Here is a 115,343-nt window from a genome sequence, read left to right as displayed (position 1 = left end):
ACCTCCCGTAACAGACCCTACGTATACGTTTGAGTCTGTTGTACCCCGCAAGAGCCAATATTACGTAACGCAAACCTTTAACAACGTAGAAAGTAAAAACTCCGATTTTACGAGTTCTACTTTGCCCAAACCACAGGCCAGTGTGGATGGTAATTCCATCAAGGTCAGCAGCATTTATCCTCAAGCCACTGTTTCTCTGTACAAGGGGGATGGAAGTCTCGTTTCCGATACACCCGATGTGCAGCCAGATGGGACAGTCATCTTTCCTAGTCTCACTAGTCGTACCTACTACTACGTGCAGCAAACGATTAATGAAGTCATCAGTGAATCAGACACCGTTTACGTATCACCGGACATTCCTGTTGCGCCTGTAGCTCAAGGCAAGCTGGAAAGCATCGAGGTCAGCGGATTCACATCAGGTGCAACCCTGAAGCTTTACCAGAAGTCGGATAACTCGCTTATAGCCACGGCAGATGCCGTGACGCAGATCCCTTACCTGTTCCAAGCGGTAGAGCCTAAAACTGGAGGGTATTATGTCACACAGACGGTTAACGGGGAGCAAAGTGAGAATTCTGAATTTGTAAATTCCGAGTTGCGACACCCTGAAGCGAGTGCTGATTCCAGTTCAGTCACGATCAGTAATGTATATCCGGGAGCTACCGTTTCTTTGTACAAAACGAGTGGAGAGCTGGTTTCTTCCGATACGCCGAACTTGCAGCAGCCGGACAAGGTTATTTTCACAGGCTTGGAGAAACGTACCCAATATTATGCTCAACAGCAGATTAACGGCGTAGTTAGTGTAACGACAAGCTTCATCGAGCTGTCTATTAATACGCCCGGCAGGCCGACAGCGGTAAAGGGAACGGAATATATTGATGTCAGCGACTTCACTTCTGGTGCCGTTCTGAAGCTCTATGAGGCGGAAACCGATACCCTGAAGGCTACCTCTGAACCGGTTACAGAAAGCACGTATCGTTTTGAGAACGTAATACCGAACAGCAGAGAGTACTATGTTACTCAAACGGTATTTGGCGAAGAAAGTAACAATTCCGATTTCATCGGCGTGGACCTGCGGAAACCTGCAGGTAGTGTGGGTATCGGGTATCTGGATGTGAATGAAGTATATCCCGGAGCCACTGTCAGCTTATATTTGACGGACGGCACACTTGTTTCCGATAGTCCCGAACTGCAATCCGATGGCAAAATGCGATTCGGCAATCTGCCAGCTGGCGGTGAGTATTATGTCGTACAGAGCGTAAATGGTGTAATCAGTGAGGCAACGCCTTGGCTGATGATCCCTACCGTTCCTCATGCGCCTAAGAATGTAAAAGCAACAACCGGCAACGCTCAAGCAACCATTACATTTGAGATTCCACGTCAGGATGGAGGCAGCCCGATCACGGAATATGAAGTAACAGCTTCACCAGGCAATATTCAGGTCAAGGGAGCCTCAAGTCCAATAACAATAACAGGTTTGACGAATGGCACAAGTTATACGTTCACGGTTAAGGCGATTAATGCGGTGGGCAGCAGTTTAGCATCGACGCCTTCCAATGCAGTGATTCCAGCGTTACCTTCAAGTGGAAGTGGCTCAGACAGCAGCTCCGGTTCTGGCAATGCAACAGGAGGTACATCATCATCTACACAGACAACCGTCAGCCAAGGCATTAACGTTCTTGTGAATGGTGTATCCGAACAGATCGGCTTTTTAACTCAAACGACCAGAGAGGGTCAGGTTGTAAGCAAGGTCGGCGTTGATCCCGAAAAATTAAAACAGAAGCTCACTGCTGAAGGCCCGGGCGCGTTGGTTACGATTTTGGTCCCTTCTGGTGCAGACGTGCTGATCGGAGAGCTGGACAGCTCCATGATTCGGGATATGCAGCAGTCGAAGGCCGTATTGAAGCTGCAGACCGATTTCGCAACGTACAGCCTTCCTGTACAACAGATTTCACTCGATTCCCTTGCCCAAGGCTTGGGGGGTGAAAAAGCTCTGCAAGATATGAAAATCCAAGTGGAGATGGGCAAACCCTCTCAGGCAGAGAGTGATGCCGTGACTCGCTCGCTTCAACAGAACCAGTTCAGTCTTCAAGGAATGCCTGTTGAGTTTAAGGTGCGGGGGACATACGGAGACCGGTCTGTAGATATCCATCAGTTTAATACTTATGTCGAACGAACGATCACTCTCGAAAAAGGGAAAACGCAATCCGGCATCACTACAGGCGTTGTTGTGAACCTGGATGGAACGGTAAGGCATGTACCTACTCGTATTGTCTTGAGAGATGGAAGATATGAGGCAGTAATCAACAGTTTAAGCAACAGCACCTATGCGCTTATCTTCAATCAGGTTCAATTCGACGATGTAGCGGGGCACTGGGCACAGAATGCCGTGAATGATATGGCTTCCAGAAAGATCATTGAAGGGACAGGTAACGGTAACTTCAGTCCTGATCAGTATATGACTCGCGCTGAGTTTGCCGTGATCATCACCCGGGCATTGGGCATAGCACCAAATGCATTGAACAGCACGTACTCTGATGTGCCACAGAATGTATGGTATTCCGCAGCTGTTGGCAGTGCGCACGAGTATAATCTGATACAAGGTTATGCGGATGGAAGTTACCAACCCGATCGGAACATAACTCGTGAGGAAGCCATGCTTCTTTTAGCCAGAGCGATGGAACTTAGAACTGGACCAGCTTCAATCACTGAGCAGCAAGCTCGGCAGATTATCGCAGACCGCGGTCTGGAAAAAGGTATTTCCTCCTGGGCCATCAAGGGCGCAGCCCAGATGATTGAAGCGGGAATCGTGACGGGTCGAAGCAAAGGTGATCTGGCTCCTGATGCGTTCGTTACCCGTGCGGAGGTTACACAGATGGTAGCACGTTTACTGTCTAAGGCTGGTCTGATCTAGGGATCTAGTCCATTACTTTATCGCTCTTCATCTAGGTCACTGCTTTATCGGTTGATCCAATCTATTGAATCTATTTTTTTAATGGATCTTTTGACTATGGCACGAAACGAATAAAGCAAGACATAAAGACCGCATAGCCCTGATAACAGGCAATGCGGTCTTTGCTGATAACGTATAGTCTATGCAGCTTCAATTTCAAGCCTTCCCGCCAAACTCCAGGCTTTCGCCATCCTGTGGAATAAACACTTCCCCATCCAGCTGCTCAGATGCCAGATACGCGGCAAGATCGGCACGTGTTGTCAAACAGTGATTGATGGCGTCCATATGAACAGCGATGAGGTGGGCTGAAGGTGCAGCGCGTTTTACGGCGGCGACGTCGGGCCCGTCCATCGTGATGGGATCACCTTGCAGGAAGCGGGCGCCTCCGGCATTAACAACAATGACCTCTGGATTATAGGTTTTAATGGCTTCCGCAGGCTCTTCACACCAGATGGTATCCCCGGCAATATAGGTGACGGGTTCTCCAGCAGCTTCAAGCACAAAGCCGGATACATTCCCCATACGCTCGCCAATCTCACCTGTACCGTGCTGCCCTGAAGTACGAGCCAACTGTATCGATTGATGCTCGTGCTGTACATCGATTGGGGTTACGTTCGTAAATCCGGCTTCGATGAAAATATGCTCATCCCCAGGCTGGCATATCAGCGGGATATCTTTGCGCAGCTGCCTTGCAGCGGCTTCGTCCCAGTGATCGGGGTGCGTGTGCGTTACAAGCAACAGGTCGGGGTTCAGAATATCGGGTTCAATATCGGGCAAGCTGACTCGGGGATTGCGCAGATCATTCGGTGTATTGGGAAAAGCAGGCATGCTCTCGGCATCCATCAGCATCGGATCAACCAGAATGTTCAAACCTGCATATTCCAGCCACAATGTGGCATTTCTAATCAATTGAATCTTCATTTCATTTGCACTCCTTCGTGTTCTCTCTTAGTATTATCCTATATGTTAACCAAACCGATTCACGTCGTACATAACCTGCTGAATGCAGATTGACCTGATGATTTTCAAGGTGAAAGGAGTGCTGAATATCCATGAACGAAACGATAGATGCGACGGATTTACGTATTCTGCAGATCCTCATTCAGGATGCCAAACGTTCGAACAAGGAGATTGGGGAAGAGGTGCATCTTACGGGGCAGGCGGTTGGAGCAAGAGTTCGCAAGCTGCAGGATATGGGGGTTATCGAAGGATATACGGTAAAATGGAACCCGGAACGGATCGGCCTGGGCCTGCAGGCGTTTGTCACGGTATTTCTGAACTCTGGAGACAAACACCCGGCCTTTCGTGCTTTTGTGGCTGCGCGTGAGGACATCGTTGAGGTCCACCGCGTAAGCGGGGAGGGCTGTTACCTGATGCAGGTACAGACCGGTTCGACCGAGCAGCTGGGTGAACTGCTGGAGGCGTTATTGCCACTGGGCAATTATAGAGTAAATCTGTCCATTGGTGTAGAGAAGTCCAGGAAATAAAAGAGAGAGCGAAGGTTATTTGGCAGGCTTTGTGGAGCTTGTCCTGAAAGGAGGAGAAGAGAACACCAGCAGCTGGATCAGTCCCGATCCGGCTGCTGATGTTCCCTTAACGTCTGCTGAAGCAGAGCCAAGGAGTGAAGAAGTCTCTTTTTTCCAAGCAGATGATCGGAGTGGATATGGACGCGTGTGCCATCCTTCAGATATATGGCATACATGGGGGAGCGGGATAGCTGCCACTTGCTCTGAGCCGGGGTTGTCAGCTCAATCTTGCGAATCTGGTCCCATGGGAGATCACGGTGTCCGGCGTGGAGATGCTGCTCATCCCATGACAAGAGCACGGTTGAACGCTGAAGGGAGCGATTCAGGAACATAAAGAAAAAGGGTCCCACCATCCACATACCGAGTATCGCGGCCATAGGATAATAGATTTTCTCTACACTTTCTGTCTGCCCGGCCACGATGATCCATAAGAGCAGCACACACAGGACAAGGAACAGGAGGCAGAGGCTTCCTTTCCAGATGGCTGTGATGCGGCGATAACGAATTTCTCCGATTTCCCCGTGCTGATGTTCGGATGAGGCAGAGTGCATATGCATTATTCATTCCTCCTTGTAATCCCTGTCCCTACATGTAAAATCGCCGCCTGCATGAGCAGAGCGGCATGTTTGGCGTGTGCAGCCATATTGTATTTGACATGGGAGAACCTATATTGTATTTGACATGGGAGCCTATATTGTATTTGACTTGTTACCCCAGCTTGCTTGAATGCTGCCCGGCTTCGCGTGCATGCTGGTATAAATCCGCATACACCCCTTGCAGCGCAACCAGCTCCTGATGTGATCCTTCCTCCACAATGACACCTTGCTCCATCACCAGAATTCGATCGGCATGCATCACCGTGGACAGACGATGTGCAATGACAATTGTTGTTCTGCCTTGGGAGACGGACTCAAGTGCATGCTGTACAAGCTGCTCGGTGTGTGAGTCGAGATTCGCAGTAGCTTCATCCAGAATAAGCACCCGGGGCTGGAAGACGACGATTCGTGCAAAAGAAATCAGCTGCCGTTCTCCGGCAGACAGTCCGCTTCCACGCTCCGACAGGCGAGTATCGTATCCCTGCGGTAAACGGCGAATCATCGCATCTGCCCCAACGAATCGGCAAGCCTCCATCGCTTGCTCCCGTGTAATATCCTCTCTGAACATTCGCACATTATCTATAATCGTACCTGAGAACAGGAAAGGCTCCTGCTGAATCAGCCCGACAATACGGTGAAGTGAAGCTTGTGGAAGTTGGCGAATGTCGGTGCCATCAATCTGAATGCTGCCCTGATTCACATCGTAGAAACGATTCAGGAGAGAGATCAGCGTGCTTTTGCCAGCGCCGGTCGTTCCCACGATGCCGACCATTTCACCCGGATAGAGGTGCAGGTTCATGTTTTGAATAATTGGCCGGTCTGCACGATAACCAAAGGACACGTCGTTAAAATCAATCTGGCCCATAACCTGCCGGGGCTCCATGGCTGACATGCTGCCTGGCTTGGGATCATGCACTTCAGGTTTAGTGCTCAAAATGTTCCAGATCCGATCCATAGAAACGGTCGTAGACTGGAAGGTGTTCCATTGCATCGTAATCTGGTTGATGGGCTGGAAGAACTGCCGAATATAGCTGATGAATGCGTACAGCACCCCAACTTGCAGAGATTCACCAAGCACAGCCCGCCCGCCGAGCCAGACCATCATTACCAGAGCTGCGTTACCCAGAATGTCAAACGTCCGGTTAAATATCACATTAGAACGTGCCTGTGCAATGTTGGCTTGCAGATGTAGGGAGTTCTGCTCCTTGAACCGTTTTTTCTGCTCTTCCTCCTGATGAAATGCCTGGATCAGAAACATACCGGACAGGTTTTCCGCAGTGAAGGCAATGAGACGCGAAAGCCGGGTACGTGCATTCTGGTAGGCTCTCCGCAGCCTGTGGCGGAATAAAGCAGCTACAACGGCGATAACGGGCAGTACGATAAGTGAATAACTGGCGAGCACAGGATCAAGCTGAAACATAAAAAAGATAATAAGCACCAGCATCATGCCATCCCGGATCAGACTAAGCAGCACCTGTGTGAAAAAACTGCTGATCGTTTCTGTATCACTGGATACATTGGTCACCAGACTGCCGATATGAAAGCGGTCGAAGAAGGACATCGACATTTTGGAGATGTGCCGGAACAGGTCTTTACGAATGCGTGAGACGATGCTCTGACCGACATGCTGCAACAGATTGTTTTGTACATACGTGAAAATAAAACTGATCACAGCCAGCCCCAGGAAAATGGCAGCAAGCTGAACAAGAAAGCTGACACTCGTTTGACCCACAGCCAGATGGTCATCGATGGCGATCTTCACCAGATAAGGCTGCAGCAAATCTGCCGATATGCCAAGCAGGGAGCAGCAGAAAATCCCGGCGAAAGCCCACCGATGCGGCTTGGCATAACCCATCATCGCTTTAAACGAAGCGCGTTTACTGTGATGATCCCCAGTGACTGTGTCAGAGTCCGGTTCGGCTTGACTATTTGTGTCATTTGTATTGTTAGTATCATTTGTGGCTTCTGAATGCTGCGTTCTGTTCTTATGCTTCTCCTTGCCCTCGGCGTCAGACATGATGTAATCCCTCCTCCTGCAAGCGATAGGTCGCTGCGTACAGGCCTTTGGCAGCCATCAATTCGGCATGGCTTCCCTGTTCAACAATCTGTCCTTCATCCAGCACGATAATGTGGTCTGCATGACGAACCGCGCTGATGCGATGGGAGATGATCAGGGTTGTCTTGCCCTTGCCCAGCTTGCGCAGACTGCGCAGAATACCCGTCTCGGTAACCGCATCGACGGCGCTCATGCTGTCGTCCAGAATAAGCATCTGGGCTTGCTTGATCAGCCCGCGGGCGAGACTAGTGCGCTGCCGCTGTCCACCTGATAACGTAAGTCCGCGCTCGCCAAGCAACGTATCGAAACGGTCAGGGAATCGTACAATATTTTCATAGATCATTGCTTGTTTGGCGCTGTCCTCGACATCACCAAGCGGTGCTTCCCGATTGCTGAAGGCAATGTTGTCACGGATGGTGGTGCTGAACAGAAATCCATCCTGAGGAACATAAGCGATCCGTGATCTCAGACTGTCCAGTGACAGTTCACGAATGTCTGTGCCATTGATGAAAATACTGCCTTCCGGCGGCTCGTATGTACGAAGCAGCAGCTTGACCAGTGTGCTTTTCCCTGAACCTGTTTTGCCGACAATGCCAACCGTACGACCTGCTCCAATTCGGAGCTGAATCTGCTTTAAGGCCGGGGCTGCGCTGCCCGGATAATGGAACGTCAGATTCTGGATCGTAATCTCCTGTACATTGTGCAGTGTCTCTGCTTCTGCAATTTCACGCACATCCGGTACTTCATTGAGCAAGTCATTCACTCTTTCGAGCGAGGCCCCTGAGCGCTGCATCGTATTAATTACGTTGCCAATCTGCTGGAGCGGGCCCATAATCATGCGCAAATATAAGGTCAGTGCAACAAAGCTGCCCAGCGTAATGGAATGCTGCATCGTCAGAATGCCGCCAACCAGCAAGGACACAACGAGAGACAACGCGCCCAGCAAAGGCAGCGCAGCTTGAAAGAGGGAAGACAGTCGAACCAGGCGAAGCTGCTTGGTTTTAATATCATCAACCGTTGCGCCAAAACGTGAACATGCACTGTCCTCAATGGCAAACGTTTTGATCACACGAATACCGCCGAGCTGTTCTTCGGCAGACTCCGTCATCGTGGCGAGAGCTTCCTGCACATCCCGGGAGCGCTTTCGTATTCGCGGGCCGAAGAATACAACCAGAAAAGGAATCGCAAGCAGGGGCACAATGCTGATCAGGATCAGTGTGAGCGGAATTCCGCTCAGCAGCATCATCACGATACAGGAAAGCAGCAGAAACGTTGCGTTGGTCGTCATGGTAACCCCGTTCGAGATGGCTTCACGGACGGAGGTAACATCATTCATGAAATAGCTGAGCAGCTTGCCGTTGCCCTGTTTGGAAAAATAATGCTCACTAAGCTCGGAAAATTTGCGGAAAATCCGCTCCCGTGTCATGAATTCGAAACGGCGGCCTAGCTTCATAATCATGAATTGGCCGGTGCCAAACAGCAAATTGTAAGCAATGGCAACCGCAAGCAGGGACAAGCTGTAACGAATCACCGTCTGCATCTGAAGTGAGTTTTGCATTAATTGATCCGTGAAGCTGCCCAGAATACGGGGCAAGGAGGCCTGGCCAACGTTGGACGCAATGATTAAAAGAATAGCCAGGAGATAGATAGGCCAATGGGATAACACATAACCGCGCAGCAAACCTTTTTTGGACATAGGTGTGGGTTCTCCTTTGGTTGGTTAGAACTATGGAACGATTGGAGCGCTTCTTTCATACAAACGAAGTCAAGAAAAGGGCAGACACCTCGATGTTAGCGTGTCATGCCCTCTTACTGTATGCGAACTTGTTTGTAATTTATCCGTCATATGATGAATTCTCTATTTATATTTTCGCGCTAATGTGGGATGTTGTCAATGAACCTGCTCATCCTTGAAAGCGGGAAGCTTACAGCAGATCCACAAGCAACTGTGAAAAGAAATACGCCAAGGGAACACTTCAAAATGAGAATACCTATCTATAGGTGAAATGCACGTTTTACACAGTCTACATACGGTTCTGCAGGTGATATGACAACATAACATACGTTACAGATACGCAGCAATTCATATGCATGTTTATGAAATTGTATTCACCAATTGCCAAGTGAACTGAAACATTTTCCGGGGGTGTCCCGTCTGTAGGGATGAAAAGGTGATAAAAAGGTTTTACTAATATGATGGAGGTGCCAGGAAATGAAACATAAAAAAGGTTTGGCTGCAACACTTGCACTTTGCGTTTCTTTGACAGCAGGAGGAGCTTCGGTATTTGCATTTTCCGACATCAAGGATGAGGGGCAAAAGGCGGTTGTAGATTCATTGAAATCGAAAGGGGTCGTAAACGGAGTAACGGCCGATCTGTTCCGTCCAGATGCAGCTTTGTCCGAGCCGCAAGGTATCCAGATGATTGTCAAAGCGTTTGGGTTGAAAAATGCATATGCGGAAGCTGCTGCTCAGACTAAAATCAGTCCGAACACCTGGTATGCGGATGCTGTGCAAGCAGCCACTCAGAATGGTCTGTCCATTCCGGTAGAAGTGAACCCGCAGGGCAAGATGACACGTGAGCAATTTGTTATTTTGCTACATGAGGGAATTGGCACAACCGGGAATTATCCCGTAATCATGAAGTATAATGAAGTTAAGGATGAAAATAAACTAAGTAAGGACGCCATATCTGCGGTCCAGAACCTGCTGAATATGAACATCATTGAGCTGGACAAGGACGGGAATTTCCGCCCGGATCAGTCGCTTACCCGTATGGAGGCAGCAAGCATGATTTTCAATGCGCTTGAGTTTGTGGATCAGCATAGCGGCGGCGGTTCAACTGAACCGGCTCCAACGAATCCAGGGGAAGGCCAGCAAGGCATCGTACCTGAGGTAACAATCAGCAAGGTGGATGACAAAACAAGCAAAGTGACCTTGACTGCCGAAATGCCGCATCCGGGGTACGGATTGAAGATTGATGAAGTCAAGCTGGAGAAGGATAATCGGGCGATTGTCAAATATTCTATCCTGCAGCCTGATCCAGACAAGATGTACCCGATGGTTATTACCAAAGTGACGGCAGAGGCCGAAATTCCAACAGGCTACATCGCTGAAGCACAGCCTTCCGGTAAATAAAGCCAGGGTACGCGGTTGTATACTGCGTGCAGCTTCCAGCACGCAGTGCCCAGCTTCATGACGAGGTTGGTCAGCCACATGTATCACCTGTTGCTTGAGCAGCAAGCAAATTAGGTAACGGGAGGAACGGTAGAGAAGTAGAAAAGCATAAAAACCAGAACACCAGAAAAACCATAAAACCATAAAAACCAGAAAAACCATCTAGCGGACCGTATTCTCTGAGGGAATGTGTTGTACAAAAACCAAGTGTGGATCTGTTTAACACTGAACTGAGGGTGTATCTGAAAAAGCTGAAGTAAATGGCAAACCGTTCTCCTGGGGAAGCCAACTTTGCTGAAATTTCGTTCCAAGCCCGGATGTTTTCCACTGGCGTGCCAGGGCACGTCAAGGGAAAGTGACGCAGCAGGGGACGAAAGGGCAGTAAATGATGTACTACAGTAAATTTCGAGACACGCCCAGGGAGAACGGAGGCCAGATGGTTTTTTTAGTTGGAGATGAAGTTGCTGGAAGTTGTTGCTTTGCTTCAAGCGCTAACGATCTCCACAGACCTTATTGGAGCGAATATGGGATGTTTCCAAACCTAACGATTCTGAGAGACGCTATTTCAGTAAATTCGGTCCAAAATACCTCCGAAAAGGGATAAATTGGGACAATAAGGCTTCTGGAGATCGTTAGAATCTCAGAAGGTTGAAAATTGGCATAATAGCGTCTCCTGAATTCGTTAGAAGCTTTAAGTTGTAACTTCAACATGACTTCATCATGTCTTCGACATCTTATGGATATGTCTCCACTAAGTCTACGGTGTATCATTTCAGTATCTCCGTCGTACCCTTCATGTCTTCGACATCTCATGGATGTGTCTCGACTGAGTCTAGGGTGTATCATTTCAGTATCTCCGTCGTACCCTTCATATCTTCGACTATCTTCGACATCTCTTGGATGTGTCTCCAACGAGTCTCCGACGTATCTTCTTGTATCTCCAGTATGCCTTCAATGCCTCTATGATATCTTATATACTCAACCCAAAGTGTCTTTAGCATAACTTAAACCGAGCCTATATCATATTTTTTCAGCACGTCCCCGAAATCGGCTTTTTCCGATTAATCCCGCGGTGCAGGTTCATAATTAAACCAGTCAAACCGTGCGGGAGTTGGGGCCGCTGCCGGAGAGTATGCATACATCGCAACAATGATACCGGTGAAACCTCCTGCTACCTCGCTGGAAAGCAAGTGTGTTTCCGCAGAGCCCGGAGAATAAATATCTGATAATTCATGTTTTATTGAAAATGTAAATTGATCAGGGTCAGCCCCCACATGCAACGTTACAGGGCCATCACCACAATTACAATCCAGCACCTCTTCCAGTCTCAGTGAGCCGACCATACGCCGCCATATCCATTTCTTTTCTCCATGGATACGTTTAACAGCCAGATCATAATGATACTTCTCATTCATAAACACCGTTAATCCTGCTTCTTCATTCTCATAGGCTGGCTCGAAATCAAGCATGGCAGCTATGCTGCAACAGAAATGACTCAAGCGGCGCCCTACAAAGGCTGGATTTTTCCCGTCATCCAGTGAGGCTGAGTTTCCATACAACGTGAGATGCCCTGGAGATTCATGGAGTGAAACGCTATTCGGAGCAGGATTGCGCAGGTGAATCCAGTCCAGTCCGAGCGCAGGCTGATCGAAATGATCCAGAGACACCGGGGCAGGCCATTTGAATTCGGGCAGGTTGGGACTGTCCATAACAGCATGCAGTCGGCCGTTCTCGCCAATCATTGGCCAGCCATCAGGCGTCCAGGTTACAGGAGCCAGAAACGTCTCCCGCCCCAGATGATGCCGCATAGGATAGGCAGGCGGGCGAATACCAAGGCATACAGCCCACCAGCTGCCATCCTGTGTTTGTACAAGGTCTGCATGTCCCACAGCATGGATGCTCGATTTCAGGCTGCGATTGGACAGAATCGGATTATGTGGACACGGTACATGTGGCCCATATGGAGCATCACTGCGCGCAATGGTCTCCATATGTCCGTACTCCGTTCCACCTTCAGCAATCATCAGGTAGTAGAAACCGTTAATTTTGTAAAGGTGAGGAGCCTCGGGAGCAGCACCGCCAGTTCCCTTCCAGATCAGACGACTCTCGGATAGTTTATGGCCCGTTGAGATATCAATCTCGCATTGATAAATTCCTTCACCGTCCTGTCCATTGCAAGCTGACTGAAAGTATACACGACCATCTTCATCAAAGAGAAGGGAAGGGTCTATCCCGTCCTGAGCCACATAGACAGGTCGTGACCATGGGCCTTCAGCCTGTTCACTTCGCACATAGAAGTTGCCACCGCTGCTGACATTGGTGGTCGCCATGTAGAAACAGCCCTCGTGATAACGGAGAGTGGGGGCGTAGATGCCCCCGGACCGCCATGCATTGCCAAGTGAAAGCTGTTCAGTGGACGTCAGAACATGGCCAATCTTATGCCAATGCACGAGATCCTTGCTGTGAAAAATGGGTACGCCGGGAAAATATTCAAACGTGCTGGTCACCAGATAGTAGTCATCCTGGACCCGGCATATGCTCGGATCAGGGTAGAATCCCGGAATAATCGGATTTGAATAATTCATCTGGATCACACCTCTATTCATTCCAGAGCTTAACGCGATTCTGAACGTAATGCGTGAAGCCCTTTTCCATTTTTTCAACCCCGGCATCAAGCAGCTTCTGTTGATAATCATTCCAGATACTTTCGAACTCCTCCGGTTTGGACATGATGGCCAGCGGAATCTGGCGCCAGGTGATATCCTTGACCTTGTTGGCAATGACGTTGATCTCATCTTCACTTGGGACAGAGATATTCCATACAGCTCCCCAAGGTTTCACGGGAAAGTCTTTTTCATTTGGAAATAAATCCATCCATGTGTTGGCGTTATAGGCCTGGAGTGTTTCTTTATCTGCAGCGGTATAATTCTCCACGATCTGTTCCGGGTAATTTTTAGTGAAGTAATTGTCTGTAGAATCCTTGACTCCATCTCCGTAATGAGCGCCCAGATTTGTATAGAAGCCTATCCCGGATTCCCGGCTGAACGAAATATTATCGTTAACGATGCGCTCCTGAACTTCTGCAGGTACTACACGCTTGCCATTCTGCAGTTCATAATGCTGGCCTTGAATTCCCCAATTGTTCAGAATCTGCCCTTGCTCGGAAGCAAGGAAGTCCAAAAATTGAATGGCTCGAACGGGGTCTTTACAAGCGGTAGTGATGCCTACACCCCACCCAGCCATAAAACCTGTGGACTGGAAACGGTTATCCTTGTATTGATCCGAAAGCATAACAGAATAATGACCATAAGTTTGATCATATTTTCCTTCGGCCTTGAGTGCCTTCTCCCCATCACCATAACCCCAGTCTACATCCGTCAGACCAATAACCCGGCCTGAAGCAATTTTAGCCTGATACTGATCGTTCTTCTGAACAAAGGATTCCTTGTCGAGCAGACCGGTATTATACATGTGGTTGAGCCACTGGAAATATTCCTTCTCACCTTCCGTGCGGAAGTGATATGTGGCTTCGTAAGTTTCAGGGTTTATATAATACTCGCCGTCACCGGATTTACCGGTTGTTTCCGCCGCAGGATTGGTCACGGTAATCTGTATGCGCCAATCATCGGCATTGAGGGTGAGACCGATGTTGGGATTTCCTTTTTCATCCACAGGGTGCTTCTCCAGATAATTGCGAATGACATTTTCGAAATCCTGTACCGTTTTAATCTCTGGATATCCGGCTTCCTTCACCGCACGGTGCTGGAGCTCGAAACCACTTCCTGCTACGAAATTGACTCCGTCTATGGAAGAATACGTGGGAATAACATATATGGATGGGTCTTCATTGCTGTAGCGTAAACGTTTGATCTGTTCACCAAACAGTTTTTTGAGATTGGGTGCATGTTCCTCGATCAGATCGGTGAGATCCAGCATTGCTCCGGCATCAACGAGTTTATCCAAATCACCCTTGGGGCTGATCAGATCGGGGTAATCTCCGCTGGCCGAGATCAGAGCTAGTCGTTGTGAAGGGTCAGCAACAGCAAATTCAGCGTTCAGGGATACCCCGGTTTGTCTTGTAATCTCTTTTCCAACCGCATCCTGCATGTTATTCCAGTTTGGATTGGCATCTGCGCCAAAGAAGCTGAAGGTTACGGGAGAAAGTTGATCCTCGGAAGTATTACCGTTCTCTACTTCCTGATTGTTGCTGCCGCATCCGGCCAGCAAGCTCATCGAGAGCGTAAGTGTGACGGAGAGCTTCGAGATGTTTCTTATCCATTGAGCCAAAATATAACCCCCTGTTGATTTTTTGTTGAATGCGCTTGCAAACCATTGAAAAAAAACTGAAATACCAGCATATTCTGATGCTGCTCTGCGGCCACCTCCTCGAGCTGCTGCATCACATCTGTCTGGTGTATATGAGGAATTATATCGGCACCTCGAGTTGGATACCTTGATTTTTCAGTCCTGGAATAGCATGATATAGACATTCAATTCAGCAAGGGGTTTGGGAGGTGAGACAACTGAGCAACGCGTATCTGGGATGGTTCACATCGGATGTACAGTTCCCGTTTTATATTCAATACGGCGGACATGATGAGGATACAGAGCTGCACAGGCATGCGGATTTCTCCGAACTTGTCATTGTGCTTAAAGGCCATGCCACGCATATCGTTAACAATGAGTCGTTTTTTATCAAAAAAGGAAATGCGTTTGTTATTAATGGTTCCACACCTCATGCATACAGGGAACCCCATGATTTTCAGATCTGCAACATTATGTTCAGACCTGAAATGCTCGCTTCGATCGGCCCTGATCTACGGAAATCGAACGGATTTCAGGCTTTGTTTGTGCTGGAACCTATGTATCGCAATGCACATTCATATGCTTCCAAGCTCGCGTTGCCCATCTCCGGTCTGGATTATGTCGAGTCTTTGATTTCCATGATGATTGAGGAATATCATAACAGGCAGCAGGGGTATCAGACGATGCTGCTTTCACGCTTTACGGAAATGGTTGTTTATCTTTCGCGGCATTACGATACGCAGGAGAACGGAATCGAAGGCAATCATCTCATGCATCTGGCTAATGCCATCTCCTATATCGAGGATCATTATCTGGAGCCGTTGTCGCTGGAGGAAATAGCTGGTCATTCGAATGTTTCAATGAGACATCTCAATCGCATTTTCCAATCCTATTACGGTACAACACCCATCTCGTATATGCATAAGCTTCGTTTGGAAAAAGCATGTCACCTCTTAAAATATAGCAGTCTTCCGATTACTGAGGTTTCATATGAATGCGGATACAATGACAGCAATTACTTCACACGACAATTCACCAAAGCTTATGGAAGGTCTCCCAAAGGATTCAGGCAAAATGCGGGTGCCAAAGACGATGTGGATTAAAAGCATAATATACAGTTACAGCATAGAAACAAGCACCTGCAAAAATGATCTTTTGTTCCCTATGTTCTCCTATTTAAAAACAAAATTGCTCTTACATCAAAGCAGGAGCTTCTCCATGGGAAGCTCCTGCTTTGATGTGTTAATCGTTCGGAACAATGTGCTTCTAACTATATTTTTTGGAACGAACAAGCCGGATTCATCTTTTAATCAAGTAGCAATCTTCCGTCATCGTGCCATTGACCATACATTTGGTTTACCCTCGTATGCATGATGAATTTATCAAGTCTGCTCTGAAACAGCTCAGGCTGCCGTTTTACACTTTGAATGGTGTCGATGCGAACGCGTTGATACAGCGGAGGAAATGCCAGGAAATTTTCATAGGTTTGCCTGTCTGCTATTAACCTTTGTTGAATCTCGTCTTCGATGACAAAAGCTTCCGGGTTCAGATCAGGCAGAACTTTTCTGCCCTCATCCCGCATAAGACCAAGCCTGTTCAGACGACGTACACGCTCCTTGTTTAACTCGGTCCATGAACTCTTGCAGCTGCGTGGAGATAAGCGCTGTAACAGCCGGTTGTCAGCGGTTTTCTTTTTCACTCCATCAATCCAGCCAAAGCACAGCGACTCCTCAACTGCATCCAGATATAAGATTGTTTCGGCGTGTGGTTTTATGCTGACACGAACCCAGCAATATGCATGTGAGGTTCCATGCTCTTCTAACCACAGCCTTAACTCTTCTCTGGAAGTAAAGGGGAGTACATTTTCAGGTGAGAGAGATTGCATCAGATCCAAGACCTTCCATCATGTGTAATAGACTTCAAGCAGTACATGCTTATACAACAGCATCAGAATCTGCAACTTCATTGGAGCCTTCGCCTTCGTACCAGAAACGGAAGTAGTCGTTCATGACAGAGGCATGACCCAATTGACGCAGCATGGTGGAGATATTGCCCCGGTGATAGGTTCCGTGATTGACCAGGTGAAAAATGATCTCTGCGAGACTGGTTTGGCGTAGGCCCGCAAAGGGATTGTCGAGTGGAATGGTTTGCTCCAAATCTGATTGCTGACGGAACCAATCAAGGAACTGATCGGATAGCTCGTCATAACGATTAACGTATTCTTCTATCGTGGCAAAAGTTTCTCCGTTGCGCGGCATACAGAGCTGCAAAGCTTCAGGCATGCCTGTTCCGGTTAGGACCAGATACCACATCTGATCGACGGCATACAGATGACTCAGAGCATGAGCGAGAGTAGGAAAGGAGCTGCCAACTTCCTGATGCAGTACAGCAGGCGGGAGCTCCTGAATGCGCTGCATGATGGTCTGTGATGCCCAAACATGATAATGATACATTTGTTGCGGATGATTCATAAAGATCGTCTCCTTTAATTTGGCGATTAGTTCAATGAAATAGTGCTATCTTGCTGAAAAGATTATAAAAAAAGAAGTATGACAACAGCGTGTCATACTTCTACTTCGATTTTACCGGGATTTTACCGAATTTTGAAATCAAGCTAACCGAGCAGGGACTACCAGTGCTTTCAGCGCTATCCACACTTCACATATCAACCTGGTTATAACGTTTCAGTGCATTTCGCAGTTTTGTCTCCAGAATATCCCTCAGTGCTGCAGGTTCAAGCACCTCTGCACCACTCCCCAGGCTGAGCAGGAATGACCATAACCACGGAGCCTGGAGCGGTCGATGAATCTGAATACGCATCGTCATGCTCCCATCCTCATGAAATTGTTTGTCTGCCTGCTGGAAATGATCCATAGCCTCTGCGAGTGCGTCCGGGTATACCCGAAACACTACATCCGTCATGGAATCCTGTGAGTCAGAAGGGGAGGAAGAAGCTTCATCAGCGGGGATCATGCGGGGTTTAAAAGAACGGTTTGTCAGATGTACATTTAACATCCGCGACAGCCGGAATTCCCGATAATCCTGCCGGCTTCTGCAATATCCATATACATACCAGCTGCGATATTTATATTGGAGTCGAACAGGCTCCAGTTCCCGGGCGGACCGCTCGTTTTTTGCATTAATATAATCAAATTGTACCGTCTGATGTTGTATGATTCCCGCACGAAGGTACGGTAGGGAGTCTGGCTCTGTACGATGGGTATCGAGGTCTACAGTCAAGCTTGGTTTCTGATGCTGATTACCAATCGTCTGCAAACGCTCAATCGTGCCTTGGGCACGCGCATCATGAAAAACGGTAGAGAGACTGGTAAGCACGGTAATCAAGGCATGTACGTCATACGAACCGAGCAGGCTCTTATCCATTTTATAACCGTCCATCATGCCATATCCGCCGTTCATTCCCTGATGGGAAACGACCGGGAAACCCGCCGCACAGAGGACGTCTATATCCCGATAGATCGTTCTGGGCGACACCTGATATTCCTCCGCAAGTTTAGAGGCAGACAATACCTCATGATTCAGCAGCTTATAGATGATCGAGACTAACCGTTCCAGTTTCAAAAGAATCCCACCCGTTATTCCTTTTCTTCAACCTTCCAATCACTGTTGTACCGACATTCTTGATTCCCTTCTCTAGAAGGAAACAGGTTATGATAGATCGTTTAGAGGCCTAGTCTTCCTGTACGTTATATAACACCCGAGCCAGCAGACCTTGACCGTAGTTGCCAAAGCTTTTGCCGAAAATGGTCAGGCCGCGTTTATTCACAGGGCCGTCGGTGACCGCGATCCGAAAATGGATATCACTTTTGTAATCCAGTCCGATATCATCCAGCGTGACGTCCGAAATCCGGCATCCGTCGATATAGCTGCCTTCCTTCGTAATGCGAATGAGCTTCAGCATGCCGTATTGATTCAGATGCGGAGGCCACCAGTCTGGATTGAACGTGCCGCGTGTATCGCCAAAATCGCCTGGACTTGTCCAGAGCCCGATCTCTTTGCCATTGATATAGAAGTAAATATCGGACGGATAATTATCACAGAAACCAGGGGCCTCCGAGCCGAGCTCCATAGACAGCTGGATTTCGTTAAACGTCTGATTAGGCTTGAGATAGTTAGGAATACGATATTCCAGATAACCTTCCGCCAGCCAGATCATCTCCGCATCAATCCGAAGCGGGTCGGCAAAATAACGCGGGTCATCAAATTCCCCGATAATGCTGTCTTTCGTTGCAATGCCGCACGTAGGGGCTGCCTGATAGTCGCTGTAATGCCCGACCTGAATCTCAACCTCATACCGATTGTGAATCTCCTGTGAGCGCAGATCGACCATTAATTTTTCCTCGTTAAGGTAACAGATCTTCTGAATGCCGTGTTTGCCAACCGCCGTGTTAATCTCGATCAGTCCGCTCTCCTCAAGCTTTTTGATATGCATTGTAATTGCACCGTTACTAAGTCCGAGCCTGGTTGCGAGGTCATTAAGGTTAAGACTTTGGTTTCTGGCCAGCAGCTCGATAATCTGAATGCGAATTTCGGAACTGAGTGCTTTGAAAATGTTCACACCTGACATCAGATCTTTAATATAAATCATAGGTGGATGTCCTTTCCCCGTTCTGAACAAAGCCTATTTACGCAGACTTTTGCACATTTGACTGTTTTATTTCAGATAATTATAAATCATTACATGCTGGAAAGAAAGAGCTGAGAAAACGGAGTTATACCCTGGGGGAGTTAAAAATAAACCTATATTTTATATAAGTTGAACGATTCATTTACACTCTAACGGAGAGGACAGAAAGAACCTGAAAAAGCGAATCGTCCGCCTTTATCACTGGATTTTCCCCTTTGGAAAAGGGAATTCAGAAAATCTGGAGATAACAGCGATTGGAAGGTTATTCTGTCATCGGAGTGGGCTGTGTAAAATCTTTGTTCAACTTATGTAGTTCTGTTTATTTGAATTAAAACTTTGAATTAAAACTTTGAATTAATTTATATATATTTGAAATATACCATTGAATTGTGATGTAACCGCTTTTATAATCCTATTATACTTAAATTGATTTAATACTTCATGAACCAAAGCAACCATTTTATTTAGGAGAGGCGGCGTTGTGTTATGGAGAAATTCAGCTTAAAGAAGATTTTGAGAGGCTTACAACGTTCAACAAAAAGACGTTGGGCAATGCCGGCATTGCTTGTATTGGTGCTGGTGCTTGCAGGACAGTCCAAGGCGTTAGCCGCGTTCTGGAATCTGACAGGAGACATCGCTGTTCATGATCCATCCATCATCAAAGAGGGCAATTCATGGTACACCTTCTCCACCGGCCCGGGTATTCAGGTGCTGAAATCAGATAACGGAACATCGTGGTATCGTGTACCACAGATTTTTTTGAGTGAGCCATCCTGGTGGAATACTGCTGTTCCGGCGCAGGCCAATCTGGACGTGTGGGCACCTGATGTGCAGCGCTACAACGGCAAGGTGTGGCTGTATTATTCCATTTCGACCTTTGGCTCGAACAGGTCTGCGATCGGGCTTGCATCCGCAAACAGTGTTGGAGCAGGTCAGTGGAAGGATGAGGGACTGGTGCTACAATCCACAACATCGAATAACTATAACGCCATTGATCCGGAACTGGTCATTGATGCTTCTGGCAATCCATGGCTTGCTTTCGGGTCGTTCTGGAGTGGACTGAAGATTGTGAAGCTGGACAAAAATACGATGAAACCGACAGGCAGCATCTCTTCCATTGCAGCACGGCCGAATAACGGGGGAGCGATTGAAGCCCCAAGTATCACGTATCGCAACGGGTATTATTATTTGTTTGCTTCCATTGATTCCTGCTGTAAAGGTGTGAACAGCACCTACAAAATGGTCTATGGACGCTCAACCAGCATTACAGGGCCTTACGTTGACAAAAACGGCGTGAATATGATGAACGGTGGCGGTACGATTTTGGATGCAGGCAATGTGAGATGGAAAGGTCCAGGCGGGCAAGACGTGGTTAACGGCAATCTTATCGTACGCCATGCTTATGATGCAACAGATAACGGTAATCCGAAATTGCTGATTAACGATCTGCTTTGGGATGCAAACGGGTGGCCGACGTATTAGTACGTTGTTTATTTTAAATAAATATAAAATGTTTTAATAAAGTATTGACTAAATCGATCTGGATTTGATAAATTTAACAACAGAAAAGCTGATTCTTCATCATGAATACGTTTACAAGTCCAGATCAGGAGGGGTTCATATGGTCAAGAGAAAGAGTTGGATCACGTCTATGCTGCTAATGCTGGTTACTGCACTGGTGCTGGCAGGCTGCGGAGGGGGAAGCGGAGGCACAGGTTCAGGAAGCGGGGATAAAGAGCTGACGTTTATGTTCCGCGGAGGAACGGACGAGCAGAAAGCGTATCAGGCGGTCGTGAAGAAATTTGAAGAAGAGCACCCTGGCGTTAAAGTAAAGATCATTGTGACCGCTGCTGATCAGTATGCAACCAAGCTTCGTGCAGCGATTACAGGCAACAGCATGCCTGACGTATTTTATTTCGCTCCAGGTGATATGAAGGCTTACGTAAACAGCAATGTGCTGATGAATCTGACACCTTATATCGAGAAAAACAAGGATATCAATCTGGATAATATCTGGAAATATGGAATTGATCTGTATCGTTATGATGGCAAGATGGCAGGACAAGGCGATCTTTATGGCATGCCTAAGGATGTCGGGCCGTTTGCACTGGGATACAACAAGACTCTTTTTGAAAAAGAAGGCATTCCCTTCCCTGACAAGGACAAGCCGTATACATGGGAAGAGTTCATCAAGGTGAACCAGCAGGCAACCAAGGATACCAATGGTGATGGCAAACCCGATGTGTTCGGTACAGGATTTAACGTACAGTGGGCACTGCAGGCTTTTGTATGGAGTAACGGGGCTGACTGGCTGGATGAGAGCAAAACCAAAGTAACGATTGATGATCCGAAATTCGCAGAAGCGCTGCAATTTTTTGCGGATATGCAGAACAAATACAAAATCACACCTTCCATTGAAGAAGCACAAACGCTCGATACGTATCAGCGCTGGATGAAAGGCGAGATGGCCTTCTTCCCTGTAGGTCCGTGGGATATGAGTACCTTCGAAAAGCTTCCGTTCGATTATGATTTGCTGCCTTTCCCGGCGGGATCGACTGGTAAATCGGCAACATGGATCGGTTCGCTGGGGATCGGGGTATCCGCCAAAACGAAGCACCCGGAAGAGGCGGCTGAGCTGGTGAACTACCTCACAGCTTCGAAAGAAGGCATGAAACAACTGGTAGACGCGAAAGTTCAGATTCCGAATTTGCTTGATATGGCCGATGAGTGGGCTAAAGACACCTCAACGAAGCCGGAGAACAAACAGGAATTCATTGATATCGTAAAAGACTACGGACGTGCGTTGCCGGGCAACTACACGTATAACGCGGAATGGTATGACATGTTCTTTACCGACATTCAACCGGTACTGGATGGAAAGATGACTGCCGCAGATTATGTGAAGCAGCAGCAACCGAAAATGCAGAAGCTGCTGGATAAAGCGGTGGAGCAGGAGAAAAAATCCCAGAATAAATAGATAGGAAAGAGAGGATGCCAGCAGCCTGAACCGATGCTGCTGGCATCTTGCTCGTTAGAAGATATCGCCAGATTCCATACGGGCATGTGGCATGTATTGACCGGAACAGAGCATAAGCCAGGATTCCAAAAGGCCAGTCGATGTATGCCACATGCTGATCTTAGAAACAGGGGTGAACACGTGAATACGAAATCAAGTTTGTATCGCAAAGAGATGATGTATGGATACTTGTTTATTTTGCCTCCACTACTGGGGCTTCTGATTTTTGTGTTGTTCCCGTTCCTCTACTCGCTCTACGGTTCGTTCACGGATTGGGACGGACTTGGACAGATGAACTTTATCGGACTAGCCAATTTCAAGGATTTGCTGACCGACGATCTTTTTTACAAGGCGATGTTTAATACGTTTTACCTGATGCTCGGCATTCCGATTGGTTTGTTGCTTGCGTTGCTGCTGGCGATGGGACTGAATCGTAAAATTCCGGGTACGACCACATTTCGTGTGATCTACTACATACCGGTTATCTCATCTCTGGCGGCCGTATCCATCATGTGGAACTGGGCGTACAACGGAGACTATGGTCTGGTAAACCAGTTCCTCGACCTGTTTGGCATTAAAGGTCCGAACTGGCTGGCAAACAAAGATACGGTCAAACCGGCCTTGATTATCATGACCGTCTGGAAAGGTCTTGGCTACACGATGCTGTTATATCTGGCAGCACTGCAAAGTGTATCCCGCACGTATTACGAGGCCGCAGAGCTGGACGGCGCCAACGGATTTCAGATTTTTCGCAATATCACCTGGCCGATGGTGAAGCCTGTTACTTTTTTCCTTGTGGTAACCAATATTATCGGGGGTTCACAGATTTTTACCGAGATGAACATTATGACGCCTACAGGCGGACCGGAATATGCATCGGCTTCGATTGTGTTTTACATCTGGCAAAAGGCGTTCAGCAACCTGCAGATGGGCTACGCGTCAGCGATGGCCATGATTCTCGGATTGTTTATCTTTGTTATTACGCTTGTGCAATTCAAACTAAACGAAAGATCAGCCTACGACGGGGATTAATGGGCGAGGAGAGGAGCTGAACGGGAGATGTCTTACAGTCAAAGAAGGAAGGTAACAAACTCCATCATATTTATCGTTCTGTCCATCGGTGCGATTGCGATGATTGCACCTTTGCTCTGGATGCTGTCCACCTCGCTCAAGGAGAAGCAGGATGTATTCGCGCTGCCGCCGGTATGGATTCCGGAGGTGTTCCAGTTTGGTAAATATAAAGAGATTTGGGAAGCAGGGCCGCTGCTCAGCGGTATCAAAAACAGTCTTATTGTAGCACTCAGTGTGACGGTGGTAGGCACATTTACGTCGAGTCTCGCTGCATTTGCTTTTGCCAAGCTGAGATTTCCGCATAAAAACAAACTGTTTCTCGCCTTGCTGGCGTCTATGATGATTCCCTATCCAACGGTGATGATTCCGCAATTCATGATGTTCTCCAAGCTAGGCTGGGTGGACACCTTGCTGCCGCTCATTGTTCCAGGGTTGTTCGGGAACGTGATTATGATCTTTTTCCTGCGGCAATATCTGCTCAGTGTACCGGATGCAATCATTGAAGCGGCGAAGATTGACGGAAGCTCTTACTTCCGCTTGTACTCCAGCATTACATTTCCGCTGATCAAACCGGCCGTCGCTGCACAGCTGATTCTGTGGTTTATGGGCATCTGGAACGATTATCTGGCACCGATTATTTATTTGAATTCACCGGAAAAGCAGACGCTGCAGCTCGTAATTGCGAACTTTAACGCGACATATGCGATACAAACGGATTATCCGCTTATTATGGCTGCGTCGATCGTTGCTTTGCTGCCTGTTCTGATTATCTTTCTGATCTTCCAGAAGCAAATTATCGAGTCGGTGGCGATTTCAGGGGTCAAAGGGTGATGGTGATGAAAGCACGGAGAGTGTGGAGAGCATGGGAGGAACGGATGGAACGGAAGGAAGCAAGCGAACGAAAAGAATGGAAAGTGTCGGAGAGACGAGAAGCACGAGTAGATTGGAGATATTGCAGAGAACCAAAGGGGCCGCACAAGGCGAGGAAGGGAGTTGTGGCATTCATGTTGCTGATGCTTATGGGCGTGACAGGCTGTGCAGATGGCGGGAATACGGCGAATCCACCCGTTTTTCCGGAAGCTCCGCAGGATACGAAGCTGTATGATCTTTCGATTCTGGACGATGAATCCAAATGGACAGTGAACAATGCACATGATCCGGCTATTATCAAAACAGACCAAGGGTACTACGTCTATTCCACGGACGTACGTGTGGCAGGAGAGCCTAAACCCGGTGTGATGGTCCGCAAGTCAGATGACCTGATCCACTGGAAATGGGTGGGGCAGGCTCTGCCGGGCATTCCGAAGGAAGCGCTGGACTGGACGGGAGCGACAAACTTGTGGGCACCGGATATTATCAAGGCTGGGGATACGTACCGATTGTATTATTCTGCCTCCAGCTTTGGCAGCACGCAGTCTGCAATTGGCTTGCAGACCTCCAAATCTCCGGAAGGACCTTGGAAGGATGAGGGACTTGTGGTGAAGACGGCCGGTCAGGAGAAGGACGGTCTGAATGCCATTGATGCCAATCCGGTGCTTGATGCCTTGGGCAACCCATGGATGGTATACGGTTCATTTTTCGACGGGATTTATATAGCACCGCTTGACCCGGATACGGGCAAGTTCAAGGAAGAGGGGTACGGTACCCGTATTGCCGCAAGAGATCGGGCAACCGAAGAGGGCGCAGTTGAGGGGCCCTATATTGTCTACAATCCTGAGTTTCAAAAATATTATCTGTTCGTCTCATATGATTCCCTGTTCGAGGATTATAACGTACGTGTAGCGCGTGCCGATTCCATTACAGGGCCTTACACGGACATGAACGGGAATAACATGTTAGACACGGAGCATTTGCCGCAGTATGAGATTGGCACTAAAATTTTGGGAGGATACCGTTTTACCGAAGGGGAGGGCTGGGTTGCCCCGGGACACAATTCAGTGCTGAAAGATGGCGATGATTATTACATCGTGCACCATGCCCGGGGAGAGACGGACAAAAACTGGCCGTATCTGCATGTGCGTAAAATGCTGTGGACCAAGGACGGCTGGCCTGTCGTCTCGCCGGAACGTTATGCGGGTGAGACAACGCAGGATATTCCCGATTCGATGATTGCCGGAACCTGGGAAGGAATGACGCTTGATCCGGCTGTGAATGGACAGGTGCAGGCAGTGCCTTATACGCTAACCGCGAAAGGTAAAATCGAAAGCGAGAACGGTTCAGGCACCTGGACGTTTGATGGTAAGCAAACGTTAACGCTATCGTGGAAGGAGAGTCCTGCGGGCGGCGCTTCCACGGAAGAGCTAAGGCTGCTCCCATCCTGGGATTGGGAGCGGAGCCAGCCTGCGCTGGTGGTAACCGGCCTGAACGACCGCGGCATCGCGGTCTGGGGCAAACAAATCAGCGCAGCTGAGTAGATCGCTGACCCGGGATGAGGGTCAGCGAGGGGCGCGCTGCACAAGCGAGAGCAGCGCGAGGCGCACGGAGATGTTGCAGCCAGCGCCATGGGGCACCAGCAGTGAGAGGGAGGAAGGAGCCGCGTGTGCGAGTTTGGCATCCGATTTCCACCGCCAGGAGCGGTGAAGGAAGAAATCGGAGGACAAGGAGAGCACCAAGGCCCTACCGCCCGCGAACGTCTGCTGTGCCTCTCTAACCCTGCTCTCCATGTTTTCGCCGAGCACATCATAGATTCAAGCCATACACACACATATGAAAGGGGTTCATTCCCATGACCAAAACCATGACATTTACCAATCCTATGCTGGAGCAGCGTGCTGATCCGTGGGTGTACCGCCATACGGACGGATACTATTATTTTTCCGCCTCTGTGCCGGCTTTTGACCGAATTGAAATCCGGCGCGCCGAGACGCTGGAGGCTTTGAGAGAAGCTGAGCCAGTGACCGCCTGGACGAAGCGCGAGACAGGACTGATGAGCGCGAACATCTGGGCACCGGAGATTCATTTTATTGATGGCAAGTGGTACATATACTTCGCAGCAGCCCATACCAGCGAGACAAACGACGGTCTGTTCGATCATCGCATGTACGTGCTGGAAAATGATGCGGCTAATCCGCTTGAAGGAACATGGGTGGAAAAGGGCCAGATTCGAACTAGATGGGAGAGCTTTGCGCTGGATGCTACAACCTTCGAGCACCAAGGCACGCGTTATCTGGTTTGGGCACAGAAGGACCCGAGTATTGACGGCAATTCCAACCTTTACATTAGCGAAATGGAAAATCCATGGACGCTTCGCGGCGAACAGGTCATGATTTCAACGCCGGAATACGATTGGGAGATTATTGGCTTCAAAGTCAATGAAGGCGCAGCCGTGCTGCATCGAAATGGTCGTTTGTTTATCAGCTATTCAGCCAGCGCAACCAATCATCATTACTGCATGGGTCTGCTCACCGCTGATGAAGATGCGAATCTGCTTGACCCTGCAAGCTGGGTGAAGTCTCCTGAGCCGGTGTTCCAGACTTGTGAAGAAAATGGGCAATATGGCCCCGGACACAACAGCTTTACCGTTTCACCTGATGGCAAAACGGATATTCTCATCTATCATGCACGAAACTACAAAGAGATTGAGGGTGATCCACTCTACGATCCAAACCGTCATGCCCGCGCTCAGGTGATTCATTGGAATGAGGATGGTACGCCGAGCTTTGGTGTTCCCCTTCCTGATGGTCAGGTCTTGACCGAGGTGAAATAACGCTAGGTGCGCTTATAGGAAGAGTCTTTTGTTAGCAGAACATGCTAAACGAAAGGCTCTTTTTGTTAATCATGTCTGGAGAAGGGTGGAGCAAGATTGGAGCAAAAAAACTTGAATTAGAGGTTTGGATCAGGGAGGCTTTGAGCAAGAGCAAGAGCAAGAGCAAGAGCAAGAGCAAGAGCAAGAGCAAGAGCAAGAGCAAGAGCAAGAGCAAGAGCAAGAGCAAGAGCAAGAGCAGGAAAGCAACCGAAGTCGGGCAGTAACGTATACAATTACATCGAAAATAAATTCAAGCTAAGCTCGATTACCTTTGAAGCGCTACGCTAATTTAGCCGCACACTTTTCTAACGATCTCCAGAAGCGCTATTTCGGCAATATTACTCGTTTTTATTTTCTAACGATTTCAGGAAACCTTATTTTAGGAATTTGATGTGGAAATGGGTGCTTATCTTGTGTTTTCGGCAAAATAAGCTTCCTAGGGATCGTTACAATGTGAGAACGCTCAATATAGCTTAAATAAGCTCATCTGAAATCGTTAGAATGATTGGAGAAGGTTTGGGGGTGCTTCACCCCCAAAGCCAAAGCTAATTCTACAACCAAACCTACAATCAAGCTCCAACCCAAACTCAAGCTCAAGCTCCAACCCAAACTCATGCCTAAGCTCCAAGGCTAACCCCAACTCGAACTCCAGTTCAACCAATTCGGTTGTTACTTCGGAATAATAAGCTCAGGGAAAGCCAGGTGGAGTACAATGTTGGGGATATACCATGACAACCTGTTAGGAGGATCATAGATGGAATCACGCGAGACACTGGATCGGGAACTTGAACACATTTTAAAGTGGGAAAATGAACAGAAGGATCTGTTCATTTGGGATAAAATCGGGCGTTTGCCGTTTGTCATGCTGGATAAAGTGATGCCGAAGGCGTTAAAGCAGAAGATTGGTGATGCGTTAAACGAAGTGGGCCAGTACCTGCAGACAGGCGGCAAGTTCCTTGTACAGAAGAAAAAAGTAGCCAAGCTCTTGCAGGAGGAAACCGAGCGCTCGGGTTACCCGATGACAACGGATTACATTTACCGATTAGAGCAGGATGCAGAAACGGAGAACACCGCCCAAATTCATAGTGTGCACAAAATACCGCTTGAGGTGCTGGACCGTGTGGCGGACAGCATCACCGAAAGTCGGAGCAAGTTCGCTGCGGCACAAGGGGCTGCAACGGGGTTTGGAGGCATCGTCACCATTGCAGCGGACATTCCGCTCGTCATGGGGCTTTCTTTGAAAGTGCTGCAGGAGATGGCGCTGTGTTATGGTTACGATCCCGATGATCCGCTAGAGCGCGTTTTTATTGTAAAATGTCTGCAATTCTCTTCTGCTGATATCGTGGGCAAAAAAGCCATCCTTGATGAATTGGCGGATTACGACAACCCGGATAAGCAGGTAGAGGTGGTATCCCAAATGCAGGGCTGGCGTGAGGTATTTAACTCCTATAGTGAGTCTTTTGGTTGGAAAAAGCTGTTCCAGCTGGTGCCTGTTGCGGGTATGATTTTTGGTTCAGTCAGCAACAAAAATACGATCCAGGATGTGGCTGAAGCAGGTAAAATGCTGTACAAGAAACGTCTGATTCTGCAGCGTTTAAAATAGATCACAGTCTGATGTTGCTTGGTACATGTTCATGTGGACAGATACGATTGTCTGAACAGGCTAACGATTTAGATATATCCCGTCACAATAGCCAAGGCTCCTGCAGCTCTGTATGATTCAGAACGACAGGAGCCTTATATACTTAATAGAATAGAGTATAGTATAGTAAATCTTTCAAAGACTTCCATTGCTCTAAAATGGTAAATAAATTCCAGTCAAATTGTACACCCAGTACATAGAAGCCACGATTAAGAAAAGCCCGCCAATGGATTTGCCGTTGATCGTAGCTCCCCAATTGTATGGCTTTTTATCCTGAGCCCCTTCATACAATCCAAACGTTAAGAGGAAAACGCCTGTTACAAAACCTATTTGTGAAAGAATGAGTATTACACCGGCTACCATTGTGAACCTCTCTCCTGATGAAAAATAGAGACGAACTAGTCCTCACTGCCGTTTTCCTGTGCCCAGCGATGGAGCAGATTATCGGATGGCAGCAGAAATGTGAAAGTGCCGATGAGCGGAAGGAAGCTGCGTAGCTGCATCGCAGACTAATAAATTTTACTTAAATGACATGCGAGATATACTTTCATCCAGTCTTCGCTATCATTCAAATCCAGTGCCAGAATTTCCTCCAGTTTACGCAGCCGTGTGTACAGCGTGTTGGGATGAATATGAAGCTGTTCTGCTGTGAGTGACATGGAACGGTTATTTTCCATATATACACGCAGTGTCAATTCGAGCTCCTCTGCCTGATATTTATAACTGCGAAGAGGGGAAAGTACATCATGGATGTAACTCTCAATCTCTTCCATATCCTGCTGAAGAAACAACCGATTAATCCCAATTTCTTCATACTGCATGATGCCTGTACGCTGGCTTTTGCGCAGAAAAAGTAATGTGCGTGATGCTTCCTCATGACTTCTGGCTACATGCTCCAAACCTGAATACATTCCCCCGATTCCACCATATAGAAGTGGGAGTCTTGAGGTAACGCTTTGTTTTACCAGGTTTTTCAACTTGCGGACAAGCTGCTGTTGGCTGCGTACTTGTTGCGCCTGAAGCAGAATTGTAACCTTCTCATGTGAACTGAATAACAGCACGCTCTCACCGGAGAGCTCCTTCTCGATAAGAGCAATGAAACGCTGCATAATGACGTTGCTTTCCTTGAGATCCTGAACATTTTCCGCAAGATGTAAGAGACAGACAAACATCGATTTTTGGCTAGACAAACCAAAGCGCTGTATCTTATCAGAAAGTTCGGCCGGTTCCCTATATTGAATAAGCTCTTCGAAAAAATCCCTTCTCCGTCGGTATATCATTTCCGTCATGGAGTAGGTGTTCACCAACTGTAGCATGACCACAGCGGATCCTTGCTCCAGAATATCATGGTCCAGTGGACGAAGCGGGCGTTTTAGCTGTACAACAAAGCATCCGGCAAGTAGCGGACCATTATGAACAGGGAAAATATAATAAGGAATTTGTCTATCTGAATCGAGTATAACAGGAGCCAGATTTTTACCCAAAGTCTGGTCCAGTTCTGAAGCTGTAAAGGGCACGTTATGCTGCACAGGGTACCACTCTTGCTTTGTTAGATCAACGAAGCAGGTAGGTAATCCTATATTTTTTTCAACGGCCTGAATCATCTCTGGCAAAGAGCGGCTATCCATGGACAGTTGAGTGAATAGATTATGAATTTCGTTTCGAATAACCAGATATCCATTTGTTTCAACAAGCTCATTAACCATACGTGCATTGGAGATCGCGATAGCAGCCTGATCGGCGAAGCCTTGCAGCTTGATCAGATCGCTTTCATTTAGCAGCTTGGTATCTTTATATTGATAAACAAGCAGGACACCGATTCGGTCTTCTTTCATCGTAACGGGCACTGCAATCGTTCTTTTGGCAAAACCGCTGTAGTGGCTGGATTCGGCGAAGATGCGAACATTTTCGAGACTGAGCGTACGAATGATTTCCTCGAATACTGGAGTATTGTCCTCATAGATTTTGCCTTTGCCCTCACGATAAACGGTCCCGGTAATACCCTCTTCAATATCTGAAGTAATTTGATAGATGGAGTCTGTGAATCCAATCTGGGCTTTGGACACCCATTTCCGAGTATCCGGATCAATCATCATAAATAATGCGTTGGAAGCGGCGGGAATGACCTTGAGTGAATTCTCCAATATTTTAAAGAGTAAATTATTCAGATCAAGAGAACTGGTCAACTCTCTAAGTCCTCCCAGCCAGCGCTCATGATGCGCACGTTCGATAGTGATCTGTTCCTGCATGAGCGTGTCCCGAATCAAATACTCCAGTAGCAGACGTTGATTAGCGGACACAGCAACTCCTTCGGGCAATGCCATTCTGATCTCGCAGTGATCCAGCAGTTCAATAGAGAAAGCTAACGTTTGTATATTATTTGACGGAAACTCTGACGAGTTCAACAGTTCATCCTCCAGCCAGGCCGGGGCAGGATAATCAGACTCTGTCTCTGCTGATGGATACCAGCACCTCCAGTGCTGATCATACATATCCCGTCTCCAGATATGAATATCTGCTGTCCCCCAAGTCGTTCTCATCCAGTCCACCAATGCTTTCATAACGATCAACTCTCATCTGATGAATTTGTTATATAAGTTAACATATTGAACGGTCTATTGAAATAGAAAACTGTTGTCAATTGTGGATAGCCACATATTTTTATGAAGAATTCTGATGGATTCTCCAATGACTTTGGGCAGGGATGATTTCTATAATGTCAATATATCTAACGCAATTAACTAGGGGGGAACCAAATTGACATTTACATTACTTGATCATTATGGCGTAGAACAGCTGGTGTATTGTCAAGACAAGCAGTCGGGCTTGAAAGCTATCATTGCGATACATGATACTACGTTGGGACCTGCATTGGGGGGAACTCGCATGTACCCTTACGCCTCGGAGGATGAAGCTTTGGAGGATGTAGTTCGTCTGGCTCGCGGTATGACTTACAAAGCGGCAGCGGCTGGTCTTCAGCTTGGCGGTGGGAAGGCTGTAATTATAGGAGATCCCAAAAAAGACAAGAGTGAGGCCTTGTTTCGTGCGTTTGGCAAATATGTGAATACACTACAGGGACGGTATATTACTGCCGAGGATGTCGGCACAACCGTAATGGACATGGATTATATTCATCAGGAGACTCCATATGTGACAGGGGTTTCTCCTGAATTCGGAAGTAGCGGCAATCCTTCACCAGTAACCGCGTTTGGCGTATTTCAAGGAATTCGTGCGGCAGCGAATGAAGTCTACGGTTCTCCTGATTTATCCGGCAAAGTGGTGACTGTACAGGGAGTTGGCAGTGTAGCCTATCATTTATGTGGTTTTCTAAAAGAGGCGGGTGCCGAACTCATCGTCACCGATGTGGTTCAGGAGCATGTAGACCGGGCTGTGCGAGAGTACAATGCTACAGCAGTTGGGGTTAACGAGATTTATACAGTGCCATGTGATATTTTTGCACCTTGTGCGATGGGCGGTATTCTTAATGACGATACACTCTCATTATTGAAGGCTCGGATCGTTGCTGGTGCAGCCAATAACCAGCTTCGGGAAGAACGCCATGGTGATCTGCTGCATGAACGCGGAATTTTATATGCACCTGACTACGTTGTTAATTCAGGTGGACTAATCAATGTATCTGATGAATTACAGGGATATCAACGAGAACGGGCGCTTAACAATGTAGCGAAAATTTATGATCAGCTAGGCACCATTTTTGAACTGGCCAGACAGCATAGCATTCCTGCATTCCGGGCGGCAGACATGCTTGCGATTCATCGAATTGAACAATATAAAAAAACAAATGATTATAGCATAGAAGGGATGTTGTGAAATGGAGAAACGAATGTGGTTAACCGGGGCGACGCTTATTGATGGCAGTGGTGGGGAACCGCTGGAGAATAGTGGAGTTTTTATTGAGGGAAAAAAGATAATGTATGCAGGTTCGGCAAGCAGCTTTATCGTACCTGAGGGAACAGAAGTTATCGAGCTTCATGGTAAAACGATCATGCCGGGTATGATTGATGCCCATGTCCACATTCATGGTCCCAAATCACTGAATATGGCACAAGTCGCTCTGGAGCCGAGCGAAATGCAGATGGGACGAGCCTTGCAGGATTTGCCTAAGCTCATTCAGGCCGGCTTTACAACAGTGAGGGATGTCGGCAGTCATGTTGCTGTATATATTCGTGATCTGATGAAAGAAGGGGTCGTGAAAGGGCCGCGAATCAAAACCTCCCGCCATATGTTGAGTCAGACGGGGGGGCATGCAGATATTCATATGCTACCGAGTGAAATGAATATTTTTACTACCTGCGATGGGGTCGATGAGTGTATCAAGACGGCGCGTACACAATTTCGTGAAGGGGCGGACTTTCTCAAAGTGTGCTCTACGGGTGGAGTGTTGTCGGAGAAGGATGATCCGCGCTGGTCACAGTTTCGTCTCGATGAGCTCAAAGCTATCGTGTATGAAGCGGAGTCCGTTCAATCCTATGTAGCTGCTCACGCCCAAGGGACGCAAGGGATCATTAATGCATTAACGGCCGGAGTCAAAACGATTGAACACGGGATCTACATCGATGAACGTGGTATTGAACTTATGCTGCAGCAAAAGGCAGTGCTTGTGCCGACCTTATCCATCGTTCATCGCATCATCCAGGAAGGACATAAATTCGGGGTGCCTGAATTCGGCATCCGCAAGGCACAGCTTGTGTATCAGGAGCATATCGAGCATATGATTACAGCTCACAAGGCCGGGGTAGTTATTGCTTCTGGTACGGATTTCTGTTCATGTGCTCCTGTAGAGCATGGAGGGAATGCACTGGAGCTTGAATTGCTTGTGAACGATGTGGGCTTCACACCGATGGAGGCGATCGTAGCCGCGACTCGTTCTGCTGCAGCCGCGATGCAGATGAGCGAACAGATCGGCACAATTGAAGCGGGTAAACTGGCAGATATTATTGTACTGGGAGTGAATCCGTTGTCGGATATCAGATTGCTGCAGACAAACAGTAATATAGAGCAAGTATATCTTGAAGGTGAACGTTTAAAATGATGTAAAAACGAGTCACTGCATTTTTTACATGAGAACGGGGGAATCCATATGTTCAGTCAGCCGATTTTTATAGCCGCTATTTTACTTCTTCTTCTGGCCGTAGGTGAATTAGTTTCAATATGGTCCAGAGCACGTATTCCTTCGCTACTCATTATTCTGGTTGGATTCCTGCTGCTGAGCTGGGCTGGATTTTTCCCGGAAGGTATCGTCAAAACCTCTGCCTTGACCGCTTTCGGAAGCCTGATGGTTGCACCGCTTGTGGTTCATATGGGAACCCTGATTCCGATTAAACTGATACGATCGCAGTACAAAGCCATACTGATCTCGCTCATTGCGACGATAACGGGAACAGTACTCATTCTGTTAATCGTTTCACCGATCTATGGATATGCTGTTGCGGTATCGGGAGCAAGTCCGGTTGTAGGTGGAATTTTGTCTTACCTGATTACAACGCAGAAGCTCCAGGAATTAAATCTTGCATATCTGATTACAATCCCAGCCGTCATTATGGCGATTCACTCTCTATTCGGTATGCCTATTGCAACCAATCTGCTACGTCGCTATGTGTTAAAGATGAAGGGGCAAGGTTTTTTTGAAAATAAATCGGTCGTTGGAAGTGCTGATCCTCATGCAGTCAACACAACCAAATCATTGCTTCCGAGTCGCTTTCAGACGCCACCCATTTTGCTGTTCCTGCTCTTTCTGGCAGGGAGCCTGGCTGTGCTTTTGAACAGTCTGACTTCGATCAACTACAGTATCTGGGCATTGCTGTTGGGTATTCTGGGGCATATGGCAGGCATATTCCCGGCTCGTATCATGGACAAGGCAGGCACAACCGGGGCAGCTATGGTAGGTTTGATCGTTGTAGTTATGTCCAGTGCAGGCGGAGTGACGTATGATGCACTGATCCAGTCCCTGGGCCCTGTACTGCTGATCATTGTAATCGCGGCAGTAGGTATCATTATTGGTGGCTTTGTGGCTTCCAAGATGCTCAAGTGGGACCCGCTCAAAGGCATTCCTGTGGCATTGACAGCCATGTTTGGTTTTCCCGGAGATTATATCATTTGCGAGGAAGTTAGCCGCTCGGTTACAGAAGATGAGCAAGAACGTAAAGTCATTCTGGATGAAATACTCACGCCGATGCTTGTTGGCGGCTTTACTACCGTAACCACGGCTTCTATCGTTGTTGCCTCGATTCTGGTGAATACGCTGTAGACCGCCAAAGCAAACAATCCATATTCTGTTACGATATCTAAAGGAGGGGAACCATGAGGGAGTGTGTCTTGTCGGTGACGGTGAGCAATCATCCCGGAGTGCTGGCTCGCATATCCAATTTGTTTGCTAGTTTAGGGATCAATATTGACAATATTGCCACGGTAAGATCGCGAGATCGGCATGTGTCCCGCGTACGCATTCAAGCTGAACTGGATGATGAAGGCGTGGAGAGAATCTCGTATTCCTTACAGCAGCTACCGGATGTCATCCGGCTGGACAAGGTGCGCACACGCTCGAAGCGTTTCTCCTATTGGTCAGCCGCATATGGTCTGTTTATCGCAGTGATGGGTCTTAATCTTGTTTCACCCATCTATGCGATATACAAGCAGCAGTGGCATCTCACACCCGGGATGCTATCCATTGCTTTTGCTGCTTATGCGATTGCTCTTATTCCGACAATCATAATCACTGGGCAGTTGTTATCCGGTGGGGGCTTTCGCCGGTTTCTTGTGCCCGGCTTGATCATCGCGATGGCAGGCACACTCTGTCTGCTTTTTGCTACGAGTTATCCGATGCTCGTGATTGCCAGAGTTCTGCAGGGGATATCCGTAGGCATATTCAACGGAGTTACTGTTGCTGCTCTGACCCAGCTGCATCCGAGGCAGGATCGAAGGCAGGCCGCAATGGTTGGTGCTATCGCTGTGACTGCAGGAAATGCGCTAGGGCCAATGATGGGCGGCATATTGGCACAATATGCGCCGTATCCGGCACAGCTCCCTTACGTCGTGCATTTATTGCTTATGATCCCAGGACTCCTCTGTCTCATAAGCTCCCGTGCTGAATTATCCGGCAGAACTTCTGGATACAGGCTTCATATGCCGACCCTTCCGCGCTCGGGAACAAAAACATTCAGTGTTGCTGTGCTTTCATCATTTGTAGCATGGGGGATTACAAGCTTGTATGGCTCGACAATTCCGATGTATTTGAATGAGTGGATCGGACAAACAAGCTATGTCCTGTCCGGGCTTATTGTGGCTATCGTATTAATTATTGCTGCACTGGCTCAATTCAAAAGTGCACGCTGGAAGCTTCGCAGCATGGGTTTATTCGGGACACTGCTGATCGGAGCAGGGCTGCTGCTGTTGGTAGTGACGGTGCACACCGGGTCAATGATTTGCTTGTGTGCGTCTATTGTTTGCGTAGGCATGGGGTATGGACCGCTCTATGCAGGAAGCCTGGCCCTTGTGAATGAAACGACCTCGGATGAGTGGCGTGCAGATGTACTATCTTTATTTTATGTAGGAACATATCTTGGCGTTGTGTTACCTGCTGTTGGTCTGGGTTTGATGACCCAGTGGTTTGGCTTGCAGAGAGCATTTGATTGTTTTGCCGTTCTGTTTGTCGTGCTTATTCTGACAGGGCTGCGAGGCTGGAGCAGACAAAAAACAGGTTAGACTGAGATAATAGGAGAAGGAGAAAAGAGAAAAGAGAAAAGAAAAAAAGAAGAAGAGGAAGAAGAAGAAGAAGGTTCCTGCTCGTCTGGTTAAACAGTACAAGCAGGAACCTTTTTGTCGTTTTATTCAGTGGCAAATGCACTGTTTAAATTACTCCTCGCTACCGTTTTCCTGTGCCCAGCGATGGAGCAGCTTATCGGATGGCAGCAGAAATGTGAAAATGCCGATGAGCGGCAGGAAGCTGCACAGCTGCATTACAGGTGATACGCCAATGGCATCGATCCAGTTGCCTAGCACGAGCGCTCCTATGCCGCCCATTCCGAATGCGAGGCCTGTGATAAGACCCGAGACGGTTCCGATTTTGCCGGGAATGAGCATCTGGGCATATACTACCGTTACCGAGAAGCTGGATAACATAATAAAGCCGATAATCGTCAGCAGCACGCCCGTCCAGAACAGATTGGCATAAGGCAGCAGCAGCGCCAGCGGTGCGGCTCCAGCCATCGATAGGAAGATCATGTTACGTTTACCGAAGCGATCCGCGAGCGGACCGCCAAAGAACGTACCCAGTGCGCCAGCAGCGAGAAACAGGAAAATATAAATCTGCGCGTCCTCTGTAGACAATGCAAAGGCTTCCTTCAGGTTAAATGCATAGAAGCTGCCGATCAATGAAACGTACCAGGAACGAACAAATACAAGCAGGATTAAAATCGTAATCGCCGCGGCAATCTTCTTACGCAGGGCCGGATTGGGAGCTCGGCGGGCAGCTGCCTGTTTACGCAGGTATGTACCGGATTGCAGCATTTTTCCATACCACCGTGCAACATAAAGCTGAACGGCGATGCCCATCGCTGCAATTCCGGTGAAGCCGATCGCTCCGAACAGACCAAACGGGATGAAAATCCAGCGTGTCAGCAGCGGAGCAAGGGATTGCCCTGCATTGCCGCCTACCTGAAAGATGGATTGAGCGAGCCCGCGGCGAGGGCCGGCAGCCATGTGAGATACGCGTGAGCCTTCTGGATGGAAAGCAGCAGAGCCAAGACCAACAAATATGACGGAGATGAGCACCATTACATAGCTGTCAGCAAAGGCTAACAGCAGCATGCCAGTGAACGTAAAACCCATGCCAACCGGAAGAATCGCCGGGGTCGGTTTTTTATCAGCAAACCAGCCAACGACCGGCTGCATAATGGATGCGGTGAAGTTAATCGCAAACGCAATCCAGCCAATCTGGGTATAGGTCAGGTGCATGGAATCTTTTAAAATGGGAAAAATCGCCGGAATCACAGACTGAATAGAATCATTGAACAGATGCACCAGACTGATGGCAATAAGAATCCGGTATACGGTGCCTTGGGCATCCAATCCGGTCGGGGCCTTGGAATGCGCAGCGGCATCCTTGGCTAAAGTGGTTTGAGTGGACATAATCAGTTCTCCTTTGGTCGCGGTCACGAGGGATCAGCGCCTGATGTTAGATTCTATGCAATTAAGCATATTGTTACATAATAGGATAGATTGCATGAAGCGACAAGGGGAACAGGGGAGAAAGTTGAAACAACAGAATGGCTTGAATGGGTGGTCGGCTAGGGCGTGTCTGAAAACGCTGAAGGAAGCAGATTTTGCTGAATTTTCGTTCCAAGCCAGGAAGTTTTCCGCAGGCGTGCCGGGGCACGTCAAGGGAAAGTGACGCAGCAGGGGGCGAAAAGGCGGTAAAAGATGCACTTCAGTAGTTTTCAAGATACGCCCTGGTCTCCTGTGTAAGGAGGTGATGCCTGTGGAGATAAAAGATGTACTGACGCTAATGATCAGTTTTGCGGGGTTTACAGTAACCTTGATTGGACTGGTCGTAACAATCGTCATTGCATTGAATAGTCAAAACAAAAAGAAATAGACCGCCCCGACTAAGGTAATGGTCTATTTCAATTACCGATTACAGCCACCGCCCTTGAAAGCGGCTGTTGTAAAAGAGTGAGGATGTTGACGCATCCTTACTCTGTTTATTTTATCCTTGTTGACTATAGTTTATCACAACATTTCCCAAAACTCCACATGTACAATGCTGGCTTTTCACCAATTCCATACCATTGTCAATTGGTCTGGACGGAAATTTTGGTAGAAACAGGTGAGGTCTATCATTATCAATAATGGAAAAACGGGGCTACTTCATGTTTGGAAGAGTCCCGTTTTTATAATTTTGGATCAACGATTATCAATCGTCTCCGGGTTCATATCGTGGTTCATCATGCGGTGTTCAGCCATCTGCTCGTACTTCGTTCCGGGCTTGCCGTAGTTGGTGTACGGGTCGATGGAGATGCCGCCGCGCGGGGTGAATTTGCCCCAGACTTCGATGAAGCGCGGGTCCATCAGCTTGATTAGGTCGTTCATAATAATGTTCACGCAGTCCTCGTGAAAATCACCATGGTTGCGGAAGCTGAACAGGTACAGCTTGAGTGACTTGCTTTCGACCATTTTGATATCGGGAATATAGCTGATGTAGATCGTTGCAAAGTCCGGCTGACCCGTAATCGGGCACAGGCTGGTGAACTCCGGGCAGTTAAATTTGACAAAATAATCACGGTACGGGTGCTTGTTATCAAAGCTTTCCAGTATGCCCGGATCATATTCAAACGTATATTTCACATTCTGGTTGCCCAGCAATGTTACATCTTGCATCTCGTCAGGTTGTCTCATAGGGTACAAACACTCCTCTTATCCAGTCGAAGCCGCAGGCCTCGTAATAATCTTGCATATATAGTGACAGGCAGAACAGCCTGTATTCTTCTGAAAATGCTTAAAGCAAACATACATCATGCCGCCCATATCACCCATATCACCCATATCACCCATACCGCCAATAATCTCCATTCCACCCATACCGCAATAACGTCCATACTACCCATAACTTTCTTTCAAAACGTGTCCCAATGATATGTGAGGTATTACGGTTATGTTCGAAACAGGAAAGGGGGTCACACTCCGCGTTTATTGCCCCATACCAGCGTATGAAGCTGTGGCAGCACGCGCACATTGTTCAGATCGTCCGAGGCACTTACCTGATCAATTAGCCATTCATAACGTTCCAGCAACGAAGCCGCCAGATCCGGCGTATCCGCCGAAGCAACATCCGGGTTCCCCGTTTGTAAAAATAAAGCGGTGCCCGGATACCGTGCATGCACACGGCGGGCATAGTCGAGGTCTGTCTGATCGAAGATCACGATCTTCAGACTATGGCTTCGATCTGCCTTGCCGGCAGCCAGCCGGCCGATCACATCGTCCAGAACCGCCCAGTCGGTGTCCATGCCCGAGCTGGGTGGCTTGGGCGAGACCGTGACTTCGTCAATGTCCGCCAGCCATGACTGCCAGCGTGAGCCCTGCGTCTCGACCGCGGTGCGGACGCCGTTCTCCCGCAGCAGGGCAACCAGCCCGCCCAGCGAAGGCAGCAGGGCGGGGTTGCCGCCGGAGAGGGTGACATGGGAGAAACGTGTGCCGCCCAGGCGGCGCAGTTCATCCCATACCGCCTCCGGCGTCAGCATGCGAATCTGGTCCTTGCCACTGCCGTCCCAGGTAAAGGCCGAGTCGCACCAGGAGCAGCGGTAATCGCATCCCGCGGTGCGCACAAACATCGTTTTCTGTCCGATCACCATGCCTTCGCCCTGGACGGTCGGACCAAAAACCTCCATGACAGGGATGCGTGCTTCCTTAGCTTGAGCTTGAGGTCGATCTGTAGCCAGCGTGGAAAGGATATCCTGACCCTGCTCGTTCTGCGCAAGCACATCCGCTTGCATGTCAACTGCAAATGTGCTTTTGACCTGCTTCTGCTCCTGTGCACTACTCATCGATCATCCACTCCCGTCTCGCTTCGGCATAACTGGTCGGCGTTTCGAAGAGCCGCACAAACTCGGTCCGAGCGCCGTCGGTAAGTCCCGCGTAGGGCTCGGACTGTAAAGCCTGTTCCATCTGTTCAAACAGCCAGACGACCATATTTTCAGCCGTTGTATTCATTAAGGGTAGCGTTTCGTTCAAATACTGATGATCCAGATAACCTTCAATACGTTTTTTCCAGATATCCTTGATATGTCCAAAATCAACCGTCAGCCCGGTGTCACCTGGATAACCGCTGATACCAAAAATGACTTTATACGTATGCCCGTGCAGATTTTTGCACTTGCCTTCATAACAATGCAGATGATGCGCCGCATCAAATGTAAACTCCTTGCTGACCAGTACACGTTTGCGATGATATCTCAGCTGTGAGGGCAGAATATCCTGATCGATCCGCTGCAAACGTTCAACAATCCGAAATGTCCCCGGTTCTCTCATCATGCATCCACTCCAGTTGAGGGCGCTGCTTCCAGGGCAGTCGTCCGTTCCTGTACGTAGCGATCCAGTCCTGCTTTGCGCAGCTTGCAGGCAGGGCATTCACCGCATCCGTCACCAATAACACCGTTATAACAGGTAAGTGTACGTTCGCGTACATAATCAAAAGCGCCGAGCTCATCAGCCATTTTCCATGTCGCAGCTTTATCCAGCCACATCAATGGAGTATGAATAACGAAAGGATAATCCATCGACAGATTAAGGGTCACGTTCATCGACTTCACAAATGAATCCCGGCAATCGGGATATCCGCTGAAGTCTGTCTCACATACACCTGTAACCAGGTGACGGGCGCCTTTTTGTTTGGCCAGAATAGCTGCAAAGCTAAGGAATAGCAGGTTCCGACCATCCACGAAGGTGCTTGGCAGCTCGCCTTCCTCATGTGTAATCTCCACATCGGAACGTGTGAGTGCATTAGGAGCAAGCTGGTTCAGCAGGCTCATATCGAGTACCGTTTGCTGTACGCCCAGATCCTTGGCAATGGCTGCGGCACACTCAATCTCGAGTTTATGGCGCTGACCATAATCAAAAGTAACGACTTCTACTTCGGCGAATTGCTTCTTCGCCCAGAACAAACAAGTTGTACTGTCCTGTCCGCCGCTGAATACAACGACAGCTTTTTCTTCGTTCAACATAAAAAAACCTCTCCATCTTCTTGAGATCACCCCTGCATGGCAGCAAGGAATGTCGGAAGAACAGAGAAGCTCATGAACTGGCATCCATCAAAAAACACACCTTCTCAATGACAGCTTCAAAAAAGCTGCAATAAGAAAATGTCCTTAGTTTTTTACGTACACCGTGTCAAACATACACAGCACTTCAATAGTTGTTTGAAGCCGGTCTGTGTAACATCTGAACGCAGAGAGCTGTACGCAAGACTGTAAGCTGACCTTAACCTAAAAGCAATATGCCCGTAAACTGGTCCAGTCTTGTAGAGGGAGTTCGCGAACCTCTCCCATGCCGCAGGGCATGGATTTTCTTCTTTAATTGTCCGGGTACAGTATACCACATCTCTAACCGATCGGCATATATTTTAGAAGTCCCTAGATCTGTTATTTGATAATCACATTACCGAAAGGAATAACTTCTTTTAATATCCGTTTAAACAAGCCCTCATCGTTCACGTCCTGCTGCAGCTTGTAATTCTCACGTCCAGCCTGGAAGAGTACGGAGCCGTGTCCTGTCATTTTCCAATGATAGTTCATATGCTGGCTGGCCAGATTATTCCCGTATACGGTCAGCTCCAGATGAGCATTCTCCGGGTAAGCTATAATGCTTCCGGCGTCCACATAGAGCGGAGCGGTGGGGTGAAGCTCCTGCTGGCATACCTGCCCCTGCGTCAGCAGTCCGATCTTGCCTTCGCCCGAAAACTTCATCTTGACGGCATCCCGGGTGATCAGCATATTTTTGATTTTCTGAATTTTGGTATGCATCGTGACCCCGTCAGTATAGAAGAACAAATGACGAAAATCATAGAGCAGATCGCTATTCTCGGTCAGCTGTACTTCTTTCATCGTAAATCCGGGAGGAAGAGCGGCGACAAACTGACAAGGGCCGGTAATCTCCGATTTGATGAGCTTTTTTTTGCGATATATGCCCGATATGTTCAACAATTTATCCTGCCTGCTGTTACTGGGGCCACGAAAGGCAACGATCTGCTGCGGATGCAAAATGTGAAGACGGTCATCCTGTATCAGTGAAAAAGTAACCACTTGTCCGGCTGTGCCAGCTTCAGTATGGTTCAGATGTATGTTCATCCCATTGCTCCTGTTCTGTTATACTCGGCCTGACCGACGGCGCATTCCCCAGCGCATCACACGGATCAGAAGGAAGTAACCTGCGATGAGAGAAACGACAGTAATCACCATCGTTTGAATACGCTGCGTTGTAGCGGTTCTGGCATCCTGTTCATTTTGCAGCTTGCTGACCATCTCGGTGAGCTTTTGATTCTGCGCCAGCAGCTGTTCATTCTGTGCTTTAAAGGCCTCGACGCTGGCTTGGGCTTGTCCCAATTGAGTAGAGGTCTGATTTAACTGCTCCAGTGTCTGCTTGTAGCTTTCCTGCAAGGCATTGACTTCTCCAGGCAGTTCGGAGACGCGCTCCCATCCGCTGTAGATATCCGAAAATATATTGGCACTCGCTGCATGAGCAGTGGAAGCTAATGTGATCGTGAAAAGTATACAAGTGCTGAGTAACACCCGAATGAAATAACCCGGAATGGATTTTGGCATCATTAACACCTCTTTCTTCGGTAAAATGGATCGGCTGCCGAATTCGTCGGCATTTGTTGAATTACGGCTCTTTCATTATACGTCAAAAACAGGACGAAGGGTTCAAGAGGATTAAGCTTTATTACCCGAAAAGGCCTGAAAATTTCGAAATGAAACAAATGTTTAATTCCAGATCGGATGGGGTAATACAAGGAGAGCAAAACTTCGAAAACAAAAAATAAAAATACTTTTTTTGCGTATATGCAGTGCGTAAATATGTAATAAACTGTCGTATACCAAATAGATTTAATTTAAATGAATTTTGAGAAATGAAGGAGTAGAATATTATGTGTACATCAGATCATAACACTTTAACGAAAACGATTATAATTACCGTAAACGGTGAGCCAGTAGGACGCAAACTTATTATTGACAGTGTAACTTATGCTCCTGTTCCTGAAACGGATTGTGTACAGTACATGCACAACATGGAGATTAATCCTCCTGCCGTGTAAGATAGGACTTGTCATAGAGAGATGTGTCAAAAGCTTGGCTAATAGCCAGGCTTTTTCGTCGTTTATTGTCGCTTCTAGGCGGATCAAGGGAGAGAAAACTAATATAATGGAAAAAAGTAATGAGAACATATGTTCCGTGACAATATAGTGTCCATTCACCCTGCTAACTTAGAAGATAATACACATAAATCGGGGGAGAGACTACCAGTGAACTCAGTCTTTGAAGTATCTTATTCGTGGAATAAAGAGGCCATACCGACAGGGGGGGCCGATCCCGTGTATATGATGGTAGAGTGGAGGTATGGAGCCCCTGCCAAAAGACTTAGGAAAATAGCACCCAAAATTATGTCGAGAGATTTAGAGCTTTTGCTCAAACCGGAACACGGAGTTCATCTGAAAGGCATCTATGGATGCCGTTCCAAAGAGACAGATATTGGCTGGGTCCTTCGGCTTGGAGATGTATACAAGGGGGAAAGCAAACAGATTCTGCTGGAATTCGCTGTAGGACCTCATTTTTCCGGCAAAGCGGCAGTATGCTCTGCTTACTGGAGTACCCGCAAGTTGAAGCAGAGTCAGCGTGTGCTGCTTCGAAGAGAACAGCTTTATATTCAGTACACAAGTCATCTGGGCATGCTTCGCCAGCCAGAGGACCCGAAAGTCGAAAAAACGATTAAATTGAACGAAACGGTTCCATTACTTAAACAGGCTTTACGCGCTTATGAACGAGGGCGCATTGAAGAGGGAAGCGATCTGCTGCGCCGTCATGCGGATGCATTGCTCATCGAAGCTGCCCGCAAGCAGGATCTCGATTATTACGCTGAAGCCGAGATTGTCGAGAAGCTTCGTTATCACTATGGCATTACGTTTACGACCGGTTATCATAATCGCCAGAATACGATGTTAAGTGAATAAATAAAACCGAGTGGTAACGTTATAGAGAGAACGAGTTTACATATTTTTTATGAAGGTGAAGTCAAGCCACAAGTCGAATGTATACATCAATACTATACCAGTCAAGGATGGAGCTGTATCCTACGATTTGAAACAACACCATGGAGGGCCTGGCAAAATGACAGACCGACTAATCCGATTAATGCGCATTATCACGCTGGTACAAGCCAAGCCAGGTATTTTAGCCCGTGAGCTTGCCGAGCGATGCGAGACGACGGAAAGGACGATTTACCGCGACATGGAGGCCCTCAGTGCAATGCATATCCCGATCGCCAATATGGGCCACGGAAGAGGGTACATGTTTATCAGCCATTTTGCTATGTATCCGCTTAATTGGTCGAATGAGGAAGCACAGGCGTTCATGCAGCTGGCAGAAGTGATGGATGATATCCGTCCGTTACTCAAGCCTGCTTTCGAGAGTGCTTATGAGAAAGTGGTTGCTTCGAGTTTGAAGCACAGTACCGATCAGGTGGAATGGTCAGAGCAGATCAGCGGAATGTTCAGAGAAGGAGCCAAAGTGTGGGAAGAACAGCAGGGGGATGAGCCGAATATATCCCTCATTACGCTGCTCCAGGCAGGAATTTCACAAAACAGCGTTGAAGGGAGCTACCATGCCCGGGGAGAGAAGGAAATTATTCGTATTGATCCTTATTTTTTGATCCCGCGAGAGTATCAATTTGATCTGGTAGCCTATTGCCATCTATCTGAGAGCATGCGAACATTCCAGGTCAACCGGCTGCATGATCTACGAATGATGCCACGCACCTTCCGCAAAAATGATTACTTGATCCAGTCTTATCTCCGTACCGCCCGGACAATAAAAGGAAGTTCGGAAGGAGCTGTGGTCAAAATCCGATTTTCTTCCCTTGTAGTGGAGCATGTGATGCAAGAGCACTTGTTTACAGCCCCCAATGTGACTATGGAGCCCGAAGGTACCCTGTTGTTTGAAACGGTATTAAGCGACGTCGATCAATTTCTGAGCTGGATATCCAAGTATGGACCAGAAGCGGAGATTCTTGAACCCAAACACTGCCGTATCCTGATGAAAGAGCATCTTAGGCGCTGGCATCAGGTATACGACGATTCATAAAACGCATGATGGGCGATATAAGCCCGGCAACTATCCTATTCTTTGGTTTTGAACAGATTGGCAAGGTTGCCAAATGGCGATTCCTTCTCCTCATCCTGCGCAGCGCTAGAGTATACCACTTTCGAGGTTACACCTTCATCATCGGCTGCACAGTTATGTTCCAGTGTAAACTGATCAAATTGGTGCATGAACACCTTCGCGGTATTAATCGCGTCATCCAGAGCACGATGCTGTGTACCGTCGAATTCAATGCCGCAGAGCTCAAGCGCCTGGGCAAGGCCTAGCTGACGGAACTTGCCGTCTTTTCGCATGGCTCGCGACCACTGCTGTTGCAGGTCATTATGATTCGTGATCCACGCTACATCGAGCTGATGTGTGCGGCAATGGGAGATAAGCTTGCTGCGATCATCCGGTCCCCAGGAGCACATATAATAAGGTTCAGCGCCCATCCATTCGATAAATCGAGTTAACGCTGCCGGGAACAGAGGGGCTGCATCAATGTCTTTCTGAGTGATGCCTGTGAACTGAACCGTGTCTGTAGACAGAACGGGTTTGTTGGATGGCCGAACATACGTATGAAAGGTGTCGGTGACGGCAAGCACCCCATTGGTGTCCTCACTTACTTTAACGGCACCGATATCAATAATTTCAGAGGAGTAGCGTGTATTGCGGCTTACTGTAAATTCAAGATCATAGATAATATAGGGCATAAGACAAACTCCTTTATCAAGGAACCATTTTTTTATTAAGGAAAACCGTGCATTTGATGTGACATAAGGGAGCCGGCGGTGTAATCCTTGAAATGTTATTTCTCTATTTTACAGTGAACCTGGGGCCGTGTCAGCCACTGTTACGGATTTCGTTTCAAGAACGGTCATCCCAGAGGTTTTGTTGACAAGTTCTTATAAATGTTCTAATGTGATCAAAAATGGAAACAGCGTTTACCGAGGACATGATTACGCAGGCCGGCTTCACCAGAGAGGGAATGGATTGGTGCAACATTCCTGCCGCCGCCGCGCAATTCCTACCTCGTTAGCTGCGAAGGGGAATGTCCGTGTCGGTAACGTAACGGGCTGCAACCTGCGCCGGAAGGGCCCGTTATGCTCCATAGGACTGTATATCGTCACGCAGGGCATGAAGCAGACGTGTATGCAGTTAAATAAGGGTGGTACCACGACACATTCGTCCCTTGACGAATGTGTCTTTTTGCTGTCTAAGCCGAATTCAGGATCATGTTTATTATTCAGACTAATAAGGAGTGTTATAAAGATGCGTCAAAGTGAACTGCTTGTCCCTACATTACGTGAAGCGCCAGCAGAGGCTGATGCGGCTGGACATCGCCTTCTGCTTCGATCGGGTATGATTCGTCAGTTAGCGGCAGGCATATACAGTTATCTGCCACTTGGCCGCCGGGTACTGCTGAACGTGGAGCGAATCGTGCGGGAAGAGATGGACCGCGCCGGATGTCAGGAAGTACTGCTGCCAATCATGCAGCCAGCCGAACTATGGGAGGAGTCTGGCAGATACACACAGTACGGCCCGGAGCTGATGCGTTTGAAGGATCGGCACACAAGGCAGTTTGCGCTTGGACCAACACATGAGGAAGTAGTTACAGCGCTCGCCAGGGATGAGGTCAATTCCTACCGAAAGCTGCCGTTCACACTGTACCAGATTGGCACCAAGTTTCGGGACGAACGACGCCCGCGTTTTGGCTTGCTGCGCGGACGTGAATTCATCATGAAGGATGCCTATTCATTCGCGGCAGACTGGGATGAACTCGATCGTACCTATCAGGCGATGAACTCAGCGTATTGCCGTATTCTGGAGCGTTGCGGTCTGAATTATCTTCGGGTTGAAGCTGACGCCGGTACCATTGGGGGACAAGGAGAGACACATGAGTTCATGGCGCTGGCTGATGTAGGCGAAGATACGATTGTGACATGCAAACAATGCGGGTATGCTGCGAATCTGGAGAAGGCAGCATTTCAGTCTTCCTTGTCTGCCGAGCACATGGAGGAAAAGGAAGAGCGGGAAGCAGGCGAGGTGTCTGAAGTATTACGTATTGCGACACCAGATGTACGCACGATTGCCGAGTTAAGCTCTTTCCTGAATAAGAAGCCGGAGCATATGATTAAAACTTTGCTCTACCTGGCCGATGGTGAACTGGTTGCGGCGCTTGTGCGAGGGGATCATGAGTTGAATGAAATTGCCCTGAAGCAGGTGCTTGGAGCGGAAGAGCTTGTTCTGGCAGATGAAGCAGCGCTCGCCTCACATTCCCAGCTTGCCGTTGGTTATCTTGGACCCGTGGGGCTGGGATTACGGATAATTGTCGATGTGGACGTAGCCGCTATGCAGCAAGCCATAACCGGAGCAAATGAAGCCGGAATGCATCTGTCTGGTGTACGTCCGGGAATTGATTTCGCCTTGGACCGGGTGGAGCGCATCCGCTTTGCTGCGGAAGGAGATCGTTGCGTAGCTTGTGGGGAACCGCTGGTGTTCACAAAAGGCATCGAGGTGGGGCATATTTTCAAACTGGGCACCAAGTACAGTGATGCCATGGGGGCAGCTTTCCTGGACCGCAATGGTCGTCAATGTGCACCTGTCATGGGATGTTATGGCATCGGGGTATCTCGTTTGGTGGCAGCGATTGCGGAGCAGCATGCCACAGAGACGGGCATCCGGTGGCCAGCATCCGTAGCGCCATACGATGTTCATCTGATTCCGGTGAGCTGGAAGGATGAGCAGCAGCAGAAGCTTGTTCTTGAGCTGGAGCAGCAGCTGCTGGATCGCGGCTTGCGTGTGCTCGTAGATGATCGGCACGAACGCCCGGGTGTGAAATTCAAGGACGCGGAGTTAATTGGACTGCCGGTGCATATCGTCGTTGGCAGAGGTGCGGCTGAAGCAAAAGTGGAATTGGGTTCACACCAGCTTGCCCTATCTGGTGAAACGAGTCGAATCCAGTTGACAGCACAGGAAGCGATAACTTATGTCATGGAACAAATCCAGCACAGATAAGCTTCATGTGAAGAGGAGCCTCGCATGAGGTAGATATGATGTGAGATGTCATAGGTGTATATTATAGGACTGCATATTATGTCGATGGGCCTTTTGTAGCGTGGACGTGCTTGTTTTTACTGGAAAATGAGGACTCTGGACGTATACATGAATGGAAATTGAGGAATTCATCATACGATGTAACTATAATTGAGTTTAATGATCGCACATTTCGGCTAATTTATTTTTAAGCATAAACAATGCATGATCATGTACAGCATTCCAAGTGTTTTTACGCAAAGCAAGCGCAGAAAATGTTGCAGCCTTCCTGAATGCCAAACGTGATGAATACCGATGTTGCAAGCAAATAGGTTATAGTTCAGTGTGGTGGAGACAGCGTGAAACTGTGAGGTTAAGGGTTGCAAGGGATTTATTTTTGAGCATGTCTGCAAACATGGAGGCACCTCCAATTTTAACGAGAACTTTACACTTGGAATGATGAAGAGAAGGGAGCCGCTCATCCAGATTATTCTGGTCGAGAGACTCCCTTTCTTGATTGTTAACGTATGATCCTGTTACCGATTATGAAGCCGTGCGCAATTTTAACGTTTGACCTGGATAGATCCAGTGTGGATTTTTAATTTTGTTCAGCTTTTGCAGTGTCTGCCATGTTGTACCGTATTGCTTGGAGATGGAGTAGAGAGACTCTCCCGATTTGACAATATGCACTTTGGCTGGAGCTGGAGCTGGTTTGCCCGGTGTCGGCTTCACAGGTTTCTCCGGTTTGGGCTGCTCTGGTTGAGGTTTTGTTGGCGTGGGTGCCGGAACTGTCACGGGTGCTTCATTTCCTGAACCTGGAGCTTCCGGCTCTACGACAGCCTTTTTGCCTTCACTGATCCGACCGTCTGTCTGAATCGTTACTGCGCCAAGCTTTTGCATATAGTTGATCAGAGCCTCATCCATTGCACCGTACATACCTGCTATCGGATACTTGGCAAACATCGTGTACTCATCACCGCCAACAGCTGTGAAGTCATTGGTTGCAAGGGTGTAAGCAGCTGCCGGATCAAGGGCTTTATTGCCAACCATCACCGTATGCACACGGCTTCCTTTTGGAGCGGAGGCGTCAATTTTGAAGGTGATTCCGGACACTTGCGGGAAACCTCCACTTGGTTCAGGGTAGGACCCCACACCATTCTCCAGTGCTGCAAGCACATCGGAGCCCTTGACTTCAAGTGTAACGACCTGGTTGCCAAAAGGAAGAACCGTAATGACATCACCTTTGGTGACAATGCCCTTTTCGATGGAAGAACGAATGCCGCCGCCGTTTGTTAAGGCGATATCGGCTTTGCTTACATCACGAATGGCATCAGCCAGCAGATCGCCCAGATTGGTCTCCCCGGCACGAACCTGTTCCCGTTTGCCTTCGAGCAGTACAGCCGTGTTTGCTACTTCTTCTTTCAGGATCGGTTCCTGTTCCTTTTGAATGGAGCTTACGAGAGCGGCAACCTTTTCGTCAGGCTTAATGTCTTTGGCGATGGTTTCATCAACGAGAGCAGCTGTTTTCTTTGTCACTTTGCCGCCGTCTACCCACAGGTCAATGACACCTACATAGTTGGTGTACTCCCCTGCGCTTGCAATCAATGTGCCGTGATCGGACACCAGACCATCCTTCAAGACCGTGTGACTGTGCCCGTCGATGAACACATCAATTCCCGGTACGTCTTTGACAACCTTGAAGCTGGTATCGGTGCTGGAAGCATCTTGTCCAAGGTGTCCAAGCACCACAACCACATCCACTTTACCGCGAATTTCATTCACAAGTGTTTTGGCTTCCGCAGATGGGTCGGTAATGTCCAGACCTTCTACATTTTTCGGGTTTGTTTTATACATCGTTTCCGGTGTAGTCAGGGCAATGATACCCACCTTCACACCGTCTACTTCCTTGATAACATAAGGCTCGAAGAGACGAGTTCCGTCCTTTTTCTTCACGTTAGCGCTGAGCATCGGGAACTTCATCATGTTTGCCAGCTCCAGCAGACGATCAGAGCCATAATTGAATTCATGGTTTCCCGGTACCATGGCTTGGTAACCTATTTCGTTCATGACTTTTACAACACTTTCACCTCGGACGAGGGTTGCAAACGTAGTACCGTGTACAGCATCGCCTGCATCGAGCAGAAGTGTATTTGGATTATTGCTGCGATATTTATCAACGATGCCTGCGACTTTGGCAAAACCCATGGCAGGTGATTGTTCCACTGCACGAGCATGCATGTCATTAGTATGTAGGATGGTGATGTGTTTTCCTGTACCTGAAGCGGTATCCGTCGCTGCGGCCGCAATGCCTACACTGCCGAACAGTAAACAAACCGTTAACAGAAGTGAAACAACGCTTTTCCAGTTTTTCATCAATCCGAAACCTCCCAAAATAGTAATCTATTAGAGTGTTTACACAGCTCATGTAGTATTTTAGCAGACTATAATGGGGAAATCTCGTAATTCGCGTAAAAATAAGTGACCTGAAAGTGACATGCAATTATGTCTATGGAAAAAAAGAGCTTTATCACCTCTTAAAGAACGTATGTTCTTATATGGTGTAAAAAAAATGCTGCGCTTCACGTGGCAATCCGGTGCGCAAACAAAATTTCTCCAGGGGTTCCTCGGGCTCAGGCATAACGCCAGACGTTAACAGTTGAATAGCAAAACGGTTTGCTTGTCTCTCCAGCTTGCCCGGAGAAAAATAGGAATGCTCCTCCAGAAAGAAACGATTGATTCCTTTGTGCAGCCTGTCATGACCTAACTCATGCGCGCACACAAATCGCTGCCATTCTGGAGGCAAGTCATTGTGTATGACGATAAATCTGCGGCGAAGCTTGCGGAAATACAGCCCCTTGGTCGATTGTCCCAAATTGGTGAACCGAATCTGTATACCTACAGCGCGGGCAATGCTGAATGGACAATTGGTTCGGTGTTTTCGTATCAGCTTGGTTACGATGTCATCCATATGATCTCACCTGCAATTTCAGTAAGTTGAGCTCGTGTCTTGGTCTCATGAGCGCGGGTCCGATTCGCCTGGCTTTTTGCGTTTATTCATTTGTTTGGCTTCCCAGAACAAACCTGTAAGTACGTCCTTGATTCGTTTCTTGTCCTCTTCATCCAGCGGTATACCGTCAAACATCAGGTCATCCTCATCCTCCAGCATTCGTTTGAAATCCCGTCGGTCCTTATACGTTGCCCATTCGGGTACATCCTGAACGTCGGCAGCCTGGCCTGTTTCGATATAGCCAGCTTGTTTCATCATGTCGGTATAAGGTACACCGAGAGCATCGGCAATTTTACGGATAGTTATCGGTTTAGGCACCCCGCGCACACCATTCTCAATACGTGAAATCTGTGAATTGCTTATTCCGGCTGCTTCAGCGAGCTGGTTAATGCTGAATCCTTGCTGCTCTCGCAGCTGTTTCATATAAGGACCAAAAGCGTGCTCCACAATTCATGCCACTCCTTCGACTCGTCACAAGTGCTTGTCATTATAAAGAAGTTCGTTCTACCTGCTGATGTTACAGCGTGCGAATGAGCCCGTTCCGGATGCAGATCGTTCTTTCGATCGCTGTTATCCCCAGATTTCTTTTATTATCTTTCTCCTAAGGAAAAATTCCGGGGATAAAGGCGAACGCTTCGCTTCTACAGAATCGATTCTGCCTCCTGCACTATGTTGGCGCAATATGCTAACTGTGCCATTTGCAGATCACAGAACTTCTTTATAAACCACAATTGACTTATGCGAGTTCAGTAATTATCTGTACTATATCGTATATATACCATTAGGTAAAGAGATTTGAATCAATTATGCCAAAAGGTATAGGAAATGAAAGCTTGGGTTTTATTTTATCCTCTAAACGAACCAAAATGAAGGTTTACTCCAATCTCCAGAAAGTGGTATCCTCTAGTAGAAATACGAACAACATACGAACAAAATGTAAATGAGGATTGTTTCCAAAAGGCAATATATCAGAAAACGTTAAGATTTATAGAATTGGAACAATTCTATAGATAGAGTTTGTTCTTGGATTTGATGACGTTACAAGCTGCCACAATGTTGAATGGGCGAGATATAGAAGATTAATGGGTGAGGTATAAATGAACCTAATACTAGGAGGAGATCAATGATGACAAATATGGAATTGCTGTTACCGGAGCTGGATCGTCGTAAAACGCAGGCTGCCGTTGAGGCCGTATTGGAGAAGTACCGAATCTACAAAACGATTGCGTTTGAGGAACGGGAGGTGCAGGTGACGGCAAGTTATACGGAGCGTTTGCATGGTGCTACTAACGTCACGGGTGATTCCACAGCCAAAACAGCGATCTTTAATGTGGACGTGCAGCGTGCGCGGCGGGCTTATTGTGATACCATTGACCATATTGTGTCCCGACTCAGCGAGAAGGAACGTGTGCTTGTGCGCGAGCGATACATGAAGGATGATGATGTGTTTGACTATAAAATCTATAACCATGTTTTTGACCCGCCAGTGAGCAAGGATACGTACACCAAGATCCGCACCCGTGCTTTTTACAAAATGGCGCTTGCTTTGTCCGACCGCGGTCTGATTAATATGGAGCCTCTGTCATCGAGAAGAAAAGAAAGGCAGAAGCTTGGCTGAGCATCCTGCTCGAAGTTGAAGCTTTCATCTCAACCGGGGATTAGTTACAATAGTTGGGACAAAATGACGGAATGCCGCTGCGGAAGGGAGAGGGTAATATGCCGGAAGAGGTTCGAATGCAAGAGATGGTCACGTTAAAAACCATTGCGGAAACACTGAATACCTCCAACGATCTCAGCCTGATGCTGGATACGGTGGTTGGCAAATTGCTTGAATTGACCGGATTAACGGCAGGCTGGCTTTTTCTCATTAATGAACGTGGAGAATATACCTGTGTCTCTGACTATAACCTGCCTCTCGCCCTGATGCGTAATGATAAAGAGCCTATGCGGGTGGGAACATGCTGGTGTGTCAATCGTTTTCGGGATGGCAGATTGCAGTATGCGGTAAATATTATCAACTGCAAGCGGCTGGAGGATGCTGTGGAATTCCAGTGGGGAGATACAGCCGATATTACGCATCATGCCACGGTTCCACTACGCTCGGGTGAGCGAATGCTCGGACTGCTTAACGTGGCAGCGCCTGGCAAGCAGCATTTCAGCGACAATGAGCTTGCTCTTCTGCAGGCGGTTGCTTACCAGATTGGCAGTGCAATGGAACGGATGCGTCTGTATCGTGCAGAGCAGCGGCGGGCTGATCTCTATGCCCGTCTGGGGGATTTTGGCTCAGCACTAAGTCTTCGCGTTAACGAATGCACCGAGGCAGATGCATTGCCGTGCACGGTTGCAGAACTGCTCGGCAAGCATTTTGACTGGCCGTTCGCTGCGCTCATGCAGCAGACGCAAGGAACCTTTCACTTACAAGCGATGTATGCAGAAGGTAAGGTATGGATGGATTCAGGAGCCTCCTTCTCCAAGGAAGGGATTCATCTCCTGGATCGGATTGTTGATCATTATCGGGCTGCCATGCTGTCAGCGGATGAACTGATTGAAATGTTCAGTTCGTGTACAGCGGGTACGAAGTGTTATGAACTTTCTTCGGGAATTGGCGTACCGATCCCTTATCATACACCGGGCGAGCCGGGAGTGCTGGTGATTGCCACAGGAGTGCGCTCATCGAATCTGCTCAGGGCAGACAGTGAGGTGCTGGAGGCTTTGGCAGAGCATATTGTGGCAGCCAAAGAAAGTCTGAAGCTGGCTGATCATCGGCGTGAACTGGCAAGGCTGGAAGAACGAAATCGGCTGGCGCGGGATCTGCATGATTCCGTGAATCAGATTTTGTTCTCCTTGTCGTTAACGGCAAGAGGTGCGGAGAGTATGTTCCCAGGCACAGAGCCTCTGCATCCTGCTGCAGAAGCAATGAAAGATATTAGAGCTTTGTCGCAGGAAGCCCTCAAGGAAATGCGCGCTCTTATTATGCAGCTTCGTCCAGCCGGACTGGAGGGAGGACTGCTAAGTGCATTGCAGGAGTATGGGGCGAGGCAAGGGCTTCAGGTAATTGCCGACCGTAAGGGGCTGCGCGCTATTCCGCGTTCAGTGGAAGAAGGTCTGTGGCGCATTGGCCAGGAGGCGCTCAACAATGTTCGGAAGCATGCGGGAGTAACATCGGCCAATATTTTGCTGGAGTTCAATGAACATGAAGCGAAACTCACGATCTCGGATCGGGGAAAAGGTGGGGCCAAGAGACGGAAGCCAGCCTCTGAAAGCTCACTGGGACTGTCCATTATGAGAGAACGTGCTCAATCACTGGGAGGAAAACTGGATATATGGAGTTCTACTCGTAAGGGAACCACCATAGCTGCCGTTATTCCAATTCCGTTTGAATCCGAATAAAGTCAGGGGGCAGGCAGCAATGCCTATTACAATATTACTTGCCGATGACCATGTGATGGTCAGACGGGGACTGCATGTTTTTCTGAGTACACAGCAGGATATGAAGGTTGTTGGTGAAGCGTCGAACGGGCAGGAGGCTTTGGAGCGTGCGCAGGAACTGGAGCCGGATGTTGTTCTCATGGATCTGCACATGCCTGTGATGGACGGCATTGAAACTTCCAGACATTTGCGCCGTGTGCTGCCGGGTACACGAATCATCGTACTGACCTCTTTCTCGGATCAGGATCATGTCGTGCCTGCTGTTCGTGCAGGAGTGAAGGGGTACTTGCTCAAAGATATTGAACCGGAGGATTTGGCGAAGGCGATTCGCAACGTGTACTCAGGGCAGGTGGAGCTGCATCCAGCGGCGGCAGGCCAACTCATGCATGTGATGGCATCAATGGATCTGCAATCGGACTCTGTGCAGGCAGAACAGCAGGAGGCAGGATCACCATTTTTCCAGCGTCTAAATGAAACGAAATCGGTACAGCAGGAGCTGCATATGCTCGGCACAGGCCTAACGAGTCCATCCATTGAATCAAGTGCACGATCCAGTACAGCAGGCGTGAATGTGCTCACACGCCGTGAACGTGAAGTGCTGGGATTGATCACCCAAGGGCTGAGCAATAAGGAAATTGCCGTCCGGCTGGTTATTACGGAGAAAACGGTAAAAACACATGTAAGTCATCTGCTGGACAAGCTGGGACTTGCCGACCGTACACAGGCGGCGCTTCATGCAGTAAGGAATGGCTGGGAGCTGTAAGGCTTCATTCTCTACGAATTTCAGATTAAATCAGACTAAAGTCGTATGAACTCAACCGAAAGGTTGAGTTTTTTTGTGATGAAGTTAAGTCCATTAGCTGACGAATTGCGCAGGGTTTACAAGGTAAAATAAGGATAGTTAAAGCAACAGGACAAAACGGTCCGAGAGAATAGAAACGAAACGAATCTGACATTGGAGAGTGAATATGATGAACATTGTTATATTGGCAGGCAGCAACCGTAAAAATGCAACCAGCACAAGACTAGGTGAATACGCGGCAGAAGTAATCCGGGGACAGGGACATGAGGCCGTACTGTTTGATCTGTATGAGAAACCGCTGCCCTTCTACGCCCCGGATGAAAAACAGGAAACGGACGAACATCTGGCTGAATTAAATACGGTATTGCTTGCAGCGGATGCAATTATCCTGTCTACGCCAGAATACCACGGCAGCATCAGCGGCGTGCTCAAAAATGCGCTGGACCATCTAAGTCAGGCGCATTTTAGCGGCAAGCCAGTGCTGTCGATCAGCTCTGCCGGCGGCGCAGTCGGTGTAAGCTCGCTTACCCAGATGCAAACGATGGTTCGTAACCTACACGGTATCAACGCCCCAGAATGGATCTCGATTGGCGGCGCACAGCGTAGACGCTTTGAAGCAGCATTTGATGGATATGAGGAGTACGAAGGCAGCCAGGATATCGAGGACCGGGTACAACGGGTACTGGGATCGTTTTTGAAGCTGGCAGAGACATTAACAGCAGCAAAGAAGGCGTTGTAAAGCACGGGATCAAGGATATGCAATGATAAGCAATGATAAGAAAAGAGGTCGTTCACTATGATTAAAGGCATATATGAAACACATCTGAACGTGACGAATCTGGAAAAATCACATCATTTTTATGAAAAGGTACTGGGTTTAACCCATGCTTACGGACAGCCAGAGCGAGGCAACGCCTTCTATTGGATTGGCGGGGAACGCTATAACATGCTGGGGCTTTGGGAAAAGGAGCCTGCACAGGTGCAGCGCCAGCATTTTGCCTTTCACATCGCTCTGGAAGATATGAAGCATGCGGTTGAATACCTGGAAAACAAGGGCATAGCGACTCGCAATTTTCAGGATGATGATATTGGAGAGCTGTATGTTTTTGGCTGGATGCCCGCAGTTTCCGTCTATTTCGCCGACCCGGATGGTCATTCACTTGAATTCATCGCTGTGCTTCCAGATGAGGCGAAGCCTGAGCTTGGGCTGGTGCCGTGGAGTAGATGGGAGAAGATGCACGGGAGAGGCGTATGATGATTGATTGAGAAGCTATTGGCGATGATTAAAAAGGTGTTGGCGTACGAAGACTGAAGAGGTGTTGAGGCATGATTATTCAAGAGGTGTTATTTTATACAGCGAAGCTGGAGGAGCTGCATCATTTCTATGGAAGTACGTTGGGCATGAAGGTGTCTGCTCTTGATCCTGTCGAGCAAGCCTTCACTGTACAAGCAGGAAGCACGAAGATGATGTTCAAGCAGTGGAATGCAGTAGCTGGCACAGAGGGAAATGGCAGTAAGCCGTTTTATCATTTTGCCTGGATGATTCCCCGTAATCGATTCAAGGAAGCAAAGCAGTGGGCAGCGTCACGAGTAACCCTGAACAGCGATGGAAAAAGGGATGAAACCTATTCGGTCAATTGGGACTCTCGTTCACTATATTTTGAAGATCCGGCTGGAAACATTGTGGAGCTGATCGCCCATCATCCGTTAAATAATGAACAAGATTGGGCATTCTCGGCAGCAGATATTCTGCAGGTGTGCGAGATTGGACTGGTTTCGGAGAATGTGTCTGCAACGGTGAAGGAACTGGGGAAGGCTGGCTTGCCGCTTTGGGGTGAGGGAAGTGATACCTTTTCTCCAGTAGGTGACCGTAATGGGTTGTTTATTGTGGTGAAGAAGGAACGAGTCTGGTTTTTCTCCGATCAAAAGGCACAGATGTTTCCGCTGGAAGCAACAATCCGTGAGGTAGGCAGACTTCGACTCTAGGAGCATAACAGCGCTGCTTCAGGTTCTTCTGTTGTTTTAGTGTCCATGTAGAAAATCTTCGTTTCATTAATATCCTGCAAAAAGGGCATAAGTGTCGGTTCTTGATCATGATATAGAAGTAAACGCTTTATTTTATGGAGATCAGGCAGGCCGCTTGTTAGAGAGGCTTCCATTCTAGGGCGTATCTTAAAACTCAGTCTAATAGAGAAGGGGATGGCAGACTTGGATCGACGTTTGTTGGAGGAAGGACTAGCGACAATGGCATCCAGTCAGGAGCGCACAGGAGATTTGTGGCATGCCCATTATGGGGCGGGCGCGATTGCAGCTTACTTCTGGGTACGGGAAAATCATCTCACGGCTCTTGCCGCCGGCAGCATCACCGCCGAAGCCAAAGCGATGCTGCGTCAGCATGGAACCCGTCCCGCACAGACTGTTTTGCCAGATGAGTGTATGCCGCTGGAATTGGCCGAAGCGCGTATTGCAGACGCACTGGAGCGAACGATCGGGGAGCTGCACTGGGTCGGCCATCAGGCCATCTACGGAGCGATTAGTCTCAAAGCCATTCGCGAGCTGGAAGGATGGGGCACGGCACAAGAGATTGAGCAGATTGCTCAATTAATCGAGTCGTTTGAACGAACGATTCCAGGCCGGTCCTGGATGAACACAACCGTGAAGGAAATTCGTCATATGTCTCTGGAGGACAAGGACGGTTTTCCCGACATACAGAAGCCGATGGAGTTGTCCCGGTTGATTCTGGAGGAGCTGGGAGCCTTCAGCACCATCTATCAGGCGGAGGCTCATCATGATCTGATCGGTCATATGCTGACCTATGGGCATGCACTGAATATCCTTTATGAGCTTGGTTACCCGGCTCTGTTCAACAAAGGCATACCGCCATTTCTCAAAATGGTGAAGGCTCTGCGGCTCAGTCGCAATGTGGATGCAACACAGGCGGGCGCCACACTGCAATCTCCTGTAGATATGCTGCCGTTACAACAGGCTGAGCGTTCCCGCGCGCTGCCTCATGAACTGGAATACTGGTTAACCGACAGGCGGTGCCGTAACTGGTATGAGGGCCATGTGTTCAAGTTTCCGTTCAGCTTCTATCACCATGCGAAGAATGGGGAGCCTGAGCCCGAGATTTGGGAGAATTTCCGGTACATTATTGCATGACGATAATTAAACGAGATTGCATAATGATAATTAAACGAGCGTCTGCTGATAGGGCAGGCGCTTTTTCGCCATTTCATTCTCCATATTTCAATCCCAATAAACCGCCAATAATCCAGCCGAATTCATCCCTTAACCCGTCCTCATGAGGGATAATAGACGGTAAGATGGTAATATCGGATCAGAAGCAAGAAAGCAGAGAGCAGAAGGCAGAAGATAGCTGACACACGGAGCATAAGACCAGCATACGGCTGGTTTTTTCAATTTTGTGATTGCAACCTTGCTATGATCGGGTATTGAAGAATATTAAAAACAGGAGGCTACATGATATGAAAACAGTATTGTATGTTCCACTGGATGACCGTCCGGCGAATCTGGATGATGTTATTGTACAAGGGAAAGCAGCCGGTCTTCACATCGTTACACCCAACCTGAAGGATATCAAAAATCGTCTGGATACGGAAAAAACAACGGATGGCACAACCCTTCTCGGCACTTCAACGCCTGTTTACGGGAATCCATCAAAGGTTCATGATTTTATTCTGAAGCATGCGGCCAAGGTGGACGGCTTCATTATTTCTACCGATATGCTCGCTTATGGCGGCCTGATCGGCAGTCGTCAGCTTCGAGATCACGGCGGCGGTGCTTACCCGGCATATGACGAGCAAACGACTCGTCTGCTGGATGTCATTCGCATCATTAAAACAAAGTATCCACGCAAACCTCTATTTGTTATGGATACGATTATGCGGCTGGCAACGACTTCATTCGCAGGGGGATTGGCGCTGGATGCGTATAATGAATCCCGTTCTCTGATGCAGCAGCCGCGTCAGGCTTATACTGAATTCGAAGATATTATTCAAGGATATAACGTTTCTCCAGAAGGTGAAGAGTACGGGGAAACGACGTATTTTGATAAACAAAAATACTACAATACGAGACAGCACAAGTTTAAAACGAATCGTTACATTCTGGATCAGCTGGCCCGCACGGGGTATATTGATTTCCTCGCCGTGGGTGTGGACGATGCCAACACTCAAGGGGTACAAATTAACGAGATCAATTACGTCGAAGCTCGAATCAATGAATGGCTGGGCGGAACGGATGGGCAGAATCCGGATCGTGCAATTATTTTGCCGGATGCAGATGGCTTGGGACATGCTCTGGTTGCGCGGATGGCGAATCAGCTGTTCAGAGGCGGGGCGACAACGAAATATGGCGTGAAGTATTATGGCCCGCACGGCTCTACGATTATCAACACCTATGAATATATGGATGTACACCAGAATGTGGTGCATCATGTTGATATTGTCGGCGGTACATTGGTGGAGGATGAAGCCGACACGTCGGTAGATATGGAGATTATCGCCATTACAGCACTCGATCAGGTTCAGGCGGCCGTGGAGCGCCTGGCGTTGAATGGGGAGCAGGGGCTGCCTTCGATCCTGATTGATTTTGTCGGTAAAGGGCCTGCGAATGTAGAGGTGGCAGAAGCTTTGCTGAACAGCCCGTATACCGGGCGGGTGCTTGGTTACAGTGCCTGGAATACACCAGGGAACAAAATCGGTCTTGCGGTAGGGATGGCGCAATCGAGATATGCGCTGATTACGACAGAGAAGCATGAACACAAGCTGCGTGACGCGATGAACGCCCATGGCTCGCTGCTGTTCAAGCGTTTCCTCAAAGATTACTGCTACAAAGCAGTAGCCATTGCCGATATTCGCACCTATTCACGTGCACATGCACTATATACCAATGTAGCCACGTTGGCAGATCAGAATATGGTGCTGTTCAACTCCGAAGAGGATTATGCTCATCTGCAAAGTTTACTTCGTGATCTCATGCAGACACACACGGCTGAATTGGCAAGCAAACCTGCCTTCCAGCAGGGCAATCCGGCAATCCGCCAGATCTGTGACGGGCAGCTGACATATGCTGTTTACAACGGTGCGCTGCTGGAGTACAACAACCCTGATTTCATCTGGGGCCGTGCATTCGAAATTACGCTGAGCCCGCAGGTGAGATTGGACTAGGTTGGGTCAGAGGTTTTGATGAGAAAATAGCCATTTTGGTTCGTCTTTTTACCGCCCAACCTCATGCTTTATTCGTGCTGAAGTCCACCGAGGCACCATCCGCGCTAGGAGAAAAAGGCTGTAAGATAGTATTATCGGATGAATCGCAAGGGACACACCGAAAGCCCATACGCTAATGTACAGACCAGCCATTACGGCTGGTCTTTTTGATGCGGTGAAGTTGTCCTTGCATTGATCCGATATCCACATGGTCCGCGGGGAAAAGGGGGATGTCCCAAGCTGCCGCATGGCTGCTGCACCATGGGGAACGAATTTACTTTTGCAGCAGAGGGGGGCGAAATGAATGTGTCCATGAGTACACGTATCAAAAAGACGTTAAAGCATAAGCTGGCCGCTCTTGTACCAGCGTGGGAGGGCCGTGTGCAGGATGTTCCTGCTTCGGGAGAAGTGCTTTCAGGTCCGTGCGCTGTGCTTGCTTTTGCAGAAGAAGTGCCAAAGTCAGCCTGGGCAGGGTACCGCCGCATTATCAAAATTTCGCCATATGCCCGATCAGAGGACGGTGGAGCAGAACAAGTGGAGGTCTGGTCGGCAGAGCTGATCACAGGTCTGCATCAGGTAAGGCTGGAGGATGGGGAAGGCGGAGCCTTTACTTGCATCTATCTGGGTTCCACGGACAGCGAGCGCAGGGATGCCGAATCGGGGCTGGTTACGCGCAGCTTGCGTTTTGGCGTGTATATTCCCGAACCTCAACGTACTGAACATGCTGATGCTGCGGGAGATCTTTGGCTTTCTGCTCTCCAGCGCTGGACGGTGGACGAGTTAGGTCCAGACTGGTCTGTGTACACGGAGCACTGGCCTGAGGGATACCGGATGCCATCCGTGTTATGGCGTCTGACTGGATATAGTACAGCGGGTGTAGGAACCGCAGCACTTGAGGTACGCAAACAGTGGGTAGGCCATGTGCTGACTGGACACACAGGTATGACCGATCAGACGGTTGGTCATTTGGTCGAACAGCTGGCACTTCAATCACGGATAGCATTCCATCCAAGGGATGTTCAAAGCAATGAAGCTAACGAAAGCGTTGAAGGCAATATCCGTTATTTAAGTGTAGATGAGGTGACAGCGGATATGCAGGCAGATGCATATTTAAACGGGCAGCTTCGTCTGACATTGTCACAGCGGATAAGTCGTCCGATGCCAACTGCACCGCTCATGCGAGAGATTCACCATAGCAAAGGAATACAGTAAGTGTAAGTCGAGAGGGGCCGCTATATGAGCTGTGAGTGGCTCCAGATTTTTTATTAGTAATTTCATAGATTTTAGGATCAAAAATTCATAGGTCAAAAATAGTGTGTCTTTGAAGTTAACCAACGAGGTGAGAAACAGATGCCAGGCTCGGTGAAAAAAAAGCTGCCAGTTCTCCCGCAATATACGCGGGCTGAACTGATGAATCACTCGGAAGCCCTCTTTGCCGTCAAGGCAGAGGTGCTGGCTGGTGCGCTGCACGAAGCGGCGCAGCAGTCGTTTTCCATTGCAGAAGCACAGACTAGAATTAACCAATTTTTGAAAGCGAAGGTGAAGGAATAATGGCAGGTGGAACTTGGGAGCAAACGAATCGTCCGGTACTTCCGGGCTTATATATGAATTTTCAGGCGGCAGCTTCGTCCGCTATTCAGGCAGGAAGTCGTGGCACGGTTGTGGTGCCGGTGAAGGCAAACTGGGGACCGGTAGGCACGTTTGTAGAAGTCGGCAGTGAAGCAGCGATTGAGCGCACGTTTGCGGCTAATGCGCAGGATAATGGTACGGCGTATACTTCGCTCAAGCTGGCTTTGCTGGGTGGACCGAAGAAGCTGCTCGCTTATCGGGTGGCGAGTTCGTCTGCCAAAGCTGCAGTGTTGACGCTGAAGGATAGCGGCGGTGCGGATGTGCTGCAGCTCGATGCAAAGTACCCGGGCGACCGTGCGAACGGATTCTATGTGACAATCCAGCCCGGCGTGATCGATAACACGAAGTTTGAAGTACGTCTGTTCGAAGGCAATCGCATGCTGTATGCGCTCCAGACAGCAGATGTTACGGCAGAGGCTGTTGCCAAAGAGATGAATGCGGATGAGCAAAATCTCTGGATCACCGCACAGGCTATTGGAGACGGTACAGGCGAAGTGGCTAATGTATCAGGTGCAGCTTTCAAAGGTGGTGTAAGCGGGAACGATGAACTGACCAATGCGGAATATATTGCTCTGCAAGGCGCGCTCGAAGGGGAGCAGTTCGATGTGCTGGCCCTGGATCATGCGGCGGATGCAGCGCTGCTTGCCAGCTTTGCGGCTTGGGTGAAACGGGTACGTAATGAAGGCAAGCCCGTGATGGCGGTCTTCGGTGGCTCCACAGCGGACGATACTTCCGCTACGGCAGCTCAGAAAGCGGCAGCACGTTCACTTACGCTGAATCATGAAGGTGTGATCAATGTCGGCACAGGCGTACGCTTGGGCGATGCTTTTTACAGTTCTGCACAGACCTCTGCCTATGTTGCGGGTCTTATTGCCGGACAGCGTCTGAATGAATCCACGACCTATGCGGCAACACCGTTCGATGATGTCACACGCCGCTGGACGCGTGCGGAACAGGAGCAGGCTGTGCAGAACGGCGTATTTATTTTCTTCCACGATGGTCGCCGGGTCAAAGCACTTCGCGGTGTAAACACACTGGTTACGCCTGCTGCCGGACAGAACAATGCATGGAAAAAAATTCGTTCCATCCGCGTCATGGACGCGATCAACACCGATCTGCAGCGCTCCGCAGAGGATACGTACATCGGGAAAGTGAACAACACCGAGGAAGGTCGTCAGGCACTGATTGGTGCAATGAAGGCCTATTTGGCGCTGCTGGCACAGAGCAATGTAATTGAAGCCGAAGGCTATGACGTTGTTCTGGACCCTGCATATTACGGCGCAGCACCTGTGCTGAAGCCGGAAGCGGATCAGGTATTCCTGCAATGGAATGTGAAGCTGACGGATGTGATGGAGCAGCTGTTTGGTACATTTTACGTGCAATAAGGAAATGACCTGGAAGCAGAAGCAGGAGAGTGGATTCAGGTTGTTATTTAAGATGAACTAAAGAGATTACACAATCCACTCCGAGGACAGAACAACCTTCCAATCACTGTTATCCCCAGATTTTTTGGATCCCTTTTCCAAAGGGGAAAATCCGGTGATAAGCGTATGCTTCCGATGTAGCTTTCTTGCAGAAAGCTTTCAGGCGAGCGCTCCGCTTTTTCAGGTTTTTTCTGTCCTCTCCGTTCACGTGTAAATGAATAATCAAGTTATATAGATAAAATGAAATATCTCATGTTGAGCGGTTGTGCTCAATCATCATAAGGAGGAAATATACATGTTGGACGCATCAAGAGTCATTCTCGGTACCCACGGTCAGCTGCATATCGACGGAGTGTGGCAGACAAATATTAACAAGCTGGAGGCCAGCGTTGAGATTGAGAAGCGCGAGCTGAATCTGGTCGGCAACGACTGGAAGGTTCACAAAAACGGTGCCAAAAAAGGCACAGGCACAATGACCGGCTACAAGGTAACGTCTGATATGATTCAGCGCGGGTTCACCAAGTTTCAGATCATCTCCAAGCTGGACGACCCGGAATCATACGGACATGAAAGTGTGCTGCTGAAGGGCTGTATGGTGGATAAAATTCAACTGGCAAACTGGACGGCTGGCGAAGAAGTGCCTGAGGAGACAGGGTTTACGTTTGAAGGCTTTGAATTGCTGAATCCGATTGTGGCGAATTAAGTGTTGTGAACCGTTTTTGAGCTTGTTGACAGCAAGCAAGGACATTGAAGCAGACCGAGGACTTCTCGGTCTTTTTGGTGTCTTGAGATGTTAGTGAGGGATAACCGAGGAAATACGAGAAACGCAGGAAATGCGGTAAAATGCGGAAGCAAATGACAGAAGAGAATACATGGAAAACCAAAGGAGATTACGACCGATGAGTATGAACGAAAATATGTCCGAGGAACAGATTCTGGATCAATTGTTTGAAGCGGCAGAACGCCTGCCGGAAGAAAATGTGCGCATTCAGCGCCTGGACCTGCTGCTTACGCTGCGTGGGCTCACATCCTCCAAAGTCGATCAGATTCGCGAGCGCTGTACGATTCGCAAGACCACAAAGGGCCGCACCGAGGAAAAGGTAGATACCGAAACGTTTAATGCGCTCCTGATTTCCGAGGCCACGGTAAAAATGAATGTCCGCGGACTGGAACTGTCCGGCTGGGGAGACAGCCGTATCACGGGCCGGATGAAACTGTCGGGTGGAGAACAGGCGGTTCGCCGTATGCTTCTGGCGGGTGAGCTGGATGCTGTGGGCGATAAAGTGTTGGAGCTGTCCGGCTTTGGTGTGGAGATTGAAGACCTAAAAAACTGATTCACTCCGGCGGGATGACCACGTTCCTGTACCACATGTGGGTGCGTCATCATCTTCGTCCCGGAGAGTTCTGGTCTTTGCCGCGAGGGGAACGCTCGCTGCTGCTTGCTTTTTCGGAAGAGGAGATGGCAGCGCTAAGCGCCCAGATGAATCGTTAATTCAAACAGGCAGGAGGTGAATAACATGGCAGAAATGATTATCGGTTTATCCCAATCGAACACACAAATGAAGACCACTCTTCGTTATCTGGATCAGATTCAGCGCTCTACGGATCGTTTAAACCGGGTTCGTTATCAGGGCCTGATCAAAGTGAATAATGAGCTAAGAACAACCGGGCGTAGATTGGAAAATATCTATAGCACCGCTGTAAGATTGAGCCGTTTGCGCATCACACCGAGAATCGGATTGGATGACCAGCTAAGCCCGGCACTGGATCGTGCACTGACCAAGCTGAACAGCTTCCGCAATCAATTGGTGAAGGCGTCCGGCACGGTATCGGTGGAGGTGAAGCAGAAGGTTGAAGTGGCGATGGGGAAAATAACCCCTGCTAGTGCCTCTTCCATGTCCGTTGTGATTGGGAGTCACAATACAAACACAACGATCAATAATGTGGCTAAAGAAGAGGATAAGGCATTGTGGGAAAAAGCTCTTGAATGGACCAGCACTATTTTAGATATTGGAAACAATGCTTCTGATATTTGGGAAAAACAAAAAAAATGGCGTGCTGATCGAAAAGCCAAAAAGAACAAAGCCGCCAATCCAAGCGCAAGTACAGAAGTGGCAGAGGGTAAGCAAGGTAAAAATCAAACACAAACCACTTCAGATGTAGATACGGAAACGAAGCGTAACAAACCTTTTCGCAGAGGCATGGGTGGAAGAAGCGGAAGAGGTAGAGGAAAATCTACTTTCAGGACATCTCGGGCTTCCAATCCAGTAACAGCACCAGCCCCGAAAGCATCTGAGCTTATTACCGATTTCTCTCACGCAGAAGATAAGAGACTGAGGATGGAATTCGAACAAAAAATGAACCGGAATAAGCTTGGCTTTGCCTCCGCATCACCGATGGGCATGTCCAACCTTTTCTCAGGTGACGGCATGATGGGTAAAATAGGCGGTGGCTTTGCCAAAGGGGCAAAAAGGCTGCTGGGTCCGATCAGCATGCTGGCGGATGTGGCTAACATCGCAAGTGCACCTCCAGAGGAAAGAGGTCGGGCTGTCGGCTCTATGATTGGTGGAACAGCAGGCACGGCGATTGGCAGCGCACTCGGAACGCTGATCTCTCCGGTCATTGGCACATATGTAGGCGGAGCCGTTGGAGGTTGGTTGGGAAGCGAAGCGGGTGGCTGGATTGGAAGTAAGTCCGAGGCGATTGGCAACTTTTTCTCACAAGCGTCAGAGGGCGCAAGCAAGGTGTTCACTGGAGCCGTTGATTTTGTCTCCGAGAAAACAAAGAGTCTCACCGAGGGCATTTCCAATTTCTTCGGCTTTGGTTCGAAAAATGAAGAACAGACCACTCCGGCTGCAACAGTCGCTTCCTCACCTTCCGTACCCGCAGCACCGCAGATGCCGCCGTCATACAGGCCGGCAGCTCTGTCGATCACCGGGCCTGAAGCCTACATGAACAATCGATTTGGCTCATCGACTTCCGCAGGTCTTACAGGCACAAGCATGATGCAATCCCAAGCTATGGCACTGAATAACAACGCTCAGTCCAATGGCAAAGCCTCCCCGATGACAGTCCATATTTCGGAAGAGCAGATGAGCAGTTTGTCGGGTTACCTCAAGGATTTTAAAACGGAAACAACCAACCAGATCGCTGTAAATATTGCGCCAGGTACGGTACAGGTGACGGTGCGTGAGAACGCCATTGATTATGATGCTGTGAGTCATCAGGTGGGGCAGCGCATTAGCAACGAGTTCCGCAAGGCGATGCAAAATCGCAAAACGATTATGGCCTAAGCAGAAAGGAGGCCGCAAAGATGTCTGTATTGAAAGATGAAGCAGGACCTAACGAAATGACATTTACGTTGAAGGACGGAAGCACTTCATTTCAATTCCCGGTGAACCCGGAAGAGGTCAATATTTCCAGGTCGAAGGGATACGAAACAATCCAGATGCTGGAGCATGGCGAGTTTGATTTTGCGCAGGGAGAGAAGGTGAAGGAGATCACCTTCTCTTCTTTTTTTCCTAAAGAGTATGACGAAGCCTATTGTATGGTATCCCCGGTTCCCGATCCGCGCGTAGCCATGAATATCCTGAACACCTTTCTCATCTCGAAAAAGCCGCTGCGTTTCATCATTTCGGGAACCGGCGTGAATGTACCCGTGTTTCTGATTTCGCTGAATTCAAGCTTCCGCGGCGGGGAGACGGGAGATATTTATTTCGATCTGACGCTGCGAACCTGGCGGGATTCCAAAGTAGAGAAGGTGGGATCGGGAGCTGCGGCGAGTAAGTCTGGTTCACGTACGGATTTGAAAAAAACGAGCAAGACCTACACCGTCAAAGCCGGGGATTCTCTGTCCAAAATAGCCAAGCTTGAGCTCGGAAGCAGTTCCAAATGGAACGAGATTTACAAGCTCAACGCCAAAATCATCGGCAGTGATCCGAATCGGATCAAGCCGGGGCAAAAGCTGGTGATGCCATGACCTACAAGGTCATTGTCGATGACAAGCACGACATCACCAAGCTGGTGGAGACGATCACGCTCAAGGACTCGCTCGATCAGATCGCCTATCAGGCGAATATCCGGCTGGCGGTGTCGGCATCCTCTGGGCTGCCTTCGATCTCGCCGGGAATGGCGGTGCGGATTAGCGGGGTTCCTTTTGGAGAAAAATCCATAGTGCATCTGCTGCACCCGGCGGTCATCTGGGAAGCGGAAAGCTCGAATAGCGGGACCAAACGATTGTCCCTCACGGTCTACGACCGCATGATCTATCTGGAGAAATCAGAGGACGAATTCCTGTTTCCCAAGGATCAGACCGCCACGCAGCGGCTCAAGGCATACTCGAAGGAGTGGAAAATTCCTCTGGCTGCACTGCCGGAAACCAAGACCAAGCTGGGCAAGGCGGTGTATCGGTCGCAGACGATTTTTTCGATGATGTTTGCCGATTTGAAGGAAACCGCCAAGTCCGGGGGAGACATGTACCACCCACGGATGACGCCCGGCGGGCTGCAGCTGTTCAAGGTGGGCAGCAATACGAAGGTGTACGCGCTGGATCGGCTGATCGACTTGACGCAGATGCGCACGCTCGAAGGCGCAGTCACCAAAGTGAAGGTGATGGCAGCGTCAGAATCCGGGGGCAGTGGGAAAGAGGTGCCTTCGAAGGTGCTGGCGATTGAGCAGAGCGATACCGAACAGCTGGGTACATTGCAAAAACTGATCGAGGACGATCAGGTGAAAACAGCTGCCGCCGCGAAGAAGCTGGCGAAAAGCAAGCTGACAGGTATTCAGGAGACGTTTACCATCTCGGCTCCAGATATCAATACGATTCGCGCTGGAGACGCGGTTACGCTCAAAGGCCTGAAACTCATCGTCATGTCGGTTAGCCGCGATCTGTCGGCCGGGCCAGGCACGATGACGCTGGAGCTGGGCACGGCGGGGCTGGTGAAAAGGAGGTTTTACCTTGAATAAAGAAGATCCGTACGGGCAGTTTGCCGATGTGATGCGCGGAGCGATGAGCACGCATTCCCGTCAGGCCGTTAGCGGTCTGGGCGCGGTGCTCGGTACGATTACGGCGTCCGGCGTGAAGCTGGATGACTTCAAGCATGAAGTGCAGGACTATCTCGTGGCCGAGCTGCCTGGGACATTACATTTGCCCGAGCGTGAGCTGGCTGGCGCAATCTCCGGCATATCTGACGTGGCAAACGGCGGTACGACGGGCACGGGACGGTTTCTTTTGCAAAAAGGGGAAGTGGAAGAAGCGGTTTGGTCTTTGGGAAAAGGCCTCAAGGCCGGGGACCGTGTGCTGGCGATGCGGGTGAATGGCGGGAACGATATTGTGGTGCTGTGTAAGGTGGTGAGTGCGAATGCCTAGTTTGTTTCCGGAAACGAGTATGGTCTGGGGAGATGAGGAGGACCTCACTGGGGTAGCTTCGGAAGAGGTGCGGTTTGGACGGAGCTGGCGTTACGACTATGATGCTGGTGATTTTGTGCTGACCCCCAGTGGCAAAGTGGCTACGGCAGATGCACATGAAGCATGGGTGCAGTGGTGTATCAAAGCGGTGAAAACCCCGCGGTACAGACATGTGATCTACTCTCGGGACTACGGTTCGGAGCTTGAGGATCTGGTCGGTCAGGGGGATAGCCGCGGCGTGATGGAAAGTGAGATTGCCCGGATGGTCACGGAGACGCTGCTGGCTGACCCGCGTACAGATGCGGTGGACCAGTTTACGTTTGATTGGGACCGGGAGCAGTGTCTGTTTACGTGCCGGGTGACGAGTGTGCAGGATGAGATGTTTATTCTGGAAAGTGAGGTGATCTGACGGGATGGCTGAGATTCCGCGTTATTTGGAGGACCAGACGGAGGAACAGATTATGCAGCGGTTGCTGGATCGTCTGCCCGCGGATCTGGATAAGTCGGAAGGGTCGTTTTTGTGGGATGCGGAGGCTCCGGTAGCTTTTATGCTGTCCGAGGCGGCGCTTTGGGCACAGGAGCTGCTGCGGCGTGGATTTGCCAGTACGGCGGCGAGCAGTGATCCGAATTTCCGTTCTGAGGAGCTGGATTTGCGGGCTGGAGAGCACGGGATTACGCGCAGGGCAGCGGTGTATGCACAAGGAACAGTTAGATTTGCAGGTACACCGGGAAAGGTTGTGCCCTTGGGCACGGTGGTGGCTACGCTCGCAGATGAGTTGTCCGGGGAAGCATCGCTCGAATATGAAACCGTTGGTCGTGTGGAGCTTGGTGAGGATGGTTTCGGGAGTGTAGGTGTGAGAGCGCTTGTTGCCGGAAAAGAGAGCAATGTGCCCGCAGGCACGGTAACCGTGCTGTCTACACCACTGAGCGGCGTAACGTCTGTGGTGAACACGGACGTCATCAAGGGCGGTGCGGACGTGGAGGCGGATACGGCGCTGCTGGAGCGCTTTTATGCCAAAGTCCGCAATCAGGGAACAAGCGGCAATAAGGCACAGTATGTGCAGTGGGCCAGTGAAGTACCGGGCGTCGGGGCGACGCGGGTAATCCCGCTCTGGCAGGGGCCGGGCACGGTTGGACTGTATCTGCTCGATACGGACAAACGTGCGGCAGGCTCCGATCTGGTAGCCGCGGTGCAAAAGTATGTTGATCCAACGCAGGATGGACAAGGTGAAGGTGTTGCTCCGGCGGGGCCAGTGGTGACGGTGATGCCAGCGGAGGAAGTGCCGATGAACATTCAGGTGAAGCTGACGCTGGCTAGTGATGCAACGCTGGCAGATGTCAGGGCATTAATCGAGAGCGGAGTAACCGCGTATTTGAAGCAGCTTGCTTTTGCCGACCCGCTCGTACGTTACACCCGCATTGCCGCAATCCTGCTCGACATCCCGCCAATTATCGACTATTCGGAGCTGACCGTAAACGGGGTAAGCGACCAGAATATCGAGATGACCGCCAGCCAGGTGGCTGTGCTGGGGACGGTGGATGTGCATGAGTAGTATTGGGGGAGTGGTTAGGAATGTTGTAGATGTTGGACTGACGAGTGAGAAAGGGCAGGAGCTGTTCTCGTATTTACCTCAGTATTATGAGACTTCGCGTGTCATGCAGGCCGATATGCAGGCCAAAGGCATGGAGATGGATCTGTTGTATCAGGCACTGGACGAGACGCTGGAGCAGTTTTTTGTCCGCACGGCGACGTGGGGGCTGGATTACTGGGAGCAGGAGCTTGGCATTGAGACAGACCGTCTCAAACCTGTGGAGCAGCGGCGTGCTGTGGTTGAGTCGAAGCTGCGCGGAGCAGGCAAGTTCTCGGGAAGACAGGTTGCAAACGTTGCTGAGGCGTATGCCGGGGGCAAGGTGGATGTAACTTTTCAACCAGAAGCGTGGAGCTTTACGGTGAGCTTTGTCGATACGATGGGTATCCCGCCCAATATTGATGATCTAAAACGAGCCATTGATGAACTGAAACCGGCCCATATGGCCGTGGAATATAAATACCGTTATCTGGTCTGGGACGATCTGGACAATAAACAGATGACTTGGGATGAACTTGATGACGCGTCATTGACGTGGAATGAACTGGAGGTGTGGGCGTAATGCCAAAAGATACAGATCGATTAAATCTCCCCCTGCCTTTGGGGAATGAGAATGTGACCCGGGAGAGCATTAATTCAATTTTTGAAAAGATTGATGCAGGTGTTGCCACGCAAGACGATTTGGATGAGCTTCGCGAAGCGGTGAGCAAGATGGATATCCCCGATGCGTCCTTGACGCAGAAAGGGAAGGTGCAGTTGTCGAATGCAGTAGATAGTAATGCAGAAAATATGGCAGCTACTCCAAAAGCGGTGAAAAATGCTGTGAGTGAAGTAGTAACTGCAATACAGCTTGGAGTTGAGCAAAAAGCAAAAATGGTTTCTGCACTTAACAATATTGGTGTAGTCGCTTCTACAATTGAAACATGGGAGCAATTGGTCGATAAAGTTGCAGGAGTCATCAAGGCTACGGGAAATGCATCAAGTAAAGAGGTATTATCAGGATATACATTTAGTAATACTGAAGCCAATAAATTGACGGGAACAATGATGAATCAAGGTGCAAAAGTTTCTACGATCAACACACAAGGTGGAGAGTTTTTCATTCCTGCTGGCTATCATAACGGTGGGGGAAAAATAACGGCATACTTTGAAAACCTAGTAGCTGGGAATGTGAAAAATGCAGTTAATATTGGTGGAGTGATTGGAAATCTTCAAACAATTGAATTAACTTCCGAGTTATCAGATTATGTGCTTAAAGGAATGCCTAGTAATTCGTCTTATAGACTAGACAATCCAAATGGTAATAATCCAGTAGGATATATAAATACCTTTTCTAAATCATTTTCTCTGAAGTATGGTGGTTCAGTTAGAGTTTCTGTCAATGGTTATCGATTAGCCCAATATGAAACATATTACAATGTTCGCATTAAAATTTTTAAAAGCGGAATTGTAGTATACGATAAATTAGCTAAAGATTCATATAACGATATTGTTGTTGAGGTAGATAGTGGAGGTGAAACTTTAAAAATAGATGTTATTTATACAAAAATCAATAATATTTCAGGAGTAGATACAGAAGTTAGAGCCATTGATGTTTCTTGGGGGATTAAAAACTTTGATAAAGGTGTAGTTTTTTGATTTATTTTCATAATACGATTAAATCTTTTTTTGATAATATATATTGGAGGGATAACATGGATTACTTAGGGAAATGCATAATGGCCCTTGGTAGCTGGATGCTATCCTATTTCTTTGGAGGCTGGTCAGGAGTGCTCGGTGTTCTGCTAGTGTTTGTCATTCTCGACTATCTAACAGGCATCGCAGTGGCGGGCATGACGGGTAAGCTTGAAAGTAATGTTGGTATGTTTGGCATCGCGCGAAAGGTATTTATATTTGCAATGGTATCGGTGGCTCATCTGGTGGACGGTGTTCTGGGAGACGGACATTTGTTCAGGGATGCGGTCGCCTTTTTTTATATCGCGAATGAGTTGCTGTCCATTATTGAAAACGGGGGCAAACTGGGTGCACCAATCCCGCCAGCCATTCGGCAGGCGATCGAGGTGCTGAAGGGGAAGGGAGGAGCCGGGGATTCCCCCGGCAACTTCTCACCTTCAACCAAGGATTCTTTTTCCCATACCGATTCGAATGAAACAGAGTCACCAACAACGAAAGATAACGTGAACAAGCGTTAAATGCCCAAGCTAAAGTTTTACTAAAATGTTTGCCGGAAATTGGGTTTCGCCTGAACGTTTGTTAACGTAAGGGTCTAAAGCTTGGGAGCAGTGCCATACTCACCACGGGTAATTCTCGTATTGCAGTCTATATTTTGAACCATGGCTATGAACTATTGCTATCCAACTCCTGCAAGCGGACATTCAATTTTCCTTTCATCAACTAAGGGACACGCACACAAGCAACCCTTAACCCGTCCGCATTTACTATACACAAACGGCATCAGCCGCATAAAGGGTGTGAGAACTTTGCAAAACAGAACCTCGGGCAACACGCAGGGCATTGACGTCTCACGGTATCAGGGCAATATCGACTGGGCCAAGGTGAAGGCAAGCGGTATAACGTTTGTGTTTATCAAGGCCACCGAAGGGCGAACCTATGTCGATCCGAATTTTGAGAAAAATGTAACGGGTGCGCTGGCTGCGGGCATGATGGTGGGAACCTATCATTTCTTCCGCGGAACAACTGCCGAGATTGCGAAGGCGGAAGCGGCGCATTATGCCAATACGCTGAATAAAGTCGGGGGAGCAAAGGCGCTGCAGCTGCCGCCCGTGATGGATTACGAGAATAACCCCGGCAATCTGAGCAAAGCACAGATGAATACTGTGGCGAAAGCCTTTTTAACAGAACTGCAGCAACTCACAGGTGTTAAGCCGATCATATACACAGGTAACTCCTTTGCCGGAAATTTTGATGCTTCCTTGGGCACCTACGATCTGTGGATTGCACGTTACAGCAACTCACGTGTGCCCGATGATCAGCCAGCGTGGAAACAATGGACGTTCTGGCAGTATACGGATTCAGGGAAGGTAAACGGCATAACCGGTAACGTGGATATGAATGAATTTGAGGGGACGGCAGCACAGCTCAGAGCCAGATATGCAGCGACTACACCGAACCCGACCAATCCAACGAACCCCACCGAGCCATCCAACCCAACCAATCCTGGCAACCCGTCGAACCCATCCAATCCGAATCCACCGAAAGGGGGCGAACCGATGACAGCTGAACAGAAAGCCGCGTTTGATGCGCTCAAAACACAGGTTGACCGTTTGCAGGCACGTCAGCAGATGGAAGTTCCGGTTTGGGCAAAAGCTGCAGTCGATGCGGCACTGGCCTACGACACCAAAAATCCGCTGTTTAGCATAGATAACGGAGCAAGCTACGATTTTTATCGTTTTATTACCGTCATGTACCGTAGAGGGATGTTTAAAAAATAAATCGGTTCGGAATATAACTTGAACTATTCTTTTACACGTGATCGGAGAGGACAGAAAAAAACTGAAAAAGCGGAGTGGTGTGTGTGAAATATTTAGTCCAACTTATATAGAACAGAACTGAAATGTGGAGAAACAAACGCAAGGAGCGCAGGCGATTATTGTCGAGCTGTGTTCCTTTTTTGTACATAATGTCAGTAAAAATAACGTGTAAGATAAAGTTAAAGACATAAGTCTCTAAATCTCTTGTTTAATTCATAAATGTAATGTAAAGTAAATTACACCAAAATGTTTTTCACCACGATTTTAACGATAAACCTCCCTCATCATGACAAAACCATAACATTCGAAGTTATTGTAGCGTCGTCAATCTGTTCTATTCTTTTCTACTCGTATTTCTATGAATCAGACACCCATGAAAATCAATCTGTGTACATAAACAGCCCATTTCAATGAATTGTGCTTCAGTAAACTAAACCTGGTTACATGTCGTGGATCACCTACTGATCATCTGTATGTGTGTCTTTGGTTGTTCCAAAGGAGCACCTTTCTTTCTACGCTTGATATGATAGGGTCATAGCTCAGCCATTAATTGACCTTAGTTTAAATAGGGACAACACTCATTACGTGTAATCCGTCCGATTGGAAGGGGTTTATATGTGAGTCTGAATTCAAGAACCATCTGGGCTGCAATTTTTCAAAACTCTAAATCAGGTATCAGAGGCATGTAAAGCCTTTAATATATAAGTCGAGCTATGTATTTACACGTGAACGGAGGGGACAGAAAAAACCTGAAAAAGCGGAGCGTTCGCCTTTATCACCGGATTTTCCCCTTTGGAAAAGGGGATCAAAAAAATCTGGGGATAACAGCGATTGGAAGGTTATTCTGTCATCGGAGTGGTGTGTGTAAAATCTTAACTTCAACTTATATAGATACAAGTAACCGAGGCACTCAAATCTACGAAGATATTACCTGATGATTGGCTTCAAGTTGAACTACTCATTTACACAAAGCATCACCATCACAACATCATCACTCACACTGCCAGAATTACCGTTTTTTTGACGCGAGCATCACACACATTATGAGACAGGAAAGGGTGTTGTAACGTATGCGAATGAGAAAAAAATGGATGTCCGGTTTACTGACTTTGGCACTGAGTACCGTACTTGTGTTATCTGGCTGCTCCAGCAGTAAGGAGGGCGGCGAGGGTACGCCGGCGCCAGCGGAAGGCAATGATCCTCCTACAGAAGCAGCCGCCCAGGATACGATGATTATGGGACGTGGTGGAGACTCGGTTGCGCTTGACCCGGCTATTGTTACCGATGGGGAATCGCTCAAGATCGGGCATCAGGTGTTTGATTCACTTCTCGATTACAAGGAGGGTGGAACCGAGGTCGTGCCAGGATTGGCAGAGAGCTGGGAGATTTCGGCGGACGGACTGAAATATGTGTTCAAGCTGAAATCCGGGGTGAAGTTCCATGACGGAACCGACTTTAATGCGGAAGCGGTTGTCTTTAATTTTAATCGCTGGAGTGATCCGGCAAGTGAATATAAATTCGAAGGTGATTCCTTCGACTATTACGATTCCATGTTTGGGCCAGAGGGCGCGCGTGTGATCAAGGAAGTGAAGGCGCTGGATGAGACAACGGTTGAGTTTACCCTGAACCAGCCGCAAGCCCCTTTCCTGCAAAATATTGCGATGACCTCTTTCGGGATTGCGAGTCCAACCGCGATTCAGGAGAAAAAGGAGAATTTCAAGAGCGAGCCTGTAGGCACCGGTCCATTTGTATTCAAAGAGTGGAAGCGGAACGACTCCATCACGCTGGAGAAAAACGCGGATTACTGGAAGAAAGGGCTGCCTAAGCTGAACAAGGTGATCGTGCGCTCCATTCCTGATAACACCGCGCGTTTCAACGCATTGCAGAATGGCGAGATTGATGTCATGGAGGACCTGAATCCGGACGATCTGTCGATTCTGGAGAGCAACAGCGAGCTGCAGAAGATTGAGCGTCCGCCGTTCAATGTGGCGTATCTCGGATTTAATTTTAAGAAAAAACCGTTTGATAACGTCAAAGTCAGACAAGCACTGAACCATGCTGTGAACAAACAGGCTCTGATCGACGCCTTCTTTGCGGGACAGGCGAAGCCAGCGGTCAACCCGATGCCGCCAACGTTATGGGGCTACAATGATACGATTGAAGATTATACCTATGATCTGGAAAAGGCAAAAGCTTTACTGGCCGAAGCGGGCTACCCTGACGGATTGCCTGATCCGGTGACATTTTATGCGATGCCTGTATCCCGTCCATACATGCCGGATGGCAAAAAGGTAGCGGAGGCCATTCAGGCGGATTTTGAGAAAATTGGTGTAAAAACAAACGTTGAATCCCCCGAGTGGGCAACCTATCTGGACGATTCCAAAGCCGGGGAGAAAGACGATATTTACATGCTCGGTTGGACGGGAGACAACGGTGACCCGGATAACTTCCTCTACACCCTGCTGGACAAGGACGCTATTCCGGGCAACAACCGCAGCTACTATGTGAATGAGGAACTGCACGGTTTGTTGACGAAAGCGCAGCAGGAGACGGATCAGGACAAGCGTGCTGAACTGTACAAACAGGCTCAGGTGATTATCAAGGAGGACGCGCCGTGGATTCCGCTTGTGCATACCACGCCGATTTTGGCTGGAAAAGCGAATCTGAAAGGATTTGTGACGTCTCCGCTGGGAACGGAATCGTATGCGGGAGCTTATTTTGAGTGAAACGAAACCAAACCAAATTAAAATCAAACAAAGGTAAGACACAAATGACAGTGTAACCAGGGCAAATGCACTGGTGGACATGCAATGCTTGTTAGACGATTCTGCATCCTGGAAGTGACGCTCCAAAGCATGTGTGTTTGCCAGTGCTTTTTCTTATCTCACGTATATGAACTCATACGCATGATACGTTTAGGGCAGGTGATCTGGAGTTGAACAGCTATATTGTCAAACGTGTGCTGGTACTGCTGCCCGTTCTGCTGGGCATGACGCTAATCGTTTTTTCGATCATTCATGCGATACCTGGTGATCCGGCCGAGACGATTCTGGGGCAAAAAGCAACCGAACAGTCCAAGCAGGCCCTCCGGGACCAACTCGGACTTGATAAACCCTGGTTCCAGCAATATTTCGCTTATCTGGGCGATTTGCTGAAAGGGGATCTGGGCACTTCGATCCGCACCAAGGTGCCTATTGCCCAGGAAATTGGCCCTTATCTGACTGCAACGCTTGAACTCACGATGGCGAGTATGCTGTTTGCCATTATTATAGGGGTGAATGCTGGCATTATCAGTGCCTGGAAGCATAACTCATGGTTTGATTATTGTTGCATGGTCATCGCTCTTGTCGGGGTATCCATGCCCATCTTCTGGCTGGGTCTCATGGAGCAGTGGCTGTTTGCGAACAAGCTGCAGTGGCTGCCGTCGATCGGACGCATGAATGCGCGTGATCCGGTGGATGCGATTACAGGTTTGTATGTGCTGGACACCATGCTTGCGGGACGCTGGGATCAGCTGTGGACGGTGACCAAACATCTGATTTTGCCAAGTGTGGCACTGGGCACAATTCCGATGGCTGTTATTGCACGAATGACCCGTTCCAGCATGCTGGAAGTGATGAGCTCGGACTATATTCGTACCGCCAAGGCGAAAGGCTTGGGGCCGTTTTTTGTCGTATACGGACATGCACTCAAAAATGCATTTATTCCCGTGCTGACCGTCATCGGTATACAGACCGGGTCGCTGCTGGGCGGTGCGGTGCTGACAGAAACGATCTTTGCCTGGCCGGGTGTTGGACGTTATATATATGAAGCAATCAGTTCGCGGGACTATCCCGTGATTCAGAGCGGAATTCTGATTGTAGCTTTCTTTTTCGTAGTTATCAATCTCATTGTAGACCTGCTGTATGCCGTGTTTGATCCGCGGATCAGTTACAAGTAAGAAGGACGAATGTGTGGAAAAAACGGATTCTGCAAATAGCGAAATTACAGGTGAAATGCTGCAAGCTAGAAGTGCAAGTTAGTAACTGCAAGTATGAGCTGCAAGTACACCGCAAGAGAATTACTGCTTATACACACAATGAAGCAGACATGACAGCTGGTTCATTTATTCATTCTTTTACACTTATATATGTTCAGCAAAGGAGAACCTGTATGGCCAAATTGTCGACCAATACTGGACAAACTGTTGATGCAGTGCCCGCGAGCGGGGCAGGCCCCTGGCGTGAGGCGTGGAGGACTTTTCGGCGTAATCGACTTGCTTTGGCAGGTTTGCTTATTATCGTTTTTTTCATCATTCTGGCCTTTCTTGCACCGTATATCACACCATATGATTACAAAGAGCAGGTGCTGCAGGACCGACTTCAGGCCCCTTCGGCAGAGCACTGGTTTGGAACGGATGATTTGGGACGAGATGTCTTATCCCGTGTTCTGCATGGAGCGCGCATATCGCTATGGGTTGGTTTTTTCTCGGTCATCGGTTCTATGATCGCAGGAGCGCTGCTGGGTCTGATTGCAGGATTTTATGGTAAATGGGCGGACATGCTGATCTCACGTTTATTTGATATTTTGCTGGCATTTCCGGCCATTCTGCTCGCGATTGCCATTGTGGCCATTCTGGGGCCTTCGCTGCAAAACGCGTTACTCGCGATTGCTATCGTGAACATTCCAACCTATGGACGGCTCGTGCGGTCACGGGTACTCAGTCTGCGGCAGGAGGAGTTTATTACCTCGGCACGTACGCTGGGGGCAGGCAATGCACGTATTTTGTTCCGTCACATTTTACCGAACAGCCTTACACCGCTTATTGTGCAGGGCACGCTCGGCATTGGCACGGCGATCATTGAGGCTGCTGCACTCGGTTTTCTTGGCATGGGCGCACAGCCGCCAGACCCGGAATGGGGCAAAATGCTGTCGGATTCCCGCCAGTTTATTCAAAAGGCTCCGTGGACCCTTATTTTCCCTGGCCTTTCGATTATGCTGACCGTGCTGGGCTTTAACCTGATGGGCGATGGCCTGCGTGACACCCTTGATCCCAAGATGGCGAAGAAGTAGTGGGGGAAGGTTGGAGCCTCGGTACGTGCTATATAAAGCCGTAGAAGTATCAGTGATGGTGGTAGAGTAGAAATAGTAGCAGAATTAGAAGTGGAAGTGGAAGTGAAAGTAGAAGTGGAAGTAGAAGTAGAAGTAGAGGTAGTGGCAGCAGCAGCAGGTTGGACTGACCACCTTGTCATGAGGAAGGGCGCGCGTGCTGGGAGCGACTACATGTAGATAGCATTAGTAGCACCGGTAGTAAAAGCAGTGGCGGCAGGAATAGAGTTAGAGTAACAATAGCAGCAAGAAAAACGGTGACAATAGTAGTAGCGTAGTCGCACCAGTAACAGTAGTAACAGTGGTAGCCGCCTTGACCGTGTGAACTGCCTCTCTGAACTCTAACGATTCCAGGAAAGCTTATATGTCAATTTCCCGGCTATTTCCCAAGCTAACGATTCCTAGAGAGCTTATTCATTGCAAAATCGGAGAATTTGCCTGAATTATTGCTCAATGGGGAGAAATAGCGTTCCTGTGAATCGTTAGAATGGAGAATACTTGAAAAAGTGTGAATTAGCGTCTCTCAGAATCGTTAGCTTTTGAATCTCAGTCGCTGCTGCTTGCAGCACAGTAGTTAACGTCGGAGGTTAAAGGATTGAGTTTGGTACGACACCGATTGCCAGCGGATCTCAGTGATTTGACGTCTGCGGTATCTAATCTGCGGTGTCTAGGCTTGTATCTTGAAGCCCGCTAAGGTGCATCTTTCACCGCCACTTCGCCCCCTGCTGCGTCACTTTCCCTTGACATGCCCTGGCACGCCTGCGATCAACCTTCTGGGTTGGAACGAAATTTCAAAAAAATAAAATGGGCTGCCTTCAGCGTTTTCAGACACACCATACTTGTTGGCCGGTGCTTGAAATCCATCGTTCGTTTGGCTGAAATTGAGTCCTATGCCGGCGTTTAAGGTTAGTGACTATTCGCGCAGATTTTAGTAATCGGTTGCTTTCTCCACACACTCCGTCCCGAACCGAGCTTCGAGCCGGTTTTTTGTGTTGCTGGAGCAAGTACGTTACACTGGGATGGGGTGTGATTCGGCCGAGCGAGCGTATAGCCAAGGACTAACTACATCCGGTGCTGAACGTGTGGTGTGAAGAAACAATATAACAAGTTGAAGTATGTACCATGCCGAGTAAAATCAATCATTTTGTTAAAATAACCGTCTTCGTATTGACACCCAATTTTCCCATATGTTATATAAAAAGAAGGGTTTAGCACTCTGGTCATTTGAGTGCTAACAATTCAGCAGCTATACCATTACATATGGAATGATTTTGCCGAACATGTTCTATGCTGCGCAAGATTAGTGGAGAGTGAACGAAATCGGATTTGCAGGAAACAAAGCGTTCGCCCTCATCACAGAATTTCACCCACATTCAATCGGATGTTATGAAATGGGTGGATCACAACGTTCCAAAAAACGATTCGTTATCAAGACCTCTGCCTTGCAGCGCAGCTTGGTTTTTTCAAGCAAATCATTCGATACCCCAATTTGAAAGGAGCACTTCATTCATGGCGATTAAGAAAGAGTTTCAGGCAGAATCCAAACGTTTGCTGGATATGATGATCAACTCCATTTATACCCAAAAGGAAATTTTCCTCAGAGAGCTGATCTCCAACTCCAGTGACGCGATCGACAAAATATATTACAAAGCATTGACTGACGATACACTCGTATTCAACAAAGAGGATTACTTCATCAAGCTTACAATTGATAAGGAAAATCGTACGCTCACCATCACCGATACCGGGATTGGCATGACGCAGGAAGAGCTGGAGAACAACCTGGGTGTGATTGCGAAAAGTGGTTCCCTGGCGTTCAAGAAAGAGAACGAAGCCAAAGACGGACACAACATCATCGGTCAATTCGGTGTGGGCTTCTACTCTGCATTTATGGTGGCGGACAAGCTGACTGTAACGAGTAAAACGCTGGGCAGCAACGAAGCGTGGAGATGGGAGTCCGAGGGTGCGGACGGTTATACGATCACACCTGCTGAGAAAGACACGGTAGGTACAGAGATTGTGCTGACGATTAAACAAAACACAGAAGAAGACTCGTATGACGAGTTTTTGGAAGAGTATCGCTTGAGATCCATCATCAAAAAATACTCCGACTTCATTCGTTATCCGATCAAAATGGATGTGACCAATCACCGTCCGAAGGAAGGCACGGAGAACGAGTTCGAGGAGTACAAGGAAGAGCAAACCGTCAACAGCATGGTGCCGATCTGGCGTAAAAATAAAAGCGAGCTGACCGAAGAAGACTATACCAACTTCTATATGGAGAAACGGTACGGTTTTGACAAACCGCTCAAGCATCTGCACATTAGCGCGGACGGCGCTGTAGTGTACAATGCGATTCTGTTTATCCCGGAGAACACACCGTTTGACTATTACACCAAAGAGTATGAAAAAGGTCTGGAGCTTTACTCCAACGGCGTATTGATCATGGATAAGTGCGGCGACCTGCTGCCGGATTACTTTGGTTTTGTGAAGGGTATGGTGGATTCCGAGGACCTGTCCTTGAACATCTCTCGCGAGATGCTGCAGCATGACCGTCAGCTTAGCCTGATTGCCAAGAACATCAAGAACAAAATCAAAAGCCAACTGCAAAGCTTGCTCAAAGACGAGCGTGAGAACTACGAGAAATTCTATCAAGCGTTTGGTCGTCAGCTGAAATATGGCGTATACAGCGATTATGGCGCAAACAAGGATACACTTCAGGATCTGCTGCTGTTCACGTCCTCCAAGGAGAACAAGCTGGTGAGCCTGGACGAGTATGTTTCCAGAATGCCAGAGGATCAGAAATACATCTATTATGCTGCGGGTGAGTCGATCAGCCGGATCGAGAAGCTGCCACAGATCGAGGGTGTATTGGAAAAAGGATACGAAGTCCTCTATTTTACGGACGATATCGATGAGTTCGCGATCAAGATGATCACGAACTATAAGGAGAAAGAGTTCAAATCGATTTCCAGCGGAGACCTGGGTATCGAAGATAGTGCAGAGAAGGAAGAGAATGAAGCGCAGGACAATGACAACAAGGAATTGTTCGAAGCGATGCAGGCGCAATTGGCGGGTAAAGTCAAAGCGGTGAAAGCGTCCAAACGTCTTCGCAGCCATCCGGTATGTTTGTCCACAGAGGGCGAGCTGACAATCGAGATGGAGAAGGTGCTCAAAGCGATGCCGAACAGCGGCGATGTACAGGCGGATAAAGTGCTGGAGATCAACGTGAACCACGATGTGTTCAAATCGTTGAAGGATGCTTTTGCGCAGGATAAAGAGAAATTGAGCTTGTACACAAGCCTGCTGTATCACCAGGCGCTGCTGATTGAAGGTCTGCCGATTCAGGACCCGGTTGAGTTCACGAACGATATCTGTAAAGTGATGGTGTAAGTCAGCTGGTATATCGAATATTGAATATTGAGTTACCCGGTTGATGCCTCATTACGATTAGAGTGAGTGTGTATGTTTAACGTGAGTGACTATATAAAGCCCTAACCTTGGGCTTGCACGGCTGGCATGAGCGATGCAAAGCAGGAAGCTGTGATAGGATAGAACGCGTGACACTTAGCTGCTCCTACTGGCCCAGCTGCATGGCAAAAGAGATCGTAATGAATCACAGCTCGATAGCTTGTTTCAGCTTACTTAGAGGTAAACCCGGCAGGAGACGTTATGTGCCTGCCGGGTTTCTTTCTTTTTAGTATGGAGCAGTTCACCTGCCACTGATGTTGTTGTTTCTTCATTTACGCAACAACTCTATTTAATGCAAATTACAATACCTCACCTCACCTTACATTACCTCAACTCAACTCAACTCAATTTACATTCCATTCCATTACTTTAATTTGAACCAATTCAGCTAAATTCAGTCCAATCCGCTGAACCCGCCCGATCCGCTCTACCTGCTAATTTGCTCTAACGATTCCTGGAAACGTTATTTTGCACTTTTTTGCACATTATTTTTTCTAACGATTCGTAGAGACGTTAATTCTCTCCATAGCTCCATATTTCCGGTTTTTTTGCGGGTTTGGGGTGAAATAGCGTTTGTGAGAATCGTTAGCATCGGAAACCTGTGAAAATGGGCCAAATAAGCTCTCTCAGAATCGTTAGCGGTGGGGGGGGGATGCTTGCCTGCGGGTAGTGTTAATTACGTTCTGCCCAATATTGAAGTATATCAATTGTGGCGTGAAGCTCCTAGTATGGCGGTGTCCCGCTTCATAACAAGGGTGGTCAGCTGCATATTCGAAGTCTTCTACAGCATATTGCCTGCGCAAGTTCAGGTTTGCTGCGTATGCCGGAGCTTCTGCGTAAGTTCAGGTTTGCTGCGTATGCCGGAGCTTCTGCGTAAGTTCAGGTTTGCTGCGTATGCCGGAGCCTCTGCAATAGGTGTCTGATAATCCCGCCTCTCCATAGCTCGCTTCACACACATTCCGGTCTGCTACATCATAGGAAATCTGTCACTTATGCACGAGCTGCGGAGATTCCGAGCATTCTGCTCATGTCCATGCACTGCCCACAACCCGTTTCTGATGTGTACAATCATCGCGCCTTCTCTCTCCCGCCAAACGCCAGGTTGTTTCTAATTCTATGCACAGATCATAGTCTTGCAGGGTATAATAGTTAAAGATAGGGCTGTACATCACCAGTTGATGTGAGAAGAGATGACATGACGAGCAGGTTTTGCTTTTCGAAACCGCAGATGTTGTGTATAATCACTCAAAATAGAGACAGTCGGCTAGGAGTGATTCACATGCAATGGAATGATCTGAGAGAACATAGACAATATCCTGAATTAACGAAACTGGAGGGCTCGCGTGCAGCGTATGAACGAGACTACTCCAGACTGATACATTCACCGACCTTTCGGCGGCTGCAAGGCAAATCACAGGTATTCGGAGCAGGTACAGGCGATTATTATCGCACACGTCTGACTCACTCCCTGGAGGTGGCGCAGATCGCCCGAGAAGCGGCCAGAAGTCTGCTGCGGCGTTATCCTGAGGTAGACTTTGGCCAGGCGGAGAGTCCGGGGCTTATCATAGATTCGGAAGTGGTGGAGTGTGCTGCGATTGCACATGACTTCGGTCACCCGCCTTTTGGGCATAAAGGGGAAGAAGTGCTGGACGGCATTCTGGATGATCTGATCAACACAGAAACCAAGAAGATCATGAAGAAAAGCCGTACAGCCAAAGTGCCCAAGGCTGAATCCGAGGTACGCGCGGAGCTGAAGCGGAAATATGAGCATTTTGAAGGAAACGCACATAACTTCCGTCTTATTATGTATCTGGAGAAGCGAGAGGATATCGATGGACTGAACCTCTCCGATGCCGTGCTGCTGGGCATTAACAAGTACCCTTATCCGGGAACGGAGAGCAAGAAAGGCATGTACCATCATGAATGGCAGTACATCCGCGAGATTCGGGAGCGCTGGAGCATCCCTGCTGGCAAGAAAACACTTGAGGCGCAGCTGATGGACCTCTGCGACGACATTGCGTATTCTGCACATGATCTGGAGGACGGCATCAAGGCTGGCAAAATCGAGGTGCATGAGCATTTCCTGCAGGACCAGCATATCAACCGGCTCATTGTAGATAAAATAACCACGCTGGAGGATTTATTCTGGAAGGGCTGGACCCGTGAAGCTATCGCGGAAAAAGTGGAAGAGGTCCTTGCATCGTTCCTGCGCATATGGAATGAGAAGATGCCTTTCTGTGAGCATGACTACTCGCGTACACGTCGTGAGGTGAAAGCGTATTGGGTTAGCCTGTTTGTTGGCAGCCTTGGTGTCATTGATGATGGCGATTGGAAAAAGGTAACTTTCGTGCGCGAGGGTGTGGAAGACCTCGACATGCTGCGCACGGTGAGTGTGCTCAAGAGCTTCGCTTGGGTAACGATGATTCGGGATCTGCGTGTACAGCGGCTGCAGAAACGCAGTGAGTGGATGATCAAGCGCTTATGGGATGCGTTCCTTGATCCGGAAACGTCAAAATCCATCATTCCATCCGATTGGCTGCAACGGTATGAGAAGGATCAGGCCAAATCTCAGCCAATCTGGACCTGGGAGCATATGGTGATTGATTATATCGCCGGCATGACGGATGCATTTGCCGAGAAAATCTATAATGAACTGTACGGCCTGAAGGTGGGTTCGATCTATGACCTCGATTAGCGTGCTGCATCTGTGGTCCGGGTTATTGGACTCTATTTATGATCTGGTGGAAGAGAAGAGAAGAGAAGAGAAGCGTGTTCTTATAAGGAGTTGAGGCTTTGACGTTTGAAAAAAATATCAGCCTCGGTGTGCTGGATCTGGTCCCCCGGTTGAATGGTGCGACCGCTGAGCAGGCGCTTCAGCAAGCTGTGCTTCTGGCTCAACGTGCTGAGGAGTGGGGGTACGCCAGATATTGGACTTCCGAGCATCATGACATGGCTGAGCTTGCTTCAGCTGCTCCAGAGGTGCTGCTGGCACATATCGGTGCAAGAACAGCATCCATTCAGCTTGGTTCGGGAGCCGTCCTGCTGCCGCATTACAGCCCGCTGAAGGTGGCGGAGTCGTTCCGTCTGCTTGCGTCGCTGTATCCGGGCCGTATTGAGCTTGGATTAGGGCGGGCTCCGGGCGGAGGACCACATGCCACCATGGCGCTCAGCGGCAATTACCTGCAGCATGTTTCGAAGCTGCCTGAATCCCTTGCGTCATTGACTGCGCTGCTGGAGGATCGTTATACGTATGAGGAAGTTCCGGTTACAGCTCGTCCGATTCCTGAAACTCCGATATCCCTATGGATGCTGGGCACCAATCTCAAAAGTGCAGCCTTTGCCGCCCAGTTTGGTATGGGGTATGTATTTGGTCAATTCATGAGTGATTCGGATGGCGTGCAGGCTGTTCGCCGTTATCGGGAGCAATTTGTTCCGAGCGCACACTTGAAGCGCCCTTTGGTCATGGCAGCAGTTAGTGTGATGTGCGCTGCTTCAGAGAGAGAGGCTTTGATCTGGAGCCGTGAGATGGCCGACAAGCACAGAGAGAATCAGCAGAGACAGCCGGGCGGTCAGCTGGAGCGTGAGCATGGTCCCGGACCGGGTAGCTTGCGTGATTCAGGCGAGCTGGTTGGTTCAGGAGATTCCGATTCAGATGTGCTCAAGCATATTGCGGGCACACCCCAACAAGTGTGGCAGCAGCTTTGGCGGCTGACGCAGAGGTTAAACGCAGACGGAATACTTGTTGTGACGTCTGGGCCGGATTATGAACGCAGGCTGGAATCCTATCGTTTGCTTGCCGAAGCCAAAGAGGAGTGTTTGATTCGCTTTTCGCAGTGCAACAGTTAAATTGCATTATTGAAGTGTGTTGTACACGAAATCAAGAGCTGCAAATCCGAAGTATTCGGATAAAGCAGCTTTTTTAATTCGATAAATTTCAACATGTTTTTACAATTTACAGCGTCAACCTGACGAAAGAATGCTATAATATTTTATGGCTATTTGACGATAGCTATAATATAGATGAGTGCGATTTGCAAGAGGCCAAAAGCATGGGTTAACCGCTGATATTGCACTAAAGTTGGATTTGATGTGAAAGTTGTCATGAGGGGGAAATTCATATGTTTAGCAGATTTAAAATCAGGAGTATCGGTCTGCGTATCAGCATCGCGTTTTACTTGTTAATCCTCTGTTTAATCATTCTAAGCGTCACTATTATTGGCCGGATGAATTCAATTGAAACGAACACGAATGACATTACTCGTAACTGGATGCCGTCTATTCAGGAGATCAACCGCTTGAACTATACAACAGAGCATATTTTGTCTTTAAGTTATCGCTACTTTGATGCTGATGCATCCGACAGACCCGCGATTAACGAAGAGCGTACCAAATTTATTCGCGAGACAGCACAGGCAATGGCCGCTTATGATAAATTGAGCAAGTCTGCGAAAGAGGCGGAAAATTGGAATTCGTTTAAGGATAAGTGGGAAGCGTACCTTAAAATCAATACGCAAGCGATTCGATTAAGTGACGAAGGACAGACGCAGCTTGCCAAGGAAGTTGCTGTCAAAGGAGCGGACTCCTTTGATACCATGCAGGTGAATCTGGATTACCTCGTCAATTACAATCAGCAGCAATCGGATGCGTCGGCAGCCCAAACGATCCGTTCCGTTCAGGATGGCAGGCTGGCAGTGATTATAGGTGTGCTTGTGATGATTATCATCACGGCCATATTTGTACCGATTATCCGTACACAAGTCGTTAAACCGCTGCTTCGTGTCATCAGTGCCGTTAAATTGATCGCAGAAGGTCAGTTGAACGTACAGGATGTACATACGAAGCATGAAGATGAGGTTGGTGCTCTGGCGAAAGCGGTCAATGAGATGAAAGCTAACCTGACTTCGATGGTGTTAAATGTAAGGCGTGTAGCCGAAACCGTGAATCGGCAAAGCAATGAGTTGGCCATCGCTTCGGAAGAAGTCAAGATTGGCAGTCAGCAAATTGCGATTACAATGGAGGAATCAGCAAAGGCCGCTGAAAGTCAGGCACAGACTGCCGTGGAGTCGGCTCGCGCTGTTGAAGAACTGAATGATCATATTCAGAAACATGCGGAGCAGGGAAATCAGCTTCGTAATATGTCTAATCAGGTGCTGGAGCAAGGACAGAATGGTCGGAAGGCAATGGAAGAATCCGTACAACAGATGCAGCAGATTGCCAGTGTAGTGTCTTCCTCAATGAGCAAGATGGAGCAGCTGAATCGCAAAAACGAAGATATTTCCAAGCTGGTTCTGGTGATTCACGACATTGCACGTCAAACCAATCTGCTGGCCTTGAACGCTTCAATTGAAGCGGCGCGGGCTGGAGAAAGTGGACGCGGCTTTGCAGTTGTAGCATCCGAAGTTCGTAAATTATCTGAGGCTGTACAGGCTTCTGTTGAAGAGATTACGACCATCACTCAGGACATTCAACAGGACTCACAGGGAGTTGTGAACGAACTGCGTGTCGGTGTGCAGGAAACACAGCTTGGACAGGAGCATGTACTTGCTTCAGGTCAGTTATTCGGGACTATTAATCATTCCGTTGAAGGCATGGTTGAAGTCATTGGAATCATGACGGACGGACTCGCCGGAATGGAAGAGAGCAGTGGCCAAATGAATGATTTCAGTCAGCAGATATCTGCGGTGTCCGAGCAGTCGGCTGCCAGCGTTGAGGAAGTCTCTGCTTCGGCAGAGGAACAAGTAAGTTCATTGGAAATGATCAGCAGTAATATTCAAACGTTGAAGGAGATGTCTGACGAACTGGTCGTTTCTATTGAAAAACTGAAAGTTTAATCTGTTCTGTATAAAGCTGTTCTATTTTAATAGAAGAAACAGGGTAAAACGGTTGTTTGAACCATCATGTATACGTCGCATAAAATTAGGTTTAGGACCAGGTGCTAATCATAGTGATAAGGGGGATTTCCGATGCTGGAGGTCCCTGTTTTTTTTATTTTCCGGTCAAATACGAGCTGTATCTAGACTCTATGCAGTTGTCTCTCAGCCTGACTTTGGGTACAATGACTACCTAAGCTTGGTACTGCTCAAAGAGCAGGATGGCTATAAAGGCTGGGAAAAGAGGGGCATGATGGCGAATAATCTGAACAAAGCCGAGGTGTATCCTGCAAGCTCTGCTGCAATTGAACGTATTGAAGAAGGTCAAACGAAAGAACCTCTACATTTACATTACCTGTATACCTTTGCATGTCATGAGAATGAGCTGCAATTGTGTGAGATGGAACTAAGCGCCCTGCTTCAAACGGATTTGACGATAAATAGTGCCGGCAGCTCGTATGTTTGGTCTGAGCGTTGTATTTTGCCGGGGAGAAGTCCATTTATCCATGGACGGCTGGATGTGCTTGGACAAGGTGATGCAGTTGCCGAATTACTTCCTGTGGCCAGGGAGATTCGTTTGAATCCAGATGAAACGTTTAAGGTGGTTTGTTTGAAGGCGGGAGACGCTGTGCCGGATTATGATCAGGCTCGCAAGTTAGAAAGAGATATCGGAATGTGTATCCGGGGAACAGCACAGATGAAGAAACCTAAAGTGACTTTCGGACTAATCAAAATTAATCAAAAATGGCTCCTGGGTCAGTGTACAGAATCGGACAAGTCATGGCAGGTTCATCAGCAGAAGCCACAAAACTACTCCACCGGATTCGGTGTTGCTCTGGCAAGAGCACTTGTGAATATCGCTGTTCCAGTAGTGGAGGCACAACATCGTTTGCTGGATCCCTGCTGCGGGATGGGGACCGTTGTCATTGAAGCTTTGTCCATAGGCATTGATGCAAGAGGTAATGATCTGAATGCACTTGCAGTGCGGGGAGCCCGTGTCAATTTACCGCATTTTGGATATGATGCACAACGAATCACGCTAGGGGATATGAAGGAGCTTGAGGGAAGGTATGATTCGGCAATATTCGACATGCCGTACAATCTATGCTCTGTTCTTCCCGATCATGAGCAGCGGGCAATGCTGATGAAATTACGTGAATTGTGTGGGCGAGCTGTGATTGTTTCTACAGAGTGGGTTCAGGAGAGTATATTGGAAGCGGGCTGGACTATTGAACGTTATGGATCGGTTCGTAAAAGTGCATTTGTTAGGCATATCTGGGTATGCTCCTGAACGGTATAAGCAAATTGAATTCTATGAAAAACTCCACCAAGGAAAATTTTTTCCTGATGGAGTTTTTTTATTATGAACTCTTGGCAACATATTCTGTGTTTTATATTGATTTGTAATTTGAATCATATTGCATGAGAACGTGTGTTTGTGTTAATATTTATGACTATAATCGACAAGGTTGAGTGGTAGAGTTTTGCCAGCAACGTAAGCTTCCAGATTTTTGATGAAAATATCAAGAGCGCGTTCTGTGTACTGCTCTGTACTTCCTGCGATATGTGGTGTAACTAACACATTGTCCATTGCCCAGAGCGGATGGTCTGCCGGGAGAGGTTCCTCTTCAAATACGTCCAGGGCTGCAAAAGCGAGCTTCCCGCTGCGAAGAGCACCTAGAAGTGCTTCTGTATTTACGCTTGGGCCGCGACCTACATTGACAAAACAAGCATCCGTTTTGAATTGATCAAATGTATTTTGATTGTAAATGTGATGGGTTTCATCGGTCAGTGGCAAAATATTGATTACGTAATCGCCTTGACGGACAGCCTCATGCAGTCCGGACATATCGTACATAAGATCTATGTTTGCTACATTCTTGCCTGAACGTCGTACGCCAACAGTGTGCATGCCCAGAGCTTTCAGGACTCGTGCTGTCTCGGTGCCGATTTCCCCAACGCCGACGATTACTGCCGTTTTGCCATGCAGTTCCGGCAGTGCTTTGCCGGGAGCCTTCCATTCGGCCTGATGCTGATACAGCATAGCTTGTCTCAACCACCGGCTGTGGGATAACATCATGCCCAGAATAATTTCCGTAATAGGGATGGCATGAACACCATTGGCACTGGTCACCTGAATTTGCTTATGCTGCAGATCCTCTATAGGAAGATGATCAACACCAGCAGACCAGACCTGAATCCATTTCAGTGGACTGTCCTCATTCAGTGCATGTTCTCGAATAAGGGAAGACCATCCAAGTATAATCTCTGCTTTTTTTAATTCAGCTGGATCGAGCTCCTTGGCTTTGCCGATCTGGATGGTGTACCCTGGTGCGGCTTGCTGTATCCGCTGCTGCTGCTCTTCAGATAATGCTGGAAAACATATGATTTTGCCCATAAGTTGTGTTCCTCCTGAGATCAATGGATTCGTCTTTTCAAGTGTATCAGATTAGGTACACGACGTGCACAAAGATAGAAAATGCAGGAATGAAGCCTTATATGCAAATGCCACTCTTTGTGTCACTCTATATTTACCCAGCTTGAATGCTATGCATGTTTATGAAATAATAGAGCGAACTTTAGAGAGGTGTATGGAATGAATACTCAAGCAATTCAGGAACATGCATCCCGGCGGGAGCGTCTGTTTATCGCTGTACGTCTGCCTGAGGATATTCAGCAGTTTCTTCAGATGCAAGTACAGCCCATTCGGAACAAACTTGATTTTCGCAAATGGACGGACCATAGGGATTATCATATTACATTGCAGTTTTTGGGAGATACATTGATGAGTGATGTCGGTCATCTTCGTGCATCCCTGCGTAATGTCGCTGCTGAATTTAGCAGGTTTGATCTGCGGCTTGACACATGGGGCACATTTGGCCTGGAACATTCACCCAAGGTTCTATGGCGGGGTGTTAGCGGAGAGGTAGAGCGGTTACACCTTCTGCAAGCGGCTATTGTTCAGGCGACGAAGGAGCTAGGCTTTGAAGCAGAGCTGAGGCCATATCGTCCACATGTGACCGTGGCCAGAAAATATGTTGCACACTTGCCTGGAATGGAAAATAATAGTGTCGAAAACCTCGTTACAGAACCTGTGTCTCATGGCAATTCATGGACTGTGAACGGGTTTGTACTTTATGTGACAAGGCTTGCACAATCGCCAATGTATGAGACGCTGGATACGTTTTCATTTTCCTGAAAAACTTTTTTATGCCATAAACTCACATTGACATTGTGTTTATCCCTATGTAATATTAGCCATCGTTATTCAAATTCTTTTTTTTGGGTTACTTAGATTAGGGAATTGTTTCGACAGGAGGAATCTTCGAATGGATATTATAAGCAAGAATCGTTGGGTAGCACCGATGTTATCTGTGCTGCTTGTATGTATAGTGGGGGTAAATGTCGTTCAAGCGACGGGGAAGTGGAATGAAGCGAGTGATAGCAAACAGATGACGGAGCTTGCAGCTTCGACACATAATAATCTGTCTTTGTCTCCGGAGCAGAGGCGATTGACGGAAGATGGGACAAGTCTATCTGTTCACCCGTCTGCACAATCGGTAAACTGGACTGTTGCGCTGCCAGCCAGAAACTGGCTTGTGTCTGCTCAACATGAGCAGGAGCAGAAGCAAGCTGCGGCCAGACAAAAAGTGAAGGCGATCGCTGACGCAAAGGCTAAAAAAGAAGCTGCCTTGAAATTGGCCAAACTGGAACGGGCCAAAGCGGCTGCTGCTGTTTCAACTCCCCCCCAAAAACTTTACTTTACGCGGACCGAACTTTTGAAGCAGGAAGATGCGAAACTCGCAACCTGGTCTTACAGTGTGTCCGATAAAGAACTGTTTCTGCTGCAGAAAATTGTCATGGCAGAAGCAGAAGGTGAACCGTACGAAGGCAAAGTGGCAGTTGCCAACGTTGTCTTAAACCGGCTGCGGTCAGCCAATTTTCCCGATACTATATATAAGGTCATCTATCAGAAATCCCAGTTCAGTCCTGTTGCGAACGGCCGTTTGAAACGGGTGACGCCGAATGAGGACAGTATCAAAGCGGTGAATGCTGCGTTGAACGGACAGAAGGAAGTCTCTGATAATACGTATTATTTCCTGTCATTGACGCTTGCGGACGACCTGACAGTGGCTCGTACGAAGAAAGAAGTGAAAAGGATCGGTCATCATACTTTCTACAAGTAAAAGGCCTTGAAATTCTGCAAACAGGCAGGGTAGTTAACGTTGTGAGCCTCACATCCGCCCTGAAAATGTTGTAATGCAGTTTTATTTTGTCGTTTTCTCAGCGAATCCTCACATATAATATACCCATTTTTCTGGAAGAATATACGGTAGGATGGGAGTGAAATAAAAGGGTTCCCCTTCGTCAGTGAAGAGGAACCCTTTTTGTTGTTTCTTTATTGTTATACATAACGTTCATGAGTATACATTGTTATTTGAGCTCTCAGACCGATTCTAAGGCCTATTATCGGCATTATAGAGGGAGTCTGGTACCAGACAAGGGTCTAGCAGTTATTCCGGCTTTAAACCGCTCTAGAGACGGAGCTGTAACCTCTGTAGTTGCCGGGAACAATAAATCATGAACAGCTTGGGCGCAAAGTGTCGGATCATAGGCCGCAGTTTGTTCTGTTTGATCATTTCTACGAGGAGTTGTCGTCCCTTGCTTCTGCTGCTCATCACACAGCTCCTGGAAGCAATTTGTAATGACATCGGCAGAGTCGATGATTCGCCCATGCCCGGCTTGTACAAAATATTCACAGTTCTCCTCTTCCTGACCAGGGTGTGGCGGAATAAACAGCATAGGAAGACCTTTAGCCATTGCTTCTGTGCATGTCATGCCTCCCGGCTTCGTGATCAGGACATCCGATACATCCATAAGCTTGCTAACTTCCCGAGTGTACCCCAGGATTCGAATATTCTGATGCTGGAAGCATGGAATTTCCTTCATTCTGTCAATCATCTTCTGATTGCTTCCAAGACAGAATACGAGTTGTACCCGATCTGCCCAAGAGGCAAGAGCTTTCATGTGCTCCTCGTCAAAAGAAAGACCCCAGCCGCCTCCCATAAGCAGGGCAGTCGGCATATTGCGCAGTCCCATTTCTTCTCTCAGCTTAACCTTATCACCATTCTCCCAGAAGTCGGGGTGAACCGGAATACCTGTGATTTGAATTTGCGAGGAAGGAACTCCTCGATCCTCCAGCATGCCCTTAACTTGAGGTGTAGAAACGAGATATCTGTTAACCTCAGGATTAATCCAGGTTCCGTGTACATCATAATCTGTAATTAATGTGTAGAGCGGAATTTTGAGCCCCTGACGTTTAAGCCTGGAGATGACCGCATTGGGAAACGGATGAGTACAGATGACGATATCTGGCCGCAGCTGAGCAATAACCTGAGCTGTTTGAGTATAGAAAATACGGTGCAACGCCAGTTTGGTAAAGCCGTTTAACGATTTGTTGTACTGTGTGCGATACAACAGGCTGACAAGCTTGGGTTGAACCGATAGTGTCTTTCGATATGCAGTAAAGATAAGTGGAGCCACAGTTGGATTCAAAAATTTTCCGAGTTCAATGACACGACTATGAACATGCGGACTTACTTTTTTGATCCCGTGTGCCAAGGCGTGAGCCGCCTGCGTGTGACCAGTACCGAATCCTTCTGATAATAAGAGCACTCTTGGTTTTCGCATGAGTTCACCTTTATTCATAAGTTTAATTAAATTTAGATTTGAATTTGGAATTTGCTATAAGACAAGAATTTAAACATTTGCAATAAGAAAATTCGTATCGTGAATTAGCTTGAGACGGCGCTGCAAGGCTTCTATTACATGAATATACGAAAATGTATGGAATCATGTTTCATCCCTGAATATTTACACCATCCTCCACGTTTTGAGACATCAAACTTCATGTATGTGCGGACTGTTTGAGTCATCTTACACTATAGACGACCAAGGTTACAGTTTCCACTGCATTTAGGTTAAAAAAAATTAATACATTTTTTTCATTGTTAGGCTTGCAATCTTAATTCGAAGGTGGTATTGTAACTTGTGACCGAATGACCGTTTTGTATTTTTGGTCAGTTCTGAAAGAACGATTGCATCACTCATCATATTCGAGCGATCTACGAGAAGCAAGGAGGAGATACAATGGCTCCGATTGACAGGAGACAACAGGTTATTCATGCAGCGGCTCAGTCGTTTGCTATGTTTGGATACAAAGCAACTACGATGGATCAGGTTGCCAAAATTGCGAATGTAGGCAAAGGTACGATTTATACTTTTTTCACCAATAAAGAGCAGCTGTTTGATCAGATTCTGGTTGAAGTTATCCAGGAGATGAAAAACATCGCACATCGTGAAGTGCATCAGGAGAGCAGCTTTTTTGAAAATCTGTTCCGTGTGCTGGATGCATTGCTGGAATTTCGCCGTGACCATGAGCTGCTGGTTAAGCTGTCGCAGGAGTTAAAGGATTTTGGAACGCTGCAGGCCAAAGCAGGACTGGACAAGGTTGAGAAAGTGACTTCCGATTTTCTGGCACGGGAGCTGGAGAAGGCTAGAGAAAGCGGAGAGATCCGGGATTGTGATCCGCAAGTCGTTGCGTTTATGATGATTCGTTTGTATACGGCATTAACCGCAGACTGGAGCAAGCTACATGAACCGCTCAGCAAGGATGAGATTAAAAGTTACTTTCGCCTTTTCCTGATGGAGGGAATAGCAGTCACTGACAAGGCTGGCTGAGATCATTTACGTGTTTTGAATTTACAAGTTTAAGTGACTTGAATCTGGATGATTAAGTGGTTTGTATCAGGATGATTGAAGTGGTTTGTATCAGGATGATTGAAGTAGTTAAAGGTGAAGGACAGTAGAACTTGTCGGAGGGCAAGTTTGTTTTTTGCTCTGAATTGACCGTTTGAGAATAATGGTCATCACGTATTTCGGTAAAAATTCCAGAAAATTTCATTCTGTTTTCATATTGGTTATTCCTGCTGATGAGCAGAGAGGTTAAGGGGAGAAAATGACATGAAATCTTTATCCGTGTTTTTCAAGGATGTGGGATCGGCCGTGAGAAACCCGAAGGTGTTGATCCCTGTAATTGCTATTTTATTTATACCGATCCTGTACAGCGGCATATATCTGGCTGCCTATTGGGACCCGTACGGTCATGTGGATAAGCTTCCAGTAGCCGTAGTGAATCTTGATAAAGGTGCCGAGCTCGAAGGGAAATCACTCCATGTAGGGAATGACCTTATTGATGAATTGAAAAAAAATGATGATTTCAAATGGGAATTTGTCAGTGCTGCCAAAGCGAAGGAAGGTATGCAAACTGACAAGTATTACATGCAAATCACCATTCCAGAAAATTTCTCATCGAAAGCAACAACATTGCTTGATGATAAACCCGCACCGGCAGAGCTGATCTATGAGCCCAATGGCAATTATAACTTTGTTGGTGCACAGATCGGTAAAACGGCTATCAAGGATCTGAAATCCAAGGTTTCAGCCAAAGTGACTGAATCGTATGCAGAGACGCTGCTCGACAAGTTCTCGGAGGTATCCGATGGCTTGGCAGAAGCTGGCGACGGTGCAGGGGAGTTGAAGAGCGGGGCAGTCAAGCTGGATGACGGAGCTGTGAAGCTGAAAGACAATCTGGAGAAACTTGCTTCCGGGACATTGAAGCTTCAGGATGGCTTGTCTCCATTAAGTAACGGTGTGAACGCATTGCATAATGGGGCGTCCAAACTGGAGAGCGGCACAACAAGTCTGGTTTCAGGCTTGCAGCAGCTGCAGCAGGCGGCTACAAGTCAGCTTCAAAGCGGTGCTGACCAGTTGAAAACGGGCAGTGATAAACTGGCCGCAGGCCTTCAGTCATCACTCGATGGTACAAACAAGCTGCAGGCTGGTTTGCAATCGTCCGAACAAGGCAGTGCGAAGCTGTCCGACGGGCTGCAAACGGCAGTGCAGGGCAGCGGAACGCTGGCAACAGGACTGCAATCTGCTGTAGACGGCAGCAGCAAGGTAGCCGATGGCGCGCAAAGCGTCGCTGCCGGATTGAAGCAGCTTGCAGAAAGCAACCCTGAACTGGCCGCAAGTGCGGATGTTCAGAAGCTGATTGCTGCAAGTCAGGCTGTTGCTGATGGCAGTGCACAGCTGCATGAGAGCGAGCAGAAGCTGGCACAAGGTGCTGATCAGCTCCATCAAGGAAATCAGCAGCTGGCTGCTGGAGCGACTGAGCTGCATGGAGGTCAGCAGCAGCTGCTGGCTGGTGCGAACCAGCTTGTCGATGGACAGAAGCAGCTGCTCGCTGGTGCCGGGCAGCTAAGTCAGGGAGGAGCTCAGCTCTCCGATGGTTTGAAACAGTTCAGCAGCAAGCTGGGTGAAGCCGCAACAGGCGGTTCGCAGCTGGCTGCCGGTGCGAAGCAGCTTGGTTCCGGTACAACGGCTTTACAGACAGGTGTAGGTAAACTCAGCGGTGGCGTTTCATCGTTAGCCGACGGTTCCAAACAACTTGGAGAGGGAGCAGGTAAACTGGCTAATGGTCTTTCGGATCTGAAGGACGGCTCCGGAGAGCTGGCAACCAAGCTGAATGACGCTGCCAAGAAAACATCCGAAGTGAAGAAAACGGATGATGTGGTGAACATGTTTGCGGAACCAGTCAATTCTTCCGAGAACAAAGCGGAAAGCGTGAGCAACTACGGAACAGGCATGACACCGTTCTTCCTGTCCATCGGCTTGTTCGTGGGATCGCTGATTTCCACTATCGTTCTGAAAATGCGTGAAACATCTGTGCCAGGTGTTTCGGGCTGGAATCGTTTTGTCAGTCGTACGCTTGTGTTTGGTTCAGTGAGCATCATCCAGTCCGTTATCGTTGCAAGCTTCATGCTGTACGGGCTTGGACTGGAGACACACAGTACAGGAATGTTTTATCTGTTTACGATTATAACGGGTCTGACCTTCATGCTGATCGTTCAGGCGCTGGTTACTTGGCTTGATCTGCCTGGGCGTTATGTGATCATATTGCTGCTGGTATTCCAGCTTGCAGCGAGTGCGGGTACCTTCCCGGTAGAACTGATTCCTTCATGGCTGCAGTCAATCAGTCAGTGGCTGCCGATGACTCACAGCATTGTTGGCCTCAGAGCCGTTGTATCTAGCGGCAACTTTGATGTGATGTGGCATCAAGCAGGTATACTCAGCATTTATGCTGGTGTATCTATTGTTCTGACACTAGCGTACTTCCTCTGGAGCGGCAGACGTCCTAAGAAAGAAGCCGACGTGACAGAAGCTGGTCAAGCTGCAACAGTTTAATAAGAAAAGACACGGTAATCCGGACAACTTTTGCAAAAAAAAGTTAAAAGGCATGTATCGAAATTATGCAATATAGTAGTCAAATAGTGCAAATAGCCTGCAGCTCAAAAATGAGCTGCAGGCTATTTTGTATACAAATGTATGAAAACGGAATGCTTTGTTGTAAGCTTGGATATGAAAATTGCGAAAATCTGGTCAAACGCAGGCTGTATATGGAACGATTTTCTTTTATCAGTAATTAAAATCAGTTGTACTCTGTCTTAAAATGTGTATAATTATTCGAAAAAGAGATGTTTTTAAACGTCATCACACTAAAGCTGTACTGCAAAGCAATTCTTATCGGAGGTATTAAAAAGTTTAAATTGCGCTGATGTTAGGTCGGTGTTAAAATGATAGAACTATATCAAAAAACGTCGCCTTATGATCCGTAATCAAACGCTGCTTTATAACAAGCAAAACAAACCCGTCGCTTCATAGTACGTAATTTAAACAACGCTGCTTCATAATACGTAATCAAAACCGTTGCTTCATCACACGTAGCCGTGCCAACGGCTGCATGTTGTTGTATAGATGCTGTTACGGGATGACCCGGCAGCAGCGCTCCTTCGCAATAATCGCGGCATCGCCGCAATATCAGGTAATGAACAGACAGCCTGGGCTGTCACCTCTTCATCCAGCAGGCAGGCTTATCGCAAGCGGAATGCCGGCTCCCCCCGTTTTATTGTTGCCTGTTGCTAATGTTCTTGATCTTTCCGAAATACTTCATTATAGAAAGGTTGCGTTCCATGAGACACATCGGATTACCTCCAAAGCAGGGTCTATATGACCCGCAGTTCGAAAAAGATGCATGCGGAATGGGCTTTGTTGCCCACATCAAAGGAGTACCTTCACACGATATCGTTAGTCAGGCACTGACCATGCTCAGTAACATGGAGCACCGTGGTGGACAGGGTAGTGAACCGAATTCCGGTGACGGAGCAGGTATCCTTATTCAGATTCCACATCGTTATTTTGCACAGGAAGCGGTACGCCTTGGTTTTGAATTGCCTGAACAAGGCTTCTACGGCGTAGGCATGCTGTTCCTGTCTCATGATCCGGTGGTTCGTGCAGCGCATGAAGAGAGCCTGAAGAAGATTATTGCGGATGAAGGACAGACCTTCCTCGGCTTCCGTGATGTACCGACATATGACGAGATGCTGGGCCGTTCTGCACTGGCTGCGAAGCCTTATGTTCGTCAGGTGTTTATTGGAAGATCGGCTGATGTGAAGGATGAGCTGGCTTTCGAGCGCAAGCTTTATGTGATTCGCAGACGTGCTGAACTGGCTATTCGTTACTCGGCAGATGAGGCGGAAGGTGAGTCCTTCTACCTGCCAAGCTTGTCTTGTCGTAAAGTCGTATACAAAGGCATGCTGACAACCGAGCAGGTAGGCAAGTTCTATCTGGATTTGCAGGAAGAGCTGGTGGAATCGGCGATTGCACTTGTTCACTCCCGTTTCAGTACGAACACCTTCCCGAGCTGGGAACGTGCCCACCCGTATCGTTTCATGATTCACAACGGTGAGATCAATACGATGCGTGGTAACGTAAACTGGATGCATGCGCGTCAGTCTCTGTTCGAAAGTGAACTGTTCGGCGAAGATATTGCGAAAGTAAAACCGGTTATTAATCCGGATGGTTCGGATACGGCGATGTTTGACAACACACTGGAGTTCCTGTATCTGAGCGGACGTTCTCTGCCACACGTTGCAATGATGATGGTTCCTGAGCCTTGGAGCACAGATGAAAATATGGACCCTGCCAAAAAGGCATTTTATGAATATCACAGCACAATGATGGAGCCATGGGACGGTCCGGCTGCGATGGCCTTTACTGACGGTTTGCAGATCGGGGCTACGCTTGACCGTAATGGCTTGCGTCCAGCACGTTATTATGTAACGAAGGATGACCGAATCATCCTGTCTTCCGAGGTAGGTGTTCTGGATATTGCACCGGAAGACATTCTGTATAAAGATCGTCTGCGCCCAGGACGTATGCTGCTGGTGGATACACAGGAAGGCCGTATCATCTCTGATGAGGAGGTCAAAGCGATTATTGCTGCCGAGAACCCTTATCAGGGATGGCTGGATGAGCATTTGATGGACCTGAGTGAGCTGCCGGAAGCACCGGAGCTGCCAGATCCAAAACATGATAATGTAACACAGCTGCAGCTGGCTTATGGCTATACATTTGAAGAACTGCGTAAAGTGCTTGAGCCGATGGCATCCACAGGTATGGAAGCTACTGGCTCCATGGGTTACGATGCACCGCTGGCTGTTCTGTCGGATCGTCCGCAGCGTCTGTATAACTACTTTAAACAGATGTTTGCGCAGGTAACCAACCCGCCGATTGATGCGATCCGCGAAGAGATCGTTACATCGACAGCGACAACCATCGGCCCTGAGCGTAACCTGCTGAATCCTGAGCCGGAGAGTTGCCGCCAGATTCGTCTGGATACACCGGTATTGTCTAATGAAGATTTTGCGAAAATTCGCCATGTTCGTCGTCCGGGCTTCCGCTCCATGACGATTCCGATCTTCTTCACGGCTGCGGAAGGCGCGGAAGGTTTGCGTAAAGCGATGGACCTGCTCTTTGAAGCGGCAGACCGGGTTATCGACAAAGGACATAACATTCTGATCCTGTCTGACCGCGGTGTAGATGCCGAGAATGCAGCAATTCCGGCTTTGCTGGCTGTTGCAGGGCTGCATCACTACCTGATTCGTCAGGGAACGAGAACCAAAGTCAGCATCCTGCTGGAATCCGCTGAGCCGCGTGATATTCACCACTACGCGCTACTTCTGGGGTATGGTGTAAGTGCAGTTAACCCTTATTTGGCATTTGAGACGCTGGATGACATGATTCAGCAGGGCTTGCTGCGCGGCATCTCCCACGAGAAAGCTGTTAAAAACTATATTAAAGCCGCAACCAAAGGCGTAATTAAAATATTGTCCAAAATGGGAATCTCGACGATTCAATCGTATCGCGGGGCTCAAATCTTCGAAGCCGTTGGTTTGAAATCCGACTTCGTAGATCGTTACTTCACATGGACACCTTCCCGTATCGGGGGAATTGGTCTGGAGGAAGTAGCCGCAGAAGCATTGACACATCATAACCGTGCCTTTACAGACAAGGACGGCAATGACAAAGTGCTGGATTCCGGCGGCGAATACCAATGGCGTAACGATGGGGAAGAGCATCTGTTCAACCCGCAAACGATCCACACGCTGCAGCATGCTGTACGTACTGGCGATTACAAGTTGTACAAAAAGTACTCCAAGCTGGTACAGGGTGAGAATGATCAGCTGCTGACGATTCGTTCGATGCTGAAGCTGAAGCCGGTCGGACCATCCATTCCGCTGGAGGAAGTAGAGTCTGTAGAAAATATCATGCGTCGCTTCAAGACGGGAGCCATGTCCTTCGGTTCGATCAGTAAAGAGGCACATGAAGATCTCGCTATCGCCATGAACCGTGTAGGTGGTAAATCCAACACAGGTGAGGGCGGAGAGGACCCGGCTCGTTTCGTAAAAGACAGCAACGGTGATTCCCGTCGCAGTGCGATCAAGCAGGTTGCATCGGGACGATTCGGAGTAACATCCAATTATCTGGTGAATGCAGACGAAATTCAGATCAAAATGGCTCAAGGTGCTAAACCGGGTGAAGGCGGACAGCTTCCAGGCCGTAAAGTGTACCCTTGGGTAGCTGAAGTTCGCGGCTCTACACCAGGTGTAGGTTTGATCTCTCCTCCGCCGCATCACGATATCTATTCGATCGAGGACTTGGCCGAGTTGATCTATGACTTGAAAAATGCCAACCCGCGTGCTGAAATTAACGTGAAGCTGGTATCCGAAGTCGGGGTAGGTACGATTGCTGCGGGTGTAGCTAAAGGCCGTGCGGATATTATCCTGGTCAGCGGTTACGATGGAGGTACAGGAGCTTCTCCACAAGGTTCCATCCGTCACGCCGGTATGCCGTGGGAGCTGGGTCTTGCTGAAACACATCAAACGCTGATGCTGAACAATCTGCGTGATCGTGTTGTACTGGAGACGGATGGCAAAATGCTGAATGGACGCGATCTGGCAATTGCTGCTTTGCTTGGTGCGGAAGAGTATGGATTCTCCACTGCTCCACTCGTTGCGCTTGGTTGTATCATGATGCGTGTCTGCCAAATGGATACATGTCCGGTTGGTGTAGCTACACAGAACCCGGAACTGCGCAAAAATTATATGGGTGATCCGGTTCATGTGGTCAACTTCATGCGTTTTGTTGCAGAAGATATGCGTGAAATTATGGCAGAGCTTGGTTTCCGTACAATTCAAGAGATGGTTGGACGTACAGACTGTCTGGAAGCGGTAGAAGCGGTAGACCACTGGAAGAAAAAAGGGGTGGATCTGTCTGTATTGCTGCACGTGCCTGAGATGCCGGAAGGCTCTGCGCGTTACCGCACACAGCATCAGAACCATCAGTTGGAAGAGACGCTTGATATGCAGCAGCTCGTGCCACTTGCACAGTCTGCGATCGAATCGGGTCAGCCTGTTGAGGCAGTTTTGCCAATCACGAACGTGAATCGTGCTGTAGGTACAATTCTGGGCAGTGAGATTACACGCAAATATGGTCTTGCTGGCTTGCCAGAAGATACCGTTAAATTCAAATTTGTTGGATCAGCAGGACAAAGCTTTGGTGCTTTCGTACCAAAAGGCATGACACTCACCGTTGAAGGCGACTCCAATGACTATGTGGGTAAAGGCTTGTCAGGAGGCAAACTGATCGTTATGCCTTCGCCAAAAGCGACATTTGAAGCGGAAAATAACATCATTATCGGTAACACTGCGCTGTATGGAGCAACGAGCGGAGAAGCGTACATCCGCGGTATTGCTGGTGAACGTTTTGCCGTGCGTAACTCGGGTGCCAAAGTGGTCGTTGAAGGTGTGGGCGATCACGGTTGTGAATATATGACCGGCGGACGCGTAGTGGTACTCGGTGATACAGGCCGTAACTTTGCAGCAGGCATGTCGGGTGGTATCGCTTATGTGTATGATCCACAAGGCACATTCCTGCAGCGCTGCAACTTGGAAATGGTTCTTCTGGAGCGTATTGAGGATGCTTCCGAAAGTGCGGATCTGCGCGGCATGATTCAACGTCACGTAGAACTTACGGGAAGTACAGCAGGTCAGCGTATTCTGGATACGTGGCAGGATTCCCTGAATCAGTTCGTACGTGTCATTCCAAAAGACTTCAAACGTATGACTGAACAGATCGAGCGTGTGCAAGCGACAGGTCTGACAGGTGAAGCTGCTCTGCTCGCAGCATTTGAAGCGAACATGCGTGAGCTTGCACGTACCGGAGGTTAATGAATTATTCTTTCCTATATAAAAGTGCATAAAAGATAAAATCAAAAGGAGCCCTGCAGCCGCTAAAATGGCGCTGTAAGGCTCCTTTTTGCTTTCGACAAAATTAGAACCCGCTCCAAAAACGCTCTCGCCATGAGACGACAACATCAAGGAACGTTCTCAAGTATAATTAGGCTTAGTTTTGGAGTGAAGAGAAAGTATAAGATAAGAGAGGTTAGCGGAATGAAGATGAAGCATCCAAACATGGGCGATCCTAAGCCGGCAGGTACGCCAGTCGAAGCCACCAAGATCGACATCATGAAAGTTTTACTGCAATGCGGAATCGACCCGGAGCGTTTGAACCATTTCGTTTCCTCCAACATCAAGCGTTCTTGACCCAGTACACATTTGTGAATGGAGGGAATTCAAGATACACAAAAAGACCCAGGTACCGGAGGTTGAAGCGCTCGGAAGCTGGGTTTTCTTTTCGGGTGTAAGGATGAATCAATCCATACTTCGTTCCATTCGAACAAAAGCGATAAAACGGCGTGCTTCTTCCTCGGTCAAGGGTTTGCCGTCAATCATCAGATCAAAGCGCTCAAGCACTTCCTTATCTGACAATTCAAGTGCATCCACGAAATCACGCACATCCTCATCCATGACCATATCACTTTGCTTGGTACGTCCGATCAAATAATCAATGGACACGTCAAAGATGTCAGCAAGCCTTGTTAACACCTCGAAATCCGGTTTGCGCCGGTTTTTCTCATAGTGGGAGAGGGCCGCTCTGGTAATATGAATGGAGCTCGCAAGTTCTTCTTGAGTAAGTCCCCGCTGTTCTCTTAATTCAGCAATGCGATTTCCGTAGCTCATAAGCTATTTCCCCCTGAACACCATCATATATATAGAAACCATCCTGAGCCAAGTTTTTGATCAGGGCAAGCTTTCCTGCAAATGTACTACGCCTCATTCGTCTCATATACCTCATTTGTAAATAGGTCTGTCTAAGGACATCTCATATTGTCGTAAATCAAAAGAACCATGTCCAAATACTGCTTGACATGATACGTATTGTATCGTAAATTGAACGTATAGAGTTACAAAATGTATCATTTGAATATTTCAAGTATTTCCATATTGCCCGTCTACTATACCTGTGAGAAGGAATGGGGCAAACATGAACATGAATTGATTCTAAAGGAATGAAACCATGCACTCAAAAATTGTCCAGGAATGGGCCGATTTAAAACCCAATGTCCATATGTACATTCAGGAGTTTCATGGGAGAAAAGTAGACCGCAAAAGACGTCCCGTCCTGTTGCTGGGTATGGACATACACGCGATTACCTTCCTTAGTGACCTGAACTTGCCAGTTGTATCAGAAATGCTCATAGGTTTGGATGTAGAAGACAGCCATGTATGCGTCAGACTTCCTGCAAAGCTTCAATGGAAACAGCCCTTCGGAGAGCTCATCATGTATCATTCGAACCTGCATATTCAGAAAGAACAGACACTATATATAACTGGACAGTTAAACCGAATGCTTGCTGAAGTAGAATTTGAGGCGGTTTCACGGATTCCTTATGAGAAAGCAACAAATCATTCTCCTCCGTTTAAACCATATCACTACATTGATTTTACCATATAGGACAAAGTTCAATCTGAACATTTTCTGAACAAGCATGTACTTAACGCCATTTTACTATATTTCATAGCGTTATGCATTAGTTCTTTAACACCAAAAGAATTTGCGCAATGAATAACAGGGCGGGGAGGAGCATACATTGAGGAAGTTTGGATATGGTTGAAATGCACTGCCACATTTTATCCGGTCTGGATGATGGTCCTGTTCAAATGGAGCAGTCCGTTGCGATGGCTGAGAAGGCGGCAGCCTCAGGAATTACCTCCATTATTGCAACTCCGCATCACCTGAACGGATATTTCCACAATGAACCAATGGTAGTGAATCAGGCTGTTCAACGGTTACGTGCTGAACTGAGCAAACGAAATATCCGTCTGCAGATTGCTCCAGGTCAGGAGATCAGGGTGCACGACAGGCTGATTGAAGACTTGTATGCAGGGAAATGCTGCACACTTGCCGGTAGCCGTTACATGTTGCTGGAACTGCCCTTTGGTCATATTCCCTCACAGTTCCCCGAGATACTGCATGAGCTGCGAACCGCGGGAATCACCCCTATTATTGCTCATCCGGAACGCAACCTTGTTATGTTGAAAAAGCCGTTGCTGTTATCCGATTATTTGAGTCAGGGCGGGCTATGCCAGCTCACGGCCGAATCTTTCACTGGACTTTTCGGGCGAAAAGTTCAGAAATGGTGTTTCCATTTTTGCAAAGAAAACGGGTTTCATTTCATTTCATCCGATGCGCATGATACAAAACGTCGCACCTTCAGGCTGGATACGATCTATGCATTGCTGGAAAAGCGTTTTGGGCGCCGGTACACTCAACTTTTGCACGATAATGCAAGCTCCATATGGGAGAATCAACGTATTTTGATTGAAAAACCGACGTGCAGGAAGAAACGCTTTTTGTTCTGGTAAACAGCTGCCATGGTAACAAACGAATGCATGAACACAATATTATAGCTGACTTGAATGGGAGGAATACGGAGTGGAACTGAAGGAATATATACACATTTTACGAAAACGGATTTGGATCATCATTGCGTTTGTTGCTGTGGCTTGCATCGGTGCAGGTATCAAAAACTACTTCTTTACGGTACCCATCTATGAAGCGAACGCCAAATTAATCGTGAATCAGGCTTATAATGCTCAAGGCGTTCCGAGTTTGGATATCAGTACCATTCAGACCAATATCAAAGTGATCAACTCCTATATGGAGATTATTAAATCCTCCGCGATTCTTGATAAAGTGGCAGCTGCATATCCTGATCTGGGTATGACAGGCAATCAGATCGGGCAGAGCATTCGGGCTTCTACTGCCAATGAATCTCAGGTGATGAATTTAACGGCTTCGGGTCTATCGCCTGATAAAGCGGCGAAGACCGTAAATGCAGTGGCCAAAGTGTTCAAAACCCAAATCCCCGTAATTATGAAGGTAGACAACGTAACGATTCTAAGTGAAGCAAAACCTGCGGATTCCTCCAAACCTATCAATGTCAATCCCATCATCAATATTCTAATCAGTTTTATTGTCGGACTGCTATTGGCAGTAGGCTTTGTATTCCTGCTCGAATATCTGGACGACACGATGAAAACAGAAGAAGAGCTTGAAAAAGAATTAAATCTGCCCGCACTTGCTGTCATTTCCAAAATCAGAAAAGATGAAATCCGTAGTTCCAAGCATTCTTCAACATCTCAAAAACAGGTAGGTGATGGACAGTATGTCACGATCAACCAATGAGAGAGTAAGTCTGGTCACGATGGCTAATCCCAGATCTACTTCTTCAGAAGCCTATCGAAAGCTCAGAACCAATATTCAGTTTTCATCGATAGACAGTCAGATTCAAACGATTATGATTGCCTCGGCAGCACCAGGTGAAGGAAAAACGACGACGCTTGGCAATCTGGCAGTTACCTATGCGCAGGAGGGGAAAAAAGTACTGCTTATGGATACGGATCTGCGTAAACCGGCAGTGCATCTCATGTTTAATGTCCCGAACCACGTTGGGCTGACCAGCGTGTTATCCAGTCAATATAAGGTTACAGAAGTACTCAGGGAAACGGGAGTGGAGGGACTGCATGTGCTTTCTTCCGGCCCCATCCCTCCTAATCCTTCGGAGATGATTGGTTCACGCAAAATGACGGCACTGCTGGAGGATTTGAAGCAGGAATATGATGTCATTTTGTTTGATACTCCACCAGTGCTTACCGTGACCGATGCCTTGATTATCAGCTCATTATGTGATGGTGTCATTCTGGTTGTGAGTGCGGGCAAAGTGAAAAAAGATCTGGTCAAAAAGGCCAAAGCTCACCTGGAGCATGTAAATGCGCGTATTCTGGGTGCGGTGCTCAACAATGTTCAGGTCCCGAAAAGCCGGAATATGAGCTATAGCGAAAAGACATAACGTATCTGTCAGATGATCTGATCTATACCTCATTTTAAAAGGTCATGTCTACTATACCTCTATCAAGGTAGGCACTCGGTCACACTGTGGGTAGTGTACCTTAGACGTGAATCGTCAAGGGTGTGATGTGAGGAGGGGTTCAATGCCCTATGATGTATGATGAGTTTCATGTTTTCATGGTTTTCGAGGTTAAATAAAAAAATGGATAGGGTGATTTCAATGACAAAGGTGAGAAAAGCGATTATCCCTGCTGCCGGATTGGGAACCCGATTTTTACCTGCCACAAAGGCGATGCCTAAAGAAATGCTCCCTATTGTGGACAAACCGACGATTCAGTACATCGTGGAAGAGGCCGTTGCTTCCGGTATTGAAGACATTATCATCGTGACGGGCAAGGGTAAACGTGCGATTGAGGATCATTTCGACAGTGCATTTGAACTGGAGCATAACTTGCTTGAAAAAGGCAAGCTCAGTTTATTGGAAGAGGTCCGCAAGTCCTCCAACGTGGATATTCATTACATAAGGCAAAAGGAAGCACTCGGGCTTGGGCATGCCGTCTGGTGTGCCCGGAACTTCATCGGCAATGAACCCTTTGCCGTGCTGCTTGGTGATGATATTGTCGTTTCGGAAGTACCGTGTCTGAAACAGCTCATCCAGCAGTATGAACAGGTGCAGCAGTCTGTACTTGGTGTGAAGACGGTGAGTCCGAGTGAAACATACCGTTACGGCATTATTGATCCGCTGCATACCGAAGGTCGGTTATCTTCTGTAAACAGTATGGTTGAAAAACCGCCTCTAGGGTCCGCACCCTCCAACCTGGCGATTATGGGACGATACATTTTGACCCCTAAAATTTTTGAATATCTGGAGGAGCAAAATGTAGGTGCGGGTGGCGAAATTCAGCTGACGGACGCACTGCAGAAGCTTAACCATGACGAAGGGATCAGTGCCTATGACTTTGAAGGAGCTCGATATGACGTAGGCGAGAAGCTGGGATACATTCTCACAACACTGGATTTTGCGCTCAGAAACAAAGAGCTGCGCGCACCTGTGCTGATGGCCATTGAGGAGATTCTCATGAAGGAGCAAATGAATTCAATGCTTGTTGCTGGGGGGGATAGTCTGTGAAGTTTACAGGACCGGAGACCTTTGGGAGCGGGGAGATGTTGGTCAAAGAAGGGAATGCAGCCTTGCTTGAGCAGCCTTACTCACGACGTGTTGGCGGGTATACGGATGTAATCAAGCCGTTCGCCGATTTTGTGATCGCCGTTTTGTTACTGCTCATCACCTTGCCAGTCATGGTGCTTTCAGCCATTTTGATCAAAATGGATTCCAAAGGGCCTGTCATCTTCAAGCAGGAACGGTACGGGAAGAATGGAGTCAAATTTAACATCTACAAATTCAGGACGATGCATACAGATGCGCCGAAATATGGCCTGTCACCAACGGACAGCTATGATCCGCGGATTACAAGGTTAGGGCGAATACTGCGTAAGACGAGTCTGGATGAGCTGCCGCAGCTGCTTAACATCATTAAGGGAGATATGAGCTTTATCGGGCCAAGACCTGAGATGAAGCGGATTGTGGAGGAATGTTATACCGATCTGGAGCGCAGACGTTTTCTGGTTAAGCCCGGAATTACAGGATTGTGGCAGGTCAGTGAGGCTCGTAAACAGCCTATTCACCACAATCTGCAGTATGACTTCCATTATATTTCCAATGTATCCATCAAAATGGATATCACGATTATTTTTAAAACAATCGGTGTGATGATTAAAAGTAATACCTTTTGACCAATTTTGATTAACCGCTGGAGTGTGATGTAATGAAACATATTGTTGTGACGGGTGCGGCTGGATTTCTTGGCTCTCATCTTGTAAAGTCTTTAATCCATCAGGGACACCGGGTAACAGGCATGGATAATCTATCCACAGGCGTGCTGCGCAATCTGGAAGAAGTCATGGCGCATCCTCGATTCGAGTTTCATCAAGCGGATGTTACACATCCGGATTCACTGGAGATTTTCGCTGAGCAGCAGGTGCATGAAATTTATCATCTGGCTTCACCTGCTTCGCCAAAGTTCTATCAAGCCGATTCCATCGGCACGATATGGGTGAATACCCAAGGAACCTATCACATGCTGGAGCTGGCCAGGACGAAGGGCGCCAGGTTTCTGTACTCAAGCACAAGTGAAGCGTATGGAGACCCGGAAATTCATCCCCAGCCAGAGAGTTACCGGGGCAATGTGAATACATGGGGACCGAGGGCCTGTTATGATGAGGCCAAGCGGCTGGGCGAGGTTTTTTGTTATGAATACTACATGAAACAACGTGTTTCCGTGCGTGTAGCGCGTATATTTAACACATACTCTTCTGGACTTCGTAATGACGATGGCCGGGTGATATCCAATTTTGTCACACAGGCACTGACAGGTCAGGATATTACGGTGTATGGGGATGGGTCTCAGACACGCTCCTTCTGTTATGTGGATGACAACATCCGGGGGTTACAAGCATTGATGGCGGAAGACAAGGCCGAAGGAGAGATTATCAATATTGGCAATCCCACCGAATACACCATACTTGAGGTTGCCTATCTGGTGAAGAAGCTGACAGGGTCAGGCAGCAACATTGTCTTTATGCCACTGCCCGAGGATGATCCCAAGGTCAGACGGCCTGTCATCGATAAAGCCAGAGAGCTATTGAACTGGGAACCGGTGATTGCTCTGGAAGAAGGCTTGAGACGTACAATTCAACATTATCGGACCATGCTGCTGCAGGAGCAAGTGCCCGTACAGGAAACCTCATAAAATAAATGCTGAAAAAAGCGAGTTGAGATGCATGCCCAAAATACTGATCGCCCACAGTTTATATGCCCCCCATATCATCGGAGGAGCCGAGATATCCACACAGATTCTTGCCCAGACACTGGAGCCTCGTTATGACGTCGAGGTTATTACTGTTGGCGGACATAAGGAGGGCGGGGTGCAGACAGACAAGATTAACGGGATCGAGATTTCGAGGCTTCCGTTTAATAATCGGTACTGGATTGGCGATACGGCGAGACAAACCAGCACTTCTGATAAAGTGTTATGGCGGATTCAGGACATTTTTAATGTGAAGCAGTACCGGTATATTAAAGAATATCTTATCCTGAAACGTCCAGCCTTGATCCACACTCAGAACATTCCTGGACTCAGTCTGGCGATCTGGAAAGCAGCATTTGAACTGAACATCCCGGTTGTGCATACCCTTCGGGATTTCTCTTTGATCGAACCTATTGCTATATCTGCCTACTCCAGGTTCTACAGACAGATATCCAGACGTTACAGTCGCAGGGTGGCATCTGTTATCGGCATATCCGAGCATGTACTCAAGAAGCATACAGAGCTTGGGTTTTTCAAGCATGCATCCCGGCATGTCATACACAACATTGTAGAGAAGGGGAACCAGGTCCAGCAGTTGGACATATGCAAAACGGTTCGCCATCATCAGCCGCTGCACATTGGATATTTTGGACAATTGACAGAAGTTAAAGGGGTTCATTATCTGATTGAAGCGGTCCGGAAACTGGATCAACAACTTGTGGGCAAATTGTTTATTCATGGAGACGGACCTATGCTGGGTGAACTGAAAGAACTTGCGGGAACGGATTCCCGCATTGTATTCGTGGGCAAAATCGACAAACGGGAAATAAACTCGCAGATGAAAAAGATGGACCTGACGATCGTACCTTCCACCTGGGATGAGCCGTTTGGCCGGGTTGTGATTGAATCGTACCAAGCCGGTACACCCGTTTATGCTTCAAGAGTAGGCGGCATGCCCGAAATTTTGCTGGATACAGAGACCTTCTCCTTTACTGCTCATAGTTCCGACGCGATTCGTGAGAAGATTCTTCACTACTACTCATTATCAGAGGTGGATAAACAGGAACTGATGCTGCAATGCTGCAAGCACAGCTTATCCTTTAATGAAGATTATCTTCTCACGAGGCATGCAGGCGTTTATGAGAAGTTAATCGGGTGTGGAGGTTAGTATGTACATGACTTCTTTGAACGTCAAATCACAGGTGTCAATACAAGCGAGATCAGAAACCTCGCCCTCCGTGATCATGATGTTGATTCATTTTTTGCTGCTCTATTTATCTGTTTATGGGTTGATCTCCATCTATGTGGATAATATCGTCATTCGTTCACTGAAGGATGCCGGCATGCTGCTGCTTGCATTTTATACACTTATCCGGGTATATCGGCAGCAGATCGACTTTATGAACTTGCTCCTGTTTGTATTGGCGTCCCTGGTCATATTGGGTTCTCTAAATGTACTGGTCGGTTCCAGTGTGGTGACTTTGATCTATGGCATCAAGATTACCTTGCTGCCGCTGGTCATGCTGTTTACAGGCATGTTTATGGCTCAGCATGGCAGGGTGTTCGCATTTGCCAGAACCAATCTGGTTATTTTTATTATGCTCATTGCAGGGTGGTGCGTTCAATATGCGCTGGGTATAGAAAAGCTAATCACGATGGGATTCGTATATGGAGTAAACATCAAAAACTATCTTGAAGGTGTTCCACGTTTATCATCCATTACGTATTCACCAGATGGTTATGCGTACGCACTGCTCATGACAGGCATCATTGCTGAACGAACCAGAATGGCCGTAAACCATCGAAGCTTTCGCACCCTCATTCAGCTGCTGACGATCAGCTTTTTGCTGTTATCCACCATTCGATCGGCTTTGCTGCTGTGGTGTGTATATCAGATGGTTCTTTTTATGATAAGTATGCGCAGGTACAGCAGGAGAAATATTCTGGTTCTGGCGTTTGTTTTTATGGCAATGCCTGCAGCAGTTTTTCTTGGAGGCAGGCTGCTGCAATCTAAAAATCTGCTCTCCAGCTCCTCTCTGCTGGATCGGCTTCAGACATGGGGGAGTAGTCTGACATCACCCTTCACCATGAATGGCATGATCGGCAATGGCATCGGCTCGGTGGGTGCCGCAAGCCGCCGTACACATATGATCGGTCTGAACTCCAGCAATTTTGCGGTAGACAACCAGTACTTTTCTTTATATGAACAGACAGGATGGATCGGATTGGTGTACTTTTTGATTCTATTTATGCTGCTGTTTATCACGCTTGTTAAACGAATGAAAGCTCCGTCCGAACCGGGAGTGTCCACACTTCCTCAGGCGGCCATCGCAATGGGTGCAGGGGTGGCAGCAGCCAGCCTGACGACCAATGTTCTGGAGTTATTTCCTGCCAACGTTTTTTTCTGGATGTTTATAGGCATGGCTCTATATCAGCCTCGTCGTGCAGGTGAGATACCTTATAAAGCGGGTGAGCAGGGATGAAGGTTTTGCACATCGGAGAATATGTGGTGGGTGGTGTAGCCACGTATGTAAACGAGCTGGTATCTTACCAGCGTGAACGGTTTGATGTCTATGTATTGATGAGTGATTATAATTCGGCCAAGGATTTCAATCTGGAGCCAGAGCGTATTTTGCGTTACAGCTACAAGCGCAGTCCCAGACACTTTCTCTCGGCGATGAGACAGATTCATCAGGCCATCCGGCAGATCGAGCCGGATATTATTCATGTTCACAGCTCATTTGCTGGCATGCTTGCAAGGGGCTTGTTTTTTTTCACACCACGTAGAGCGAGTATATTTTATTGCTCACACGGCTGGTCTTTTTTGATGGATACCAAACCATTGCGTAAAAAGGCTTATTTTATGATTGAAAAAATACTTGAGCTCAAAACGGATTTTATCGTTAACATCTCAAAATATGAGATGCAGCAGTCCATCCGTGTAGGCATGTCTCCTGCCAAATCCCGATTCGTCTACAGCGGCCTGCGAGACCGCAAGCCTGAACAGCGTGAGCGTGGAGAGCGGACGCCGGTGCTGCTGCCGCAGCATGAAGAGTCCGAGCAGGATGCAAGTATGATCAGGCTTCTGTTTGTGGGCAGATACGATCGGCAGAAGGGGCTGGACCTGCTGCTTGATGTATTCAGAATTTATCCTGAGCTTCAGCAGCGCATTCAGTTATACATTATCGGAGATAGTGTGCTGGAAAAAAATGAGTGGACCTTTACGGACAATATGATTCGTTTAGGTTGGGTCAATAACGCAGAGATCGATCACTATTACGAGCAGTGTGATGCAATCATTATGCCTTCCAGATGGGAAGGGCTGCCTCTAGTTGCGCTGGAGGCTATGAAAAATCATAAGCCGGTTATTGCAAGTAATCGTTCTTCACTGCCAGAGCTTGTGACTCATGGTGTGAATGGTTATATTTTCGAACTGGAGCAGCTTGAAGGCTTGAAGGACATTCTTCTGCAGCTCGACAAATCCAAGCTGGCCGAGATGGGAGAAGCAGGTCGTCAGCTGTATCAAGAGAAGTTCAGCTCGGATCGTATGAATGAAGAGTTTGTGAGTCTCTATTACGAAGCGAGAAATGTGGAAGTGAGCTTCCAGGCGGCCGCGCCAGCCTCACGTTTGGAAATTTCAAAAAGGAATGGAGATTAACATGATTACAATATACATTAATGCCCGTTTCCTGACACAGACCGTTACCGGGGTACAGCGCTATGCGATTGAACTTGTGAAGGAAATGGATCATCTGATTGATGTGGGGGAAGTTGACGGCTCTCAGATTGAATTTTGCTTGCTTTCACCTGCCAATGTCGTTACTCATCTTGAACTGAAGCATATCCGCCACAAGATCGTAGGCAGGCTGAAGGGGCATGTGTGGGAGCAGCTGGAACTGCCGTTTTATGCGAAAAAGGGAATGCTGATTAACCTGTGCAACACCGGCCCTGCTTTCAAACGGAATCAGGTGGTGACGATTCATGATGCCTCGGTGTTCAGTTATCCAAAGGCATTTTCCTTTGCCTTTCGGTCATGGTATCAATTTTTGACGGTTCGCTTAGGCAAAATTTCGAAAAAGGTAATTACCGTATCTCATTTTTCCAAAGGTGAACTGATTCAGCACTGTAAAATAGCCGCACAGAAAGTATCGGTTACGCATCTGGGCATTGATCATATCCATCATAGGCAGGCAGCTCAAGGAACGCTCGAGAAATATGGGATCAAATCTCCGTATGTGCTCGCCGTCAGCACAATGAACCCGTACAAAAACTTCAAGCTAATTCTGGACATTTTACCCGAAGTGAAGGCACAGAATCTGAGTGTTGTCATTGTAGGATCAAAGAATAGCAAGGTGTTCAACGATCATGCCGTGAGCGAATCGGAAGATGTCAATTGGGTGGGGTATGTGACGGATGAAGAGTTAAAAGCACTGTATGAACATGCCACCGGTTTTATTTTCCCATCCTTGTATGAAGGTTTTGGCTTACCTCCCCTGGAGGCGATGGCACTCGGCTGTCCAGTGATTGTATCCTCACGTGGCTCGATCCCTGAAGTGTGCGGAGAAGCGGGCCTTTATTTTGACCCTCATCACCCGCAGGAAGCGGCTTCTCGTCTCGTAGAGATGATGTCCGATCCGGAGCTTGGGCAGCGAATGTCCGTTCAAGGCAGAGAGCATTCCGCCTTTTTCTCCTGGAACAA

Annotated in this window: 97 protein-coding genes (2 of these 97 only partly in view); 71 read left to right on the top strand and 26 right to left on the bottom strand. The window is 48.1% G+C overall.

Translation table 11 applies throughout. The features are described from left to right. A protein-coding gene (locus tag IEW26_RS13775) for an S-layer homology domain-containing protein (RefSeq protein WP_188592795.1) crosses the window boundary here: on the top strand, positions 1 to 2,911 show its 3' portion. 671 nt of this gene lie to the left of the window's left edge; only the last 2,911 of its 3,582 coding nucleotides appear in the window; the start codon falls outside the window, past its left edge; the stop codon is at positions 2,909 to 2,911. A gap of 195 nt (positions 2,912 to 3,106) precedes the next feature. Here IEW26_RS13775 and IEW26_RS13770 read toward each other — a convergent pair whose 3' ends face one another. Then, positions 3,107 to 3,871, bottom strand: a complete 765-nt coding sequence (locus IEW26_RS13770) for an MBL fold metallo-hydrolase (RefSeq protein WP_188592794.1) — start codon at positions 3,869 to 3,871, stop codon at positions 3,107 to 3,109. A gap of 131 nt (positions 3,872 to 4,002) precedes the next feature. Between IEW26_RS13770 and IEW26_RS13765 the strand changes: the two genes are divergently transcribed. Then, positions 4,003 to 4,437 carry an Lrp/AsnC family transcriptional regulator gene (locus IEW26_RS13765; protein ID WP_145403528.1) on the top strand — a complete coding sequence of 145 codons (435 nt, stop codon included), beginning with the start codon at positions 4,003 to 4,005 and terminating at the stop codon, positions 4,435 to 4,437. A 77-nt stretch (positions 4,438 to 4,514) separates the two neighbouring features. Here the strand turns inward: IEW26_RS13765 and IEW26_RS13760 are convergent, their stop codons facing one another. The 3 genes from IEW26_RS13760 to IEW26_RS13750 all read right to left on the bottom strand — a co-directional run bounded on the left by IEW26_RS13760 (position 4,515) and on the right by IEW26_RS13750 (position 8,824). Beyond that, entirely contained in the window at positions 4,515 to 5,033 is a 519-nt protein-coding gene (locus IEW26_RS13760; RefSeq protein ID WP_145403527.1) for a hypothetical protein, read from the bottom strand. 151 nt (positions 5,034 to 5,184) lie between these two features. Then, positions 5,185 to 7,089 carry an ABC transporter ATP-binding protein gene (locus tag IEW26_RS13755; protein ID WP_188592793.1) on the bottom strand — a complete coding sequence of 635 codons (1,905 nt, stop codon included), beginning with the start codon at positions 7,087 to 7,089 and terminating at the stop codon, positions 5,185 to 5,187. Then, the gene (locus IEW26_RS13750) at positions 7,082 to 8,824 is read right to left on the bottom strand and encodes an ABC transporter ATP-binding protein (RefSeq protein WP_188592792.1); all 1,743 of its coding nucleotides are present in this window, start codon (positions 8,822 to 8,824) and stop codon (positions 7,082 to 7,084) included. The genes IEW26_RS13755 and IEW26_RS13750 overlap by 8 nt, the downstream gene beginning before the upstream one ends. Before the next feature lie 516 nt (positions 8,825 to 9,340). Here IEW26_RS13750 and IEW26_RS13745 point away from each other — a divergent pair. Continuing rightward, on the top strand, positions 9,341 to 10,264 hold the full coding sequence (locus tag IEW26_RS13745) for an S-layer homology domain-containing protein (RefSeq protein WP_188592791.1): 924 nt from the start codon (positions 9,341 to 9,343) through the stop codon (positions 10,262 to 10,264). A 1,100-nt stretch (positions 10,265 to 11,364) separates the two neighbouring features. Here IEW26_RS13745 and IEW26_RS13740 read toward each other — a convergent pair. Both IEW26_RS13740 and IEW26_RS13735 read right to left on the bottom strand, forming a co-directional pair. Beyond that, the gene (locus IEW26_RS13740) at positions 11,365 to 12,888 is read right to left on the bottom strand and encodes a glycoside hydrolase family 43 protein (RefSeq protein WP_188592790.1); all 1,524 of its coding nucleotides are present in this window, start codon (positions 12,886 to 12,888) and stop codon (positions 11,365 to 11,367) included. Between the two features lie 13 nt (positions 12,889 to 12,901). Then, entirely contained in the window at positions 12,902 to 14,536 is a 1,635-nt protein-coding gene (locus IEW26_RS13735; protein ID WP_188592911.1) for an ABC transporter substrate-binding protein, read from the bottom strand. A gap of 290 nt (positions 14,537 to 14,826) precedes the next feature. On the opposite strand from IEW26_RS13735, the gene IEW26_RS13730 reads away from it, so the two are divergent. Next, the gene (locus IEW26_RS13730) at positions 14,827 to 15,711 is read left to right on the top strand and encodes a helix-turn-helix domain-containing protein (protein WP_145403842.1); all 885 of its coding nucleotides are present in this window, start codon (positions 14,827 to 14,829) and stop codon (positions 15,709 to 15,711) included. 203 nt (positions 15,712 to 15,914) lie between these two features. On the opposite strand, the gene IEW26_RS13725 is transcribed toward IEW26_RS13730, so the two are convergent. The 4 genes from IEW26_RS13725 to IEW26_RS13710 form a co-directional block, all read right to left on the bottom strand. Continuing rightward, positions 15,915 to 16,493: a YdeI/OmpD-associated family protein gene (locus IEW26_RS13725; RefSeq protein ID WP_188592910.1), complete on the bottom strand. Its 579-nt coding sequence runs from the start codon at positions 16,491 to 16,493 to the stop codon at positions 15,915 to 15,917. A gap of 49 nt (positions 16,494 to 16,542) precedes the next feature. After that, entirely contained in the window at positions 16,543 to 17,079 is a 537-nt protein-coding gene (locus IEW26_RS13720; protein WP_188592789.1) for a DinB family protein, read from the bottom strand. Between the two features lie 187 nt (positions 17,080 to 17,266). Beyond that, complete coding sequence (locus tag IEW26_RS13715; RefSeq protein ID WP_188592788.1) at positions 17,267 to 18,190, bottom strand: helix-turn-helix transcriptional regulator; 924 nt, start codon at positions 18,188 to 18,190, stop codon at positions 17,267 to 17,269. A gap of 109 nt (positions 18,191 to 18,299) precedes the next feature. Next, positions 18,300 to 19,217, bottom strand: coding sequence for an ArsR/SmtB family transcription factor (locus IEW26_RS13710; protein ID WP_145403520.1), 918 nt, complete (start codon positions 19,215 to 19,217; stop codon positions 18,300 to 18,302). Positions 19,218 to 19,808: 591 nt separating this feature from the next. Between IEW26_RS13710 and abnA the strand changes: the two genes are divergently transcribed. From abnA to IEW26_RS13670, 8 genes are all read left to right on the top strand, one after another. Beyond that, a complete protein-coding gene (gene abnA, locus IEW26_RS13705; RefSeq protein WP_188592787.1) occupies positions 19,809 to 20,738 on the top strand; it encodes an arabinan endo-1,5-alpha-L-arabinosidase AbnA in 930 nt (309 codons plus the stop codon). Positions 20,739 to 20,877: 139 nt separating this feature from the next. Then, positions 20,878 to 22,233: an ABC transporter substrate-binding protein gene (locus tag IEW26_RS13700; protein WP_188592786.1), complete on the top strand. Its 1,356-nt coding sequence runs from the start codon at positions 20,878 to 20,880 to the stop codon at positions 22,231 to 22,233. A gap of 180 nt (positions 22,234 to 22,413) precedes the next feature. Then, entirely contained in the window at positions 22,414 to 23,304 is an 891-nt protein-coding gene (locus IEW26_RS13695) for a carbohydrate ABC transporter permease (RefSeq protein ID WP_111268725.1), read from the top strand. 27 nt (positions 23,305 to 23,331) lie between these two features. Beyond that, entirely contained in the window at positions 23,332 to 24,174 is an 843-nt protein-coding gene (locus IEW26_RS13690; RefSeq protein ID WP_111268726.1) for a carbohydrate ABC transporter permease, read from the top strand. Positions 24,175 to 24,347: 173 nt separating this feature from the next. Next, complete coding sequence (locus tag IEW26_RS13685) at positions 24,348 to 25,757, top strand: arabinan endo-1,5-alpha-L-arabinosidase (protein ID WP_188592909.1); 1,410 nt, start codon at positions 24,348 to 24,350, stop codon at positions 25,755 to 25,757. Between the two features lie 311 nt (positions 25,758 to 26,068). Next, the gene (locus tag IEW26_RS13680) at positions 26,069 to 27,049 is read left to right on the top strand and encodes a glycoside hydrolase family 43 protein (RefSeq protein ID WP_145403518.1); all 981 of its coding nucleotides are present in this window, start codon (positions 26,069 to 26,071) and stop codon (positions 27,047 to 27,049) included. A gap of 124 nt (positions 27,050 to 27,173) precedes the next feature. Beyond that, a complete protein-coding gene (locus tag IEW26_RS13675) occupies positions 27,174 to 27,347 on the top strand; it encodes a hypothetical protein (protein WP_188592785.1) in 174 nt (57 codons plus the stop codon). A gap of 495 nt (positions 27,348 to 27,842) precedes the next feature. Continuing rightward, positions 27,843 to 28,691: an EcsC family protein gene (locus IEW26_RS13670; protein WP_188592784.1), complete on the top strand. Its 849-nt coding sequence runs from the start codon at positions 27,843 to 27,845 to the stop codon at positions 28,689 to 28,691. A gap of 192 nt (positions 28,692 to 28,883) precedes the next feature. Here the strand turns inward: IEW26_RS13670 and IEW26_RS13665 are convergent, their stop codons facing one another. Both IEW26_RS13665 and IEW26_RS13660 read right to left on the bottom strand, forming a co-directional pair. Then, entirely contained in the window at positions 28,884 to 29,093 is a 210-nt protein-coding gene (locus tag IEW26_RS13665) for a hypothetical protein (protein ID WP_188592783.1), read from the bottom strand. Positions 29,094 to 29,239: 146 nt separating this feature from the next. Continuing rightward, entirely contained in the window at positions 29,240 to 31,291 is a 2,052-nt protein-coding gene (locus IEW26_RS13660) for a helix-turn-helix domain-containing protein (protein ID WP_188592782.1), read from the bottom strand. 196 nt (positions 31,292 to 31,487) lie between these two features. Here IEW26_RS13660 and IEW26_RS13655 point away from each other — a divergent pair, with 196 nt between their 5' ends. From IEW26_RS13655 to IEW26_RS13640, 4 genes are read left to right on the top strand one after another with little or no spacing between them, the layout of a single operon-like run. Next, positions 31,488 to 32,561, top strand: coding sequence for a Glu/Leu/Phe/Val family dehydrogenase (locus IEW26_RS13655; RefSeq protein WP_188592781.1), 1,074 nt, complete (start codon positions 31,488 to 31,490; stop codon positions 32,559 to 32,561). 1 nt (position 32,562) lies between these two features. Continuing rightward, positions 32,563 to 33,783 (top strand): metal-dependent hydrolase family protein, encoded by a 1,221-nt coding sequence (locus tag IEW26_RS13650; RefSeq protein WP_111273706.1) that lies wholly within the window; start codon positions 32,563 to 32,565, stop codon positions 33,781 to 33,783. Between the two features lie 48 nt (positions 33,784 to 33,831). Beyond that, complete coding sequence (locus tag IEW26_RS13645) at positions 33,832 to 34,998, top strand: hypothetical protein (protein WP_111273707.1); 1,167 nt, start codon at positions 33,832 to 33,834, stop codon at positions 34,996 to 34,998. 53 nt (positions 34,999 to 35,051) lie between these two features. Further along, complete coding sequence (locus tag IEW26_RS13640; RefSeq protein ID WP_188592780.1) at positions 35,052 to 36,452, top strand: MFS transporter; 1,401 nt, start codon at positions 35,052 to 35,054, stop codon at positions 36,450 to 36,452. Between the two features lie 150 nt (positions 36,453 to 36,602). Here the strand turns inward: IEW26_RS13640 and IEW26_RS13635 are convergent, their stop codons facing one another. Then, positions 36,603 to 37,877, bottom strand: coding sequence for an MFS transporter (locus IEW26_RS13635; protein ID WP_145403512.1), 1,275 nt, complete (start codon positions 37,875 to 37,877; stop codon positions 36,603 to 36,605). 349 nt (positions 37,878 to 38,226) lie between these two features. On the opposite strand from IEW26_RS13635, the gene IEW26_RS30350 reads away from it, so the two are divergent. After that, entirely contained in the window at positions 38,227 to 38,343 is a 117-nt protein-coding gene (locus tag IEW26_RS30350) for a putative holin-like toxin (protein WP_229729863.1), read from the top strand. Positions 38,344 to 38,651: 308 nt separating this feature from the next. Here the strand turns inward: IEW26_RS30350 and queF are convergent, their stop codons facing one another. From queF to IEW26_RS13600, 6 genes are all read right to left on the bottom strand, one after another. Next, positions 38,652 to 39,143, bottom strand: coding sequence for a preQ(1) synthase (queF, locus tag IEW26_RS13630; RefSeq protein ID WP_110897191.1), 492 nt, complete (start codon positions 39,141 to 39,143; stop codon positions 38,652 to 38,654). 278 nt (positions 39,144 to 39,421) lie between these two features. Continuing rightward, entirely contained in the window at positions 39,422 to 40,132 is a 711-nt protein-coding gene (gene queE / locus IEW26_RS13620) for a 7-carboxy-7-deazaguanine synthase QueE (protein WP_229729862.1), read from the bottom strand. A 148-nt stretch (positions 40,133 to 40,280) separates the two neighbouring features. Continuing rightward, positions 40,281 to 40,772, bottom strand: a complete 492-nt coding sequence (queD, locus tag IEW26_RS13615) for a 6-carboxytetrahydropterin synthase QueD (protein WP_188592907.1) — start codon at positions 40,770 to 40,772, stop codon at positions 40,281 to 40,283. Further along, on the bottom strand, positions 40,772 to 41,461 hold the full coding sequence (gene queC, locus IEW26_RS13610; protein ID WP_184188889.1) for a 7-cyano-7-deazaguanine synthase QueC: 690 nt from the start codon (positions 41,459 to 41,461) through the stop codon (positions 40,772 to 40,774). The genes queD and queC overlap by 1 nt, the downstream gene beginning before the upstream one ends. A gap of 420 nt (positions 41,462 to 41,881) precedes the next feature. Then, a complete protein-coding gene (locus IEW26_RS13605; RefSeq protein WP_188592778.1) occupies positions 41,882 to 42,586 on the bottom strand; it encodes an AIM24 family protein in 705 nt (234 codons plus the stop codon). Between the two features lie 18 nt (positions 42,587 to 42,604). Then, the gene (locus IEW26_RS13600; RefSeq protein ID WP_145403510.1) at positions 42,605 to 43,063 is read right to left on the bottom strand and encodes a hypothetical protein; all 459 of its coding nucleotides are present in this window, start codon (positions 43,061 to 43,063) and stop codon (positions 42,605 to 42,607) included. A 323-nt stretch (positions 43,064 to 43,386) separates the two neighbouring features. Here IEW26_RS13600 and IEW26_RS13595 point away from each other — a divergent pair, with 323 nt between their 5' ends. The 3 genes from IEW26_RS13595 (at position 43,387) to IEW26_RS13585 (ending at position 45,595) form a co-directional block, all read left to right on the top strand. Beyond that, positions 43,387 to 43,554 (top strand): hypothetical protein, encoded by a 168-nt coding sequence (locus tag IEW26_RS13595; RefSeq protein WP_167434141.1) that lies wholly within the window; start codon positions 43,387 to 43,389, stop codon positions 43,552 to 43,554. A gap of 207 nt (positions 43,555 to 43,761) precedes the next feature. Next, entirely contained in the window at positions 43,762 to 44,466 is a 705-nt protein-coding gene (locus IEW26_RS13590) for a hypothetical protein (protein ID WP_111273049.1), read from the top strand. Between the two features lie 157 nt (positions 44,467 to 44,623). Further along, positions 44,624 to 45,595, top strand: a complete 972-nt coding sequence (locus IEW26_RS13585; RefSeq protein WP_188592777.1) for a helix-turn-helix transcriptional regulator — start codon at positions 44,624 to 44,626, stop codon at positions 45,593 to 45,595. 35 nt (positions 45,596 to 45,630) lie between these two features. Here the strand turns inward: IEW26_RS13585 and IEW26_RS13580 are convergent, their stop codons facing one another. Then, on the bottom strand, positions 45,631 to 46,305 hold the full coding sequence (locus IEW26_RS13580; protein WP_111273051.1) for a 3'-5' exonuclease: 675 nt from the start codon (positions 46,303 to 46,305) through the stop codon (positions 45,631 to 45,633). Between the two features lie 559 nt (positions 46,306 to 46,864). Between IEW26_RS13580 and IEW26_RS13575 the strand changes: the two genes are divergently transcribed. Next, entirely contained in the window at positions 46,865 to 48,610 is a 1,746-nt protein-coding gene (locus tag IEW26_RS13575; protein ID WP_188592776.1) for a proline--tRNA ligase, read from the top strand. Between the two features lie 561 nt (positions 48,611 to 49,171). On the opposite strand, the gene IEW26_RS13570 is transcribed toward IEW26_RS13575, so the two are convergent. From IEW26_RS13570 to IEW26_RS13560, 3 genes are all read right to left on the bottom strand, one after another. Continuing rightward, positions 49,172 to 51,001, bottom strand: coding sequence for a 5'-nucleotidase C-terminal domain-containing protein (locus tag IEW26_RS13570; protein ID WP_188592775.1), 1,830 nt, complete (start codon positions 50,999 to 51,001; stop codon positions 49,172 to 49,174). 178 nt (positions 51,002 to 51,179) lie between these two features. Then, complete coding sequence (locus IEW26_RS13565) at positions 51,180 to 51,596, bottom strand: ImmA/IrrE family metallo-endopeptidase (protein WP_188592774.1); 417 nt, start codon at positions 51,594 to 51,596, stop codon at positions 51,180 to 51,182. Between the two features lie 45 nt (positions 51,597 to 51,641). Then, the gene (locus tag IEW26_RS13560; protein WP_188592906.1) at positions 51,642 to 52,085 is read right to left on the bottom strand and encodes a helix-turn-helix domain-containing protein; all 444 of its coding nucleotides are present in this window, start codon (positions 52,083 to 52,085) and stop codon (positions 51,642 to 51,644) included. Between the two features lie 685 nt (positions 52,086 to 52,770). Between IEW26_RS13560 and IEW26_RS13555 the strand changes: the two genes are divergently transcribed. The 32 genes from IEW26_RS13555 to IEW26_RS13395 all read left to right on the top strand — a co-directional run bounded on the left by IEW26_RS13555 (position 52,771) and on the right by IEW26_RS13395 (position 90,354). After that, positions 52,771 to 53,253 carry an ArpU family phage packaging/lysis transcriptional regulator gene (locus tag IEW26_RS13555; RefSeq protein WP_145403836.1) on the top strand — a complete coding sequence of 161 codons (483 nt, stop codon included), beginning with the start codon at positions 52,771 to 52,773 and terminating at the stop codon, positions 53,251 to 53,253. 98 nt (positions 53,254 to 53,351) lie between these two features. Continuing rightward, a complete protein-coding gene (locus IEW26_RS13550) occupies positions 53,352 to 55,025 on the top strand; it encodes a GAF domain-containing sensor histidine kinase (RefSeq protein ID WP_188592905.1) in 1,674 nt (557 codons plus the stop codon). A 19-nt stretch (positions 55,026 to 55,044) separates the two neighbouring features. Further along, positions 55,045 to 55,827, top strand: coding sequence for a response regulator (locus IEW26_RS13545; protein ID WP_188592773.1), 783 nt, complete (start codon positions 55,045 to 55,047; stop codon positions 55,825 to 55,827). Positions 55,828 to 56,035: 208 nt separating this feature from the next. Next, positions 56,036 to 56,605 carry an NADPH-dependent FMN reductase gene (locus IEW26_RS13540; protein ID WP_111273058.1) on the top strand — a complete coding sequence of 190 codons (570 nt, stop codon included), beginning with the start codon at positions 56,036 to 56,038 and terminating at the stop codon, positions 56,603 to 56,605. A 57-nt stretch (positions 56,606 to 56,662) separates the two neighbouring features. After that, positions 56,663 to 57,121, top strand: coding sequence for a VOC family protein (locus IEW26_RS13535; RefSeq protein ID WP_188592772.1), 459 nt, complete (start codon positions 56,663 to 56,665; stop codon positions 57,119 to 57,121). Positions 57,122 to 57,192: 71 nt separating this feature from the next. Next, the gene (locus tag IEW26_RS13530) at positions 57,193 to 57,852 is read left to right on the top strand and encodes a VOC family protein (RefSeq protein ID WP_188592771.1); all 660 of its coding nucleotides are present in this window, start codon (positions 57,193 to 57,195) and stop codon (positions 57,850 to 57,852) included. Positions 57,853 to 58,065: 213 nt separating this feature from the next. Continuing rightward, on the top strand, positions 58,066 to 59,025 hold the full coding sequence (locus tag IEW26_RS13525) for a hypothetical protein (RefSeq protein WP_373288469.1): 960 nt from the start codon (positions 58,066 to 58,068) through the stop codon (positions 59,023 to 59,025). Between the two features lie 326 nt (positions 59,026 to 59,351). Next, positions 59,352 to 61,055 carry a DUF4127 family protein gene (locus IEW26_RS13520; protein WP_188592770.1) on the top strand — a complete coding sequence of 568 codons (1,704 nt, stop codon included), beginning with the start codon at positions 59,352 to 59,354 and terminating at the stop codon, positions 61,053 to 61,055. Positions 61,056 to 61,394: 339 nt separating this feature from the next. Beyond that, positions 61,395 to 62,306 (top strand): hypothetical protein, encoded by a 912-nt coding sequence (locus IEW26_RS13515; RefSeq protein ID WP_229729844.1) that lies wholly within the window; start codon positions 61,395 to 61,397, stop codon positions 62,304 to 62,306. 138 nt (positions 62,307 to 62,444) lie between these two features. After that, complete coding sequence (locus IEW26_RS13510; RefSeq protein ID WP_145403498.1) at positions 62,445 to 62,645, top strand: YqzN/YkzM domain-containing protein; 201 nt, start codon at positions 62,445 to 62,447, stop codon at positions 62,643 to 62,645. Next, positions 62,645 to 64,108, top strand: a complete 1,464-nt coding sequence (locus IEW26_RS13505) for a phage tail sheath subtilisin-like domain-containing protein (protein WP_188592768.1) — start codon at positions 62,645 to 62,647, stop codon at positions 64,106 to 64,108. The genes IEW26_RS13510 and IEW26_RS13505 overlap by 1 nt, the downstream gene beginning before the upstream one ends. A gap of 334 nt (positions 64,109 to 64,442) precedes the next feature. After that, positions 64,443 to 64,850: a phage tail tube protein gene (locus IEW26_RS13500; protein WP_110897169.1), complete on the top strand. Its 408-nt coding sequence runs from the start codon at positions 64,443 to 64,445 to the stop codon at positions 64,848 to 64,850. A 196-nt stretch (positions 64,851 to 65,046) separates the two neighbouring features. After that, on the top strand, positions 65,047 to 65,481 hold the full coding sequence (locus tag IEW26_RS13495) for a phage tail assembly chaperone (protein ID WP_110897168.1): 435 nt from the start codon (positions 65,047 to 65,049) through the stop codon (positions 65,479 to 65,481). A 14-nt stretch (positions 65,482 to 65,495) separates the two neighbouring features. Continuing rightward, positions 65,496 to 65,639, top strand: a complete 144-nt coding sequence (locus IEW26_RS13490; protein ID WP_167433730.1) for a hypothetical protein — start codon at positions 65,496 to 65,498, stop codon at positions 65,637 to 65,639. A gap of 25 nt (positions 65,640 to 65,664) precedes the next feature. Continuing rightward, entirely contained in the window at positions 65,665 to 67,440 is a 1,776-nt protein-coding gene (locus tag IEW26_RS13485) for a hypothetical protein (protein ID WP_188592767.1), read from the top strand. A 56-nt stretch (positions 67,441 to 67,496) separates the two neighbouring features. Next, positions 67,497 to 68,126: a LysM peptidoglycan-binding domain-containing protein gene (locus tag IEW26_RS13480; RefSeq protein WP_188592904.1), complete on the top strand. Its 630-nt coding sequence runs from the start codon at positions 67,497 to 67,499 to the stop codon at positions 68,124 to 68,126. Beyond that, positions 68,123 to 69,112, top strand: coding sequence for an XkdQ/YqbQ family protein (locus IEW26_RS13475; protein ID WP_188592766.1), 990 nt, complete (start codon positions 68,123 to 68,125; stop codon positions 69,110 to 69,112). Before IEW26_RS13480 ends, IEW26_RS13475 begins: the two co-directional genes overlap by 4 nt. Continuing rightward, the gene (locus tag IEW26_RS13470) at positions 69,105 to 69,515 is read left to right on the top strand and encodes a hypothetical protein (RefSeq protein WP_145403494.1); all 411 of its coding nucleotides are present in this window, start codon (positions 69,105 to 69,107) and stop codon (positions 69,513 to 69,515) included. Before IEW26_RS13475 ends, IEW26_RS13470 begins: the two co-directional genes overlap by 8 nt. Then, positions 69,508 to 69,963 (top strand): DUF2634 domain-containing protein, encoded by a 456-nt coding sequence (locus tag IEW26_RS13465; RefSeq protein WP_188592765.1) that lies wholly within the window; start codon positions 69,508 to 69,510, stop codon positions 69,961 to 69,963. Before IEW26_RS13470 ends, IEW26_RS13465 begins: the two co-directional genes overlap by 8 nt. 4 nt (positions 69,964 to 69,967) lie before the next feature. Then, a complete protein-coding gene (locus tag IEW26_RS13460) occupies positions 69,968 to 71,107 on the top strand; it encodes a baseplate J/gp47 family protein (RefSeq protein ID WP_188592764.1) in 1,140 nt (379 codons plus the stop codon). Continuing rightward, positions 71,100 to 71,705 carry a YmfQ family protein gene (locus IEW26_RS13455; protein WP_188592763.1) on the top strand — a complete coding sequence of 202 codons (606 nt, stop codon included), beginning with the start codon at positions 71,100 to 71,102 and terminating at the stop codon, positions 71,703 to 71,705. The genes IEW26_RS13460 and IEW26_RS13455 overlap by 8 nt, the downstream gene beginning before the upstream one ends. Next, positions 71,705 to 72,781 (top strand): tail fiber protein, encoded by a 1,077-nt coding sequence (locus IEW26_RS13450; RefSeq protein WP_188592762.1) that lies wholly within the window; start codon positions 71,705 to 71,707, stop codon positions 72,779 to 72,781. The genes IEW26_RS13455 and IEW26_RS13450 overlap by 1 nt, the downstream gene beginning before the upstream one ends. 56 nt (positions 72,782 to 72,837) lie before the next feature. Next, positions 72,838 to 73,335, top strand: a complete 498-nt coding sequence (locus IEW26_RS13445; protein ID WP_188592761.1) for a phage holin family protein — start codon at positions 72,838 to 72,840, stop codon at positions 73,333 to 73,335. A 288-nt stretch (positions 73,336 to 73,623) separates the two neighbouring features. Next, on the top strand, positions 73,624 to 74,595 hold the full coding sequence (locus IEW26_RS13440) for a glycoside hydrolase family 25 protein (RefSeq protein WP_188592760.1): 972 nt from the start codon (positions 73,624 to 73,626) through the stop codon (positions 74,593 to 74,595). 1,115 nt (positions 74,596 to 75,710) lie between these two features. After that, the gene (locus IEW26_RS13435; RefSeq protein WP_188592903.1) at positions 75,711 to 77,360 is read left to right on the top strand and encodes an ABC transporter substrate-binding protein; all 1,650 of its coding nucleotides are present in this window, start codon (positions 75,711 to 75,713) and stop codon (positions 77,358 to 77,360) included. A gap of 209 nt (positions 77,361 to 77,569) precedes the next feature. Next, positions 77,570 to 78,574, top strand: coding sequence for an ABC transporter permease (locus IEW26_RS13430; RefSeq protein ID WP_111272511.1), 1,005 nt, complete (start codon positions 77,570 to 77,572; stop codon positions 78,572 to 78,574). 212 nt (positions 78,575 to 78,786) lie between these two features. Next, a complete protein-coding gene (gene nikC, locus IEW26_RS13425) occupies positions 78,787 to 79,686 on the top strand; it encodes a nickel transporter permease (RefSeq protein ID WP_188592759.1) in 900 nt (299 codons plus the stop codon). 1,545 nt (positions 79,687 to 81,231) lie between these two features. After that, positions 81,232 to 83,115, top strand: coding sequence for a molecular chaperone HtpG (htpG, locus tag IEW26_RS13420; protein ID WP_188592758.1), 1,884 nt, complete (start codon positions 81,232 to 81,234; stop codon positions 83,113 to 83,115). Between the two features lie 1,357 nt (positions 83,116 to 84,472). Continuing rightward, positions 84,473 to 85,888, top strand: a complete 1,416-nt coding sequence (locus IEW26_RS13410; RefSeq protein ID WP_145403473.1) for a deoxyguanosinetriphosphate triphosphohydrolase family protein — start codon at positions 84,473 to 84,475, stop codon at positions 85,886 to 85,888. A gap of 98 nt (positions 85,889 to 85,986) precedes the next feature. Next, positions 85,987 to 87,039 carry an MsnO8 family LLM class oxidoreductase gene (locus tag IEW26_RS13405; protein ID WP_188592756.1) on the top strand — a complete coding sequence of 351 codons (1,053 nt, stop codon included), beginning with the start codon at positions 85,987 to 85,989 and terminating at the stop codon, positions 87,037 to 87,039. Positions 87,040 to 87,311: 272 nt separating this feature from the next. Next, positions 87,312 to 89,024: a methyl-accepting chemotaxis protein gene (locus tag IEW26_RS13400; RefSeq protein ID WP_188592755.1), complete on the top strand. Its 1,713-nt coding sequence runs from the start codon at positions 87,312 to 87,314 to the stop codon at positions 89,022 to 89,024. 289 nt (positions 89,025 to 89,313) lie between these two features. After that, positions 89,314 to 90,354 carry a TRM11 family SAM-dependent methyltransferase gene (locus tag IEW26_RS13395; protein WP_229729843.1) on the top strand — a complete coding sequence of 347 codons (1,041 nt, stop codon included), beginning with the start codon at positions 89,314 to 89,316 and terminating at the stop codon, positions 90,352 to 90,354. Positions 90,355 to 90,504: 150 nt separating this feature from the next. On the opposite strand, the gene IEW26_RS13390 is transcribed toward IEW26_RS13395, so the two are convergent. Continuing rightward, positions 90,505 to 91,461 (bottom strand): D-2-hydroxyacid dehydrogenase, encoded by a 957-nt coding sequence (locus IEW26_RS13390; protein WP_188592754.1) that lies wholly within the window; start codon positions 91,459 to 91,461, stop codon positions 90,505 to 90,507. Positions 91,462 to 91,659: 198 nt separating this feature from the next. Here IEW26_RS13390 and thpR point away from each other — a divergent pair, with 198 nt between their 5' ends. Beyond that, complete coding sequence (gene thpR, locus IEW26_RS13385) at positions 91,660 to 92,262, top strand: RNA 2',3'-cyclic phosphodiesterase (RefSeq protein ID WP_188592753.1); 603 nt, start codon at positions 91,660 to 91,662, stop codon at positions 92,260 to 92,262. 130 nt (positions 92,263 to 92,392) lie between these two features. Next, entirely contained in the window at positions 92,393 to 93,250 is an 858-nt protein-coding gene (locus IEW26_RS13380; RefSeq protein ID WP_188592752.1) for a cell wall hydrolase, read from the top strand. A gap of 289 nt (positions 93,251 to 93,539) precedes the next feature. On the opposite strand, the gene IEW26_RS13375 is transcribed toward IEW26_RS13380, so the two are convergent. Continuing rightward, a complete protein-coding gene (locus IEW26_RS13375) occupies positions 93,540 to 94,754 on the bottom strand; it encodes an MGDG synthase family glycosyltransferase (protein WP_188592751.1) in 1,215 nt (404 codons plus the stop codon). A 459-nt stretch (positions 94,755 to 95,213) separates the two neighbouring features. Between IEW26_RS13375 and IEW26_RS13370 the strand changes: the two genes are divergently transcribed. The 5 genes from IEW26_RS13370 to IEW26_RS13350 all read left to right on the top strand — a co-directional run bounded on the left by IEW26_RS13370 (position 95,214) and on the right by IEW26_RS13350 (position 104,128). After that, positions 95,214 to 95,804, top strand: a complete 591-nt coding sequence (locus tag IEW26_RS13370) for a TetR/AcrR family transcriptional regulator (protein ID WP_184189847.1) — start codon at positions 95,214 to 95,216, stop codon at positions 95,802 to 95,804. Positions 95,805 to 96,086: 282 nt separating this feature from the next. Further along, positions 96,087 to 98,369, top strand: coding sequence for a YhgE/Pip family protein (locus tag IEW26_RS13365; protein WP_188592750.1), 2,283 nt, complete (start codon positions 96,087 to 96,089; stop codon positions 98,367 to 98,369). Positions 98,370 to 98,939: 570 nt separating this feature from the next. Next, the gene (locus tag IEW26_RS13360) at positions 98,940 to 99,107 is read left to right on the top strand and encodes a hypothetical protein (protein WP_186322986.1); all 168 of its coding nucleotides are present in this window, start codon (positions 98,940 to 98,942) and stop codon (positions 99,105 to 99,107) included. A 47-nt stretch (positions 99,108 to 99,154) separates the two neighbouring features. Next, a complete protein-coding gene (gltB, locus tag IEW26_RS13355) occupies positions 99,155 to 103,753 on the top strand; it encodes a glutamate synthase large subunit (protein ID WP_188592749.1) in 4,599 nt (1,532 codons plus the stop codon). Positions 103,754 to 103,975: 222 nt separating this feature from the next. After that, on the top strand, positions 103,976 to 104,128 hold the full coding sequence (locus IEW26_RS13350; protein ID WP_186322985.1) for a hypothetical protein: 153 nt from the start codon (positions 103,976 to 103,978) through the stop codon (positions 104,126 to 104,128). Between the two features lie 108 nt (positions 104,129 to 104,236). On the opposite strand, the gene IEW26_RS13345 is transcribed toward IEW26_RS13350, so the two are convergent. Continuing rightward, complete coding sequence (locus tag IEW26_RS13345) at positions 104,237 to 104,605, bottom strand: helix-turn-helix domain-containing protein (RefSeq protein WP_110897135.1); 369 nt, start codon at positions 104,603 to 104,605, stop codon at positions 104,237 to 104,239. A gap of 337 nt (positions 104,606 to 104,942) precedes the next feature. On the opposite strand from IEW26_RS13345, the gene IEW26_RS13340 reads away from it, so the two are divergent. The 11 genes from IEW26_RS13340 to IEW26_RS13290 form a co-directional block, all read left to right on the top strand. Continuing rightward, positions 104,943 to 105,380, top strand: a complete 438-nt coding sequence (locus IEW26_RS13340) for a hypothetical protein (protein ID WP_111272498.1) — start codon at positions 104,943 to 104,945, stop codon at positions 105,378 to 105,380. A gap of 152 nt (positions 105,381 to 105,532) precedes the next feature. Beyond that, the gene (locus tag IEW26_RS13335) at positions 105,533 to 106,291 is read left to right on the top strand and encodes a tyrosine-protein phosphatase (protein WP_145403465.1); all 759 of its coding nucleotides are present in this window, start codon (positions 105,533 to 105,535) and stop codon (positions 106,289 to 106,291) included. Positions 106,292 to 106,361: 70 nt separating this feature from the next. Then, on the top strand, positions 106,362 to 107,114 hold the full coding sequence (locus IEW26_RS13330) for a YveK family protein (RefSeq protein WP_145403464.1): 753 nt from the start codon (positions 106,362 to 106,364) through the stop codon (positions 107,112 to 107,114). Next, on the top strand, positions 107,095 to 107,778 hold the full coding sequence (locus tag IEW26_RS13325; protein ID WP_145403463.1) for a CpsD/CapB family tyrosine-protein kinase: 684 nt from the start codon (positions 107,095 to 107,097) through the stop codon (positions 107,776 to 107,778). The genes IEW26_RS13330 and IEW26_RS13325 overlap by 20 nt, the downstream gene beginning before the upstream one ends. A 219-nt stretch (positions 107,779 to 107,997) precedes the next feature. After that, positions 107,998 to 108,906 (top strand): UTP--glucose-1-phosphate uridylyltransferase GalU, encoded by a 909-nt coding sequence (gene galU / locus IEW26_RS13320; protein WP_145403462.1) that lies wholly within the window; start codon positions 107,998 to 108,000, stop codon positions 108,904 to 108,906. Then, the gene (locus tag IEW26_RS13315) at positions 108,903 to 109,571 is read left to right on the top strand and encodes a sugar transferase (RefSeq protein WP_229729842.1); all 669 of its coding nucleotides are present in this window, start codon (positions 108,903 to 108,905) and stop codon (positions 109,569 to 109,571) included. The genes galU and IEW26_RS13315 overlap by 4 nt, the downstream gene beginning before the upstream one ends. Positions 109,572 to 109,603: 32 nt before the next feature. Beyond that, a complete protein-coding gene (locus IEW26_RS13310; RefSeq protein ID WP_145403461.1) occupies positions 109,604 to 110,587 on the top strand; it encodes a UDP-glucuronic acid decarboxylase family protein in 984 nt (327 codons plus the stop codon). A gap of 31 nt (positions 110,588 to 110,618) precedes the next feature. Continuing rightward, positions 110,619 to 111,812, top strand: coding sequence for a glycosyltransferase family 4 protein (locus IEW26_RS13305; protein WP_188592748.1), 1,194 nt, complete (start codon positions 110,619 to 110,621; stop codon positions 111,810 to 111,812). Positions 111,813 to 111,819: 7 nt separating this feature from the next. Beyond that, positions 111,820 to 113,127, top strand: a complete 1,308-nt coding sequence (locus tag IEW26_RS13300; protein WP_188592747.1) for an O-antigen ligase family protein — start codon at positions 111,820 to 111,822, stop codon at positions 113,125 to 113,127. Beyond that, positions 113,124 to 114,302 carry a glycosyltransferase gene (locus tag IEW26_RS13295; protein ID WP_145403458.1) on the top strand — a complete coding sequence of 393 codons (1,179 nt, stop codon included), beginning with the start codon at positions 113,124 to 113,126 and terminating at the stop codon, positions 114,300 to 114,302. Before IEW26_RS13300 ends, IEW26_RS13295 begins: the two co-directional genes overlap by 4 nt. A gap of 1 nt (position 114,303) precedes the next feature. Continuing rightward, a protein-coding gene (locus IEW26_RS13290; RefSeq protein WP_186322984.1) for a glycosyltransferase family 4 protein crosses the window boundary here: on the top strand, positions 114,304 to 115,343 show its 5' portion. It continues 43 nt past the right edge of the window; the window shows 1,040 of its 1,083 coding nt (coding positions 1–1,040); it begins with the start codon at positions 114,304 to 114,306; the stop codon falls past the right edge of the window.

It is taken from the genome of Paenibacillus silvae, from assembly GCF_014639235.1.
In the GTDB taxonomy this organism is placed as follows: domain Bacteria; phylum Bacillota; class Bacilli; order Paenibacillales; family Paenibacillaceae; genus Paenibacillus; species Paenibacillus silvae.
Note: the sequence above shows the minus strand (reverse complement) of the source record. Positions and strands in the feature narration are given on the sequence as shown.

Bases quoted from the DNA above. Each gene is read 5' to 3' on its own strand.
- IEW26_RS13770 (WP_188592794.1), bottom strand. From the start codon at position 3,871: ATGAAGATTCAATTGATTAGAAATGCCACATTGTGGCTGGAATATGCA.
- IEW26_RS13765 (WP_145403528.1), top strand. From the start codon at position 4,003: ATGAACGAAACGATAGATGCGACGGATTTACGTATTCTGCAGATCCTC.
- IEW26_RS13760 (WP_145403527.1), bottom strand. From the start codon at position 5,033: ATGCATATGCACTCTGCCTCATCCGAACATCAGCACGGGGAAATCGGA.
- IEW26_RS13755 (WP_188592793.1), bottom strand. From the start codon at position 7,089: ATGTCTGACGCCGAGGGCAAGGAGAAGCATAAGAACAGAACGCAGCAT.
- IEW26_RS13750 (WP_188592792.1), bottom strand. From the start codon at position 8,824: ATGTCCAAAAAAGGTTTGCTGCGCGGTTATGTGTTATCCCATTGGCCT.
- IEW26_RS13745 (WP_188592791.1), top strand. From the start codon at position 9,341: ATGAAACATAAAAAAGGTTTGGCTGCAACACTTGCACTTTGCGTTTCT.
- IEW26_RS13740 (WP_188592790.1), bottom strand. From the start codon at position 12,888: ATGAATTATTCAAATCCGATTATTCCGGGATTCTACCCTGATCCGAGC.
- IEW26_RS13735 (WP_188592911.1), bottom strand. From the start codon at position 14,536: ATGAGCTTGCTGGCCGGATGCGGCAGCAACAATCAGGAAGTAGAGAAC.
- IEW26_RS13725 (WP_188592910.1), bottom strand. From the start codon at position 16,493: ATGCAATCTCTCTCACCTGAAAATGTACTCCCCTTTACTTCCAGAGAA.
- IEW26_RS13720 (WP_188592789.1), bottom strand. From the start codon at position 17,079: ATGAATCATCCGCAACAAATGTATCATTATCATGTTTGGGCATCACAG.
- IEW26_RS13710 (WP_145403520.1), bottom strand. From the start codon at position 19,217: ATGATTTATATTAAAGATCTGATGTCAGGTGTGAACATTTTCAAAGCA.
- abnA (WP_188592787.1), top strand. From the start codon at position 19,809: ATGCCGGCATTGCTTGTATTGGTGCTGGTGCTTGCAGGACAGTCCAAG.
- IEW26_RS13700 (WP_188592786.1), top strand. From the start codon at position 20,878: ATGGTCAAGAGAAAGAGTTGGATCACGTCTATGCTGCTAATGCTGGTT.
- IEW26_RS13690 (WP_111268726.1), top strand. From the start codon at position 23,332: ATGTCTTACAGTCAAAGAAGGAAGGTAACAAACTCCATCATATTTATC.
- IEW26_RS13685 (WP_188592909.1), top strand. From the start codon at position 24,348: ATGTTGCTGATGCTTATGGGCGTGACAGGCTGTGCAGATGGCGGGAAT.
- IEW26_RS13680 (WP_145403518.1), top strand. From the start codon at position 26,069: ATGACCAAAACCATGACATTTACCAATCCTATGCTGGAGCAGCGTGCT.
- IEW26_RS13670 (WP_188592784.1), top strand. From the start codon at position 27,843: ATGGAATCACGCGAGACACTGGATCGGGAACTTGAACACATTTTAAAG.
- IEW26_RS13665 (WP_188592783.1), bottom strand. From the start codon at position 29,093: ATGGTAGCCGGTGTAATACTCATTCTTTCACAAATAGGTTTTGTAACA.
- IEW26_RS13660 (WP_188592782.1), bottom strand. From the start codon at position 31,291: ATGAAAGCATTGGTGGACTGGATGAGAACGACTTGGGGGACAGCAGAT.
- IEW26_RS13650 (WP_111273706.1), top strand. From the start codon at position 32,563: ATGGAGAAACGAATGTGGTTAACCGGGGCGACGCTTATTGATGGCAGT.
- IEW26_RS13645 (WP_111273707.1), top strand. From the start codon at position 33,832: ATGTTCAGTCAGCCGATTTTTATAGCCGCTATTTTACTTCTTCTTCTG.
- IEW26_RS13640 (WP_188592780.1), top strand. From the start codon at position 35,052: ATGAGGGAGTGTGTCTTGTCGGTGACGGTGAGCAATCATCCCGGAGTG.
- IEW26_RS13635 (WP_145403512.1), bottom strand. From the start codon at position 37,877: ATGTCCACTCAAACCACTTTAGCCAAGGATGCCGCTGCGCATTCCAAG.
- queF (WP_110897191.1), bottom strand. From the start codon at position 39,143: ATGAGACAACCTGACGAGATGCAAGATGTAACATTGCTGGGCAACCAG.
- queE (WP_229729862.1), bottom strand. From the start codon at position 40,132: ATGGAGGTTTTTGGTCCGACCGTCCAGGGCGAAGGCATGGTGATCGGA.
- queD (WP_188592907.1), bottom strand. From the start codon at position 40,772: ATGAGAGAACCGGGGACATTTCGGATTGTTGAACGTTTGCAGCGGATC.
- IEW26_RS13605 (WP_188592778.1), bottom strand. From the start codon at position 42,586: ATGAACATACATCTGAACCATACTGAAGCTGGCACAGCCGGACAAGTG.
- IEW26_RS13600 (WP_145403510.1), bottom strand. From the start codon at position 43,063: ATGATGCCAAAATCCATTCCGGGTTATTTCATTCGGGTGTTACTCAGC.
- IEW26_RS13595 (WP_167434141.1), top strand. From the start codon at position 43,387: ATGTGTACATCAGATCATAACACTTTAACGAAAACGATTATAATTACC.
- IEW26_RS13585 (WP_188592777.1), top strand. From the start codon at position 44,624: ATGACAGACCGACTAATCCGATTAATGCGCATTATCACGCTGGTACAA.
- IEW26_RS13580 (WP_111273051.1), bottom strand. From the start codon at position 46,305: ATGCCCTATATTATCTATGATCTTGAATTTACAGTAAGCCGCAATACA.
- IEW26_RS13575 (WP_188592776.1), top strand. From the start codon at position 46,865: ATGCGTCAAAGTGAACTGCTTGTCCCTACATTACGTGAAGCGCCAGCA.
- IEW26_RS13570 (WP_188592775.1), bottom strand. From the start codon at position 51,001: ATGAAAAACTGGAAAAGCGTTGTTTCACTTCTGTTAACGGTTTGTTTA.
- IEW26_RS13565 (WP_188592774.1), bottom strand. From the start codon at position 51,596: ATGGATGACATCGTAACCAAGCTGATACGAAAACACCGAACCAATTGT.
- IEW26_RS13555 (WP_145403836.1), top strand. From the start codon at position 52,771: ATGGAATTGCTGTTACCGGAGCTGGATCGTCGTAAAACGCAGGCTGCC.
- IEW26_RS13550 (WP_188592905.1), top strand. From the start codon at position 53,352: ATGCCGGAAGAGGTTCGAATGCAAGAGATGGTCACGTTAAAAACCATT.
- IEW26_RS13545 (WP_188592773.1), top strand. From the start codon at position 55,045: ATGCCTATTACAATATTACTTGCCGATGACCATGTGATGGTCAGACGG.
- IEW26_RS13540 (WP_111273058.1), top strand. From the start codon at position 56,036: ATGAACATTGTTATATTGGCAGGCAGCAACCGTAAAAATGCAACCAGC.
- IEW26_RS13535 (WP_188592772.1), top strand. From the start codon at position 56,663: ATGATTAAAGGCATATATGAAACACATCTGAACGTGACGAATCTGGAA.
- IEW26_RS13530 (WP_188592771.1), top strand. From the start codon at position 57,193: ATGATTATTCAAGAGGTGTTATTTTATACAGCGAAGCTGGAGGAGCTG.
- IEW26_RS13525 (WP_373288469.1), top strand. From the start codon at position 58,066: ATGGCAGACTTGGATCGACGTTTGTTGGAGGAAGGACTAGCGACAATG.
- IEW26_RS13520 (WP_188592770.1), top strand. From the start codon at position 59,352: ATGAAAACAGTATTGTATGTTCCACTGGATGACCGTCCGGCGAATCTG.
- IEW26_RS13515 (WP_229729844.1), top strand. From the start codon at position 61,395: ATGAATGTGTCCATGAGTACACGTATCAAAAAGACGTTAAAGCATAAG.
- IEW26_RS13510 (WP_145403498.1), top strand. From the start codon at position 62,445: ATGCCAGGCTCGGTGAAAAAAAAGCTGCCAGTTCTCCCGCAATATACG.
- IEW26_RS13505 (WP_188592768.1), top strand. From the start codon at position 62,645: ATGGCAGGTGGAACTTGGGAGCAAACGAATCGTCCGGTACTTCCGGGC.
- IEW26_RS13500 (WP_110897169.1), top strand. From the start codon at position 64,443: ATGTTGGACGCATCAAGAGTCATTCTCGGTACCCACGGTCAGCTGCAT.
- IEW26_RS13495 (WP_110897168.1), top strand. From the start codon at position 65,047: ATGAGTATGAACGAAAATATGTCCGAGGAACAGATTCTGGATCAATTG.
- IEW26_RS13490 (WP_167433730.1), top strand. From the start codon at position 65,496: ATGACCACGTTCCTGTACCACATGTGGGTGCGTCATCATCTTCGTCCC.
- IEW26_RS13485 (WP_188592767.1), top strand. From the start codon at position 65,665: ATGGCAGAAATGATTATCGGTTTATCCCAATCGAACACACAAATGAAG.
- IEW26_RS13480 (WP_188592904.1), top strand. From the start codon at position 67,497: ATGACATTTACGTTGAAGGACGGAAGCACTTCATTTCAATTCCCGGTG.
- IEW26_RS13475 (WP_188592766.1), top strand. From the start codon at position 68,123: ATGACCTACAAGGTCATTGTCGATGACAAGCACGACATCACCAAGCTG.
- IEW26_RS13465 (WP_188592765.1), top strand. From the start codon at position 69,508: ATGCCTAGTTTGTTTCCGGAAACGAGTATGGTCTGGGGAGATGAGGAG.
- IEW26_RS13460 (WP_188592764.1), top strand. From the start codon at position 69,968: ATGGCTGAGATTCCGCGTTATTTGGAGGACCAGACGGAGGAACAGATT.
- IEW26_RS13455 (WP_188592763.1), top strand. From the start codon at position 71,100: ATGAGTAGTATTGGGGGAGTGGTTAGGAATGTTGTAGATGTTGGACTG.
- IEW26_RS13450 (WP_188592762.1), top strand. From the start codon at position 71,705: ATGCCAAAAGATACAGATCGATTAAATCTCCCCCTGCCTTTGGGGAAT.
- IEW26_RS13445 (WP_188592761.1), top strand. From the start codon at position 72,838: ATGGATTACTTAGGGAAATGCATAATGGCCCTTGGTAGCTGGATGCTA.
- IEW26_RS13435 (WP_188592903.1), top strand. From the start codon at position 75,711: ATGAGAAAAAAATGGATGTCCGGTTTACTGACTTTGGCACTGAGTACC.
- nikC (WP_188592759.1), top strand. From the start codon at position 78,787: ATGGCCAAATTGTCGACCAATACTGGACAAACTGTTGATGCAGTGCCC.
- htpG (WP_188592758.1), top strand. From the start codon at position 81,232: ATGGCGATTAAGAAAGAGTTTCAGGCAGAATCCAAACGTTTGCTGGAT.
- IEW26_RS13410 (WP_145403473.1), top strand. From the start codon at position 84,473: ATGCAATGGAATGATCTGAGAGAACATAGACAATATCCTGAATTAACG.
- IEW26_RS13400 (WP_188592755.1), top strand. From the start codon at position 87,312: ATGTTTAGCAGATTTAAAATCAGGAGTATCGGTCTGCGTATCAGCATC.
- IEW26_RS13395 (WP_229729843.1), top strand. From the start codon at position 89,314: ATGATGGCGAATAATCTGAACAAAGCCGAGGTGTATCCTGCAAGCTCT.
- IEW26_RS13390 (WP_188592754.1), bottom strand. From the start codon at position 91,461: ATGGGCAAAATCATATGTTTTCCAGCATTATCTGAAGAGCAGCAGCAG.
- thpR (WP_188592753.1), top strand. From the start codon at position 91,660: ATGAATACTCAAGCAATTCAGGAACATGCATCCCGGCGGGAGCGTCTG.
- IEW26_RS13380 (WP_188592752.1), top strand. From the start codon at position 92,393: ATGGATATTATAAGCAAGAATCGTTGGGTAGCACCGATGTTATCTGTG.
- IEW26_RS13375 (WP_188592751.1), bottom strand. From the start codon at position 94,754: ATGCGAAAACCAAGAGTGCTCTTATTATCAGAAGGATTCGGTACTGGT.
- IEW26_RS13370 (WP_184189847.1), top strand. From the start codon at position 95,214: ATGGCTCCGATTGACAGGAGACAACAGGTTATTCATGCAGCGGCTCAG.
- IEW26_RS13365 (WP_188592750.1), top strand. From the start codon at position 96,087: ATGAAATCTTTATCCGTGTTTTTCAAGGATGTGGGATCGGCCGTGAGA.
- IEW26_RS13360 (WP_186322986.1), top strand. From the start codon at position 98,940: ATGCTGTTACGGGATGACCCGGCAGCAGCGCTCCTTCGCAATAATCGC.
- gltB (WP_188592749.1), top strand. From the start codon at position 99,155: ATGAGACACATCGGATTACCTCCAAAGCAGGGTCTATATGACCCGCAG.
- IEW26_RS13350 (WP_186322985.1), top strand. From the start codon at position 103,976: ATGAAGATGAAGCATCCAAACATGGGCGATCCTAAGCCGGCAGGTACG.
- IEW26_RS13345 (WP_110897135.1), bottom strand. From the start codon at position 104,605: ATGAGCTACGGAAATCGCATTGCTGAATTAAGAGAACAGCGGGGACTT.
- IEW26_RS13340 (WP_111272498.1), top strand. From the start codon at position 104,943: ATGCACTCAAAAATTGTCCAGGAATGGGCCGATTTAAAACCCAATGTC.
- IEW26_RS13335 (WP_145403465.1), top strand. From the start codon at position 105,533: ATGGTTGAAATGCACTGCCACATTTTATCCGGTCTGGATGATGGTCCT.
- IEW26_RS13325 (WP_145403463.1), top strand. From the start codon at position 107,095: ATGTCACGATCAACCAATGAGAGAGTAAGTCTGGTCACGATGGCTAAT.
- galU (WP_145403462.1), top strand. From the start codon at position 107,998: ATGACAAAGGTGAGAAAAGCGATTATCCCTGCTGCCGGATTGGGAACC.
- IEW26_RS13310 (WP_145403461.1), top strand. From the start codon at position 109,604: ATGAAACATATTGTTGTGACGGGTGCGGCTGGATTTCTTGGCTCTCAT.
- IEW26_RS13305 (WP_188592748.1), top strand. From the start codon at position 110,619: ATGCCCAAAATACTGATCGCCCACAGTTTATATGCCCCCCATATCATC.
- IEW26_RS13300 (WP_188592747.1), top strand. From the start codon at position 111,820: ATGACTTCTTTGAACGTCAAATCACAGGTGTCAATACAAGCGAGATCA.
- IEW26_RS13295 (WP_145403458.1), top strand. From the start codon at position 113,124: ATGAAGGTTTTGCACATCGGAGAATATGTGGTGGGTGGTGTAGCCACG.